General features: G+C 39.6%; 101 protein-coding genes, 1 rRNA gene, 1 pseudogene, 1 riboswitch and 1 other annotated feature (1 of these 105 running past the window's edge). Of the genes and pseudogenes, 75 read left to right on the plus strand and 28 right to left on the minus strand.

The window, feature by feature from the left end; genetic code table 11:
• Positions 1 to 127: ribosomal RNA gene (locus F9B85_RS09620) — 23S ribosomal RNA — on the plus strand; the annotation flags it as partial.
• A gap of 163 nt (positions 128 to 290) precedes the next feature.
• Here F9B85_RS09620 and F9B85_RS09625 read toward each other — a convergent pair.
• The 5 genes from F9B85_RS09625 to F9B85_RS09645 form a co-directional block, all read right to left on the minus strand.
• Complete coding sequence (locus F9B85_RS09625; RefSeq protein WP_151620339.1) at positions 291 to 1,742, minus strand: HAMP domain-containing sensor histidine kinase; 1,452 nt, start codon at positions 1,740 to 1,742, stop codon at positions 291 to 293.
• Positions 1,742 to 2,455, minus strand: a complete 714-nt coding sequence (locus F9B85_RS09630; RefSeq protein WP_243138144.1) for a response regulator transcription factor — start codon at positions 2,453 to 2,455, stop codon at positions 1,742 to 1,744. The genes F9B85_RS09625 and F9B85_RS09630 overlap by 1 nt, the downstream gene beginning before the upstream one ends.
• 226 nt (positions 2,456 to 2,681) lie before the next feature.
• Entirely contained in the window at positions 2,682 to 4,043 is a 1,362-nt protein-coding gene (locus F9B85_RS09635; RefSeq protein WP_151620341.1) for a 4Fe-4S binding protein, read from the minus strand.
• Between the two features lies 1 nt (position 4,044).
• Positions 4,045 to 4,794 (minus strand): hypothetical protein, encoded by a 750-nt coding sequence (locus tag F9B85_RS09640; protein ID WP_151620343.1) that lies wholly within the window; start codon positions 4,792 to 4,794, stop codon positions 4,045 to 4,047.
• A 189-nt stretch (positions 4,795 to 4,983) separates the two neighbouring features.
• Positions 4,984 to 7,608, minus strand: coding sequence for an S-layer homology domain-containing protein (locus F9B85_RS09645; protein ID WP_170270393.1), 2,625 nt, complete (start codon positions 7,606 to 7,608; stop codon positions 4,984 to 4,986).
• 153 nt (positions 7,609 to 7,761) lie between these two features.
• Between F9B85_RS09645 and F9B85_RS09650 the strand changes: the two genes are divergently transcribed.
• Together F9B85_RS09650 and F9B85_RS09655 are read left to right on the plus strand one after the other, a co-directional pair.
• The gene (locus F9B85_RS09650; RefSeq protein ID WP_170270395.1) at positions 7,762 to 9,006 is read left to right on the plus strand and encodes an MFS transporter; all 1,245 of its coding nucleotides are present in this window, start codon (positions 7,762 to 7,764) and stop codon (positions 9,004 to 9,006) included.
• A 148-nt stretch (positions 9,007 to 9,154) separates the two neighbouring features.
• A complete protein-coding gene (locus F9B85_RS09655) occupies positions 9,155 to 10,504 on the plus strand; it encodes a two-component system sensor histidine kinase NtrB (RefSeq protein WP_170270397.1) in 1,350 nt (449 codons plus the stop codon).
• 39 nt (positions 10,505 to 10,543) lie between these two features.
• On the opposite strand, the gene F9B85_RS09660 is transcribed toward F9B85_RS09655, so the two are convergent.
• Positions 10,544 to 11,563 (minus strand): arsenic resistance protein, encoded by a 1,020-nt coding sequence (locus F9B85_RS09660; RefSeq protein ID WP_151620351.1) that lies wholly within the window; start codon positions 11,561 to 11,563, stop codon positions 10,544 to 10,546.
• A gap of 289 nt (positions 11,564 to 11,852) precedes the next feature.
• Positions 11,853 to 12,053: a hypothetical protein gene (locus tag F9B85_RS09665; protein ID WP_151620353.1), complete on the minus strand. Its 201-nt coding sequence runs from the start codon at positions 12,051 to 12,053 to the stop codon at positions 11,853 to 11,855.
• Between the two features lie 159 nt (positions 12,054 to 12,212).
• Positions 12,213 to 12,519: a binding site (T-box leader), on the plus strand.
• Between the two features lie 64 nt (positions 12,520 to 12,583).
• Between F9B85_RS09665 and F9B85_RS14980 the strand changes: the two genes are divergently transcribed.
• Positions 12,584 to 12,691: a symporter small accessory protein gene (locus F9B85_RS14980; RefSeq protein ID WP_341474391.1), complete on the plus strand. Its 108-nt coding sequence runs from the start codon at positions 12,584 to 12,586 to the stop codon at positions 12,689 to 12,691.
• Positions 12,692 to 12,719: 28 nt separating this feature from the next.
• Complete coding sequence (locus F9B85_RS09670) at positions 12,720 to 14,315, plus strand: sodium:solute symporter family protein (protein ID WP_151620355.1); 1,596 nt, start codon at positions 12,720 to 12,722, stop codon at positions 14,313 to 14,315.
• Positions 14,316 to 14,457: 142 nt separating this feature from the next.
• Here F9B85_RS09670 and F9B85_RS09675 read toward each other — a convergent pair whose 3' ends face one another.
• Entirely contained in the window at positions 14,458 to 15,063 is a 606-nt protein-coding gene (locus tag F9B85_RS09675; protein ID WP_151620357.1) for an O-methyltransferase, read from the minus strand.
• 228 nt (positions 15,064 to 15,291) lie between these two features.
• Between F9B85_RS09675 and F9B85_RS09680 the strand changes: the two genes are divergently transcribed.
• From F9B85_RS09680 to uvrA, 3 genes are all read left to right on the plus strand, one after another.
• Positions 15,292 to 16,542: a copper amine oxidase N-terminal domain-containing protein gene (locus F9B85_RS09680; RefSeq protein ID WP_151620359.1), complete on the plus strand. Its 1,251-nt coding sequence runs from the start codon at positions 15,292 to 15,294 to the stop codon at positions 16,540 to 16,542.
• Positions 16,543 to 16,763: 221 nt separating this feature from the next.
• A complete protein-coding gene (gene uvrB / locus F9B85_RS09685; protein WP_151620361.1) occupies positions 16,764 to 18,872 on the plus strand; it encodes an excinuclease ABC subunit UvrB in 2,109 nt (702 codons plus the stop codon).
• Between the two features lie 22 nt (positions 18,873 to 18,894).
• The gene (gene uvrA / locus F9B85_RS09690) at positions 18,895 to 21,738 is read left to right on the plus strand and encodes an excinuclease ABC subunit UvrA (protein WP_151620557.1); all 2,844 of its coding nucleotides are present in this window, start codon (positions 18,895 to 18,897) and stop codon (positions 21,736 to 21,738) included.
• A gap of 63 nt (positions 21,739 to 21,801) precedes the next feature.
• Here the strand turns inward: uvrA and F9B85_RS09695 are convergent, their stop codons facing one another.
• The 4 genes from F9B85_RS09695 to F9B85_RS09710 all read right to left on the minus strand — a co-directional run bounded on the left by F9B85_RS09695 (position 21,802) and on the right by F9B85_RS09710 (position 25,227).
• Positions 21,802 to 22,653: a DUF368 domain-containing protein gene (locus tag F9B85_RS09695; RefSeq protein WP_207707095.1), complete on the minus strand. Its 852-nt coding sequence runs from the start codon at positions 22,651 to 22,653 to the stop codon at positions 21,802 to 21,804.
• Positions 22,654 to 22,874: 221 nt separating this feature from the next.
• On the minus strand, positions 22,875 to 23,207 hold the full coding sequence (locus F9B85_RS09700; protein WP_151620363.1) for a hypothetical protein: 333 nt from the start codon (positions 23,205 to 23,207) through the stop codon (positions 22,875 to 22,877).
• A 151-nt stretch (positions 23,208 to 23,358) separates the two neighbouring features.
• Entirely contained in the window at positions 23,359 to 23,772 is a 414-nt protein-coding gene (locus F9B85_RS09705; protein WP_170270399.1) for a divergent PAP2 family protein, read from the minus strand.
• A gap of 114 nt (positions 23,773 to 23,886) precedes the next feature.
• Positions 23,887 to 25,227 carry a glucose-6-phosphate isomerase gene (locus tag F9B85_RS09710; RefSeq protein WP_151620367.1) on the minus strand — a complete coding sequence of 447 codons (1,341 nt, stop codon included), beginning with the start codon at positions 25,225 to 25,227 and terminating at the stop codon, positions 23,887 to 23,889.
• A 223-nt stretch (positions 25,228 to 25,450) separates the two neighbouring features.
• Here F9B85_RS09710 and uvrC point away from each other — a divergent pair, with 223 nt between their 5' ends.
• From uvrC to F9B85_RS09895, 37 genes are all read left to right on the plus strand, one after another.
• A complete protein-coding gene (gene uvrC, locus F9B85_RS09715) occupies positions 25,451 to 27,337 on the plus strand; it encodes an excinuclease ABC subunit UvrC (RefSeq protein WP_151620561.1) in 1,887 nt (628 codons plus the stop codon).
• Positions 27,334 to 27,675 carry a phage holin family protein gene (locus F9B85_RS09720; protein ID WP_151620369.1) on the plus strand — a complete coding sequence of 114 codons (342 nt, stop codon included), beginning with the start codon at positions 27,334 to 27,336 and terminating at the stop codon, positions 27,673 to 27,675. The genes uvrC and F9B85_RS09720 overlap by 4 nt, the downstream gene beginning before the upstream one ends.
• 59 nt (positions 27,676 to 27,734) lie before the next feature.
• Positions 27,735 to 28,577 (plus strand): Cof-type HAD-IIB family hydrolase, encoded by an 843-nt coding sequence (locus F9B85_RS09725; protein ID WP_170270400.1) that lies wholly within the window; start codon positions 27,735 to 27,737, stop codon positions 28,575 to 28,577.
• A 3-nt stretch (positions 28,578 to 28,580) separates the two neighbouring features.
• On the plus strand, positions 28,581 to 29,591 hold the full coding sequence (locus F9B85_RS09730; RefSeq protein ID WP_151620373.1) for an alpha-hydroxy-acid oxidizing protein: 1,011 nt from the start codon (positions 28,581 to 28,583) through the stop codon (positions 29,589 to 29,591).
• A 224-nt stretch (positions 29,592 to 29,815) separates the two neighbouring features.
• Positions 29,816 to 31,318 carry an alpha-amylase family glycosyl hydrolase gene (locus tag F9B85_RS09735; RefSeq protein WP_151620375.1) on the plus strand — a complete coding sequence of 501 codons (1,503 nt, stop codon included), beginning with the start codon at positions 29,816 to 29,818 and terminating at the stop codon, positions 31,316 to 31,318.
• Positions 31,318 to 32,874, plus strand: a complete 1,557-nt coding sequence (malQ, locus tag F9B85_RS09740) for a 4-alpha-glucanotransferase (protein ID WP_151620377.1) — start codon at positions 31,318 to 31,320, stop codon at positions 32,872 to 32,874. Before F9B85_RS09735 ends, malQ begins: the two co-directional genes overlap by 1 nt.
• Positions 32,831 to 33,820 (plus strand): ROK family protein, encoded by a 990-nt coding sequence (locus tag F9B85_RS09745; RefSeq protein WP_170270402.1) that lies wholly within the window; start codon positions 32,831 to 32,833, stop codon positions 33,818 to 33,820. Before malQ ends, F9B85_RS09745 begins: the two co-directional genes overlap by 44 nt.
• Positions 33,817 to 34,728: an alkaline phosphatase family protein gene (locus F9B85_RS09750; protein ID WP_151620381.1), complete on the plus strand. Its 912-nt coding sequence runs from the start codon at positions 33,817 to 33,819 to the stop codon at positions 34,726 to 34,728. The genes F9B85_RS09745 and F9B85_RS09750 overlap by 4 nt, the downstream gene beginning before the upstream one ends.
• A gap of 119 nt (positions 34,729 to 34,847) precedes the next feature.
• Complete coding sequence (rapZ, locus tag F9B85_RS09755) at positions 34,848 to 35,750, plus strand: RNase adapter RapZ (RefSeq protein WP_151620383.1); 903 nt, start codon at positions 34,848 to 34,850, stop codon at positions 35,748 to 35,750.
• Positions 35,747 to 37,117: a gluconeogenesis factor YvcK family protein gene (locus F9B85_RS09760; protein ID WP_243138146.1), complete on the plus strand. Its 1,371-nt coding sequence runs from the start codon at positions 35,747 to 35,749 to the stop codon at positions 37,115 to 37,117. Before rapZ ends, F9B85_RS09760 begins: the two co-directional genes overlap by 4 nt.
• A 62-nt stretch (positions 37,118 to 37,179) precedes the next feature.
• On the plus strand, positions 37,180 to 37,953 hold the full coding sequence (gene whiA, locus F9B85_RS09765; protein ID WP_151620385.1) for a DNA-binding protein WhiA: 774 nt from the start codon (positions 37,180 to 37,182) through the stop codon (positions 37,951 to 37,953).
• Positions 37,954 to 38,235: 282 nt separating this feature from the next.
• On the plus strand, positions 38,236 to 39,243 hold the full coding sequence (gene gap, locus F9B85_RS09770) for a type I glyceraldehyde-3-phosphate dehydrogenase (protein WP_151620387.1): 1,008 nt from the start codon (positions 38,236 to 38,238) through the stop codon (positions 39,241 to 39,243).
• Positions 39,244 to 39,348: 105 nt separating this feature from the next.
• On the plus strand, positions 39,349 to 40,536 hold the full coding sequence (locus tag F9B85_RS09775) for a phosphoglycerate kinase (protein ID WP_151620389.1): 1,188 nt from the start codon (positions 39,349 to 39,351) through the stop codon (positions 40,534 to 40,536).
• A gap of 43 nt (positions 40,537 to 40,579) precedes the next feature.
• Complete coding sequence (tpiA, locus tag F9B85_RS09780; RefSeq protein ID WP_151620391.1) at positions 40,580 to 41,335, plus strand: triose-phosphate isomerase; 756 nt, start codon at positions 40,580 to 40,582, stop codon at positions 41,333 to 41,335.
• A 15-nt stretch (positions 41,336 to 41,350) separates the two neighbouring features.
• The gene (gene gpmI, locus F9B85_RS09785; protein ID WP_151620393.1) at positions 41,351 to 42,934 is read left to right on the plus strand and encodes a 2,3-bisphosphoglycerate-independent phosphoglycerate mutase; all 1,584 of its coding nucleotides are present in this window, start codon (positions 41,351 to 41,353) and stop codon (positions 42,932 to 42,934) included.
• 17 nt (positions 42,935 to 42,951) lie between these two features.
• Positions 42,952 to 44,238 carry a phosphopyruvate hydratase gene (eno, locus tag F9B85_RS09790; RefSeq protein WP_151620395.1) on the plus strand — a complete coding sequence of 429 codons (1,287 nt, stop codon included), beginning with the start codon at positions 42,952 to 42,954 and terminating at the stop codon, positions 44,236 to 44,238.
• Positions 44,239 to 44,393: 155 nt separating this feature from the next.
• Positions 44,394 to 44,615 carry a preprotein translocase subunit SecG gene (gene secG, locus F9B85_RS09795; RefSeq protein WP_151620397.1) on the plus strand — a complete coding sequence of 74 codons (222 nt, stop codon included), beginning with the start codon at positions 44,394 to 44,396 and terminating at the stop codon, positions 44,613 to 44,615.
• A 129-nt stretch (positions 44,616 to 44,744) separates the two neighbouring features.
• Entirely contained in the window at positions 44,745 to 45,146 is a 402-nt protein-coding gene (tatB, locus tag F9B85_RS14920; protein WP_279237757.1) for a Sec-independent protein translocase protein TatB, read from the plus strand.
• 75 nt (positions 45,147 to 45,221) lie between these two features.
• Complete coding sequence (gene smpB, locus F9B85_RS09805; protein WP_151620399.1) at positions 45,222 to 45,689, plus strand: SsrA-binding protein SmpB; 468 nt, start codon at positions 45,222 to 45,224, stop codon at positions 45,687 to 45,689.
• Between the two features lie 209 nt (positions 45,690 to 45,898).
• A complete protein-coding gene (locus F9B85_RS09810) occupies positions 45,899 to 46,105 on the plus strand; it encodes a DUF1657 domain-containing protein (protein WP_151620401.1) in 207 nt (68 codons plus the stop codon).
• 105 nt (positions 46,106 to 46,210) lie between these two features.
• Positions 46,211 to 46,417, plus strand: coding sequence for a DUF1657 domain-containing protein (locus F9B85_RS09815; RefSeq protein ID WP_151620403.1), 207 nt, complete (start codon positions 46,211 to 46,213; stop codon positions 46,415 to 46,417).
• 33 nt (positions 46,418 to 46,450) lie between these two features.
• Positions 46,451 to 47,311 carry a DUF421 domain-containing protein gene (locus tag F9B85_RS09820; RefSeq protein WP_151620405.1) on the plus strand — a complete coding sequence of 287 codons (861 nt, stop codon included), beginning with the start codon at positions 46,451 to 46,453 and terminating at the stop codon, positions 47,309 to 47,311.
• A 9-nt stretch (positions 47,312 to 47,320) separates the two neighbouring features.
• A complete protein-coding gene (spoVAC, locus tag F9B85_RS09825; protein ID WP_151620407.1) occupies positions 47,321 to 47,800 on the plus strand; it encodes a stage V sporulation protein AC in 480 nt (159 codons plus the stop codon).
• A gap of 2 nt (positions 47,801 to 47,802) precedes the next feature.
• Positions 47,803 to 48,816: a stage V sporulation protein AD gene (spoVAD, locus tag F9B85_RS09830; protein ID WP_151620409.1), complete on the plus strand. Its 1,014-nt coding sequence runs from the start codon at positions 47,803 to 47,805 to the stop codon at positions 48,814 to 48,816.
• Between the two features lie 15 nt (positions 48,817 to 48,831).
• Complete coding sequence (spoVAE, locus tag F9B85_RS09835) at positions 48,832 to 49,185, plus strand: stage V sporulation protein AE (RefSeq protein WP_151620411.1); 354 nt, start codon at positions 48,832 to 48,834, stop codon at positions 49,183 to 49,185.
• A 105-nt stretch (positions 49,186 to 49,290) separates the two neighbouring features.
• The gene (locus tag F9B85_RS09840; protein WP_151620413.1) at positions 49,291 to 49,734 is read left to right on the plus strand and encodes a YhcN/YlaJ family sporulation lipoprotein; all 444 of its coding nucleotides are present in this window, start codon (positions 49,291 to 49,293) and stop codon (positions 49,732 to 49,734) included.
• A gap of 233 nt (positions 49,735 to 49,967) precedes the next feature.
• Positions 49,968 to 50,930: a substrate-binding domain-containing protein gene (locus F9B85_RS09845; protein ID WP_151620415.1), complete on the plus strand. Its 963-nt coding sequence runs from the start codon at positions 49,968 to 49,970 to the stop codon at positions 50,928 to 50,930.
• A 173-nt stretch (positions 50,931 to 51,103) separates the two neighbouring features.
• The gene (locus F9B85_RS09850) at positions 51,104 to 52,636 is read left to right on the plus strand and encodes a sugar ABC transporter ATP-binding protein (protein WP_151620417.1); all 1,533 of its coding nucleotides are present in this window, start codon (positions 51,104 to 51,106) and stop codon (positions 52,634 to 52,636) included.
• Positions 52,596 to 53,573, plus strand: coding sequence for an ABC transporter permease (locus tag F9B85_RS09855; RefSeq protein WP_423245055.1), 978 nt, complete (start codon positions 52,596 to 52,598; stop codon positions 53,571 to 53,573). The genes F9B85_RS09850 and F9B85_RS09855 overlap by 41 nt, the downstream gene beginning before the upstream one ends.
• 36 nt (positions 53,574 to 53,609) lie before the next feature.
• A complete protein-coding gene (locus F9B85_RS09860; protein WP_151620425.1) occupies positions 53,610 to 54,551 on the plus strand; it encodes a sugar kinase in 942 nt (313 codons plus the stop codon).
• A gap of 20 nt (positions 54,552 to 54,571) precedes the next feature.
• Positions 54,572 to 55,423, plus strand: coding sequence for a tagatose-bisphosphate aldolase subunit GatY (locus F9B85_RS09865; protein WP_151620427.1), 852 nt, complete (start codon positions 54,572 to 54,574; stop codon positions 55,421 to 55,423).
• Positions 55,424 to 55,435: 12 nt separating this feature from the next.
• Positions 55,436 to 56,371 (plus strand): 1-phosphofructokinase, encoded by a 936-nt coding sequence (pfkB, locus tag F9B85_RS09870; RefSeq protein WP_151620429.1) that lies wholly within the window; start codon positions 55,436 to 55,438, stop codon positions 56,369 to 56,371.
• A 33-nt stretch (positions 56,372 to 56,404) separates the two neighbouring features.
• Positions 56,405 to 57,127: a GntR family transcriptional regulator gene (locus tag F9B85_RS14925; RefSeq protein WP_151620430.1), complete on the plus strand. Its 723-nt coding sequence runs from the start codon at positions 56,405 to 56,407 to the stop codon at positions 57,125 to 57,127.
• Between the two features lie 160 nt (positions 57,128 to 57,287).
• Positions 57,288 to 60,710 (plus strand): chemotaxis protein CheB, encoded by a 3,423-nt coding sequence (locus F9B85_RS09880; RefSeq protein WP_151620432.1) that lies wholly within the window; start codon positions 57,288 to 57,290, stop codon positions 60,708 to 60,710.
• A 165-nt stretch (positions 60,711 to 60,875) separates the two neighbouring features.
• Complete coding sequence (locus F9B85_RS09885) at positions 60,876 to 62,003, plus strand: FIST signal transduction protein (protein ID WP_151620434.1); 1,128 nt, start codon at positions 60,876 to 60,878, stop codon at positions 62,001 to 62,003.
• Complete coding sequence (locus F9B85_RS09890; protein WP_151620436.1) at positions 61,990 to 63,321, plus strand: sensor histidine kinase; 1,332 nt, start codon at positions 61,990 to 61,992, stop codon at positions 63,319 to 63,321. Before F9B85_RS09885 ends, F9B85_RS09890 begins: the two co-directional genes overlap by 14 nt.
• A 31-nt stretch (positions 63,322 to 63,352) precedes the next feature.
• Positions 63,353 to 65,074, plus strand: a complete 1,722-nt coding sequence (locus tag F9B85_RS09895) for a two-component system response regulator (protein WP_151620438.1) — start codon at positions 63,353 to 63,355, stop codon at positions 65,072 to 65,074.
• Here F9B85_RS09895 and F9B85_RS09900 read toward each other — a convergent pair.
• The 10 genes from F9B85_RS09900 to bioB form a co-directional block, all read right to left on the minus strand.
• On the minus strand, positions 65,033 to 65,788 hold the full coding sequence (locus F9B85_RS09900) for an energy-coupling factor ABC transporter ATP-binding protein (RefSeq protein WP_151620440.1): 756 nt from the start codon (positions 65,786 to 65,788) through the stop codon (positions 65,033 to 65,035). The two genes, F9B85_RS09895 and F9B85_RS09900, sit on opposite strands and share 42 nt — an antisense overlap.
• A 51-nt stretch (positions 65,789 to 65,839) precedes the next feature.
• Entirely contained in the window at positions 65,840 to 66,586 is a 747-nt protein-coding gene (gene cbiQ, locus F9B85_RS09905; protein WP_151620442.1) for a cobalt ECF transporter T component CbiQ, read from the minus strand.
• Positions 66,587 to 66,653: 67 nt separating this feature from the next.
• Entirely contained in the window at positions 66,654 to 67,334 is a 681-nt protein-coding gene (gene cbiM, locus F9B85_RS09910) for a cobalt transporter CbiM (protein ID WP_151620444.1), read from the minus strand.
• On the minus strand, positions 67,321 to 67,779 hold the full coding sequence (locus F9B85_RS09915) for a carboxypeptidase regulatory-like domain-containing protein (RefSeq protein ID WP_151620446.1): 459 nt from the start codon (positions 67,777 to 67,779) through the stop codon (positions 67,321 to 67,323). The genes cbiM and F9B85_RS09915 overlap by 14 nt, the downstream gene beginning before the upstream one ends.
• 193 nt (positions 67,780 to 67,972) lie before the next feature.
• Positions 67,973 to 68,173, minus strand: a riboswitch (cobalamin riboswitch).
• Between the two features lie 166 nt (positions 68,174 to 68,339).
• Positions 68,340 to 69,695: an adenosylmethionine--8-amino-7-oxononanoate transaminase gene (gene bioA / locus F9B85_RS09920; RefSeq protein WP_151620448.1), complete on the minus strand. Its 1,356-nt coding sequence runs from the start codon at positions 69,693 to 69,695 to the stop codon at positions 68,340 to 68,342.
• A gap of 59 nt (positions 69,696 to 69,754) precedes the next feature.
• Complete coding sequence (gene bioC, locus F9B85_RS09925; RefSeq protein ID WP_151620450.1) at positions 69,755 to 70,597, minus strand: malonyl-ACP O-methyltransferase BioC; 843 nt, start codon at positions 70,595 to 70,597, stop codon at positions 69,755 to 69,757.
• Entirely contained in the window at positions 70,594 to 71,382 is a 789-nt protein-coding gene (locus tag F9B85_RS09930; RefSeq protein WP_151620452.1) for an alpha/beta fold hydrolase, read from the minus strand. The genes bioC and F9B85_RS09930 overlap by 4 nt, the downstream gene beginning before the upstream one ends.
• Positions 71,379 to 72,566 (minus strand): 8-amino-7-oxononanoate synthase, encoded by a 1,188-nt coding sequence (bioF, locus tag F9B85_RS09935; protein ID WP_341474392.1) that lies wholly within the window; start codon positions 72,564 to 72,566, stop codon positions 71,379 to 71,381. Before bioF ends, F9B85_RS09930 begins: the two co-directional genes overlap by 4 nt.
• Positions 72,559 to 73,287: a dethiobiotin synthase gene (gene bioD, locus F9B85_RS09940; RefSeq protein WP_151620454.1), complete on the minus strand. Its 729-nt coding sequence runs from the start codon at positions 73,285 to 73,287 to the stop codon at positions 72,559 to 72,561. Before bioD ends, bioF begins: the two co-directional genes overlap by 8 nt.
• A gap of 3 nt (positions 73,288 to 73,290) precedes the next feature.
• The gene (bioB, locus tag F9B85_RS09945; RefSeq protein WP_151620456.1) at positions 73,291 to 74,256 is read right to left on the minus strand and encodes a biotin synthase BioB; all 966 of its coding nucleotides are present in this window, start codon (positions 74,254 to 74,256) and stop codon (positions 73,291 to 73,293) included.
• Positions 74,257 to 74,859: 603 nt separating this feature from the next.
• Between bioB and F9B85_RS09950 the strand changes: the two genes are divergently transcribed.
• Positions 74,860 to 75,999 carry a zinc-dependent alcohol dehydrogenase gene (locus F9B85_RS09950; protein WP_151620458.1) on the plus strand — a complete coding sequence of 380 codons (1,140 nt, stop codon included), beginning with the start codon at positions 74,860 to 74,862 and terminating at the stop codon, positions 75,997 to 75,999.
• Between the two features lie 85 nt (positions 76,000 to 76,084).
• Here the strand turns inward: F9B85_RS09950 and F9B85_RS09955 are convergent, their stop codons facing one another.
• A complete protein-coding gene (locus F9B85_RS09955; protein WP_151620460.1) occupies positions 76,085 to 76,540 on the minus strand; it encodes a hypothetical protein in 456 nt (151 codons plus the stop codon).
• 314 nt (positions 76,541 to 76,854) lie between these two features.
• Positions 76,855 to 77,346 (minus strand): annotated as a pseudogene (locus tag F9B85_RS09960) (manganese catalase family protein); the annotation flags it as partial.
• Between the two features lie 123 nt (positions 77,347 to 77,469).
• On the opposite strand from F9B85_RS09960, the gene F9B85_RS09965 reads away from it, so the two are divergent.
• From F9B85_RS09965 to F9B85_RS09995, 8 genes are all read left to right on the plus strand, one after another.
• Positions 77,470 to 78,528 (plus strand): ParM/StbA family protein, encoded by a 1,059-nt coding sequence (locus F9B85_RS09965; RefSeq protein WP_151620464.1) that lies wholly within the window; start codon positions 77,470 to 77,472, stop codon positions 78,526 to 78,528.
• Between the two features lie 16 nt (positions 78,529 to 78,544).
• Positions 78,545 to 78,907 (plus strand): hypothetical protein, encoded by a 363-nt coding sequence (locus tag F9B85_RS09970; protein WP_151620466.1) that lies wholly within the window; start codon positions 78,545 to 78,547, stop codon positions 78,905 to 78,907.
• 211 nt (positions 78,908 to 79,118) lie between these two features.
• Positions 79,119 to 79,700 carry a hypothetical protein gene (locus tag F9B85_RS09975; protein WP_151620468.1) on the plus strand — a complete coding sequence of 194 codons (582 nt, stop codon included), beginning with the start codon at positions 79,119 to 79,121 and terminating at the stop codon, positions 79,698 to 79,700.
• A gap of 781 nt (positions 79,701 to 80,481) precedes the next feature.
• Entirely contained in the window at positions 80,482 to 81,678 is a 1,197-nt protein-coding gene (locus F9B85_RS09980) for a replication-relaxation family protein (RefSeq protein ID WP_151620470.1), read from the plus strand.
• 279 nt (positions 81,679 to 81,957) lie between these two features.
• Positions 81,958 to 83,007: an ATP-binding protein gene (locus tag F9B85_RS09985; protein WP_151620472.1), complete on the plus strand. Its 1,050-nt coding sequence runs from the start codon at positions 81,958 to 81,960 to the stop codon at positions 83,005 to 83,007.
• A 268-nt stretch (positions 83,008 to 83,275) separates the two neighbouring features.
• Positions 83,276 to 83,425, plus strand: coding sequence for a hypothetical protein (locus F9B85_RS14400; protein WP_170270403.1), 150 nt, complete (start codon positions 83,276 to 83,278; stop codon positions 83,423 to 83,425).
• 209 nt (positions 83,426 to 83,634) lie between these two features.
• A complete protein-coding gene (locus F9B85_RS09990) occupies positions 83,635 to 83,952 on the plus strand; it encodes a hypothetical protein (protein WP_151620474.1) in 318 nt (105 codons plus the stop codon).
• A 1-nt stretch (position 83,953) separates the two neighbouring features.
• Positions 83,954 to 84,343, plus strand: a complete 390-nt coding sequence (locus tag F9B85_RS09995; protein WP_151620476.1) for a hypothetical protein — start codon at positions 83,954 to 83,956, stop codon at positions 84,341 to 84,343.
• A 13-nt stretch (positions 84,344 to 84,356) separates the two neighbouring features.
• On the opposite strand, the gene F9B85_RS10000 is transcribed toward F9B85_RS09995, so the two are convergent.
• Positions 84,357 to 84,572: a hypothetical protein gene (locus tag F9B85_RS10000; protein WP_151620478.1), complete on the minus strand. Its 216-nt coding sequence runs from the start codon at positions 84,570 to 84,572 to the stop codon at positions 84,357 to 84,359.
• 117 nt (positions 84,573 to 84,689) lie between these two features.
• On the opposite strand from F9B85_RS10000, the gene F9B85_RS10005 reads away from it, so the two are divergent.
• Positions 84,690 to 85,220, plus strand: a complete 531-nt coding sequence (locus F9B85_RS10005) for a metal-dependent hydrolase (protein ID WP_151620480.1) — start codon at positions 84,690 to 84,692, stop codon at positions 85,218 to 85,220.
• Between the two features lie 23 nt (positions 85,221 to 85,243).
• On the opposite strand, the gene F9B85_RS10010 is transcribed toward F9B85_RS10005, so the two are convergent.
• Both F9B85_RS10010 and F9B85_RS10015 read right to left on the minus strand, forming a co-directional pair.
• Positions 85,244 to 85,462: a type II toxin-antitoxin system HicA family toxin gene (locus F9B85_RS10010; RefSeq protein WP_151620482.1), complete on the minus strand. Its 219-nt coding sequence runs from the start codon at positions 85,460 to 85,462 to the stop codon at positions 85,244 to 85,246.
• Positions 85,455 to 85,868 (minus strand): hypothetical protein, encoded by a 414-nt coding sequence (locus tag F9B85_RS10015; RefSeq protein WP_151620484.1) that lies wholly within the window; start codon positions 85,866 to 85,868, stop codon positions 85,455 to 85,457. Before F9B85_RS10015 ends, F9B85_RS10010 begins: the two co-directional genes overlap by 8 nt.
• Positions 85,869 to 86,078: 210 nt before the next feature.
• Between F9B85_RS10015 and F9B85_RS10020 the strand changes: the two genes are divergently transcribed.
• From F9B85_RS10020 to F9B85_RS10075, 12 genes are all read left to right on the plus strand, one after another.
• On the plus strand, positions 86,079 to 86,318 hold the full coding sequence (locus F9B85_RS10020) for a hypothetical protein (protein WP_151620486.1): 240 nt from the start codon (positions 86,079 to 86,081) through the stop codon (positions 86,316 to 86,318).
• Positions 86,305 to 88,806, plus strand: coding sequence for a type IV secretory system conjugative DNA transfer family protein (locus F9B85_RS10025; RefSeq protein WP_151620488.1), 2,502 nt, complete (start codon positions 86,305 to 86,307; stop codon positions 88,804 to 88,806). Before F9B85_RS10020 ends, F9B85_RS10025 begins: the two co-directional genes overlap by 14 nt.
• Positions 88,807 to 88,829: 23 nt before the next feature.
• Positions 88,830 to 89,699, plus strand: coding sequence for a hypothetical protein (locus F9B85_RS10030; RefSeq protein ID WP_151620490.1), 870 nt, complete (start codon positions 88,830 to 88,832; stop codon positions 89,697 to 89,699).
• A 67-nt stretch (positions 89,700 to 89,766) separates the two neighbouring features.
• Positions 89,767 to 90,819, plus strand: a complete 1,053-nt coding sequence (locus tag F9B85_RS10035) for a Fic family protein (protein ID WP_151620492.1) — start codon at positions 89,767 to 89,769, stop codon at positions 90,817 to 90,819.
• Positions 90,816 to 91,436, plus strand: a complete 621-nt coding sequence (locus F9B85_RS10040; protein ID WP_151620494.1) for a hypothetical protein — start codon at positions 90,816 to 90,818, stop codon at positions 91,434 to 91,436. The genes F9B85_RS10035 and F9B85_RS10040 overlap by 4 nt, the downstream gene beginning before the upstream one ends.
• Before the next feature lie 271 nt (positions 91,437 to 91,707).
• Positions 91,708 to 96,528, plus strand: a complete 4,821-nt coding sequence (locus F9B85_RS10045) for a hypothetical protein (protein ID WP_151620497.1) — start codon at positions 91,708 to 91,710, stop codon at positions 96,526 to 96,528.
• A 505-nt stretch (positions 96,529 to 97,033) separates the two neighbouring features.
• Complete coding sequence (locus tag F9B85_RS10050; RefSeq protein ID WP_151620499.1) at positions 97,034 to 97,930, plus strand: hypothetical protein; 897 nt, start codon at positions 97,034 to 97,036, stop codon at positions 97,928 to 97,930.
• A 146-nt stretch (positions 97,931 to 98,076) separates the two neighbouring features.
• A complete protein-coding gene (locus F9B85_RS10055) occupies positions 98,077 to 98,361 on the plus strand; it encodes a hypothetical protein (protein ID WP_151620501.1) in 285 nt (94 codons plus the stop codon).
• Between the two features lie 12 nt (positions 98,362 to 98,373).
• A complete protein-coding gene (locus F9B85_RS10060; RefSeq protein ID WP_151620503.1) occupies positions 98,374 to 99,537 on the plus strand; it encodes a DUF3854 domain-containing protein in 1,164 nt (387 codons plus the stop codon).
• An 87-nt stretch (positions 99,538 to 99,624) separates the two neighbouring features.
• Complete coding sequence (locus F9B85_RS10065) at positions 99,625 to 101,043, plus strand: RecB family exonuclease (protein ID WP_151620505.1); 1,419 nt, start codon at positions 99,625 to 99,627, stop codon at positions 101,041 to 101,043.
• Positions 101,044 to 101,149: 106 nt separating this feature from the next.
• Positions 101,150 to 101,884, plus strand: a complete 735-nt coding sequence (gene radC, locus F9B85_RS10070) for a RadC family protein (protein WP_151620507.1) — start codon at positions 101,150 to 101,152, stop codon at positions 101,882 to 101,884.
• Positions 101,885 to 102,307: 423 nt separating this feature from the next.
• Positions 102,308 to 103,915 carry an HNH endonuclease signature motif containing protein gene (locus tag F9B85_RS10075; RefSeq protein ID WP_151620509.1) on the plus strand — a complete coding sequence of 536 codons (1,608 nt, stop codon included), beginning with the start codon at positions 102,308 to 102,310 and terminating at the stop codon, positions 103,913 to 103,915.
• A 419-nt stretch (positions 103,916 to 104,334) separates the two neighbouring features.
• Here the strand turns inward: F9B85_RS10075 and F9B85_RS10080 are convergent, their stop codons facing one another.
• Positions 104,335 to 104,541, minus strand: a complete 207-nt coding sequence (locus F9B85_RS10080; protein ID WP_151620511.1) for a LexA family protein — start codon at positions 104,539 to 104,541, stop codon at positions 104,335 to 104,337.
• Between the two features lie 529 nt (positions 104,542 to 105,070).
• Between F9B85_RS10080 and F9B85_RS10085 the strand changes: the two genes are divergently transcribed.
• The 8 genes from F9B85_RS10085 to F9B85_RS10120 form a co-directional block, all read left to right on the plus strand.
• Positions 105,071 to 105,559 carry a single-stranded DNA-binding protein gene (locus F9B85_RS10085; RefSeq protein ID WP_151620513.1) on the plus strand — a complete coding sequence of 163 codons (489 nt, stop codon included), beginning with the start codon at positions 105,071 to 105,073 and terminating at the stop codon, positions 105,557 to 105,559.
• Between the two features lie 192 nt (positions 105,560 to 105,751).
• Positions 105,752 to 106,693, plus strand: coding sequence for a DUF6744 family protein (locus F9B85_RS10090; protein ID WP_151620515.1), 942 nt, complete (start codon positions 105,752 to 105,754; stop codon positions 106,691 to 106,693).
• A 56-nt stretch (positions 106,694 to 106,749) separates the two neighbouring features.
• Entirely contained in the window at positions 106,750 to 108,006 is a 1,257-nt protein-coding gene (locus F9B85_RS10095) for an AAA family ATPase (protein WP_151620517.1), read from the plus strand.
• Between the two features lie 66 nt (positions 108,007 to 108,072).
• Positions 108,073 to 109,659 carry a vWA domain-containing protein gene (locus F9B85_RS10100; RefSeq protein ID WP_151620519.1) on the plus strand — a complete coding sequence of 529 codons (1,587 nt, stop codon included), beginning with the start codon at positions 108,073 to 108,075 and terminating at the stop codon, positions 109,657 to 109,659.
• A gap of 88 nt (positions 109,660 to 109,747) precedes the next feature.
• Entirely contained in the window at positions 109,748 to 109,972 is a 225-nt protein-coding gene (locus F9B85_RS10105; RefSeq protein ID WP_151620521.1) for a hypothetical protein, read from the plus strand.
• Between the two features lie 2 nt (positions 109,973 to 109,974).
• On the plus strand, positions 109,975 to 110,526 hold the full coding sequence (locus F9B85_RS10110) for a 5' nucleotidase, NT5C type (protein ID WP_151620523.1): 552 nt from the start codon (positions 109,975 to 109,977) through the stop codon (positions 110,524 to 110,526).
• A gap of 233 nt (positions 110,527 to 110,759) precedes the next feature.
• Complete coding sequence (locus F9B85_RS10115; protein ID WP_151620525.1) at positions 110,760 to 113,636, plus strand: SNF2-related protein; 2,877 nt, start codon at positions 110,760 to 110,762, stop codon at positions 113,634 to 113,636.
• Between the two features lie 19 nt (positions 113,637 to 113,655).
• On the plus strand, positions 113,656 to 115,343 hold the 5' portion of the coding sequence (locus F9B85_RS10120) for a site-specific DNA-methyltransferase (RefSeq protein ID WP_151620527.1). Its footprint extends 25 nt past the window's final position; 1,688 of the gene's 1,713 nt are visible here — the first part of the coding sequence; it begins with the start codon at positions 113,656 to 113,658; its stop codon lies beyond the right edge, outside the window.

The following is a 115,343-nucleotide window of genomic DNA, read 5'->3' on the forward strand; positions in this document are numbered from 1 at the left end:
AAAGATGAGACTTCCCACTACATTAAGTAGGTAAGACCCCAGGAAGATGACCTGGTTGATCGGCTCGAGATGGAAGCGCTGTGAGGCGTGTAGTTGACGAGTACGAATCGGTCGAGGACTTAACCTACTCTATTACATCGCAATATTGTGCAGGAATTGTGTGGGGGTCAGACCCCAAGACAATTTCCAAACAATTGACAGGAAACTGTCTGACAATTCTCTGTGTAGCTTTCAAGGAATAAGCAAAAGCTTACTGCGTAACGAAATGCAGTAAGCTTTTTTTGTGTTTATTACTTTTTCACGGGCAGAATTACTTTCATCGTCGTTCCTTCAGAAGTGGATTTTTCTACTTCTACAGAACCGTTATGCCCCTGAGCAACAGCTTTTACTATGGCTAGACCAATTCCAGAACCACCAGTTAAGCGTCTTCTAGATTTATCACCACGGTAAAAGCGTTCAAACACGTAGGGTATATCAGTAGCGGCAATGCCTGGGCCTGTATCGCATATGCGTAAAACAAAGCTCTCTGGCTGGTTTTTTGAAGTACTTTGTTCAACAGCAAAGGGGGCTCTTTCTCGTTGCAGTGCTAAACTTACAGTTCCACCTACATCACTGTATTTTATAGCATTGTCGAGCAAATTAGTAATTAACTGCATTAAGCGATACCTATCTCCTAGCATAGTAAAGCTAGTTAAATCTTGAGCGTCCTTACTATTCTCTTCTTCGTCCAGCCTTTCTATATCCAAAAGGAGGGTAATATTTTTATCTTTAGCTGTTGCTTGATATAGTTCAATAGCTTCTTCAGCAAGCAGAGAAAGATCAACCAGTTCTTTTTGATAAGCTAGTTTAACTTCTGAGGAAGCAAGCAGTTCTAAATCCTGAGCTAGCTTTTTTAACCTCTCACACTCTTGGAAGCAGACCTTCAACTTCTTCTCATCAGGCTCCCAGAGACCGTCGAGAAAGGCTTCTATATAACTTTGTAATGTTGTTAGAGGTGTACGCAGTTCATGCGCTACATCGGCAGTTAAGGTTTTGCGTAAGCTTTCTTGCTCTTCTAGTGAGTTGGCTAGATGATTGATCGATTGAGCTAACTGATTAATTTCATCTAGCTCTCTGGATGAAGCTATTTCTTTTTTTACTTCAGGAAGATTTACCCTTTGGGTAAGGTCTCCTTGTTGTAATTTTTGCGTTACTTCTGTCATCTTAATCAAAGGTTTAGCTAGATAGCGTCCTAATAATAAACTGACTATTAGGGAGAGTAGAATCGTAACGAATCCGGCAATCAGTAAGTTTTGATTTAAATGTTTGACAAAAGCAATATCAGGATCGGCCCAGAAAAATTTGGCCGCTCTATAATGGATGTAGAGATGGGCTGTATATTGGTCGTCATGATGCATAGGAAAAGATACTTCTTGCCACTGTTCTCGTGGCGCATCATGGTCGTGTCTGGGAATGGGACTTTGCCACAAGATGTTTTTTTGCCTATCCGTAATAATAATATGATAACCATCCATAACCGCCATGTGAGATAACCAGGCCAGCGAAGGTGTTGATAAAGTGCCTTGTTCTTGGTACTCCCGTATTATCGATGCTTTGATTAATTCAATGTCTTGATCTTGACGATTACTTAGATATTCCTGAAAACTACTTTGCACTGTCAAATTACTAAGCAAAAGAGTTAATAAAATTGCCATAGTAGCTACCGATAAGAAGAAAGATATAAAGCGTTTAGTTAGCTTCATTATAATTCTTCACTGGAAAACTTATATCCCGCTCCAAAAACGGTGAGAATGTAGGATGGTTTTCTGGAGTCCTCTTCGATTTTTTGACGTAAATTTTTTATATGACCATCGATAGTTCTTTCATATACGTCAGCTGTGTCACCGAGAACTCGATCGAGAAGCTCTGACCGACTATATGTTCGCCCTGGATAGCGAGCCAAGGTGAGAAGCAACTTATATTCTGCAGGGGTAAGGTTAAGTATTTTGCCCTTTTTACTAACTTCATGCTTTGATACATCAATTACAAGCTCGCCGTCACGAAAGATAAGTTTGTCTGCTAAAGGCATATCTTTACTTTTGGATCGGCGTAGCAATGCTTTTACGCGGGCTATTACTTCTTTAGGGCTAAAGGGCTTAATTACATAATCATCAGCGCCTAAGTTGAGACCTTCGATAACGTCCTCTTGTTGTGACTTTGCTGTGATCATTAAAATAGGTACATCACTTTCTTTACGCATCATCTGACAGAGCTCTTCACCGCTTCGATCAGGAAGCATTAAATCAAGTAGAACTAAAGCAGGCTTAACTTTTTGAAACGTCTCCCAACCTGTAGAACCTGTAAGTGCTGTCGCTACAGTAAAGCCTTCTTTTTCAAGATAAGCTTCTAGTACGTCTAGAATAGGTTTTTCGTCATCGATAACAAGAATAGTTGTGTCTTTGACAGAAACTTTCACTATCGTTGCTCCCTTCTGTGGCCAAAGTGCGTAAGTATAAAGCTGTGTCTAATTGAGAAAAAAATATATTGTTTTTATCTTTTCCGAAAAGTAGTAAAATCCTTTAGTTTCAGTTGAAAAAAGCCCTCTATACTTCACAAAAACTTTTTGAAGAAGTTATAGAGGGCGAGAGGGTGGCAATGAAAAGTATATAGCTTTATGGGAAATAACGTTGAGGTCTTTTAATTTAGACGCGGTGCGCCATGGGCAGGTTAAAGATATAGATATTGATAATCAAGAAAAGAGCTAGGAAGATAAGATGTGGAATCAAGGCCTTCCACTGTGTAGACTTGCCTGTATAGTGGTAGCCTGCAATGCGGTAAGCGCTGTAGGCAGAGCCAATAAAGCCGAGGGCAAGTAGACCCATTTGCATCCAGTAGATCGCAGCAGCATTGTGAACGATAGCTAAGGAGCCTTCTGGCATAGTTCCTGTAAAGAGTGAGATGAGAGAATACCAGACTGCATTGATTTCTGTAAGCAAGTGGAAGAGGTTATGAGACATATGAGCGGCTAAGTCTAGTGGGATGATTGCATAACCAAAAATGGTCATGTTATAGACAATGCTTTCTGAGCCTTGACGAGAGATGACACTAGTTAGCCAGAGAGCGGCGAAAGGTATAGCCATGAAGGTAGCAAAGATAGCTGTAAAAGCTATATTAAAGCTATCAGTGTGAAGTAGAGCCTTCGTAAAATCAAGCATAGCTGGCCAGATATCTAGCATGGTTACGTTTTGTACTAGTACGATACCCATGATGATAATAGCGAGAGCTGCTTCAGCAAAACGGGGTTGGCGAATATACCAGAGTTCTTTGGTAGGAACACGAGGAGTCAAACGGAGAGAATCGTTAGGGCAGTTTTTGATGCAGTGCCCGCATAAGTTACATTTTGTGTTGTCTTCCATAGTGCGTGGGAACTCAAAGACAGGACAGCCTGGAGCTTTATCTCCACCTTTATAACAAGCTTGGGTTGTACAAACTTTACATTTTTCAGGAGTAGCTCGTAATTCCAGAACACCGGAACGGGAGTAGTTACCAGAAAGACCACCAATAAAGCAAATATAACGACAGAAGGTACGACGCTGCCAGAAAGCGGCGGCGAAAACTACCATGGCGACAATAATCAGGAGTAGATAACCGGAGCCACGAGGAGATTCTACAATTCCAAAGATATGGTCGGCCCAGGTAATAATAATAAAGAAAGCATCAATAATCCAGATACCATATTTGCGCAAAAACTTAGGTACAGGCTTTTGAGCACCAAAGTACTTTTGGACTATATCGTTTAGCCAAGCAAAAGGACAGATGGCACACCAGAAGCGACCAAGTAAGAAGAAAAAGAGGGGGATAAGAGGCCACCAGAGAACCCAAGTTGCGGCGATACCAAAGTTTTTGTGTGCTAAGGTAGAGTCAAACAAGGCAGCGTAGATAATAATGGCAAAGACAACGAATCCAGCCCATTGGAAAATCCTTGGATATAATTGGCTATTAAAAATCCCACGAATCCACTTATTTTGAAGTAAATTTATCGGTTTTGAGTCTTTTTGTTCCATCTTAAATGGCGCCTCCTTTCTGCTGTTCTTTGCGGCGCATAATGGTGGAAGATGTCAAGGTAAGAACAACAAAGATCAGAAAGCCCGTTAAGAAAGCCTTACTTGGTGGAGATGCTTCTACTTCAATCGGTACAATGATCACATCTTCGCCTAGAGGACCTGAAACAGTAATGACAAAAGCGGCTTCACCTTCTTTATAAGGCTTAGTTAGTACTTCGTAGTAACCATCGCTTTTTTCTGTAGCTGTCCACAAAGCCAAAGGTGTTGGTTTGGCGCCGTGGCCAGCATGTTCTAATGAGTGAAATTTTACTGTAACATCACTAGCTGTAACGTCATGGCCTGTTGCAGTTACAAGGCGAAAAAGAAAAGGTGCTTCAGAATTAACGATTAGAGTAGGTAATTCGACATCTTTTACCAGATAGAGATCTTGGCTATCCGGTAATGGTTCGTGCTCATGAGCATGTCCGTCACCACCGTGCTCGCCACTTCCATGTCCTTTTTCTGCAGGGCCATCATCACTGTGTTTTTCATTGCTGTGCTCACCAATGTCATCACCGTGCTCATCCTTGTGGTGATCATCTTTGTAGCTGTCATCACTATGCCCATGGTTATCAGAAGAGCTATGGTTATCACTGCTACTAGCAGTATTACTACCATGAACTTCATGGGGCGTAGCAGTGGCCCATTGAGGCGTTAGGGGAGCAAAGATCATAGCAAGGGAAAGAGTAATAGATAGATAAAGTCTTTTCATGCATAACAAACCTCCTTAGGGTCATGACTAACGTTTATGAATAAGTGCTTTGCTTACTTCGGTTATAAAAATAACGGATAAATGTGTTGAACTTATGAAAACAAAAAAAGACCTTGTCTCCTATTAGAGAAACAAGGTCTTTTTTGCATGTAACTTTTATGACATTTTATCTTCTCTGGAATTTAATTTTTACGGCAAGGTAACTTCTACTGCTTTATAGCCACTTAGATAATAAATTGTTACATTTTGGTTATGAGTGATATCTTCAAAAGTACGACGTAGGCCATTCTGGAGAATATAGGTGTCTCCTTCGATAAGATAGCCAACGGTGCTTCCAGATAGGTATATTTCTTGCAGAGTTCGTTGAATGCCATCGACTTTACCACTTACTTTACGAGCTACGTATACACGATAGATGCGCTCGTTTTCATTTAGGACTAAACGAACTCGATCGCCTGTGCTAATGTTAAGCAAGTTAGAAGAGGTAGTACCGCTTTTTTCTACTTTTAGATTACTGTCTATAGAGTAAGTTTTGCTCGTACCATCATAATTACGTACAGTAAGACGGCCCCGATCTACTTCTACATTCGTCACTTCTCCTCTTGTAAAAGGCTGGATGAAAATGCTTTCGGCCTTATCTCCTAAATAGCTTACTATTGCCCACTGGTGTTTTTCTACGTCAGAAATCGTTGGTTTGGTGATGCCATCTATGTTCAGTTTTAGATTGTTGGAAATAGTGTAACTACGTTCGACGTTATTAGTGTCTTTCACATAGATGCGATTATTCGAAATCCTCACATCGGTAACTTCACCAGCTAATTTGGAGTAGACGTAGATGCGATCAACCTTATCATTGGTAACGCGAAAACGAATCGTATCATCGACATTAACATCACTAAGGTCTGGTCTACTGCGGCGGAAAAGCTCTACTTCTACATGAGTATCTACAGCATAAGTCGTTACGTTGCCACTACTATCGCGCACAGCTAAGATGTTGCGATCGCTATCTACTCTGGTTACGATACCATCTTGAGTGTCTTTGATGGTAATGTAACTAACTTTACCGTCATCAAGCTCAAACTCAATAATGCTGTCTACTTTTAGATGTGAAAGTCGGGGGTTGCTTTCACTGATATCAAGAATCACAGAATCTTTAATTTCATAAGACTTTAACTCATTTTGACGGTCTCTAACAATCAGCAAACGTCTGTCAATATCGACAGAGACAATTTTGCCCCAGATGGCTTTAGTTTCAGCTGTTTTGTGTAAAACTATTTTTTCTACAGTACCACCTTGTAAATGAACTGTCACTTTATCATGACTATAGATATCTTCCAACAATGCAGTAGTGCCATTAGAAAACTCAATATCTGTATTGCGGGGGATTTCATAAGCATAAAGCTGTCCATCTTCGCTTTTCACATTGAGAACACGGCTATCTCGTGCAATTAAAGTAACCGTTCCTTGTATATTTCCTTGGTTTTGCGCTTGTAGCAAAGTAATCTTACTCACGATTTGCTGACCATCTGCTTCGACAGAGACGCGATCTCCTTTGCGTAAATCTTCAAGAGATGCAAAGCGACGCCCGCCGTATTCTACTTCCGTTTGGTTATCAATTACGTAAGTAGGGAAGTTCCCAGTATCATCGGAAAGGATTAGGATTTGGTTTTTTAGACTCAGTTCTACGATAGTCCCTTCTGAACCTTGTTTTCCCGACTCTTCTACAAGAATCTCGGCAATTCTCTCTTCACTGTTTAGACGAATTTGTATTTTACTGCCTGCTGTTAACTGGCCTGTAGTCAAGGTTCTACCTTGTAAATTAATCACCTTGACATTGCTAGCAAGGGCATAAGTAGTGAATCCATCATCAACGCGGATGGTCATTAGTCCTTTTTCACTATTATGAAGGAGGAGCTCTCCGCGCAATTGAGGGGATACAGAAGTTCCTTCTTCAATTACTTCTAGATAGACAATCTTATCGTTTGCTGACTTTATATAGCGGATTTTATCTTGTGCTTTAAGATCTCCCACTTTACCCTGGCGCTCTTGAATAAATACACGAGCTTGATTATCTAGAGAGAGCGATGTAAGCAATCTTTTTTCGTTTAATACAGAAAGTGCGCCCTCTTGGACTTGTATGATTGTAGCTTCTTCAATGCCAGGAGGTAGGCGATCCATTCTTTTCTCGGCTCGATCTAAGAAAATAGCCATTTCTGCACGAGTAACAGTTCTGTTAGGAGCAAAAGTACCATCGCCATTGCCTCGAATAAGTCCTAAGTTGGTAGCTAAGGCTATGTAACCGCGATCAGTTGGGGCAATTTGATGGGCATCGGTAAAAGGTAAAGCGCTATTGTTGAGAGCTAGAGCTTCATGTTCTTTACCAAGCATTCTGATCAACAGTTTGGCTACCCAAGCTCGAGAAGCACCTTCATCCCAGCGAAAACGTTCCTGAGGACCTAGAAAAGCATAATCGGAAGCTGTGACAAGATAACCTTTACCCCATTCAGGAACTTGTCCACCAAAAGCCGCTTCTACAGTCGCTGTTAAGCGAAAGTGAGAGGCATTCGCCGTTGATTCAAGACCAAAAAAGCGCATGACCATGACGAGAGCTTCTAAATGTTTTACAGAATCATGAGATCCAAAAGTGCCATCGCCGCGACCTTTAATAACACCTAAGGAAGACAATTTGGAGATATGGCGGTACTCAATGGCATTGACATTGACATCCTTAAAGTTAATAGGTGTAGCGAGAGCCGTAAAAGGACCGGTAACGAGGGCAATTGCTAATAGACTGCTGATGATGCTTTTACGCACAACAGAGCCTCCTTCTCTTGGTTTTTTTACTAATTTCATGCTATTCAACAGAGCAATACAAAAATCCTGTATCTTCTCTGACGAAGAGGGCAAAAAAGAAGAAAGGACATCGAATTTTGCAAGATAGTTAAGAGGCAAAGGAATGGGCAAAAATTGTCAAAAAACAAGGCATCTGCTCAGAATCTAGCGAAAGATATAGCAGAAGAAGCACCTCTTTGGACAAAAAGTTTTATTTATATTTGTCTTGTTAACTTATTTATCTTTGGAGCATTACAAGTGATTCTGCCTACCTTACCAGTTTATGTACAAGAGTTAGGTGGAAAAGAGGCTGATGTAGGTCTAATCATTGGTCTATTTACCTTTACGGCTATGCTTTCTCGGCCTATCTCTGGTTTGATCTTAGATAGATGGGGCAGAAAGAGCCTCTTACTTTTGGCCTTGTTTGTATATGCTTTGTTCTCTTATAGCTACATCTTAGCTTCTTCAGTGCTTGTTTTGATTTTGATTAGACTTATTCACGGCGCTGCTTGGGGCGTAGCAACTACAGCGGCAGGTACGGTAGTTACGGATCTTTTACCACCACGTCGACTGGGAGAAGGAATGGGCTACTTTAGCCTTACGTCAGCTGTTTCTATGGCTACCTTTCCTGCCTTAGGGCTCTTTATGATAGAGAAATATGACTTTTTGATTCTTTTTCTTTTTTCTATGGGAATAGCTTTTCTGGGTCTTTTTTTTGCTTTGCTGATTCGCTATCCTTCACCTACAGAGCAAAGAGTAGAGGCCGTAAAAGCACAAGCAGGGGGCAACAAGGTAGCTTTATTTTTGAGAAAATTTTTTGAACCGCAAGCCTACGGTCCTGCGGTGGTTATGTTTTTTATTACTTCTACATTCGGAGCAATTATTTCTTTCATAGCTCTTTATGCAGATCAGCTGAAGATTGGGCAAGTCGGTTTATTTTTTACTTTTTATGCTGTCACGCTAATTCTAGGTCGCCCCTATGCGGGACGACAAGTTGATCAGGGTCATATTGACAAGATTGTAGCCTCTGGGCTACTACTGATCATAGTTAGCTTATTGCTTTTATCACAGACTTATCATGTAGCTACCTTAATGATTTCAGGTGCTATCTATGGACTTGGAATAGGTTTTACTATGCCGGCCTTGCAGACACTATCTGTAATAGGTGTACCTTATCACAGAAGAGGTACTGCTAATGGTACTTTTTTTTCCTTCTTCGATTTGGGAATTGGCTTAGGTGCTATTGGCTGGGGTTATGTTGCTATGATAGTTGGCTATCGAACTATGTATGGACTTACAGCTATTCCAGTGGTTATAGCAGGACTACTTTACTTTTTTAATAAGAAAAAAATACTGAAAGAACAGAATAAGGAAAACTAAGCTCTGTCACAATCGGTTGCAGAGCTTTCTATTTTCGTAATTTTCAGACATCCAAATTCGACAGGATTCGCAAGCAAAAGGAATTACAATAAATCATATAAATCGACATGGCTTTACGGTAGTCTACAATAACTGGAGGATGAATGATATGAAAGGGAAAAGCAACAATATTGCTCTTTCCTTGGTTTTGATCTTTTTATTATCTTTTATCTCTGTTGATAGCTTTTATAGTTACATGTGGTTAAAAAACAACGAAATTAACAGAGATGGTATTACCTTATTCGACTATATGGGTGCAAAAAGTTTAATCTCTATCTTAATAGCCTTGTTACTGAGTAGTGCAATCTATTACTTCTATTTTTCTAGAAACAGTAGCATCGGTAAAGAGCAGAACAGAGAAGCTTACGAATCCTATTCTGATCTTATTAAGCATACAGAGCATATTTTTGCTAGCCTTCTGAAGTCTTTTCCCTGTAATGTAATTGTTCTAGATAAAGAAGGTAAGATTCTTTACAGCAATCAAAGTTCAATATTCGAACATAGCTATGATAAAGGAATGTGCTACACCGATTTAGCTAAAAAGCTTGGCTTAGAGCCTGAAGACAGTGTGATCTGGAAAAGTTACTTAACTAAAAAACCAATATATGAATCATCACAAGTTTATTCGAACATATGGGAAGAAGATACACGTACCCTTTATGTCATGACCGAACCTGTATATGATGAAAAAGGAGAGCTCGATGCACTTGTTGCTGTTTTGCTGGATATTACAGAGCAGACACCTCTAGCAGAGCGATTAAAAGCATTAAATCATCCCGATTTTATCGCCAATGTAGCGGCTACGATTGGCCATGAAGTGGGCAATCCTTTAACCACAGTGCGAGGTTATGCTCAACTATTGGAAAGAGACCAAAACTTTACAAACGAACAGAAAGTGGCGCTAAAATGGATTATGAAAGAAAGCGATCGGGCTATTTCTGTTGTTGAAGATCTAGTGCAAGTAGCTCGATGTAATCGTCTTATAACTTGGCAACCGCTGAGCATCAGAGGGCTTCTGCATTCCATTGCCATACTATTAGAAGCACAAGTTGAAAAATGTAACGGTAAAATTAATTTGGATTTACAGTGTCATGCTAACATCTATGGTGATCCTAAACGATTACGCCAGGTAATCTTAAATATTGTGCTCAATTCTATAGAGGCACTTCCGGAAAAAGATGGACAAGTCTGGATTAAAGCACGAGAAGATAAGGGAATTGTACATATTGAAATTGAAGATAATGGACGGGGTATGTCAGCTCAAGATCTAGAAAAGCTTAAGAGACCTTTTTTCACTACTAAAAGCAAGGCTACAGGACTAGGTATCACTATGGCTTTTCAAATAATTGAGGAACACCAAGGTTGTCTGGAAGTTTTCTCTAATGAAGGTGTAGGAACAATGGTGCGTATAAGCTTGCCTATTGTTGAATGTGATGCATCTGTTTCCACAAGTGCATGACTTGATGACTTCCATGACTCTAATTAGAGGATTATTAGCCTATAAATTAGAGTTATTTTTGACTTTGTCACTAACCTTTGTAGCATCTTGAGTAGAAGTAGGGTTGGGGCCTAATAGACTATATCTGTCAGCAATTCTCCCATACCAAGCGGCCGCTTGAACTTGAAGAATAAATGCTAAAGTCACAACTAGAGCCGCCTGTGGACCGAAAGCTGTGATGGCTAAGCCGAGGGCTATTGAAAGATTGCGCATCACTGTACCATAGACGAGGGCAATGCCGTTAGGTCGGTCTAAAGTAAACCGAGCAATCAAAGTACTTGCTGTAAAATTGATGATGTAGAAAAGCAGTAGTGTCACTAGAATTTTCAATAGAATTTGAGGATTAGACAAGAGAGCTTGCGCTTTCATTGAGATAGATGAAAAAACTACAACTAACATAGCCCAGAAGCTAAAAGCAGGTAAGGTAGGCTTTATGATCTTCTGAAAATGCTCAGGGCCCTTTTTTTGTATAAGGTATTGAAAAGTAAAGTGACCTAGAAGTAAGGGCAGAAAGACAATCAAGGCAATAGTTGTAAAAGTCTTTGCCAAGTCAATAGGGACGTATTGTCCTACCATAAAAAGCAAATAAAATGGTGCAACAATTGAGCCGATAACTAGGCTTAAGGCTGTCATCTTTACAGCCGCTGGAACATTACCTTTGTGAAGCATAGTCCAAGAGATGGTCATGCCGCTTGTGGGCAAGAGACCAGCGATAGCCAGACCAGCAATCATAGTGGGGTCTTCGGCTAAGAATGCAACACCAAGTCCCCAGGCTAGAAAGGGAATCATAAAAAAGTTGATCAGTAGAGAAAGGCCGACTACTTTGCCATGAGTGAGATTGACAGCTTCTTTTAGCTTTACGCCAATCATGGTGGGATAGATCATCAAAAAAGTAAAAACTAATATTAGAGAACTTAAAAAAGCAGTGTCGACTCGAAGTCCAACGCCAAAGCCTAGTAGAAGAGCTAGGGGGATGCTAAGTGAAGCATTTTTGGAAGGCCAGTAGAATAGCTTTTGCATTACAGGTTGAGCCTCCTGTCTCATAAAGAATCCGAAGCTAGATCCATAGTTAGTTAAGTATTAGGTAGTTAAAGTTTATAAGTTTATTATAGAAAGCCTTTTTGGATTTTGCATTACATATAGAAGAAAAATTTCCAACTATATTTTTACGAACAAAAGTATAATAAGTTAGCAGTAAAAAATACAAAGAGAAAAGCCCCTTTTAAATGGAGGCTTTTCTTACTAGTAGGACTCTTGCACTTTATGGCATAATATCAAACAGCAACTAGAAGAGTCCTGTTAAGAGCTATTAAATTTGATAATCCTTTTTTTCGTCTACGCGGTCGAGTTCAACTTGAAGAGCAAAATCACTCCAAGATTCCAGATCACCGCCACCACGAACATCAGTTGCTTCATCTTCCTTTAGTTCGCTATGCTTCTTTATGCCATCTTCATCAGGACTTGCAAAGCGTTGGGGATGGTCTCCAGAAGGAAAGAAATCTTCAGCCATGGTTATTCTCTTTCACCTTTCCAAGTAAGATTAGGGGATACTACTTCTTCTGTAGTATGAGCTAATAAAGATGGAAAGTATCATGAAAAAGCAAGAAAAAGCTATTGTCAGGACAGGCTTTTCAATGCTAAAATAGCAAGCAATTGAATAGTTTCTACTCTAATAACGATGAAGAGGTAAAGTACCCTTATTGATCCAGCCCAGAGATCCGGGAGATAGGTGTGAGCCCGGTCTGAAGAAGTAAGGCGAAGTTCACCTTGGAGTTGCCAGCTGAAGGTTGCTATGCTTTTTAATAAGCTAGGCAATTGGTAGGTGAGGCCGGAACTTCTACCGTTAACAGAAGGGGGTATCGGTAAGTTTTCTTGCCCGTACTCTGCTGAGGTGGGTACTTCAGCGTCTTTCGAGAGAAAGTACGCCGAAGCCAACAAGGGTGGTACCGCGGGTAATAAAGTCTCCCGTCCCTTGCCTTCAAGGCAAAGGACGGGTTTTTTGTTTTCTAAATTAATAAAAGCGTAAAGGAGATGAAGAGAATGCTGGGACTACATGATCCATGGATCGCAGCGGCTTACGTACTTAGTCTTGCCTCAGCGGTACTTTGCGTTGTCTATGCCGCTTGGGGTTGGAATCGAGAAGACTAGATAGTATGGTAGGAGGTTAAAAAAAAAGATGGACCATTCTTTGCTTTATGTAATGGCAGTACTGTACTTAGGAGCAACTGTGTACTTAGGTTATCTCGGCTATCGTCATACTCGTTCGGCCAAAGATTATATGATCGCCGGGGGTAACGTGCATCCCTTTTTGATGGCTATGGCTTATGGTTCTACCTTTATCTCTACTTCAGCAATCGTAGGTTTTGGTGGTGCCGCTGGTGTTTATGGCATGAGTTTGCTCTGGTTGACTTTATGTAATATTCTTGTCGGTGTTTTTATCGCTTTTATGGTTTTTGGAGTTCGAACAAGAAAGATGGCTCACAGCTTAGGTGTACATTCTTTTCCAGAATTTCTAGGTGCTCGCTTTGAATCGCCCTTTATTCGTCGTTTTTCTGCAGTCGTTATTTCACTAGCTATGCCCCTTTATGCCGCCGCCGTTATGATTGGTGGTGCTCGCTACATGGAACAAGCCTTAACGATGAATTATCATACAGCCTTGCTCATCTTTGCTATTATTGTTGTGACTTATGTCTTTTTTGGTGGCTTACGTGGTGTTATTTATAATGATGCCTTACAAAGTACGATTATGTTTTTCGGGATGGCAACACTGCTAATTCTCACCTACACACAACTAGGTGGCTTATCAGTAGCTCACGAAAAACTTCATAATATGGCTGATCTTGTCCCAGCGGCCTTAGTAGAACAAGGCCACCGAGGTTGGGCATCCATGCCTGAGTTTGGTTCTGAGATCTGGTGGTTTGTTATATCTACACTTGTCTTGGGTGTCGGTATTGGTGTTCTAGCACAACCACAACTAGCTGTTCGCTATATGACCGTTTCTAGCTCTAAGGAAATCTATCGCGCCATGGGTGTAGGTGGTGTTTTCATTCTCTTTATGACAGGCACAGCCTTCACAGTAGGTGCATTGTCCAACGTTTATTTTTATGAAACATCATCACAACTTGCTTTAGCCGCTACAGCGGCTGGTGGTGGAACGCCTAACGTGGACCGCATTATCCCACTTCTGATCACAGAATCCATGCCGCCCTGGGTTATGGTACTTTTTTTACTTTCTTTGTTGGCGGCGGCCATGTCTACACTAAGCGGTCAATTTCACCTGATTGCTACTTCTTTAGCTTATGACCTCATGTCTTCAACAAAACGTCGCGATGGGAAGACTTTGTTATGGGCTCGCATAGGAACAATTATGGCTTTTGTAATCACTTTATTGCTAGCCTTACAGCTTCCAACGAGCATTATTGCAATTGCTACAGCTCTTTTCTTTGGTCTCTGTGCTTCCGCCTTTTTGCCTATGTACACAGCAGCGCTCTACTGGCCCAAAGTGACGCGGGTTGGTGCCGCTTCTAGCATGGTTGTAGCCACCCTAACCTATCTCTTCATCGTTCTCTTTATTCATGAAAAAGAGGCCGCTATTTTTGGAGTTAGTCAAAAGCTCTTCGGTGTAACTTCCATAGCTTCTGCACCTTGGACTTATATAGATCCACTCGTAACTACCTTGCCTATCAGTGCTATTGTGCTTGTCGTAGTTAGCTTGCTGACTCAAGAAACTGATAGCTCTATCAAAGCAGAGTCGACTAAGGCACAAGCTTAAGATCAGAGACGTAAAAAAAGTCCTAACTGTATCAAAACAGTTAGGGCTTTTTTCTTCCTTTTTTTCGCTTTCTTCTTATTTTTTGCTTTCTTCTTATATAGGGCAAAAGCCTGAGCTCATCCATCTTTTTATGACGTACGAATTATGACTTACGAAGACTCAAGGCAAAGCCGTCGCCGACAGAGAGTAATTGGCTTTCCCAATGAGGGCTTTCTGTAATGATTTGACGGTATTCTTTTAAGCGGCGAGCCATAGTTGTATAGCGAATTGGCTTACGATCCCCAACAGCTAAGCCGCTAAGATAAAGATTGTCTGCAACTAAGAGAGCTCCAGGTTGGGTTATTTTTTCAATCTGTTCAAGGTAACGAGGGTACTGCCCTTTAGGACCATCCAAAAAAACAAAGTCAAAAGGGCCTTCTAGCTGATTCAGCAAATCTCCGGCATCGCCTGGTAGTAATGTAACTCGATCAAGAAGATTTGCTTGTCCTAAATAATAGCGAGCTCTTGCTAAACGCTTTTCATCTTTTTCAATTGTTACAATTGATCCATCAGCAGGTAAGCCTTGACCAAGCCAGTAAGTAGAATAACCGATGGCAGTACCTATTTCTAAAAGACGACGTGGTTTCTTCAACAAGGTAAGCCAACGCAGAAATTGACCGCCTTCTCGTGACAATATAGGGACATAATTTTGTTTTGCTTCTGTTTCCATTTCCTCAAGTAAGGATTCATTTATTGGAGAAGTATTCAATTTGATTTCAACCGCCTTTTAAGCTGTAGTGCAGGAGAGTTTTCAAGTGAGGGTTTGCTGTTAGTTAAGTGATTATCTTGAGCCACAAGAAAAGACTTGAGAAATAAGTAACAACAATAGTATGATGGTATATATACCAATCCTTGCATAATCTTATTTTAGTGTAGCACAAGTCGTTGGAACAGTCAGAAGAATAAGTACAGTTAAGGTAAGAAGGGGAGGAATCTGATGAAGAAAAAATTACTTTCTTCAACACTGGCGCTAGGTCTCATGTTCGGTCCTGCAATGGCCATGGCCGAAGAAGAAGCTATCTCTATTGTTGTAAATGATCAACCGATGGTTCTAGAAACAGCTCCTGTCTGGGAACAAGACCGTATTCTGCTTCCATTCCGAGAACTAGGTGAGAAGTTTGGTGCTAAAGTTAATTACATAGAAGAAGAGCAAGCTATTGTGGCAACCAAAGGAGAAAAGACGATCACTTTAGTTATTGGAGACAACAGAATTTGCATTAATGGAGAAACAGAAGAGCTTGAGGTAGCGCCGAAGATTGCGAATGACCGAGCAATGGTACCCCTGCGAGCTTTTGCTCAAGCTTTTGGTGCAGATGTACAGTGGGACGCTGGTGTAGTTCGTATTGCTATGGCAGAGAACAGAGCTATGGAATTGTTACTCAAGTCTACTTATGCATCACTGCAGTTAGAGAGCTATACCTTTGAAGGCCAGATCAACATGCAAACAACGGTGACAGGACTGCCGGAAGAAGTAGACCCTGCTATGAACGCTAGCCTTAACAACATGGATATGAACATAGCTACTTTAGGGTATTTTGAAAAACCTGACAAGTATTACGTCGTAAACACCGTATTCATGCCTGAGCTAGAAGAGATGCCACCTGATATGCCTGAAAGTATTTCAACAGAAGTTTACTCTGATGGCAACTATCTTTACATGAATATGAGCTTCCTAGGAGAAGCCATGGGCTTAGAGGAAAGCGATCAGTGGTTCCGTTCCGAAGCTTACAGTGAAGCTTACAAAGAATTGGCCAAAAACTCGCAAGATCCTGTTACAGCTGTTGAACAAATGGTGCAAATGGGTATAGAGCCTATCGCCTTAGAAGAAAAAGTCATAAATGGTCAAAAATATTATGTCATTCAATTTACTTTTACTGAAAAAGAATACTCTTTTATTGCCGAAAACAACTATCCTTTTACTAACGTAACACCACAAGGTCAAGAAGAGATGCAAAGATTTTTAGAAAACTTGCAGTTAACAATCACCTATAACTACTATATCAACGCTGACACCTATGTTTCTGATCTCTTCGATTTTTCAGGAATACAAAAGATAGAAGCAGAACCTGGTGTAATCGTTGAGCAGACATTTAAAGGCTCTGCTGTCATGAAGAATCTCAATGAACCTGTTACTTTTCCAGATGTTTCTGGTGCTATTGAAATGCCAGCAGAACTAGCTCAGTTTTAAGTAGGGCTAATTGCACAGTGCACAGTGACTTTAAAGCCAGTACCCTTCCTTCAAGGGTGCTGGCTTTTGTCGTCCCTAGGATAGTGATGTGCAAAAGTTCTGCAAAAACTGCACTTTGTGTTATAATAGAAAATAGTAATGATTCTCTCTAAAGCTCTCTACAATTACAGATAAAATGATCGGGTTGGGCCCGGCTTTATTTTTTGTCAGGAGGTGAAGCCATGGATGAAAAAAATCAGCAAATTCCTTTTCAATTAAAAACAGAATTCACCCCCAAGGGCGATCAGCCACAAGCGATTGAAAAGCTGACCCAGAACATTCTTAAGGGAACGAAGCATCAGACTTTGCTCGGAGCAACAGGGACAGGCAAAACTTTTACCATGGCCGCCATCATTGAAAAACTACAACGGCCTACGCTCGTTTTAGCTCATAACAAAACTTTAGCGGCTCAGCTTTGTGCTGAGTTCAAAGAGTTTTTTCCTGATAATGCAGTTGAGTATTTTGTCAGTTATTATGATTACTATCAACCAGAAGCTTACGTACCTCAATCGGATACCTATATTGAAAAAGATGCCTCCATTAACGATGAAATTGATAAACTGCGCCATTCAGCTACAGCGGCGCTGATTGAGCGGCGAGATGTGATTATTGTTGCTTCCGTTTCTTGTATCTACGGTTTAGGCTCTCCTGCTGAATACCTTGATCAGATGATCTCTTTATGGAAAGGAAGATCTTACGATCAAGATGCACTATTGCGTCGACTCGTAGAGATTCAATATAGCCGTAATAATATTAACTTCACCCGAGGAACTTTTCGTGTACGCGGTGACGTTATTGAAATCTACCCAGCTTCGTATACAGAAAAAGCAGTACGCTTAGAATTTTTTGGCGATGAACTAGAGCGTATTCGCGAGATTGACACTTTAACGGGAGAAATCCTAGCAGATCGTTACCATATCTCTATTTTTCCCAAATCTCACTATGTAACAGCCCGAGATAAATTAGAAATAGCTATTGCTAACATTGAAGCGGAACTAGAAGAGCGCTTAGCAGAGCTAAAAGGCCAAGAAAAACTAGTAGAAGCACAACGACTAGCGCAACGCACTCGTTATGATATCGAAATGCTTCGTGAGATGGGTTTTTGCACAGGCATTGAAAACTACTCCCGTCATCTTACCTTCCGTCAACCTGGCGAAGCGCCCTATACTTTATTGCACTTTTTCCCAAAAGATTTTCTAATGCTTATCGACGAATCTCACGTTACAGTGCCTCAAGTCGGCGCCATGTACGCTGGCGACCGCTCTAGAAAAGGTACTTTAATCGAACATGGTTTTCGTTTGCCTTCAGCCGCTGATAACCGACCTTTGCAGTTTAATGAGTTTGAAGACATGGTTAACCAAGTAGTCTACGTATCGGCTACGCCAGGCCCTTATGAAATGGAAAAGAGTCAGCAAGTGGTTGAACAAATCATTCGTCCTACCGGTCTTGTTGATCCTATTATTGATATCAGACCTGTACAAGGTCAGATTGACGATCTGCTCGAAGAGATTCGTCAAAAAATAAAAAAAGGTCAACGTATCTTAGTGACAACATTGACAAAAAAAATGGCTGAAGATTTAACAGCTTACATCCGTCAAGTAGGAGTCCCTGTGCGCTGGATGCATTCTGACGTTGATGCAATTGAACGGATGGAAATAATTCGTGATTTGCGCTTAGGAGAATTTGACGTTCTCGTAGGCATTAACTTACTGCGAGAAGGTCTTGATTTGCCTGAAGTAGGTCTTGTAGCCATCTTAGATGCTGATAAAGAAGGCTTTTTGCGTTCTGAACGCTCTCTGATCCAAACTATTGGACGTGCTGCTCGGAACGTAGAAGGGCGAGTAATTATGTATGCAGATAAGATAACCCAATCGATGCAAAAAGCAATCGACGAAACAAATCGTCGTCGTGAGATTCAAGTTGCTTACAATGAAAAGCATGGTATCATTCCCCGAACAGTAAAAAAAGCAGTTCGTAACATCTTAGAAGCAACGAAAGCGGCCGAAAGTCAAGCTGACTACAGTACAGGACCTTCCGGTACAGCATTAGCTAGAGCCGCCACCCTCCTGCGTCGCAAAGAAGGCCAAGGCAAAGAAGATCCTGCTGTAGTCATTAAAGATTTAGAAAAAGAAATGATCGAAGCGTCTAAAGCTCTAGAGTTTGAGAGAGCGGCCTTGTTGCGTGACCTTATTATTGAACTCAAAGGCGGTACGCCTGCGCAAGGAAAAGGCAAGCAGACAAAAGCCAAGCAGGGAAAAGATAGTTCAAGAAAAAGTAGCTCAAGAAAATAGTGAGAAATTAAAGGAGCCAGCCATGTCAGATGCTATTCGAGTCCGCGGTGCTCGGGCTCATAACTTAAAAAATATTGACGTGGACATTCCAAGGGACAAGCTCGTCGTCTTGACGGGCTTGTCTGGATCAGGGAAGTCCTCTCTAGCTTTTGATACTATTTATGCCGAAGGTCAACGCCGTTACGTAGAATCACTTTCTGCTTATGCCCGTCAGTTTCTCGGACAGATGGATAAGCCAGATGTTGATTATATTGAAGGTCTATCGCCAGCTATTTCTATTGATCAAAAGACGACATCGAAGAATCCACGTTCTACTGTGGGTACTGTAACAGAGATTTATGATTATCTACGTTTACTTTTTGCAAGAGTCGGTAGAGCCCACTGTCCAAAATGTGGTCAGCCAATTCAACAGCAAACAGTAGAGCAAATGGTGGACCAGATTATCGCTTATCCAGAAGGAACGAAGTTACAAATTCTCGCCCCCCTCATTCGTGGCAAAAAAGGCGAACATGTAAAAGTAATTGAAGATATTCGTAAAAAAGGTTATGTTCGTGTGCGCATCGATGGTGAAGTGATGGAAGCCATGGACGAGATCAGTCTGGAAAAAAACAAAAAGCATACTATCGAAGTAGTCATTGATCGCATAGTCTTAAGGCCTGATATTGAACGCCGCCTAGCAGACTCCTTAGAAGTAGCTTTATCCTTAGCAGAAGGTTTAGTCATTGTAGACTTAATAGGGCAAGCAGAACTACTCTTTTCCCAGAACTTTGCCTGCACTGATTGTGGTATCTCCATTGGTGAAATTGAGCCTAGAATGTTTTCTTTTAACGCCCCTTACGGTGCTTGCCCTGACTGTACTGGCTTAGGTGTCCATCTGGTCGTCGAGCCCGAGCTAGTCATTCCTGACAAAAAGAAAAGCCTTGAAGGTGGTGCTTTAGCACCTTGGGCGCGTATGAACTCTGCTTTTATTCCCGAAATGCTTAGAGCACTTGCCCAAAAATATGACTTTTCAACTACTGAGCCAGTTCACAACCTTTCTGATGAAGCGCTAAAGATTATTCTCTATGGTACAGGCAAGGAGAAAATCAAAGTTGAGTTTCTTAACTTCGACGGAGAAAAGCGTCTTTTTGAATCTCCTTTTGAAGGGGTCATTACCAATTTACAGCGCCGTCATCGTGAAACGCAGTCCGATTGGTCACGTGAAGATATTGAAGAGTACATGGTGCAAAAACCTTGTCCGCAATGTGGTGGAGCACGACTTAAGCCAGAAAGCTTGGCCGTTTTAATAGGTGAGAAGAATATTCATCAGATTACAGAGATGTCTGTAGAAGAAAGCTACCGCTTCTTTGAGCAAGTTGAATTAACAGAACGAGAAGCTATTATCGCTAGACAAATTCTTAAAGAAATACGAGAGCGACTTGGCTTTCTTAATAACGTTGGCTTGAATTACCTAACCTTAGCTCGAGGTGCTGGTACTTTAAGTGGTGGAGAAGCTCAGCGTATTCGTTTGGCTACGCAGATTGGCTCTGGACTTATGGGCGTTCTCTATGTACTAGATGAGCCTTCTATTGGCTTACATCAGCGAGATAACGAACGGTTGCTCCAAACTCTTGAACGACTTCGCAATCTTGGTAACACATTATTGGTTGTAGAACATGATGAAGACACCATGCTTGCCGCTGATCACATCATCGATATTGGTCCTGGTGCTGGTGCTCATGGGGGAACAGTAGTTGCCCAGGGTACTCTAGAAGCCATCATGCAGGAAAGCGAATCCGTAACAGGTCAATACCTCTCTGGTCGCAAATTCATCCCTCTTCCTGATGCCAGAAAAGAACGGAATGGGAAATGGATTGAAGTGGTCGGTGCTGAAGAGAACAACTTGAAAAAAATCGATGTAGCCTTTCCGCTCAACCTTTTTGTTTGTGTTACCGGTGTTTCTGGCTCAGGTAAATCAACACTCATCAACGAGATTTTGCACAAAGCTCTCGCCATGGAACTGCATAATGCAAAAACTCAACCAGGTGCTCACCAAGAGATTCGAGGCATCGAGAATCTAGAAAAAGTGATCGACATTGATCAATCACCTATCGGACGTACACCTCGCTCGAATCCAGCTACGTATACTGGTGTCTTTGACGGCATAAGAGAACTCTTTTCACAAGTGCCCGATGCTAAGATGCGAGGCTATCGTCCTGGCCGTTTTTCCTTTAATGTTCGTGGCGGACGTTGTGAAGCTTGCAAAGGCGACGGTATCATTAAGATTGAAATGCACTTTCTTCCCGACGTCTACGTACCTTGTGAAGTTTGTAAAGGCAAAAGATACAATAGGGAAACCTTAGAAGTAACTTATAAAGGCAAAACAATAGCCGATGTCTTAGCCATGACAGTTGATGAAGCTTTAGAGTTTTTCCAACCTATTCCCAAGATTGCTCGTAAACTTCAGACTTTACAAGATGTAGGCTTAGGCTATATTCGTTTAGGTCAACCAGCTACTACTTTATCTGGCGGAGAAGCCCAAAGGGTAAAGTTAGCTACAGAGCTATCGAGGCGCTCGAATGGCAAAACATTATACATCCTCGATGAACCAACAACGGGACTGCATATTGCTGATATACACAAACTACTAGGTGTTTTACAGCGCCTAGTAGAAGCAGGCGACACCGTATTAGTTATTGAGCACAATCTTGATGTAATCAAAACAGCCGACTATATAATCGATTTGGGGCCTGAAGGAGGCAACAAAGGCGGTACTATTGTAGCCAAAGGAACGCCAGAAGAGATCTGCCAAGTAGAAGCTTCTTATACAGGTCAATTCCTACAAAAGGTTTTGCAACGAAAAGCAGGAGCTTCCGTTCTGACTTAGCGAAAGTGCTTAAAAAGCAAAGGAAGACCCCGCAACTTTTTACGGGGTCTTCCTTTATGTTTTCTATAAAGTTTCTTTTTGAGCTATTTTTCGATTCTCTATAGTAGCTAGGAGATAAGCACTTACCAAGCCGCCAAGAAAGGCACTAAAACTCAAAAATATAATAAATATATCAGAGCTTAGGCCGGGGAATACAACAAAAATAGAGCCTACAACAAATCCGATCATGACGGCGTATGTAGCGATCTTATAATGAATGAAGAGATAATGAATGATTTTACTTGTAAGAATGAGCCCAATACCAATCCCCATGATCACAGTTATGATAATAGGAATATGCAGAACAGAAAGGGCATGGATAACTGTAGGATAGACACCTAATAGTAGAAAAATAAATGAGCCACTTACACCAGGCAAGATCATAGCTGAGCTAGCTAACCAACCTGAGAAAAAGAGAAGGATGTAATCAAAAAAACTCAAGTCAGTAATAATCGCGCCTAGGTTATCTTCTCTAATCAAAGTTGTTCCAGCAACAGCTAAAGCGGCTAGCCCTAATAGTAGATAGTGATGAGAACGAAAAGTTTCTTTGTAGCGAACCTCTTTTAACAAAGTAGGAATGATTCCAATAATTAAGCCTAAGAAAAAGTAAAAAGTTGGTTTAGGGTAAGCCGTCATAAGCCATTTCATAAGGTGACTTACGGTGAGCAATGCTAGACCAATGCCTAAGCCAAGGGGGATGAGAAAAAGGAGATGTTTTTTCCATTCTTTTGTAAAAATACCGTTAATAGCATTGATGAGCGACTGGTAGATACCTAAGACTAAAGCTATAGTACCACCACTTACACCAGGTATAAGGTCAGAAATCCCCATGACGAATCCTCTGGGGATATTGCGCCATTCCAGCAAATCCGTCAAATCCCTTCCTAGTTGGAATGTAGATAAGTATCTTTGTCTACTTTGCGACAGCCTTGATTGTATCATACTTTATTACAAGAAAAAAAGAAGGAGTAAGAGCTTTCTTAATTTTTACCAACCTTGTAAAGGTATCTATATTTTCAAGCACTTTAAAACAAAAAAAATAAAAAGCCGCCTCCTATAGTTGCTGTAAGCTGTTACAGCAAGCGTTAGAGGGGCTATTAGAAATTCTTTTTGTCTTCCTGAGACTGATTAGAAGAAGTAAAATCTTGCTCTTGCCAAAGATTACTTGGTTCTTGTTGCTCTCTTTTAAATAAATCTAAAACATTATCTCCTTTTTCCTTCTCGTTCATCTGTGATTTGGAAGCTTCGGTCTTTCTATACCATTGGCTACCAAAAAAACCGACTAGAATACCTAGGCTGAAATGAAAGAGAATAGCTAGAATGAGAAAATGAGTAAAGGTCCAATCAATCCAAAGAAAGCTAAATTTATCACTGATAGACTCGTTGAAGGCCGAATTCATAGACTTAAAAAAGAGGGCCAGATCTGTCATAGAGGACACCTCCTTGCTAAAAAAGGGCCAGAAGTAAGCAAGCTTTTTGTGAATATTCTTACTTCTATTATACGGTAAGAATGGAAAGATTGCTAGAGATAGAACAAGAGCCAATCTTATATTGTATAAGATTGGCTCTTGTAAGAGCTTTTCAAGTATTTAGCAACCAGGCGATAATAAAGCCTAATAAAGCACCAGCCATTACTTCAGCTGGCGAATGACCTAATCGTTCCTTCAAAGGTCCATCGTCAGGATGACGACGAAAGCCCATAATGTTAAGCAGTTGGTTAATCGTTTTGGCATGCTCGCCAGCAGAACGACGGACACCCATAGCATCAAAAACAACGACACCGGCAAAAACAACAGCAAGGGCAAAAAGATCAGACTGAATACCGTGACGGTAAGCAATAGCTGTGACCAGAGAAATGACTAAAGCCGTATGAGAACTAGGCATACCACCGGGTTCAAAGAAGCGGAACCATAAGATTTCACCTTGTTCAATCGATTCTAGAATAAACTTTATTGCTTGAGCTAGAACAACAGCAATTAAGGGTGTAAAGATCAAGGTTAACAGGTTATTCCGCCGCTCCTTTCTGGGAACTGCAGTAAGATCAGAGTAAGCTAAAAATCAAGAAAAGCATCCATAATGTTCCAATAAAGACCGATTGACCGTAAACCCTTAAGATAGCCTTTTTTCTAAAGCTTCTTTTTGTGCTTCATAACCTTGCTTGCCTAAGAGGGCAAACATATTTTTCTTATAAGACTCAACACCAGGCTGATCGAAGGGGTTCACCTTTAAGAGATAGCCGCTAATAGCGCAAGCTTTTTCGAAGAAGTAAAAGAGCTGTCCTAATTGATAAGGGCTTTGTTCAGGAGCTTTAAGCACCAGATTAGGTACTTGGCCGTCAACATGAGCAAGCAAAGTACCAGCAAAAGCTTTTTTGTTAACATAGTCTATTGTTTTGCCGGTTAAGAAATTGAGACCGTCTCCGTCATCTTCTTCTACTTCTAGTGGTAAATCAATAAGCGGCTTCTCGAACTGAATTACTGTCTCCATTAGGATACGCAATCCCTCTTGAATGTATTGTCCCATAGAATGTAAATCAGTAGAGAAATTTACAGAAGCAGGGAAAATACCTTTGCCTTCTTTGCCTTCACTTTCTCCATAGAGTTGCTTCCACCATTCGGAAAAATACTGCATAGAAGGCTCATAGTTTACTAGAAGCTCAATTTGTTTACCCTGACGGTATAGAAGCTGACGAGCAACTGCGTACTGATAGCAGGTATTGTCTATAAGTGACTCTTTAGCATAGCTTTCCATAGCTTGTCGAGCACCTGCTAGCAATTGCTTGATATCAATGCCTGCCGCAGCAATAGGAAGTAGGCCAACTGCCGTAAGGACTGAATAGCGTCCACCAACGTCGTCAGGTACTACAAAGCATTCGTAGCCTTTAGCATCGGCAAATTGCTTAAGAGCTCCTTTGGATTTATCTGTTGTCGCATAGATACGCTTGCGCGCTTCTTCAGGACCATACTTTTTTTCCATCCATCGACGCAAAAAACGAAAAGCTATAGCTGGCTCAGTTGTAGTTCCCGATTTCGAGATGACGTTGAGGGAAACATCTTTGTCTTCTAAGTAGGTGAGCAACTGAGCAAGATAGGTGGAGCTAAGATGATGACCGGCAAAATAAATCTCCGTTCCAGGTCTTTGAGATCTAGAAAGCTGGTTGTGAAAAGGATTTGTTAGCATCTCAATGGCAGCTTTGGCGCCCAAATAAGAACCACCAATACCTATTACTATTAGAGCATCAGAAGATGCTTGTATTCTTTTGGCTGCCCCTTCTATACGACTAAATTCTTCACGATCATACTGCTCTGGCAGTTTAAGCCAACCTGTGAACTCATGCCCAGCGCCAGTACCCTGGTGAAGAGCTTGATGAGCTTGTAAAACTTCCTTTTCCAAGGTGTCAACTTGATCTTTTACCGTCGAATAGGTTAAATCGAGTTGCAATGAGGCCAAGGATTGAGCCCTCCTTAATATGCAATAATCAATAACTACTTCTATGGCTATAGAATTTATCTATAAGACCATAGAGTTTCCTTATAAAGTTTTTCTATGGAAGGATGTGGGATTCCTTCTTTTTTCCTGAGAAAGTTCAAACAAGGTGCGAGTAAAACAAGGCAGTGTAGGCTATCCCCTTAAGTGTGCTATCATAAGAAAAGAGGTGAAAAGGTTGCATTGGATGTTACAGGAAAAGCTGAATAAGCTCCCTAATAAACCAGGTGTTTATTTAATGAAAGATGAACAGGGTCAAGTTATTTACGTAGGAAAAGCGATTAACTTAAAAAATCGTGTGCGCTCTTATTTTCAAGGCTCAAAAAACCTTACTGCTAAGACACAAGCGCTAGTAAGCCGCATCAAAGATCTAGAAACTATTGTGACGGATTCGGAATTAGAAGCCTTGATTTTAGAATGTACCTTAATTAAAGAACATAAGCCTCGTTATAACATCATGTTGCGAGATGACAAAAGCTATCCCTACCTGAAAGTAACTTTACAGGAATCATTTCCACGGCTGATCGTGACGAGAAGATTAGAAAAAGATGGTGCTAAATATTTTGGCCCTTATAGTTCTGCTGGTTCAGTACGAGAAACAGTCAATCTGATTCGCAGTCTTTTTCCTTTACGATCTTGTGCAGGTGCTGATTGTAAACATCGTAAAAGGTCTTGTCTGAATCACCACATCGGTCGCTGTCTAGCGCCTTGTAGTGGTAAAGTAAAAACTGAAGAATATACCAAAGTGATCAAAGATGTAATCGCTTTTTTAGAAGGTAAAGAAGATCAAATTCTACGACGGCTACAATCAGATATGATGGCGGCCGCCGAAGCGTTGGAGTTTGAAAAGGCCGCTGAAATTCGTAATCAGCTACAAGCTTTAGAGCGAGTCATGGAGAAACAAAAAGTTGTCTCCACAACTTTAGAAGATCAAGATGTTATTGCTATGGCTAGAGGTATTAATCAAGTATGTGTGCAAATCTTTTTCATCCGTGCTGGTAAGCTCATTGGTAGAGAACATTTTTTCTTAGAAGGAACAGACGAAATGGATCGATCTCAAGTAATTACTGCTTTTGTAAAGCAATATTACAGCCGATCAGAATTTATCCCGCCGCAAGTTCTTTTGCAAGAGCCTTTAGATTCTCCTGAAGAGGCTGAGCTTATTAGAAGTTTTCTAAAAGAAAAAAGAGGCGGCTCTGTAGATATAGTAGTTCCTAAGCGTGGCAAGAAGTATCAACTAGTAGAAATGGTTTCCAAGAATGCTCTTTTGACTTTAGAACAACAGGAGCGGGAACAACAGCATAAGAAATCAAGGACAGAAGATGCCGTCTTAGAGTTGCAAAAGCACCTAGATCTAGAAGAGATACCCTGGAGAATAGAATGCTTTGATATCTCCAATACGATGGGACAGGAATCGGTAGCTTCTATGGTTGTTTTTGAAGGCGGTGCACCTAAGCGCTCCGACTATAGACGCTTTCGTGTGCGCACGGTTGAAGGACCTAATGACTTTGCTTCTATGGAAGAAGTATTGGGTCGCCGTTTTGCTCGAGCTAGAGAAGAGGCGAAGGCGATTGCAGAAGGGCACTTAGATGCGATGAGTGCTAAATTTGCCATCTTGCCCGATCTGGTCATAGTGGATGGTGGTAAGGGACAATTAAGCTCAGCTCGTAAAGCAATGGTCCAGCATGGTTACGCTATAATCCCTACCTTTGGATTAGCCAAAGAAAATGAATGGCTTTTCCATGAAGGATCGTCAGAGCCGATTGTTCTACCTCGCCATTCTAAAGCTCTTTATCTGGTACAACGTCTCCGTGATGAGGCGCATCGTTTTGCTATCACTTATCATCGTCAATTGCGTTCGAAAGCAGGACTTACTTCTGCTCTCGACAAAATAGCAGGCATTGGTCCAAAAAGGAAGACAGCTTTACTGCAACACTTTGGTTCAGTGAAAGCAATTAAGTCTGCAACGGTGGAAGAAATTGCCGTTGTGGAGGGCATGAATATTACCTTAGCGGAAACGGTGCGAGCAAGCTTGTTAGCTTTAGAAGATGAAGAAAAAGGGGTGAAAAAATGAACGCCATTATTATGCGTTGGCTCTTTAACACACTGGCTTTAGTCATAGCGGCTTTTATTATTCCGGGGATTGAAGTCCTAGGCATAGCCGAGGCTATGATTGCCGCTTTCTTATTAGGTGTCGTCAACGCTTTTATCAGACCGCTAGTGTTGATTTTTACTTTACCTATAACGGTATTAACGCTCGGTTTATTTGCTCTCGTGATTAATGGGCTGATGCTCTGGATGGTCTCGGCAATTGTACCGGGCTTAGAAATAGCAGGTTTCTGGTCTGCTTTCTTCGGCGCTATTATACTTTCTCTGGTAAGCACCCTGCTAAGCTGGTTTGTCAAAGATTGATAAGCAAGCAAAAGGATAACTTATCAGAATGATCCATAGAAGAGGAGTGGAAAAATAAAGTGACTCAAGTAGAAGAAGAAAAAAAGCCCCTTTCACTAGTTGCTATTGATGTTGATGATACCTTACTGACTGATGAATTAAAAATTTTAAGGCAGGTAAAAGAAGCGATTCAAAAAGCTCAACAAAAAGGTGTGACTGTAACCTTAGCTACAGGTCGCATGTATCGCTCGACCCTTCCTTATGCCAATGAATTGGGCTTGGCTTTACCACTCATTGTTTATCAAGGAGCTTTAATTAAAGATTCCAAGACTGGTGAAGTGCTCTGGCATCGTTCTGTCGATAAAGCAGTAGCTAGGGAAGTGCTGTCTTTTTTAAGGGATCAAAAGCTACATGTCAATTTATATGTAAATGATCAGTTGTATATGGAGAAGTTGGATGAAGAAGGTCTAGGTTATATCAAGTTAGCCAAAGTACCAGCTACGTTGATCCAAGACCATGCCTCACTCCTAGAAGAACACAATCCTACCAAAATTTTAGCTATTGGAGATCCTGAAGTTCTTAAAAAGCTAGAAAAAGAGGGGCGGGAGCGTTGGGGTGATCGGCTCTTTGTAACCCGCTCCAAGCCTTTTTACTTAGAATTTATGGATCGTCGAGCAGGTAAAGGAGAGGCCCTGCATTTTCTAGCAGAGAGGCTAAATATTTCTCGAGAAGCTGTTATGGCCATCGGCGACTCTTATAACGATCTAGATATGCTTGACTACGCCGGAATTTCAGTAGCCATGGGCAATGGTGCTCAAGAAGTTCGAGAGCGAGCTAGTTGGATTGCACCTACGAATCAAGAAGGTGGAGTTGCCGTGGCTCTCGAGCGTTTTGTACTTAGTGGTTTGAAAGGAGCTCAATAAGTAATGGACTTAAAAGAAATCAAAGCTTCAGCTCGGGAGAAGATGAAAGGTTTTTGTCGAATTTGCCCTACCTGTGATGGTCGCGTCTGCGCAGGAGAAGTACCTGGTATGGGAGGTGCTGGCACTGGCTCGTCCTTTATAGAAAACCTTCGTGCTCTTAGTGCTGTTAAGTTGAATATGCGTACTCTTCATGATGCTAAAGAGCCTGATATGTCTGTAGAAATTTTTGGACAATCTTTACAAGGGCCAATTATGGGAGCGCCTATTACTGGTGCTTCTTATAATGGTGGTGGTGCTATTTCTGAATTGGAGATGGTTACTGCTATTGTGAAAGGTTCAGCAGAAGCTGGTCTGATCGGTTGGGGTGGTGACGGTGCTGATCCTACTATGTATCACTCTGGCTTAGAAGCGATTAAAGGGACAGGAAAAGGTATTACTTGTATCAAACCGCGATCTCAAGATGAGATTATAGAGCGTATTAAGGCCGCTGAAAAAACAGCTGTTACGGCTATTGGTATAGATATCGATGGTGCTGGACTGGTTACGATGGCTTTAAAAGGTCAACCAGTTGGACCGAAGACGAAAGCAGAATTGACTGAGCTTGTACAAGCTACGAAATTGCCATTAATTATTAAAGGCATTATGACTGTTGACGAAGCTGTTGCCGCCGCTGAAGCAGGTGCTCAAGCAATAGTTGTATCTAACCATGGTGGTCGCATTCTAGATCATACTCCTGGTGCCGCTACGGTACTCCCCGAAATCGCAGAAGAATTAAAAGGCAAAATCACTATCTTAGTTGACGGTGGCGTACGTTCAGGCACTGACGTCTTAAAATACTTAGCCTTAGGTGCGGACACAGTCTTAATCGGCCGCCCTGTCATGCAAGCCGCTTTCGGCGGTGGCGTTGAAGCAGTCAAAGTACTTATGGATAAGTACAAAGCTGAGCTTTATCAGGCGATGATTGTTACTGGTTGTAAGTCAGTTCAAGACATTGGGCCAGAGATTCTTTATTAACAGCCCTTGCTATGGAAATGTCTTCTCTCTGCAAAAGAGCAGTCTCTCAAGTGAAGAGACTGCTCTTTTCTATATCCTAATAAAGGAAATACTTTGCAGTGCATAGAATAATATAACCAAGCAAATATAGGTAAACAATGGCTATGTCAAGTTATCCTTTGTATAGATAGAGTAGACAGTGGCGAAGATGGTAGTAAAAAAAAGGTGAAAAGTGAGGCGATGGAATGACTTCTGTGCCAGAGTGGTTTCGTTCGGCTATTATATATCAAATCTATCCTCGTGTTCACGGCTTTCAAGAGGGGCGCTTCGGTACGCTTGTAGATATTGAAAAGGATCTTGAACGCATTCAAAAGCTAGGAGCTAATACTATTTGGTTGATGCCTATTCAGCCCCTCGGGGAAGTGAACCGTAAAGGGATATCTGGTTCTCCTTATGCAATTCGTGATTATAAAAGCATCAGTGCTGATGTAATTGCTTGTGACCGAAAAGAAGAGTTGTCGCCTGATGACTTAGAAGCTTTGGGGAAAGAGCAATTTCGCTCTCTTGTTAAGTCAGCCCATCAACGAGGTATGCGCGTCCTGATGGATTTTGTAGGTAATCATTGTGCGCCTGATAATGTCCTGCTCGATCCTGCTAACCCACCTCAGCGAGGTGGTTATCATCCTGAGTGGTTTATTTGGGATCAAGAAGATAAATTACCTTTAGCACCTGAGCCAGACTGGTGGGATACCGTTGATATCAATTATGGTATTGCTGTTCCAGGTAAGCCTAACTATCATCGTCTCTATCATCAAGATGAACAAGTACAGAAAGAACTTTGGGCTTACATGACATCAGTTTTAACTTATTGGGTTAAGGAATTTGATATTGACGGTTATCGTTGCGATTTTGCCCACTGGGTACCTTTAGAGTTCTGGCGAGAAGCGATTGCAGAAGTTAAAGGGATCAAAAAAGAAACTATATTTTTTGCTGAAGCTTATGATCGCTTGAAAGAACTTCTAGAAAGCGGCTTTGATGCTACCTATGCATTTGAAATCTATAATCAGCTAAAAAGTCTTCATCATGACGTTAAGTACGACGATCCATATTTTGAAGTACCTTATATTAAAGATAAAATTAACTGGGAGCGGAATCGTTTCGGCCCTCGTTATTGTATGGTTCGCTATACAGAAAATCACGATGAGATTCGCAGTATCGTTATGTACGGTAGTGAAGAAAGAAGTAAACCACCCTTTTTATTAGCCCTTACCTTGCCCGGTGTACCTTTGCTTTACGCAGGACAGGAAGCAGGTGCTGTAATTAGGCCTCCTCTTTTTGAAGGGAACTTCGGGGAAGAGAAGTTTCAAAATATAGACTTTCATGGCCGTAAAGATTTAACAAAGTGGTATGAAAAAGTATTGACCTTACGCCAAGAGAAGTCTTATCTAAAAGGGCCAGAGCTCACTTTTGTTATTCCTAGTAATCGCAAAATGGTGATTTATCTTCGTCGATGGGGTAATGAAATGGCTTTAATGATCATAAACTTTGCTTTTGATAGTATCTCTGAAGATGTGGAGTTTGATCTTCCTGCAGAAATACTTCAATCTTGCTGGGATAGTGGTGGTCAGCTTGTTGATCTGCTTGAAGGACAGCAGGTAATCAAGATTGGCTCACGTACTGTTGCCCAAAGAGTGAAGCTAACCTTAAGCTCTCTACAGTCGCTCCTATTAGAAATGAGGAATAATTAATGAAAAAACTCTGGAACGAGCGCAGAAGCGGAATTTTGCTTCACCCTACATCTCTGCCAGGGAAGAACTATATTGGTGACTTAGGGCCAGAAGCTTATCGATTTGTCGATTTTTTACGTGCCTGCGGTCAAACACTTTGGCAAGTTTTACCTTGTGGACCTACAGGTTATGGTGATTCACCTTACTCGGCACTCTCTGCCTTTGCAGGTAATCCCCTGATGATCAGTCCTGAGATTTTGCATCGTCAGGGTCTTCTTCGGGAAGATGAACTACCGCCGGAAAAAGCGGCCCTCATAGGCAAGGTTGATTATGCAAGAGCTCGCACCTATAACGAGCAAATGCTACAACAAGCCTACGAGCGTTTTAAAATGAAAAAAGAGCTACATTATGCCTTTGGGGAATTTTGCCATCGGCAGGCGCACTGGCTAGAAAAGTTCGTTTTGTATAAAGCCTTAAAAGAAGTACATGGAGAAGCAGAATGGACGCAATGGCAACCTGCCTATGCTTTAGCACAAGAAGAAGCTTTGCAAAAAGCGACTCATGACTTATCAGATAAAATGTCTTTTCATCGCTTTGTTCAGTATCTTTTCTTTGATCAATGGCAAGCTCTTAAAGCCTATGGTAATCAAAGAGGAATCAGCTTTATTGGTGATATGCCTATCTATGTAGCTTGGGATAGTGCTGATACTTGGGGTAATCGAGAGCTTTTTGCTTTGAATGAAGAAGGCTATCCTCAAGAAGTAGGCGGTGTGCCACCAGATTATTTTAGTGAGACAGGGCAACTTTGGGGTAATCCAGTCTATGACTGGGATTATCAAAAGTCTACAGGATTTCAATGGTGGATTCGTCGTTTTCAGCACACTTTTTTGCTTTTTGACTGGGTACGTGTTGACCATTTTCGGGGCTTTGAAGCTTACTGGGCTGTTCCTTATGGTGAAAAAACAGCCATCAAGGGCCTATGGAAGAAAGCACCTGGTGATGAACTCTTTTCAGCACTCTCTTCAGCCCTTGGACCTGAACCATTACCAATTATTGCAGAAGATCTGGGGGTAATTACACCAGAAGTTGTGGCACTTCGTGAAAAGTTCAACTTTCCTGGTTTGAAGATCTTACAATTTGCCTTTGATTCTAAGGAAGAAAATGATTTTATTCCTTTTCGCTATGAACGCAACTACGTTGTCTATACAGGTACTCATGATAACGACACGACTCTCGGTTGGTTTGAGCAAGCGGCACCGCAAGATCAGGAGTACGCCTTACGTTATATGAACAGTGATAGAAACAAGGTTGTTCAAGATTTTATTAGACTGGCTCTCTCTACGGTATCGCATAGCACAATTTTCCCTATGCAAGATCTGCTAGGCCTAGACAGCACCGCACGGATGAACTTTCCAGGCACCGCCGAAGGGAATTGGAACTGGCGCTTCCAATGGGATCAATTGAGGGAAGAAGTTATTTTGGAGTTAGCTGATCTGACCAGACTTTATGGCCGTTGGTTCGGAGAGCAAGGAGGTGCTTTTACTGCCCATACAGAAGAAAATAGCCATCGCCATTGATTTAGGTGGTACAGCAATCAAAGGTGCTCTTATCAATGAAGAAGGTACTATTTTGAGCCAAAAAAGCTGCCCTACAGAAGCCGAAGCTGGTTACGAAAAAGTAAAGCAGAATATTTTGGAGATGATTGAGTCTTTTCGTGAAGAAAGTCAGAGCAAAAAATATGGAGAAGTGAAAGGAATAGGTCTAGGTGTACCAGGCACAATCGATTCTGCTACACCTCAGATTGTTACTTTTGCACCGAATCTTCATTGGAAGAATGTGCCCATTGGGTCGGATCTGGAAAAGCTAACACAATTGCCTCTTTTCATGGAAAACGATGCTAATTTGGCCGCTTGTGGTGAGCATTGGAAAGGTGCCGGTCAGGGTTCTACTTCCCTTGCAGTCCTAACTCTAGGTACTGGTGTCGGTTGTGGTCTTATTTTAGAAAACCAGCTTTATCGAGGTGTTAAGGGCGGGGCTGGTGAAGTGGGTCATCTTGTTCTTATACCAGATGGCCCACGTTGTAACTGTGGGCTACGTGGTTGCCTAGAAGCTCTGGTAGGAGCGCCAGCTATCGTCGCCATGGCAGAAAAACATCTAGCTATTGACAAGAGCGACTTGTTAGGCCAAGTAGAAGGCTCTTTAGAGGCGCGCCATATTTTTGATGCCGCTCGAGAAAAAGATCCGATGGCTCAGGCTATAGTTCAACAAGTGGCCGGTTATCTTGGTTGGGGAATCGCTCTACTACTAAACACCTTGAATTTAGAACGAATTCTCCTTGGTGGCGGTATTGCTAAGGCTGGTGAAGTACTTTTTAACCCATTGCGGGAAGCAATTAAACAAAGAGCCTTGCCTGTTGCTATAGAAAGCGCAATTATCGAAGAGGCTACACTAGGCAACAAGGCTGGCATAATGGGAGCAGCTTCTCAAGTTTTTTATAGAACAAAGAAAGTGGGCGATCAATGATGGAAAGCCATCACTTTCGTAAAGTAGATAAAGTAGTCCTGCTCGTAATTGACGGCATGGACTGTGTTAACTTAACGATGGCTCATACACCTGTCATGGACGGGCTACATGGAAAAACAGCCGTTGGTGTGGCTCATACGGAAGTGTTAGGTGCTGGGGCGGCCATCACACCGATTGCTCACGGTATGATGGGAACGGGCTACAATGTTATAGCCCACCGCCCTGGCTATCAAGCAACAGGTCGTCCCTATGACTACCACGGCTCACCTGTTGAAACTATCGGTGAAGTAGCAAGGGAAGCAGGGATGACAACAGCAGCTGTGGGCAAGAATGAGGCAGCTATTGTTCTTGGTGGCTCTGATCAAGTCGATTTGCGGCGTCTTGAGATGGATGGTATTGACGGCGGAGACCACCGGATTTTAGCGCAAGAAGTATTGCAAGTCTTAAAAAAGATGGATTGTGGTATTTTAGTAGCCAATTATTCTGCTGTTGATATGATGGCCCATAGAAGAGATGTCAGTCTTCTGATAGAATCGGTAGAAAGGGCTGACGCTATTGTAGCCAAACTTTTAGCGTCTGTTGATCTAGAGAAAACGTTATTTGTTATTACTGCTGATCATGGCACTAACCCTTTCACAGGCAATCACAACACAGCACCAACACCGATTTGCTTGATCACGGGGCAGATAACAGGAAGACAAAACCTAGGTGTCGTTCATAACCTAGAAATAGCGCCTACTATTACAGCGGCACTAGGGTTACGTCGACCTGCGCAAGCTCTAGGTCGCGACCTTTTACCTCTTGCTCTTGGTAAAGAAAGAGAGTACTCCTATCACATAAAGCTAGAAGAACAGCTAGAAGAACTATATCGTCTTGATCAACCGCGCCATGTGCAACAACATATCTAACTGCACTCTTTAGCTGACCATGCTTCTGAAAGCACTAAAATATAAGGCAAATAGATAGTCAGAAGGAAACTGCTATAGTAGACTGCAGAAGATAGCTAAGAAAGGAGGTGCCGGTTTTTATGGAAAAGATAAAAGACCATACCATCGAAGTTGTCATCATCACCGGCCTCTCCGGTGCAGGAAAAAGCCAGGCCATTCGAGTTTTTGAAGATCTAGGTTTTTTTTGTGTTGATAATTTACCACCTAATCTTTTGCCCAAGTTTGGCGAGCTCATTGTACAGTCGACAGGCAAAATTAAAAAGATCGCTCTCGTTATAGATATCCGTGGACGGGAATTTTTCAGTTCTTTAAATGAAGGTCTCGATGAACTGCAAAGACAAGGATTAGGCAGTGAAATTTTCTTTTTAGAAGCTTCTGATGAAACACTTATTCGCCGCTTTAAAGAGTCGCGAAGACGTCATCCCCTTTCAGAAAGCGGGCGCATTTTAGACGGAATTCAGCGTGAGCGCACCATTTTATCGGATTTACGAGGTAGGGCTAACTGGATTATTGATACGACCGATCTTTCAGTACAAAATCTTAGAAGACAGATTGTTGATATGTTTGCTCAAGAAGAAGAAAAAGGCAATATGAAAATAACTTTAATGTCCTTTGGTTTCAAATACGGTGTGCCTCGTGATGTTGATTTACTAATGGATGTGCGCTTTTTGCCGAATCCTCACTATATCCCCGAATTAAAACCATTAACAGGTAACGATGAAGCTGTGCAAAACTACGTTATGAAGTCACAAGCAACCCGTCTTTTTTTACGTAAGTTTTACTCTCTTTTACGATTTTTGATCCCCCACTATGTGAAAGAAGGGAAGAGTCACCTAGTCATCGCTATTGGTTGTACGGGAGGCAAACATCGTTCCGTCACGTTAGCCAATCGCCTAGCTCAAAGCTTGTCCAAGCAGAATTACTCGCTTACAGCAAAGCACCGAGACATTGAAAAGGATCGGGGAGGCGAGGAGAGAACGTGAAATGGGCAATGTGGCTCTATCCAGGTTTGAAAATAAAGCGATGGATGGCACTTTCCTTTCTCGGGATCTTTCTAGCTGGAGCGAGTGCCTCTTTGTTACTAGAAGGTCAGTTTTTTGGCTATCTAGAAAGTTTGATTCTTCAATTAACTAAACAATTAGAACCGGCGGCGCTCACTCTGGTGGGAATAATTCTTTTTGCTTGTGGTCTCTTGCTACACATCTTAGGCTTTATTCGTATGGTGCGTTCGATTTACCAAGTCGTTGCACCAGAGAAAGAACGAAAACTTGTAGAAGTACTCTATCGAAGGCGCTCTTTAGAACGAGGTGCCAAGATTGTTGTCATCGGTGGAGGCACAGGCTTATCAGTATTACTGCGAGGTCTGAAAGAATATACCTCTAACATAACAGCTATCGTTACTGTATCTGACGATGGAGGCAGTTCGGGCAGGCTTCGGGATGATCTTGGTATCGTAGCACCAGGAGATATTCGGAACTGCTTAGTAGCCCTCGCCGATACGGAATCAGAAATGGATCAAGTATTAAACTATCGCTTTGCTCAAGGCGAACTATCAGGTCATAACTTAGGCAATTTACTACTAGCGGGCGCGGCGCAATCAGCTGGAAGTTTCGAAAAAGCAGTGGCCCTAATAAGCAAGGTCTTAGCAGTGCGTGGACAAGTCTTGCCATCTACTTTGTCGAACGTAACGCTCTGCGCTCTCTTGCGAAATGGTCAATATATACGGGGAGAGACAGCAATTACAGCGGTCGATGGAGCTATTCGATCTGTTTTTCTTGACCCAGAAGATTGTCAGCCTTTGCCACAGACAGTGACAGCAATACAAGAAGCTGATGCAATCATTATCGGCCCAGGTAGTTTATACACAAGCTTATTGCCCAATTTACTCGTTCAAGGAATTGCTGAAAGCCTTGCCGTTACGAAAGCACCCAAAATCTATGTTTGTAATGTTATGACCCAACCAGGTGAAACAGATGGCTATAAAGCATCTCAACACCTACAAGCTATCAACAGTCACTGTCGACGCAATATTATAGATTACATGATAGTAAATACAGAAAAAATCCCCCAACAACTTTTGCGCAAGTATGAAAAGCAAGGGCAAAAACCGGTTGCCGTTGATTATAAAAACCTAGAAAAGCAGGGATGCCAAGTCATTCGAGCCAAACTAATTAACCAAGAAGATCTCGTTCGTCATAATCCCTTGCGTCTCTCAGAAACGATTATAGATCTAGTCATGGAAGAAAAAGAACAGCAAAAAGGTGTGAACTTAATTGATCTTTTGCTCTTCAAACGGAAAAGATCTCGCTCCTTAGCGGATCAAAATCTTTTTAATCGTTTCAAAGGTTAAAGCGAAGGAGTGAAAAGACTTGTCTTTTTCCGTACAGACAAAAGAAGAATTAGCACGTATTGATGTTCGCCGCCGAAGTTTTTTCCTTACAAACGCAAATTATGGTACGGCGTAAAAGAAGATTGAAAAAGAGTAACGTTTACGTTATTTCCATGCCTGCTCGTATCGATGATCAAGATCTATTGCAAGCCCTAGGGCTAGTTGATCAACAGGGTAACTTTACATTTGAGCTCCGAGATGAATTATTGAAAAAGCAATGTTGTCGTCGAGCTTACCTCCGCGGTGCTTTCTTAGGTGGAGGTTCCGTAAACAGCCCTGAAGGTACTTACCATTTAGAGATTATTACTAATGACGAAAGTCATGCAGAAAAAATCCAAGATTTACTACAACGATTTAACTTATCGGCCAAAGTGAGTCAACGCAAAGGTTGGTATATCGTCTATCTCAAAGAAAGCGATCAAATAGTAGAAATGCTAAGTATCATTGGCGCTCATACTGCTTTGTTGAACTTTGAAAACGTGCGCATTGTAAAAGGCATGCGCAATCAAGTTAATCGTCTGGTTAACTGTGAAACGGCAAATCTTAATAAAACGGTAAACGCCGCATTGCGCCAGGTGGAGGCTATTGAATATCTAGGACGTCACCTTGGCTTGGACAACTTACAAAAGCCTTTGAAGGAAATAGCAGAACTGCGCTTACAATATCCTGACGTGAGCTTGAAAGAACTTGGCGAAATGCTATCGCCTCCTGTCGGCAAGTCGGGAGTTAATCATCGTCTACGCAAACTAGAAAGTATGGCCGAAGATTTGATGGGCAAAGAGAAACAGATAGAATAGAAAAAGTAATGAGATTCTCACAGGTGGGTATATTATTTACGATAAGGTTATGGAATTAGAATAAGTTGAATATATATCACAGTGGTCATAAACAAAGGAAAAAAATTCTGTTATAATGAAGTAAAAGTATACAAAGATTGTCCATAAAGTCCATAAATCCCCCTTCAATGGAAGGATTTATATGAACCATGTGGAATAGACTTATCAAGTAAAGAAGAAAGTTAAGTTTATTAAGGAATGCAAGGATTATTTTGTTAGCAAGAAAGAGGAGGATTTTACAATATGACAGTCCGTGTGGGGATTAATGGATTCGGTCGTATAGGTCGTCTTGTGGCAAGAATCGCTTTAGAACGGGATGATATCGAGGTAGTTGCCATTAATGACTTAACGGATGCGAAAACCAATGCCCATCTATTAAAATATGACTCTGTTCATGGTACAGTAGATGGCAACGTGGTGATTACACCAGAGGGTTTTGAAATCAACGGTAAGTCTATCAAAGTTTTCGCTGAGAAAGATCCAGCCGCAATCCCTTGGGGCGATGTGGGTGTTGACATTGTCATTGAATGTACAGGCGTATTTACTGACGGTAATAAAGCAAAAGCCCATCTCGAAGGTGGCGCCAAAAAAGTTATTATCTCTGCACCTGCCAAAAATGAAGATAAGACTATCGTCATGGGTGTAAACGAAGGAGAATACGATCCTGCTCAGGACCATATTGTCTCCAATGCTTCCTGCACAACGAACTGTCTAGCTCCTGTTGTAAAAGTGATTGACGATCAATTTGGTATTGTCAAAGGCTTAATGACAACCGTACATGCGTATACAAATGACCAGAAGATTCTAGATCAGACTCATAAAGATCTACGCAGAGCACGTGCTGCAGGGATGTCTATCATTCCTACTACAACTGGAGCAGCCAAAGCGATTGGCAAAGTCATCCCCAAACTAGATGGTAAGCTCAATGGTTTTGCCATGCGCGTGCCAACGCCTAACGTATCGGTTATCGATCTAGTCATCCAAGTAAACAAAAAGACAACTTTAGAAGAAGTCAATGGAGCTCTCAAAGGGGCGGCTGATGGACCTCTAAAAGGGATCTTAGCTTATACGGAATTGCCTCTCGTGTCTCGTGACTTTAACGGCATGGTCGAGTCTTCTGCTATTGATGGACTTTCTACTATGGTTATGGATGGAGATATGATCAAAGTTTTGGCTTGGTACGACAATGAATACGGTTATTCTTGCCGTTTAGTTGACTTAGCCGCTTATATGGTTCAAAAAGGTTTTTAATTGCAAAATTTTTAATTGCAAAATTAAGCATAAGAGACTCCCTCTCAGCACGAGCGGGAGTCTTCTTGGGTGTAATAAAATACAAAACAGGAGGTACCGGGGGGCATGAATAAAAAGAGTGTTCGCGATGTGGACGTAAAAGGTAAGAGCGTTCTTGTGCGTGTAGACTTTAACGTACCTGTGGATGAGAGAGGCGTCATTACTGATGATACCCGTATTCGTGCTGCCCTACCTACCATCCAATATTTAACACAAGAAGGGGCCAAGGTCATCTTGGCCTCTCATTTTGGTAGACCTAAAGGTAAAGTAAATGAAAAAGAAAGACTGACCCCTGTAGCAGGCCATCTTGAGAAACTGCTCTGTCAACCTGTACAAAAGATGGACGATTCTGTTGGTCCAGAAGTTGAAAAAGCTGTCCAAGCCATGGCACCAGGTCAAGTTATTCTGCTAGAGAATGTTCGTTTCCACGCAGAAGAAGAGAAAAATGATCCTCAATTTGCTAAAGAGCTAGCCAGCTTAGCTGACATTTTTGTTAACGATGCTTTTGGGACAGCGCATCGAGCACACGCTTCAACAGCTGGAGTAGCAGACTATATACCTGCAACAGCTGGTTTCTTAATGGATCGAGAAATCAGCTATTTAGGTCGACTCTTATCAGCGCCGGAGCGTCCATTTGTAGCAATTATGGGTGGAGCTAAAGTAGCTGACAAAATTGGTGTAATTGAAAACTTAATGGACAAAGTGGACTGTCTGATTATCGGTGGAGGCATGGCCAATACCTTCATCTATGCTCAGGGACATGAAGTTGGTAAATCTTTATGTGAAAAAGACAAGGCAGAGTTGGCTTTAACAATTCTAAAAAAAGCAGAAACAGCGGGAGTGCGTATCCTATTGCCTGTTGATGTTGTTGTTGCAGAAAAACTAGAAAGCAATATAGAAACAAAAGTATGCGACGTTACAGCTATTCCCAAGGATCAAGTGGCTCTTGATATAGGCCCTGAAAGTATAAAAGTTTTTGCTCAAGCCTTAGCAGAAGCCAAAACTGTCGTCTGGAACGGACCAATGGGTGCTTTCGAAGTAGCTCCTTTTGATCAAGGAACTATCGGCGTTGCTCGTGCAGTAGCTGAAGTAAAAGGTCAAAAGATTATAGGCGGAGGGGACTCCGTAGCGGCCGTTGAAAAGGCTGGTATAAGTAACAAGATGACTCATATATCAACTGGTGGTGGTGCTTCCCTTAAGTTTTTAGAAGGTAAAGACCTCCCAGGTGTAGTTGCCCTTAATGATAAAGAGTAACTTAGGTAGCTAGATAAAAGCAATCAAATAGGTGGTGTAGCCCATGCGAGTACCAGTACTTGCCGGTAACTGGAAGATGTATATGACGCCTACAGAAAGTCAGTCTATGATTGACCAGCTAATACCTTTGATTGAAGACCTGCAGAACCGCAAAGTAGTCCTCTGTCCACCATACACATCCCTTTCTGTTCTAAGCAAAGCCATCGAAGGTAGTCCTATTCAATTAGGAGCGCAGAACATGTATCCTGTAGATGAAGGGGCTTTTACGGGCGAAGTTTCTCCTAAAATGCTACAAGCCTTGCAGTGTAGCTATGTCATCATTGGTCACTCTGAAAGAAGGCAGTATTTTGGAGAGACAGATAGCTCAGTTGCTGAAAAAACGCTCAAAGCACTTCAATATAACCTAACGCCTATCGTCTGCGTTGGTGAAACCTTAGAACAAAGAGAAGAAAAATTAACTGAACCAACCATAGAGATTCAAATCCGTAAAGGCCTAGCGCCTTTAGTAGCGGGACAATTTGAAAAAGTGATAATTGCTTATGAACCTGTTTGGGCTATCGGAACAGGAAGAACAGCTTCCCCTGAAGATGCTCAAGATGTCTGTGCTTTTATTCGAACCATAGTAGCTTCTATAGCTGGTGATGAAGCACAGAAAGTACCCATTCTCTACGGTGGTAGTGTAAAGCCAGAAAATATTAAAGAGCTTATGAGTCAGCCAGACATTGATGGTGCTCTTGTTGGAGGAGCTAGTCTGAAGGCAGAGTCATTTGCTCGCATTGTTCGCTTTGAGGAACAGTAAGGAAGTGAAGCTTCATTGACAGCAAGGCAGAAACCTGTAATGCTCCTCGTTTTAGACGGATGGGGATTACGTGATGAAGAAGAAGGCAATACTCTCAAAATTGCTTCTATAGAGACATTCAAGCAACTGTGGGAGGCTTATCCCCATACAGCCATTGAAGCTTCGGGAGAAAATGTAGGCCTTCCTGCTGGCCAGATCGGCAACTCAGAAGTAGGTCACCTCAATATTGGTGCTGGTCGAGTCGTATATCAGGAACTAACGCGCATTTTAAAATCAATTGCAACAGGCGAAATACAGCAAAATGCTGTTCTTTTGCAAGCTATAGACCGAGTAAAAAACAATAAGAACGACAGAGAGCGTAGCCTTCACTTTATTGGCTTGCTCTCTGATGGTGGTGTTCACAGTCACATCGACCATCTTTTTGCCATGCTCGATTTAGCCGTCCATCGAGGGATAAAAAACATTGTAGTCCATGCCTTTTTAGATGGTAGGGACGTGCCACCTGCTAATGCCGCTCAATATATAAAAGCCCTTGAGCACAAACTTCAAGAATTAGGCTGTGGAGTTATTGGTTCTATCAGCGGCCGCTATTATGCGATGGATCGGGACAACCGCTGGGAGAGAACGGAAAAAGCCTGGAAAGCTCTCGTTCACGGCCAGGGTGAGCAAGCTTTTTCTGCTTTAGAAGCGTTACAAAAAGCTTACGATGCTGGTAATACAGATGAATTTGTTTTACCGACCGCTCTGATGAATCAGCAAGGAGAGCCTCAAGGAAATATTGGTAGAGATGATTCTGTTATCTTTTTTAACTTCCGAGCTGATCGTGCTCGACAACTAACTCGTGTTTTTATAGAAGAAAGCTTTGCCGACTTTGACCGAGCTGTAGAAGAATTTAAGCCCCATTTTGTTTGCTTGACACAGTATGACATTAACTTTGACGCGCCTGTCGCTTATATGCCACAAAACCTTCATAATACTTTTGGTGAAGTAATTTCTTCTGCTGGCTTGAAGCAATTGCGTATTGCTGAGACAGAAAAATATGCTCATGTCACTTTTTTCTTCAATGGAGGCGTAGAAGAGCCCAATGAAGAAGAAGATCGACTACTCATTGCATCCCCTAAAGTGCCAACTTACGATTTAGAACCTGCTATGAGTGCAGGGCAGGTCACGGAAGAAGTAGTCTCCAAAATCAAAGCTGGTACTTATGATGTAATTGTCATGAACTTGGCCAACCCAGACATGGTTGGTCATACAGGGGTATTGAAGGCGGCTATAGAAGCAGTAGAAGAAGTGGACAAGAGTCTAAAGAAAATTGTATCAGCAATTTTGGAGCAAGAAGGTATTCTGATCATTACGTCAGATCATGGAAACGTAGAAATGATGATTGACCCTAATGATGGAGGACCTCACACTGCTCATACAACTAATCCTGTGCCTGTAATCTTAGTAAGTCGGCAATATAAAGACAGCAAACTGCGCGCTTCAGGAGCTTTAGAAGATATTGCTCCTACCATGCTCGACTTGCTTGGGTTGCCCATTCCCCCTGAAATGACAGGACGATCTCTGCTTTCGCTTGAACTAGAAGAGTGTGAAATATAGAAAGTGAGGAACATTTCATGTCAATTATTACAGAAGTATATGCTCGTGAAATTCTCGACTCTCGAGGCAATCCTACAGTTGAAGTAGATGTATATCTCGAAGATGGCACTATGGGTCGCGCGGCCGTACCTTCTGGTGCATCTACAGGTGCATACGAAGCTGTTGAATTACGAGATGGCGATCAAGAACGCTACTTAGGCAAAGGTGTAAAAAACGCTGTTGATAACGTAAACACGGTAATTGCCCCCGAATTGATTGGCTTTGATGTAACAACACAAATGGAAATTGACAATATGCTCCTAGAGTTAGATGGCAGTCCAAACAAAAGCCGCCTAGGTGCTAATGCTCTGCTAGGCGTATCTATGGCTTGTGCCAAAGCAGCGGCTCAATATGTAGGCTTACCCCTTTATCAGTACATGGGTGGTGTTTTTGCACGAGAACTGCCTGTACCGATGATGAACATTCTAAATGGTGGTCAACATGCTGATAACAACGTAGACATTCAAGAGTTTATGGTTATGCCTGTTGGTGCTTCTAGCTTTTCAGAAGGACTACGTATGGGTACAGAAGTATTTCATGCACTGAAAAAAGTCTTGAAGAGCAAAGGCTTAAATACAGCTGTTGGTGATGAAGGTGGATTTGCTCCTAACTTAGGCTCTAACGAAGAAGCCTTGCAGGTAATTATGGAAGCCATCAAAATAGCTGGCTACGAACCAGGCTCAGACATATTGCTAGCTCTTGATGCGGCGGCTTCTGAGTTCTATAAAGAAGGTCAATACCATCTAGAAGGAGAAGGTAAAGTAAAAAGTTCTGCTGAGATGGTTGATTTCTACGAAGATCTAGTTAATCGTTACCCGATTATCTCCATTGAAGATGGTTTAAATGAAGATGACTGGGAAGGCTGGCGGCTTTTGACAGAACGCATTGGCAAGCGTGTACAACTAGTCGGTGACGATCTTTTTGTTACCAACACAGTAAAACTCAAAGAAGGTATAGAAAAAGGCGTTGGTAATTCGATTTTGATCAAAGTGAACCAAATTGGAACAATTACAGAAACTTTAGCGGCTATTGAAATGGCCCGCCGCGCAGGTTACAGTGCTGTCATCTCCCATCGTTCTGGTGAAACAGAAGACGCAACTATAGCTGATCTGGCTGTAGCTGTTAATGCAGGTCAGATAAAAACGGGTGCACCTTCGAGAACAGACCGTGTAGCTAAGTACAACCAATTGCTTCGCATTGAAGAAGAGTTAGACGAAGTAGCTCTTTACCGCGGTAAGGAAACTTTCTTTAACCTTGCTCGATAGAAAAAAGTAAAAGCGAAAGACTCTTCTCCTCAGGAGTCTTTCGCTTTTTTTCCTTCTCATTTCTAATTAAGTTGTCATAGTCATATCAATATGCTAAAATTCTATTGTTATGCTCTAGTATTGAATGGTTAACTTCGCCAAGGAGGTGTAAAAATATGGCAACCATCGTTATTGCTTTGCATGTGATTTCTAGCATTGGTTTGGTTGGTTCCATTGTTGCTCAGTCCGGTAAAAGCGCAGGCTTATCTGGAGCTATCGCAGGTGGTGCTGAGACATTTGTAGGTAAGAAGAAAGGCTTAGACGATCTGCTAGGCAAACTGACAGTAGTTTTTGCAGTTCTCTTCTTAGTGAGCGCTCTCGGACTCTCGTTGATCTAAGATTAGCAAATCTCCTTCATATGGTTAGAAGAAAACACCGGCCCATAGAGAGACCGGTGTTTTTTCTATGGATCAAGAGAACTGTGGTATAATGGGACAAAGGTAGAGGCAAGAAAGGAGTTAGTGGCTGTGCTGACATTAGGTTTTCTCAATATTGGCTTTCCTGAACTAATGCTCATTCTCGTCCTTGCTTTAATAGTCTTTGGACCTAGCAAGCTACCGGAGATTGGACGCAGTATTGGAAAAGGATTGACAGAATTTCGTAAAGTTACAGAAGGTGTAAAATCGCAAATGGATGAAGCTATGAAACCTGTTAAGGATATAAAGTCTGATGTTGATGAAGTGACCAAACCAATAGAAGAGATCAAAAAAGCTACAAGCAATCCCGTGAGCTATGCTACAGAGAAACTTCTAGGAGACAAGGAAAGCGCTGTAGAAGAAGACAATAAGAAAACAGAAAAAAACAATAGTTCTCAGGAAAAAGACAATAAATCTCAAGAAAAAAAGTCTGAAGAAGAGCATAAGTCATAACCCATCTTAAGGTCTTTAAACTGTTGCAAAAGACATAGAAAATATTTTCTATGGAGAAAGGAACGGAAGCATAAAATGGGTGAAGGACGTAAAGTAATCTGTGAAAATCGACGTGCCCGACACGACTATCACATTGAAGAAACTTATGAAGCTGGTATGGTTTTAAAAGGCACAGAGATTAAATCACTCCGGAGTGGCAAAGGTAACTTGAAAGATTCTTTTGCACGTGTCGTAGAAGGCGAAGTTATTCTCTACAACATGCACATAAGTCCTTTCGAGCAAGGAAATCGTTATAATCATGAGCCAACACGCAATCGAAAGCTCCTCCTCCACAAAAGCGAGATTCGTAAGCTCCAAGCGGCAGTTCAACAAAAAGGACTAACCTTAGTACCACTGCGAATCTACTTAAAACGAGGCATGGCCAAACTGGAACTAGCCATTGGTAGAGGCAAAAAACAATATGACAAGCGGCAAGATATTGCCAAAAAAGATGCTCAACGAGAAATGGCTCGCGCTGTGCGAGAAAGGGAAAAAGGGCAGTAAGAAAAGCACCTGTAAAATTGCAGGTGCTTTTCTTTTTTTTGCAAATTAATTTAATAATTAGCTAAACAAACCATAGTGTACTCCTAATGGTATCCATTATAAAGTTATGAACTCATTACCATGCATCACAGCTCTCTTTAAAAGAAAATCTATCGTTGAGGTAATTTAGTTACTTCACAATTTAAAAACGTCATAAGGAGTGGTAATTAATGACTGTAGGAAGTCAAATAAAAACAACTGTAGCAGGTCTTAAAAGTGCTGTTGGTAGCTTAGAACAGTTTGCTTTGCAGACGCAAAACAAAAAAGCAAAAGATCTTTTTACATCTTCTGCGCAACAAACACAAACTATTGTTGATCAACTCGAAAGCAGAGTAAAAGAGATTGAACAAGAAGAACCTCAATATAAAGGTTTTTAAGTGAAGGAATTTTAAGTGAACGAAAGTTCTCAAGTAGAAGCAGTGGACCGGGTTAATGATGCCCGGTTTTCCTTACATAAAAAAAAGGAAGAGAGGTGAAAGAGATTGACTGTCAGCAGTCAAGTAAAACAAACCTTAGCCAGCCTTAAAGGCTCTCGAGCAACCTTGGAAACTTTTGCTACTGTAGAAGAAAATGAAGAAGCTAAAGAAACTCTAATCCGTAATCGAAAAAGGCTTGATCAAGTGATTGATAAGTTTGAGCAAAGGCTATCGGAATTGGAATTCGAAGAACCGGAATACAAAGGGTTTTAATAAAATCCTTTTTTTCGATAAGGAGCATTGCCTATGCCAGAATGGTTGATTTTCTTAGCACGAGCAACTGCAGTTTTCCTACTAACGCTTTTTTTGGTGCGCATCATGGGGAAAAGGCAGACGTCGCAAATGACCTTTTTCGATCTGATTACTGCCATTGTAATTGGTGTACTGGCCGCTTCTTTTACCCTTAATCTAGCTGGCAATATGACTGGAACATTTATCGCTCTACTCGTCTGGACAGCTTTACCATTAGCTATCTACTTTCTATCTATCAAGTTCAAATCTGTTCGTGATGTCGTGCAAGGTAAGGAAACCATATTAATCAACCACGGAAGAGTTTTGGAAGATAAGCTAATGGAAGCTAGGATGACACCAGAAGATCTTTTAAGCCAACTTAGAAGAAAAAATATTTATAAAGTGGCTGATGTGGAATTTGCTGTTCTAGAACCGAGTGGCGAAGTCAGCACTATGTTAACCAAAGCCCAACAACCTTTGACGCCTAAAGCTATGGGTTTGCAGGTAGGGCAAGAAAGCGTTCCCCAAACAGTTATTCTAGATGGCGTAATAATGGATGAGGCGCTTACAGCTATGGGCTTAAATCGTCACTGGATGCACGAAGAGCTTGAAAAAATCGGTGTAGCTCCAGAAAACGTTTTTATTGCTCAAGTAGATTCAGTGGGACAAGTCTATGTCGATCTTTTTGACGATGTAGTCAACGTGCCTAAACCGAAAACGAAAGAATTACTGCACGCTATACTAAGAAAATGTCAGGCTGATTGTGAGCTTTATGCTTTAGCAACAAAAAACGAAAAAGCTAAGCAAATGTACACAGAAACTTCGAAAACAATGACCCAAGTTGTAGCTGAACTAGAACCTCTGTTAAAACGATGAGGTGGTAAGATGTCCAATAAGAAAAAGAAAAAATTAACACCGACTCAACAGGAATACCATGATTTTGCGAAGATGCGAGAACCAAAGCGACCAATTCTTAAGAATTGTCTTTGGGCTTTTTTTGTAGGAGGATTCATTTGCCTCCTTGGACAAATAATCCAAAACTTTTTTCTTTGGAATTTTGAATTTAACGAAAGAACGGCAGGCGATCCGACTGTTGCCATCTTGATTTTAATATCTGTAATTCTCACATCTATTGGTGTTTATGACCATATTGCGCAACGAGCAGGTGCAGGAACTGCAGTACCAGTAACAGGCTTTGCTAACTCCATAGCTTCCGCCGCTATTGAACATCGCTCAGAAGGTTATGTTCTCGGCTCAGGTAGCAAAATGTACAAGTTGGCCGGCTCTGTAATAACCTTCGGTGTTGTCGCCGCTTTCGTAATTGCTTTGATTAAAACGACCATAACCCTTTTGGGAGGGTCTTAACAATGTTAAAAGGACATCAAACCTGGCTCTTTGACAACAAGCCTGTTATTTTGTCTACAGGCGTAGTGGGAGGGCCTTTTGAAGCAGAAGGACCACTAGCTGAAGATTTTTCACTGCTCCATGGCGATATTTACGTAGGTCAAAAAAGCTTTGAAAAAGCAGAACAGAAAATGCTAGAAGAAGCTTGTGAGATAGCAATAAGAGATGCAGGACTAGAAAAAACAGATATTCAGTTTTTTTTCAGTGGCGACTTGATGAACCAAGATATTTCTAGTAGCTTCACAGCTCGAACCTTAGCAGTACCTTATCTAGGTATCTTCGGGGCTTGTTCCGCATCTATGGAAGGACTGGCTATGAGCGCACTATTAGTTAATAGCCGCGCCGCTAGGTATGTTCTATGCGGTACTTCTAGTCATAATGCGGCAGTAGAAAAACAATATCGCTATCCGACTGAATATGGCTCACAGAAACCACCAACGGCACAGTGGACTGTAACAGGAGCCGCCGCGGCTTTGTTAGGCCCAGAAGGAAGAGGTCCTAAAGTAACTTCAGCCACCCTCGGTCGCGTCGTTGATATGGGCTTAAGCGATCCTTTTAATATGGGCGCCGCTATGGCACCGGCAGCAGCTGATACCATAACAGCCCACTTTCGAGACCGTAACATTAGACCAGAAGAGTATGACTTGATCGCAACTGGAGATCTAGGCATTGTAGGCCATGATATCTTGCGCGATCTTTTAATCAAACACCGCATGGGTATATCAGAAAAAATCTTAACAGACTGTGGATTGCTTATCTATGATCGTGAGAAAACACCCCTTGTTATGGCCGGAGCTAGCGGCTGTGCTTGCTCTGCTACGGTGACTTATGGACACATATTAAATAGAATGAAAAAGGGAGAGTTAAGAAAAGTCCTTATCGTTGCTACTGGAGCGCTACTTTCTCCCATCTCTTATCAACAGAATGAATCTATTCCCTGTATCGCCCATGCCGTTTCTATAGAATACGAGGCCTAAGGAGGTTAGGGGAAAGTGGAGATCTATTTCTGGGCTTTTCTCGTTGGAGGCTTAATTTGTGTAATTGGACAACTTATGTTCGATCTAGCCAAATTAACACCAGCTCATACTATGTCCATATTAGTTGTTGTAGGTGCTATCTTAGGGGGACTAGGCTTATATGAACCTCTCATCGACTTTGCTGGAGCTGGTGCAACAGTACCGATTACAAGCTTCGGTAATGCCCTTGTCAAAGGAGCATTACAAGAAGCAGAAAATACAGGCCTTGTCGGTATTCTAACTGGTATCTTCGAAGTTACTAGTGCTGGTATTTCGGCGGCCATTATTTTTGGTTTTATTGCGGCTTTGCTCGCTAAACCGAAAGGGTAGGAAATGAGGTGAAAGCGAGTGTCTAGAATTAAGAGCTCAAGCACTCTCAAGAGAAACAGTATTAATATAAACAGCCTAAGCACCAAGAGAAAAAAGATTCTTTTAATGCTAATCGTAACACTTACTCTGCAACCCTTGTTGACAGCTTGTGGCATTCCTGCGCAGAGAAAAGCAGTAGAATTTCATAGCAATATTAGCGGACAGCCTGTTATATATCGACCTGATCGAGTGGAAGAAATAAAAGAAATTGCCATGACCGTAGAAGGTGTTGAAGATAGTACGGCTGTTGTAATCGATAGAGATATTTCTACGGCAATAAAAGTAAAAGGCTTTGACCGCTTGCGCTTGCGTAGCATACGCAATCAGATCGCCGAAAAGGTTTTAGAGCAAGATGAGTATCAAGGTTATCGTATTCACGTAACGACAGACCGTAAAATATTTCAACAAATTCGACAAATAGAAACTCAACAAGGTGAAGAGGAAGCAATCATTACACCAGAGATAGAGGCAAAAATACGTAAGATTAATCAGCAAATCGATAAGCTTTAAAATACCTACTACTTTAAAAATACCTACTATATGATAAATCTCGTTAAAAAGCTTGAAAGGACTGAGAATAGTTAGGCATAAGCCGACTAACTTCTCAGTCCTTTTTGTGCCGCCAGCAAGCCGTTATAATAAAAAGTTATAACAAACACAAGAGAAAAGGTATGGACGTCCGTACCAGTTGTCTATATAATCTAGCTATAGCGGCAACTTTCACAAAGCAAGGAGGATTTTTCATGAAGAAGAAGCTAAGCTTACTACTGATTATTGTCATGGTAGTAACAATTCTAGCGGGCTGTGGAACAACTTCAACAAGTGACGACGGTGAAAAGCAAATTCGAATTGGTGCCTCCATCTTAACACAATCTCACCCCTTTTACGTATCCATTAAAACAGCTTTAGAACAAGAAGCAGTAAACCAAAATGTAGCTCTAGACATTTCTGTTGCAGATCAAGATTTAAACAGACAAATTTCAGCTATTGAAGACTTTATCAACAAAGGCGTTGACGCTATCATCATCACACCTGTAGACTCCGATGGCGTAAAAGGTGCTATCTTAAAAGCTCAAGCGGCTAACATTCCCGTTGTTACTGTTGACATTCGCGCAAATGATGTAGAAGTAGGATCGCACATCGCTACAGATAACTATAGTGGTGGTATGATTGCCGCTGAAGCCATGGCTCAATACTTAGATGGTGTTGGCGATATTGGCTTGATTACATATCCAGAAGTACAATCGGTACGCGATCGAATTGATGGTTTCAAGGAGATTTCTGCTACTCATGAAGGCTTGAAAATTGTTGCAGAATTGCCAGGTCGTACTCGTCAAGAAGCCAAGTCTGCTTCTGAAGACATGTTAACAAGCAACCCTAACTTAAAAGGTATTTTTGGTTTTGGTGATGATATGGCTATTGCCGCTAACGCCGCCATTACGGAAAGAAACTCTTCCGCTATTGTCGTTGGTTTTGACGGATTAGAAGAAGCTAGAAACTCTGTAGACGTAGACAATGCTTTCAAAGCTGTAGTTGTACAATACCCTGAAAAAATGGGCTCTTTAGGTGTTATCAATGCTGTGAAACTAGCTAAGGGAGAAGCAGTAGACAAAGAAGTTCCTGTTACTCCTGGTCTCTATATTTACGGCAAAGGCTTTGTTGATGTGGCAGTAGAAAATGGCAAAGTAATCGTTGATGTTAAATAAAAAGTAAAAAGGATAACTGAATAGACCAAAAACTGAAGAAATATCGCTAACGATATTTCTTCAGTTTTTTACAAAGCTTTATTCTTTTTACTTAAGAGCTTTTTATGAGGCACTCGTTCGGACCAGCTTTTGAACGCCTAGCCAACTTTTGAACCGAAGGGAGTGTTTGTAAAATGACAGATACAATTCTGAAAATGAAAGGCATAAAAAAAGTTTTTCCTGGTGTTGTTGCTTTAAGTGGCGTCGATTTAGAGCTTGAAAAAGGCCAAGTCTTAGCTTTGCTAGGGGAAAATGGTGCCGGTAAGTCTACATTGATGAAAATCTTATCAGGATCTTATAAACCTGATGGCGGAGAAATTTTCATTAAAGGTAAGAAAGTTGAAATCAAAAACGTAAACGATGCTAAAGAACTAGGTATCAGCATTATCTATCAAGAGTTGAGCTTATGCCCTAATTTAACAGTTGCCGAGAACATCTATGCCTTTCAAGAACCAACTCGATTTGGTCTCATAGATGACAGGAAAATGATTTCCATGACTCAAGCGCTCTTCGATGAATTGGAAATTGATATTGATCCCAAGGCGGTCGTAAAAGATTTGTCCATCTCCAATCAACAAATGGTTGAAATTGCCAAAGCTTTATCAACTAAGCCTGATATCATCATTATGGATGAGCCTACATCGGCACTCAGCAGTAAGGAAACAGAAAAACTCTTCAAAATCATTAGTAAATATAAAAGCGAAGGCACTGCCATGGTTTACATATCCCATCGCATGGAAGAAATTTTTGCCATAACTGATATCATTATGGTTTTGCGCGATGGACAATACATTGGAACAGTAGAAACAGCCCTAACCACATCTGAAGAATTAATCAAAATGATGGTAGGACGAGAGATGGATCAAGTCTATCCTCATAAAGACTTTTCCTATACAAAAGATGAAAAGTTATTCGAAATAAAAAATTACACCAAAAATAAGTTCTTCTATGATATCAATCTTTATGTACGACCTGGAGAAATATTAGGCTTATACGGCCTGATGGGTTCAGGTAGAACAGAAATAGCCAAAGGTATTTTTGGGATTCTCAAAAAAGATAGTGGCGAAATGTGCTTACATGGTAAGCCAGTAAAAGTTAATGATCCTTATTCAGCCATTGAAAATAATATCGCTTTTGTCACAGAAGACAGAAAGCATGAGGGGCTTGTCTTAACAGCAGGTGTCTATGAAAACATCACTATGGCTAATCTGAGTAGTTTGCTTACTAAGTTTCGGCTCTTAGATACCCAAAAAGAAATCAATATTACAGAGAAGCAAATTGATGATTTGCGAATCAAGACGCCTAGCTTCAAACAGACCGTTAATAAACTAAGTGGTGGTAACCAGCAAAAGATTGTATTAGCTAAATGGTTTGAAACAGAACCAGAAGTCTTAATTTTAGATGAACCGACCCGTGGTATTGATGTCGGTGCTAAATATGAAATTTACAAACTGATGATTGATTTAGCTAGAAAAGGTGTAGGAATTATTATAATCTCCTCAGACTTGCCGGAAATTTTGAATGTATCAGATCGCCTATTAGTAATCAATAAGAAACGCATCATTGCAGAACTAGATCCAAAAAGTACTACGCAAGAAGAAATAATGACCCACATTATTGGAAGAGGTGATCAATTTGGACAAGCTAAGCAATCTGATAAAGAATAGAAAAATAGCAAAAAGCTATAATGGTGTCTTTCTGGCCTTGATCGGATTGATAATTCTATTCTCCTTTTTAAGCCCGCACTTTCTACAAACTAACAACCTCTTAACGATATTAGCACAAGTATCGATTATAGCTATCCTTGCTTACGGTATGACTTTTGTCTTAATGATTGGAGAGATTGATCTTTCTGTTGGCTCAATTGTAGCTCTTTGTGGAATTGTACTAGGTGTTATGTTATCAAGTGGGCAAAGCGCTTTTGTGTCAATTGTTATCGTATTAGTTGTGGGTGCTCTAGCAGGACTACTTAACGGTATGATTAGTGCCAAATTCAGAATCCCCACTTTTATAGTTACTGTTGCTACCATGGGGATTTTTCGTGGAATTGGTTACGCCATCACCGATGCTAGGCCAATCCAAATAGATAACCCCTTTATCTTGTATCTAGGTAATGGTAAGATTTTTGACTTGATACCTGTACCTGTTGTAATTGTGCTACTCTTGCTGATTATTGCCCATGTCGTACTTTCCAAAACGAAGTTTGGTAGACAAGCGAAGATTGTAGGCGGCAACCGCGTCGCTGCCGAATATGTAGGCATTAATATCAAAAGACTGCAAATGAAGATCTTCATGATCACAGGTTTGGCCGCCGCAGTAAGCAGTATCTTACTTAGTGCACGGCTGTACTCGGCTCAACCGAACGTAGCTGTAGGTTATGAACTTGATGCTATTGCCGCAACAGTTCTAGGAGGAACGAGCTTATCAGGTGGTTATGGAACGGTAATCGGTACTTTTATCGGTGCTTTGATCATGGGTGTGATCAACAATGGTATGAACTTAATCGGGATGCCCTACTTTTATCAACAAATCGTCAAAGGATTGATTATTATCATCGCCGTCTATATTGATGTAAGAAATAAAGAGCGGTTGTTAGCAAAATAACATAACTTAAATCAACATAGGGAAGGGCGTAAGCAAATGGCACAAATCATTACAATCGGAGAAATATTGGTTGAAGTAATGACCAAAAAAGTGGGACAAAAATTTGACCAAGCTGGTGAATTTGTTGGTCCTTTTCCCAGTGGAGCACCAGCTATCTTTATAGATCAAGCGGCTCAATGTGGCAGTTCTGCCATGATTATATCAGCTGTGGGAAAAGATGATTTTGGTAAATTGAATCTTACTCGGCTGGAGCAAAATGGTGTAGATATATCCAGGATTAAAGTACTTGATGATGAAACGACAGGCGTTGCTTTTGTAACTTATTATGAAAATGGTGATCGTGACTTTATTTTTCATATTGCTAAGGCCGCTTGTGGTGCTGTTGATGAAAATGACATTACGGAAGAGCTATTCCTAGAATGCAATTATTTTCACATCATGGGTTCGGCAATTTTTAACGAGCCTATCTATAAAGCAATTATAAAAGGTATGGAATTGGCGGCTCACAATGGCTCTTTGATTACTTTTGACCCTAATGTAAGAAAAGAAGTGATCAAAGATGAAGAAAAACGCAGAAAGCTTGTCCATATCCTCAATGAATCACAAATAATTTTAGCTGGTGAAGATGAGCTCTACTACCTTACTGGTGAAGCAGAGGAAGAAAAAAGTGTTAAAGAACTATTAGCTCAAAAAGCAGAAATAGTGATTATAAAAAGAGGACGTCTTGGCGCTTCCATGTATACCAAAGAAGGAGTTACCCATGTAGAAGCCTATCCTGTAAAAGAAGTCGACCCCACTGGAGCGGGCGATTGTTTTGCAGGCACTTTTGTCTCTGCTATTAACCAAGATATAGTGCCGATTAAGGCACTTCGCTTAGCTACTATTGCTGGCGCTAAAGCTGTTACCCAAAAAGGGCCTATGGAAGGAAACAGCACATTAACTGAATTGAGCGAAATCTACAAAGCTTTATATAAGTAAAAAAGAAAAGTGGTGATAGAATGTTGATTTCAACGAAAGAAATGTTACTTACAGCACAGAAAAAAGGCTACGCTGTACCAGCTTTCAACATACATAACCTCGAAACAGCATTAGCTGTTGCTCAAGCGGCAGAAGAAATGAAAAGCCCTCTGATCTTAGCGGCTACACCAGGTACATTACGATTTAATGGTAGTCCCTATATATCTGCCATTATCAAAGAAATGAGCCAGCACTTTATGATTCCGCTAACCTTCCACTTAGATCATCACGAGTCTTTTGAAGATATAAAAGACTCCGTCGATCTGGGCTGTCGTTCTGTTATGATCGATGCTTCCCACTTATCTTTTGAAGAAAACATAGCAAAAGTACAGCAAGTTGTTCAATATGTCCACGCCCTTGGAGGGACTGTAGAAGCAGAATTAGGCAGGATCGGTGGCGTAGAAGAGGACCTTGTTGTAAGTGAAAATCAAGAATGTTATACTGATCCAGAGAAGGCCAAGGAATTTGTAGAAAGAACAGGTATAGATTCCCTAGCTATCGCCATCGGGACAGCCCATGGCTTATACAAAGCAGAACCGAAGCTTGACTTTGCAAGACTAGTTGCTATAAGAAAAATGATAGATGTACCACTGGTGCTACACGGTGCTTCCGGTGTCCCGGATCAGAGTCTGCTCAAAACGGTGGAGTTAGGCATCTGTAAAATAAACATTGCCACAGAATTAAAAATCCCCTTTAGCCAAGCTATCCGTGAATTTTTTATTACTAATCCCGAAGAAAACGATCCTCGAAAGTACTTTTTGCCAGCCAAAGAAGCGATCAAAAAAGTAGTGAAAGAGAAGATTCTTCTCTGTGGAAGTCAACAGAAGGCATAGAGAGGGTAGGCCATGATTGTAACAATTACGCTTAATCCGGCCGTCGACACTTGTTATTATGTGAGCTCTTTTCTACTTGGAGAAACAAATCGAAGTGATCAATACGTAAAAACAGCTGGTGGTAAAGGGCTAAATGTATCGAAAGTACTTAAACAACTTGGTGCAGATGTAATTGCTACAGGTTTTTTAGGCGGCACAACAGGGCAATTTATTGCAGAAGAAGTACAAAAAAAGTCCATCATCTCTCGCTTCACGCAATGTAAAGAAGATACAAGAAACTGTATTGCCATCATAGATCAAGCAGGCCAACATACAGAAATGCTAGAAAGAGGCCCTAAGATTACAGAAGAGGAAGCGAAAAAGTTTTTTCAAGATTTAACGGAATTGTACAAGTTACGGGAGATTCAAGCAATTGTGGCTTCCGGTAGTATTCCAGCAGGTCTAGGTAAAGATTATTATTGTCACCTAATCAGAGAAGCTAAGTTCAGAAAGATCCCTTTTATCTTAGATACAAGCGGAGATGCTCTAAAAGAAGCAATCCAAGCAGAGCCCTACCTTATTAAGCCCAACATATCAGAAGTAGCAAGTCTCTTAGAGAGAGAAATTAGAACAGAAAGAGAAGTTTTATTAGCTCTACAAGATGAAAAACTAAGAATTATACCAAACATAGTTATATCCCTAGGTGCAGGTGGCGCTATGGCAAGATGTGACAAGGAAATCTATAAGGTAATAATTCCTACCATAGAAGTCAAAAGCCCTGTAGGTTCAGGTGATGCTATGGTGGCAGGTATGGCTTATGAGATAACAAAGAAAAGTACTAACGAACAAGTCTTACGTGTCGGTACTACTTGTGGCATACTCAACGCTATGCATGTGGAGACAGGTTATATCGATATAGAAAAATTCAACATGCTCTACAAGGAAGTACAAATTATTAGATTGAATTAAAAGGCTATGTTGAAGCATCCGGGGGTGATACCTATGATTGATAAGAACTCAAAATTTCCGATCTACTATCAAATTGAGGAATGGCTAAAAGGTCAAATTGAAAGCAATCTTTTTCAGATTGACAAACTTATTCCATCGGAAAGAGAGCTTATCGAGCAGTGGGGCGTAAGCAGACATACGATACGACAAGCAATAGGCAACCTTGTAAATCAAGGTTACTTGTATCGTATCCCCGGGAAAGGCACATTTGTAAAAGATAAAAACTTAATCAATAAAGAGAACCGATATACAAGCTTTTCTGAAGATATGGCTTATCTAGGTAAAGAACTAGTTAATAAAGTACTCTTTCTTGAATATGATGAAGCATCGAAAAGCATGGCCAACCGTTTAAATATTCGAGAAAAAGCTCCAATTATAAAAGTAAAAAGAGTCAGAATCGTTGATAATGTTCCTATCTCCTATGAGATGATCTTTATTGCCAAAGAACTTATCTCGCAAATAGATGAAAGAATAGCCGCAGGCTCATTTATGCAATATTACGAGAAGGAAATGAATCTCAAAATTGCTTATGCTAAAGAAACGGTGGAGTCCGTAATAGTTACAGAAAAAACAGCTCAGCTCTTAAAGATACCTAATAATTCTCCTCTCTTGCTAGTAAGAACAAAATTATTTGCCGACGATGGCCAGCAAATACAATATAGTAAAAACTATTTTCGTGGTAATAAATATAAGTTTTCAATTAAACTATATCGCTAGCTGTAACTGCTAGATGCTTTTGTGGAAGAGCTCTTAAAAGGGGCTTTCTTTTTTTGTCTTTTTTATTTTTGTGCAGGAAAAAAGTAAAGAATGAAGAATGTTCAAACAATGAACAAGTTTGCGTGTGTAAAATTTTACCACCTGCTAAGGGGGGTTATAGATGACCGAGGAAAAAATAGAAGCCCTGAAAGACGATCTCTGGGTACTTGTTATTGGTGCGTCGGCCGGTGGCTTACGTGCTATCCAAGAAGTATTGAGCACATTACCACCTAATGATAAATTAGTCGCTTTCGTTGTTCAGCATTTATCGCCACGATATCCCTCTCACTTAACGTCTATCCTGCAACGGACGACAACAATGAAAGTGAAAGAAGCAACAAATAACGAAATCATCAAAGGCGGCACTATCTATGTAGCCATGCCGAACCATCATTTAATCATACAGGAAAATCAAATTATTCTTGATGCCGAATCAGAAAAAGTGAAATTTTCCCGTCCTTCTATTGATGTTTTGTTCGAATCAGCGTCCCATGCCTTTGGTAACCAAACGATAGGACTTATTCTATCAGGCACAGGATCAGATGGAAGCAATGGAATTGTGACTATCAAAGAAAATGGTGGCTTTACCATTGCTCAAGAATCGAGCAACAGTTGTTACAATGCAATGCCTCAAAACGCCATCAATACAGGTGCTATTGATTTCGTACTTCCTCTGCACGAAATCTCCAAAGTTATTTCACAGATCATTGAAGATCCAGAAGCTGTTCGCAAAGAGCTAACCGTAGACGAGCATATAGAAATTATAGAATTGCTAAGAAAAAACTTAAAAATCGACTTGTTTAACTACCGTCGCTCTACTTTCAAGAGGCGCATTCGCAAGCGAATGGGGCATTTGCACATCACAAGTATCAAAGACTACATTGGATACTTGAGGAAAAACCCCAAGGAAATGGAGCAACTTCACAATGAGTTACTGATCAATGTTACGCACTTTATGCGAGATGAAGAAGCTTTCGCATCATTGCGTAGCAATTGTCTAGAACCACTTATTGAACAAAAAGAAGAAGAAGAAACCTTGAGAGTATGGTCAGTGGGGTGTTCTACGGGGGAAGAAGTCTATTCTGTTGCTTTTTTAATTGCTGATATAATAGAGGAAAAGGGCAAAAAGTTAGAAGTCAAAATTTACGCTACCGATGTTGATGAATCAGCTGTCTTAGAAGCACGGCGAGGCCAATACGATCACACTAAAACAGAAACGATTCCGAAAAAATATCAAGAAAAGTACATGTTGAATTATGGTAGCTATAGTAAAGTAAAAAAAGAAATACGCTCTTGGGTCGTCTTTGGTGTACAAGATGTGACTAATTCCGCTCCAATTGCTAAAGTGGACCTTATTATATGTCGTAATCTACTTATATACTTTGAAAAAGAGCTACAGAAGAAAGTCCTAAAAAAACTTCACTATGCTCTCAATCCAGATGGCTATATGTTCTTGGGTAAGTCAGAAACAACATCTATTCTACCTAATTATTTTAGAGTTATTGACCGACGCTGGAGACTTTATCAGACTTGCTTCTCCATGCATCGTCAAGCCAAAAATAACTGTCATATTAATAATTCAGATAACTTGGCTACCAACATAATTACCAACATAAGGCGTAATGTAGAAGGTAATGGAGCTAACCAGAATAACTTTTTGGCAACCAGTCCTAGTGAACTGATCATCACCAATATAAATGAAAGAAAAGCGTCTCTAAAAAATATTTTTGATAAATCAGATGATGATGTAGGAGAAGCTTTACAACGTGAGGAATTACAGGCCGCTAATGAAGAATTAGAAACGGCTATAGAAGAGCTACAAGCGGCTAACGAAGAGCTAGAGACTACTAATGAAGAACTAGAGTCATCTAATGAAGAACTAGAAACACTGAATGAAGAATTAGAAGCCGCTAATGAAGAACTAGAAACAATGAACGAAGAAATGGAAGTTAGAGCGCTAGAGCTTCAGACTGTATCTAGCTTGAAGAACAGTGTGCTTTCTAGCTTAAACGTAGCTATTATTGCAGTTGACTTAGAAGGCATTGTGATGGAATGGAATCCAGCGGCGGCTCATCTTTTTGACATTCCTTCTTATCGAGCATTGCAACGCAACTTTTTTGCTTTAAATATACCAACTATTTTTGATGATTTGAAAAAGTATTTAGAGCTTTGTACTTGTGGTGAAGAAGTTCCTGTCTCTAGAACTGTCGTGACCTGGCAACGCAAAAAACTTAATATTGATTATGTACCTCTCCTGAAGGAATATAGCTCCGTACTAGGCTTGTTAATTGTGGCCTACGACATTACAGAGCAATATGATCTACAGGAAAAAATACAAATTGCATTGTCGAAAGAACATGAACTGGTAGAAGAACTGGCTGAGGCCAAAGCAAATGCAGAAAAAGCAAATCACTTGAAGACACAATTTATTGCTGAGCTTTCTCACGATCTGAGAGGCTCATTAAATGTTATCTTAGGCATGAGTCAATTAGGTATAGAAACTTCCCCTGATAGTTCCATGTCAGAGACAGATTATATAGCTGAGCAGAGATCATTATTTGATACAACTTATAAAGCGGCAGAAAACCTCAATGATCTATTGAATCAAGTGCTAGAGCTATCATCTATTGAATTAGGTAAGAAAGTCATTGAAAACAAGGTCTTCTCCGTACCACAGCTTTTAGAGCAGGTTAACGTGATCATTGCCTATAAGGCTAAGCGCAACAAAATAGAATATCTAGAAAATAATGAAGTACCAGAAGAGTACTTGATAGAATGCGATTTCTCCAAGCTTTGCCAAGTACTCCTGAACCTCCTAGATAATGCGGTAAAATATTCAAAAGCTCAGGGAAAAGTCTTTTTTACAATTAAAAAGCAAGACGATCAATTAGTTTTTGTAGTAAAAGATCAAGGAATAGGAATGTCAGCTGATACAATCCAGCAGATATTTAAACCTTTTTATAGGAACAGAGATGTAAAAGCTCTCTATGGTTCAGGATTAGGAATGACGATAACACAAAAACTAATTCAAGCTATGCAAGGTGCTATAAAGATTGACTCTAAGATCGATGATGGAACGACTGTTACAGTTACTATACCTGTACGTTACTTGCAAAAGATGTCAGAAAAAAGTCAGCGGTCAGACCCTATTTCTATGGATAAATTAAAAGATAAAATCCATGGTATGAAAGTGCTTGTAGCTGATGAAGATGCTGTTTCCGTCATGCTCTTACGCCGTCTCTTTACTTCCCTAGGAGCTCAGGTTAATGTTGTTGCTAATCTAGTCGCCGCTAAGGCACAGATCGAAGCTGTTCGGCCAGATCTGATCATGATGGAGTTACAATTTTCTGATGGAGATGGCAAAGAGCTAATTAATAGTCTTTCCCTAGAAAAAGAAAGACTGCCCAAAATGATAGCCATGACCAGAGAGCTGATCACAGCTCCTTTATGTGATGAATGGACGGTTTGGACTGATGACCTCATCGGAAAACCACTATCTCTTGAATCAATCTATAGTTCTTTAGAGAAAGTTTTAGCAGAATAAAAGACTATACGCAATTAGGCTTGCTTGCGAAAAAATATAAAATATTAATAGAAAAGCATAAAGAAAAAAGTGTGAATATCTGTTAAAATGAAGTAAAGTACCTCTGCGATAGGTTACTTTACTTCATATTGTTTTTTTGGTGTCTTTGAAAGTGAGGCTCTCGTAATGATTATAGAAAAAGCTACAAATGAAAAAATTCTAACAACTGTGGAAGAGTTAACTATACCGCAAGGAAAGACTTTGTTCTTATTACTAGGTGAAAAAGGTAACTATGACTTAAAAGAGTTACAAATAGCTCTAAAAGAACGTGGTATTTCCTTCTTCGGTGCTCTTTTTACAAGTGTTATTTATGGTCATAAAAAATACGATGACGGAGCTTTACTTTCACTCTTAGATTTAGAAGAGAAGCCCTATGTAATTGAAGGACTAGATAGTGATGAACCTAAGTTACCAGCTGTTTTTGAGGAAGAAGCGTTCGTAGAAAAAATGATGGATCGCACAGCCTTAGTAATTGTAGACGGACTCTCTTCCCATATTGCTACATTTTTGTCAAACCTATATGATCACTTTGGACCAGGTGTAAATTATATTGGTGGAGGTGCAGGCTCTTTAACTTTTGTCAAAAAGCCCTGCCTATTCACTGAAGATGGAATTTATCAGGACGGAGCAATTGTTGCATTTCTACGTCAACAAATCAATCTCGGTGTACGCCATGGCTGGAAAAAAGTAAAAGGTTTCTTGGTAGCCACGAAAAGTCAGAAAAATATAATTAGCCAATTGAACTGGCAAGATGCTTTTGCTGTTTATCGTAAAGTCGTGGAAGAAGATGCAGGCGTAGAACTAAGAGTTGATAACTTTTTTGAAGTAGCCAAAGGTTATCCTTTTGGCTTAGTCAAAGAAAACTTAGAATGCATTGTACGCGATCCTATTGCTATTAATGAAGAAGGCCATTTAGTATGTGTAGGAGAAGTTCCTGAAGATGCTAGTCTTGACATCTTAAGAGGAAAAACAGAGGAACTTATCGAAGCGGCTGGATTGGCGGCTGAAGACTGCTTTCTAGAAAAAGCTACTAATTATAGTGGATGTTTAATTTTTGACTGTATCTCAAGAGTGCTTTTTATGGAAAAAGATTTTGAACGTGAATTGACGGTTATTTGTAAAAGGGTAGAACAAGAAATGCCTCATACACCCATAGGGGCTCTTACGTTAGGAGAAGTATCTTCCTATGGCGATGGTTATTTGGAGTTTTTCAACAAAACCATTGTTGTAGGTGTTCTTTATGAGCGCCGCTGATAATATTTTCAAAAACCTTACAGTTCTATATGAAATGGCTCTTTCTATAGGCCAATCCCTTGAACTGGAAAAAAATTGTGATAATTTTCTAAAAATCTTATTAGCTCGCAAAAACTTAAGTTATGCCGCTGTTTGGTTGCGAGAAGACAAATTGTTACCACAAGGACATCCTAACCAATTACAGCTTTCTTACGGTAAACCACGTTACTTCATAAAAGAGCGCTCCATTAAAGAATGTGAGCGCTTACGAGAAGTATTTCAAAATAAAGATTACCTATCTATTACAGAGGGAAGCCCTTATTTTCAAGACTTTGTTCATGAAAATAATATCAAAAGCGGCACTTATGTAATCTTTCCACTGAGCAATCTAGGTTACCTAAAACTCTACTCTGTTCAGGCGAAAAGTTGCTTTTTTGATGAAAAAGAAATAAAACAACTAGATAAGGTTTTCAAAAAGTTTGCTATTTCTTTAGAAGGATGTATTTCCCATCAAAAGATGATTAAAGAGGTAGAGGAACGTAAGAAAGCTGAAGAAGAGCTTTCTCAGTTGAATGAAACCTTAGCAGATAGAATTGACAAAGAAGTAATTCGAAGCCGCCAAAAAGATGTAATTCTTCAACGTAATGCACGACAGGCGGCAATGGGTGAAATCATAAACTCTATTGCTCATCAATGGAGACAGCCCCTTAATAGTATTAGTTTAGCCGCTTCGAATATTCTGATTGATCTAGAGTTAGGGGAAGATGAAGAACAGATCAGAAAGTCCTGTGATTTTATTCTGCAAAGAGCAGAAGATATGTCGGGAACAATAACAGATTTCATGGACTTCTTTCGTCATGATCAAGTAATTTCAGATATAGATATAGAAGCATTATTAATAGATATAGGAGGAATGTTGCAAGCACAGCTTTTTAGCAGTAATATTAAGCTAGAGTGGCATATTCAAGAAGGTTTTAAGCTAAAAACTTACAAAAAAGAAATACAACAAGTTTTGCTTAACTTAATAACAAATGCAATTCAAGCTTTTGATGGTCTATCAAAAGAAGACAAAAAAATTAGTCTGACCATACGACAAGAGGGCTCTTACATAATAGAACTATACGACAATGCTGGTGGCATAGCAGAAGATATTATAAATAAAATATTCGATCCATATTTTACGACAAAAGAAAAAGGCCATGGCACAGGCTTGGGCCTTTCGATTTGCAAGAACATAATAGAAGCCAAATTACATGGTGAAATACAAGTACAGAACATAGATGGAGGAGCTCTCTTTCAGATCATACTGCCGGAAAGCCTAGAAAACCTCAATGACTAAATAGATTGACGAGAAGAGGAGTCAGAAGGCGATGTTTAAGGAATTACAAGAAAAAGGCAGAAAGCTCACCATATTGCTTGTCGAAGATGACGAGAATATAAGAATACAGATGGAAAGGATTTTGAAAAGATTTTTCCATCAAGTTTTCCTAGCCCAAGATGGCGAAGAGGGGCTAGAAATATTTCGTAGCAAATCCAAAGAAATCGATATTGTTATAACTGATATTGCCATGCCTAATATGAATGGCTTAGATATGGTGCAAGCGATGGAAGAGTACCGACTTAACCAGCCAGTTATTGTTATTTCAGCTCACAACGACAGTGATAATCTATTAAAAGCAATCAGTGTAGGTGTCGATCACTTTATTATTAAGCCTGTTAATGTGGATAAGTTGACCAAAGTTCTACATAAAGTGATCTTACAAAGAGAAAAAGAGATAAAGATTAAAAAATTAGAAAGATTATCAGTCGATAATTTAACAGGTCTGCCTAATCGCTTTGCCTTACTTCAAGATATAGAGGAAAAATCTCTGCTTGCCTTACTTCTCTTAAACACAGATTCTTTCAAAGAAATAAATAATGTTTATGGTTTTTGCAACGGCGATAAGCTTATAAAAGAAATAGCAAACCGTATAGAGGAACTAATAAAAGAAACACCTTTTAAGTGTTATCACTTACAAGGTGATGAATTTGCCTTACTTATAGAAAAAGGGAGTAATCTAGAAACAGATCTAGAGCTTTACGATTACTGTTTAGCACAAGCAAAAAGTATAATTAAAGAACTAGAAACAGTCCCTTTTGAGATCGAGGACTATGAGATTTTCCGCAATTTTTCTATCGGATTTGCCTGGAACGATAAAGTAAATAATGACGAATCTAATAATAAAGATTTATTACGTCAAGCTGATGTTGCTTTGTACCAAGCTAGAACAGATAATAAAAAATACGCTATTTATGATCAAAGTCATGGTCTAGCAAATGAGTTTAAAAACAACATTGAGTGGATGAAAAAGATAAAATACGCCATTAAAGAACAAGGAATTACAATTTTTTATCAACCTATAATCGATAACAAAACTGGGCAGATTGCTAAGTACGAATGTCTTGTTCGATTGAGAGATCAAGAAGGTATTATTCATTTACCTAATACTTTCTTACCAATTGCCAAGAAAACAAAAACATACTTACCATTGATGAAAGAAGTTATTCGAAAAGCCTTTCAATGCTTTGAGAATTGTCAATATGATTTTTCTATAAACTTGTCTATTGAAGATATATTAAACCAGGATATGCGTGATTTTATAATCAAACATTTGGATGACAATATTGATACAGCAGGCCGTCTAATTTTTGAGATTCTTGAATCAGAAGGTATTGATAACTACGAGCAAGTTATTGATTTTATTACAGAAGTAAAAAAACGAGGCTGTAGAATAAGCGTCGATGACTTTGGTTCAGGCTACTCCAACTTCTATCATGTATTACAATTAGATGTAGACTACTTAAAGCTCGATGGAAAGTTGATTAAGAATATACATCAAGATAGAAATGCTAAAGTGGTAGTAGAAGCTATCGTTAATTTTGCTAAAAAGTTGGACATAAAAACGGTGGCCGAATTTGTACATTGCACAGAAGTACAAGATTGGGTCTGTCAATTAGATGTAAATTATTCACAAGGCTTTCATGTTGGTAAGCCCGAGAGTGATGTTCACTCAACCTCGTCTGATATAAAACTTCCTAAGGCTTCGTCGTAATGAATGAGGAACTTCGAGTCCATACTGATGCATTAAATCGGTATGGGCCATTATTTTTTTGGGCAGACCATCAGCTTGAATAGTACCTTCTGCTAAAAGAATAACGCGATCACATAACTCAAGAAGAACTTCTAAATCATGAGAAGCTATCAGCATGGAACAATCTTGTCGCTTTTGCAATAAATTAATTAAGCGACGACGATAACGCATATCCAAATTAGCAGAAGGCTCATCTAGAAGCAAAAGACGAGAACCCATGGCCAAGATGCCAGCCATAGCAACCATGCGCTTCTCACCGCCGGAAAGCTGATGTGGTGGCCGTTCTAATAATTTTTCAACTCCTGTCTCAATAGAAGCAGAACGTACCCTTCTCTCTACTTCTTGGGGAGATAAGCCCATATTAGTAGGGCCAAAAGCGAGATCTTCACGAACAGAAGGGCAAAATAACTGATCATTTACATTCTGAAAAACCATGCCTAGCTCAGGGCGAAAAATGCCAGGAACAACAGGCTGATTGCAAAGTCTGATCTGACCAGAAACTGCTTTTAGAATGCCTCCTGCAAGCAAAAAAAGAGTAGTCTTGCCAGCTCCATTAGGACCGATAAGACCAACTCGTTCCCCTTCTCTAATTGTGAGATGGAGATCTTGCAATATTGGTCTTCCTTCTTCATAACAAAAAGAAAGATCCTTAACTTCCAAAACTGCACTTGTCAACTACTTCATCTCCTGTAAAAACTAGCTACTATAGTAATAACAGCCTTAGTCTTAGCCTAAGAGAGCAAAGACTAAGGCTACAAGAGTTACCAACAAGAATATCCATCGATCTTTGGACTCTGCAGAAAAAGGATAAGCATAAAAAGCATGTTGCCCATAGCCACGTAAGCGCATGGCCTTGTATATTCTTTCTGACTGCTCATAGCTTCTCACTAACAAAGTACCAAGCAAAAAAGAAGTCGTTTGTAAGGAAGAGGTAGAGTTTTGATAACCCCGTAGACGAGCCGCTGTTGATTGTCCTTCGTAATCATCTTGTAGTTGGAACAAGTAGCGATATGTAAATAGAAGCATATCTGCCATTAGCTCTGGTAAACCAAGAGAACGCATAGCTTTAATAACCAATAACATAGGAGTTGTAGCAAAAAGAATAAATACAATAGTTATTATCGAAAGGACCTTACCAGCTACTAGTAAAAAAGCTAAAAGTCCTTCTAACCGAAGGGCTAAAGGCCCTAACTGCCAGAGCACTGTTTCCCCAGCAAAAAAAGGTAGTACAATGGCCAGAGCTAATAAAAAAAAGGCAGGTACAAGCAATCTAGATAACCAGACCCGCCAAGGTAAGGAAGATTGAAGGAATAATAGAGCTGTAACTAGAGCCATGGCAGGAATTAGATGTACTTCTTGTACTAGAGTAAAAGCAAAAATTAAGAACATCAAGCCGATAAATTTATAACGCGGATCCCACTGGTGGAGCCATGAGTTTCTATGAACAAAGGGATCTAGCTTTAGGCCCACCATAGGTCACCTCCCCTAAAGTTCTTGCCATTGTTAAGATTGTATTTTGTATAATACTGTTGTCATCAGCCTACATATCTATGTGACTATCACTTTTGACGTGGTTAGTTTCACTTTTTAGTAATTCTGGCTTAACTCGAAGCAGAAAAGTTACTACCATAGCTGTTATTATACCTTCAATCAACGCCAATGGAAGATGAGAAAAAGCCATTACATAAATACCTGTCCGTGCCACATCATGATCAAGATGTGCTGGAAGCATTGATAATAACAAAAAAGTAGCCATAATAGTAGTTAACAAAACGCCTAGGCTTCCCCCTAGAAAGCTTAAAGTTGTCACAACTACTGGTTTATTAGACCAGTCACGTTGATGGCGTAAGTTAAAAAGAAAGTGGCTTAATAAGGCGGGAATTCCAACTAGACAAGCATTAATACCTAAGGTCGTCAAACCTCCATGTTGAAACATAGCCGCTTGAAAAAAAAGGCCTATTACAATAGCTGGCATAGCATAAAAGCCTAAAACAACACCCATTAAGCCACCGAGAATCAAGTGCACACTTGTTGGTGGAATGGGAATATGAATCAAGGATGCAACAAAGAAAGCGGCTGTAAAGAGGGCCGCTTTCGGTACATCTGAGCGCGGATCTTCTTTTTGGCGAATCTTATGTAGGGCATAGCCAGTTCCTAAGGCGGCAAGACCATAGCCGGCTAGGCCAACAGAAAGTGGTAAGATCCCATCAGGTATGTGCATCTTTATGGCCTCCTTGTGGTAGTGGACCACTTTTTCTTCTTGAAAAATAAAGAGCCGTACCTAAAAAGCCCCAGAGAACAGAGCCGATCATAATAGCTTTTTGCAATTTCGTTACACTGCTACTTGACCCGGATAAGGGCATATCATCGCCAACAGGGATATTAATCACAGCACCATGTCCGTCATGATTAATATGTACCTCCCAGAGACCAGGGCGCATCATATCAGGTGTAAAGCTAAAAAAACCTTCTTCGTCACAGTAAGTCTGCATCCAAGGTTCAGAGAGTTCACCGGGCGCAAAGACAGATACCTGACCACCGCTCATAGGCTCATTATTATCATAACGAGCTTGCAAGTTTATCGTAACTTCAGCCTGATATTCTAACCGCGTTCCATGAGCCCAAGCTTCCTTGCTTAGATCTAGATGAGTAAATGGTGTTAGCAAAAAAGCGTAAAAGATTATTAAAGAAAAGAGCTTTAAGCGTACTTTTCTTGAAAAAAAAGTTGCCAGAATTTCTCACTCCCCACATTAGATAGAAAACAAGAAAATCCTCACTTCTCCTTCGAGGGGAAATGAGGACGACTAAACAGATGCCCTATGTGCTTCTGCCGTCACCTCCCTATACTCCGTAGGTTCTAACGGTGATCAGAATCAGGCAGGTCTCCTGGCTTGGGTTCATCGTACTCTCTAACCTTCCCAGCAGAAGTACTGCCAGTGGTTAATTAAGAGAGAACATCCCCCGTCACAGTGGCGGGACCGCGTCGGCTTTGTTACCGAACTTCCCTTTTAACATCTTATCGGTATTCTAAAAACATGAGCTATATCATAACAGCAATGCTAGATAACTGTGAACCGATAGATGACCTGTTCTGCTTATTATGGAATTGATTGATTTTTATTCTTTCTACATTGTAGCTTTGATTCCTGCTAGGAGTTAGCAGGGAATGAGAAATAGTTAAAGAATGATGCAATCCTATATAAGTGTGCTTAAAACAATCAATATTTTAAGATAAACCAAAATATTCATTTAGAGCTCTAAAAGCTTTTGTAACCATAAATTCTATGTCTTGATCAGTAACAACATAAGGTGGCATGAAGTATAAGACATTGCCTAAAGGTCGCAAGAGTAAACCTTCTTGTAAAGCTTTTCTATAGATCTGATAGCCTACTCTTTGCTCCCAAGGGAAAGCCTCTTTAGTTTCTCTATCTGCCACTAGTTCTAAAGCGCCAATCATGCCAAGTTGTCGAAACTCACCAATGTAGGGATGGCCCTGGCAGTGGCTTTCTACAACTTCTTTGATTTTAGCAGACTTTAGCTTGTTTTGCTCTAAGACAGATTCGTCTTGGAAAATATTTAGTGTCTCCACAGCGGCGGCACAAGCTAGCGGGTTTCCTGTATAGCTGTGGCTGTGCATAAAAGCTTTCAGTTCTTTGTAATCATGATAAAAAGCTTGGTAGATTTCATCGGTAACTACAGCTAGTGATAGAGGCAAGTAGCCGCCTGTAAGTCCTTTGGAAAGACAGATAATGTCAGGAGAAATAGCGGCATGGTTACAAGCAAACATCTGACCTGTTCGACCAAAGCCTACAGCAATTTCATCGGCAATAAGATGAATATGATAGTCTGAACAGAGAGCTCTTAACTTTGTCAGGTATTGAGGAGGATAAATTTTCATTCCTGCCGCGGCCTGCACTAGAGGTTCAATGATAACAGAGCAGATTTCTGAGTGCTTATCTACAATAGTTTTTTCCATTTCCTCGAAACAGTCTGCTTGACAAGTATGACGTTCTTGGTCATAGGGACAGCGAAAACAATCAGGACCACTTACTTTGATGGTATCAAGGAGCATAGGTTTATAGATTCTATTGTATAAGTCAATGTCACCAACTGATAGAGCACCTAGAGTTTCTCCATGATAAGCATCGGTGAGAGCGACGAAGCGAGTCTTTTCTCCTCGACCTGTCTGTTGATGGTACTGAAAGCTTAGTTTCATAGCTACTTCTACAGCAGAAGAACCATTGTCGGCAAAAAAGACCTTATTGAGTCCAGCAGGTGTTATATTTACAATTTTTTCGGCCAACTCAATAGCTGGTTGATGTGAAAAGTTAGCAAAGATAACATGCTCTAGCTTATCAAGCTGTTTCTTAACAGCCTCATTAATTCTAGGGTTGCTGTGACCAAAAAGATTAACCCACCAAGATGAGACAGCGTCTAAATAGGAACGCCCAGTAAGATCGTAAAGGTAAGGGCCTTCGCCTCTGTCAATTACAATGGGTGGAAATTCTTCGTAATCTTTCATCTGTGAACAAGGATGCCAGATATATTGTAAATCTTTTTTTTGCAATTCTTCAATTTTCATAGTTTTAATATGTGCACGAAAAACCTGTCATTAGGTATTTTCGCGCTTTCCTTTCCTCTTTACTTATAAAGCTTAGGAAGGCCTGGGCTTTCTTTGGTTATAGTTAAGTAAAGACAATGATAAGTTGCTCGAGTTTTGTTATCTATGGTAAAAGTGGCTTCGTATGTTTTCATCATTTCTTTGATCAGGCTGGGATTAATAAGCCGTTCACAGTTGCTATTACTAGCTCCGACTTTTTTTACAGACTTTAGAAAGTCTCGCACTGTGTCAAAGTATTCATATTCTTGCTGTTCTATAGCAGAAATGGTATAGCGGGAAGAGTCATTGTTCTTAAAGTTTTCCTGACAGAGAGCCTTAAGCTCAGCAGTGCTGATAAACTTCTGTCCTGGTAATATGGCACTAGAGATCTGAAGCTTTTCTTTGGCTATTGCATAAGCATGGTGAAGTTCTTGGAAAGTATGGCTTCCAAAAGTTGAGAAGGTTAAGATAGCATTATCTTTTAATAGGGAGTCTAGTTTGCGAAGCGTTGCTTCTAATTGGTTAAACCACTGAAAAGTAGCGTTAGAAATAATCAAATCAAATTTTTTATTTAGGGCTACTTCTTCTATATCAGCACAGAGAAATTCAATATTTTCGTTGGGGAGCTTTTGCTGAGCATATTCAATCATGCCTGGAGCAATATCGAGAGCTGTAATCTGAGCTTGCGGATAAAGCTCTAGTAATTGCTCCGTTAAGTATCCTGTACCACAGCCTATGTCTAAGATATTAAGTTTTTCTAAACTACGGAAAGAACTTAGGCTCTTAAGTAACTCATGAGCCATGGCTTTTTGCACTTTAGCGTAGCGATCATAGTTGATAGCATTTTTGCTGAAGTTATGACGAAGCACCTTTTTATCAATCATGCTTTTCCTTCTTTTCTACTAATCACAGAGCTGTAGAACAGTTCCATAAAGCTTTCAGGTTGGGTAATAAAAGGGGCATGACCAGCGCCCTTTAAGATCTGCAAGTTTACAGGTCCTTGCCATTGACTAGCTAAGTACTCTGATGCTCCTAGTGGTACAATGCTGTCTGCTTCACCCTGAATTAGCAAAAGAGGTGTCTTAAGAGCGGTCAGTTCTTTTCTACAGTCGCTTTGTATTAGATAATCGAGGCCTGTGATGAGTGTTTTTGTTTCATAGGAGCTACCATGATTTGCTAGTGAGTAGTAAAAATTTTGATTAGATTTTTCCTGTTCTGAAAAGATGGAAGTATAGAAGTTGTGAAGTGTCTTTTCCTTATCTTCAAGTAGAGCTCTTTTCATTTTTTCGATAGCTAAGGGAGACCAACCGTGAAGATAATTGCTTTTCCGATCTCTTGTGAATCTACTTGTACCGCTGACCAGAATGAGCTGGTTAAGTTGAAGGGCCTGTGGTCCTTGACGTTCCTTGCACTCTTGTAAATCATAGGCCACTTGAATAGCTAAGAGGCTTCCTAAAGACCAGCCAAGCAGTGAAAAGGATTCCTGATGACTCACATTTTTTTCGATAAAAGTAGTAACTGCTCTAAAGTAATCGTCAATATTATATAAGCCTTGCCAATGAAAGGGGCAGAGGTCAAATTTTTCTGATAAAAAAGGAGCAATGGTGTTCCAGACGGAAGAATCCATGGCCCAGCCAGGTAAGAGAATTAACTTTTCTTTTTTGCTCATTTTATCAAATTCAGCTCTTTCCCAATGGTATAAATCTTTTCAAGGGCTAAGGATAAATCTTCGTAGCTATGTGTTGCCATAATCGAAAAGCGTAACCTGCTTGTGCCCTGAGGGACTGTAGGTGGTCTGATGGCAGGCACATAAAGGCCAGCTTCAAAAAGAAGCTTGCTATATTGCAAAGCTAAGTCTGCTTCGCCAATTAAGAGAGGTATGATAGGAGTATCGTTCATCGGTACTTGAAAGCCCATGGTAGTAAGCTCACGACGAAACCATTGAGACTTTTCGCTTAGACTTTTACGTCTTTCTCCATCTTCTTGAATAATCTCTAAAGCTTTTAGCGAAATAGCAATAGTGTGAGGCGCTGGTGCTGTGGAGTAGATAAAGCTTTTTGCTTTATGCCTTATGTAAGTTATCAAACTTTCATGGCCAGCTATATAGCCACCTTCGCTAGCAAAAGCTTTGCTTAAAGTACCCATTTGAATATCTACTTGATTTTGTAGATTATAATGAGCAACAGTGCCACTTCCTGTTGCTCCTAAGACTCCTGTGCCGTGAGCATCGTCAACCATAGTTAGGAGATTGTATTTTTTGGCTAGATCAACAATGGCAGGAAGGGGCGCTAGATCGCCATCCATACTAAAGACTCCATCTGTAACGATTAAGCCTTTTCCGTTAGTTCGGTGGTAGCGTTTAATCTTTTTTTCAAGATCTTCTACGTCACAATGTTTATATACTACTAGCTTAGCACCACTTAACCGACATCCGTCAATGATGCTACCATGGTTTAAGCGATCGCAGAAGATAACCCAGTCAGGATCAGCTAGTGCCGATAGAGTACCTACGTTAGTAGCGTAGCCAGTGCTGAAGACGAGTGCAGATTCGGTGCCTTTAAATGTAGCTAACTTTGCCTCTAGTTCTTTATGAAGCTTATAACTGCCTGTAGTAAGCCTAGAACCTCCAGAGCCAACACCAAATTCTTTAATGGTAGAAATAGCCGCTAATTTTAGTCTTTCATCATTACATAAGCCTAAATAGTTGTTCGAAGATAGAAGGAGTACGTTTTTGCCTTCTACTTCTGTATAAGGACCTTGAGCGCTATCAAGGTAAAGCATGTTCCGGTACAGGTTTTTTGACTTTAGCTTTTCTAAAGCCGCTGTGAAGTCGTATATCTCCGAACTATTCATGGGTTAGCCCCTGACCTTTAGTTAGGAAAGCTTCAAGATTTTCAGCTTTGCTAAAAATTTCTTTCAAGTTACCCGATTCAAGCTTTTCAACGTTCAATGCTTCCACAGCAGGTAGGACAGCAAGGACTGGAACAGAAGTCATTTTCCTGATAGTTTCAATATTGTTGTCTTCTAGCATGCTTCCCTTGTAACCATTAAAAAGGATACCTTCAATAGGGATACCCATCTGTTCGGCAACCTTTAAGGTTAATGTAGTATGGTTTATCGTTCCTAAAGTAGTTCGAGTTACTAAAAGACAGCTTATGTTGAGATCTTTAATAAATTCATACTGCATATATTCTGTCGTTAAAGGTACAGCTAGACCGCCACAACCTTCGACGATTAGATAATCGTATTTGCTTTTTAAGAGTTCGTATTTTTTAAGAATTGCAGGAATGTGGATAGGTTTATTTTCTAGTGGAGAAGCCAAGTGAGGAGAAACAGGTGTTTTGAATCGATATGGGTTGATGAGGTTATCATCTTCTTGAAGGCCTGAGACTTTTTTTACAAAGGAGAGATCGTAAGAAAAGATCTCTCCATCTTCCTCAATAGCACCACTAGAGATAGGTTTGAAGTAGCAAGCTTGATGACCTTTGTTCAGAAGCTGGTACATCAGGCCAGCAGATACTACTGTTTTGCCTACATCGGTATCTGTTCCGAGGATAAAGATAGCTTTGGTCAAGATCTAAACCTCCAGACCTGCGTCTTTGATCATTTTTATATCTTCGTCAATAGATTTGCCTAAGGTTGTCAAGAAGTTACCTACTAAAGCCGCATTAACACCAGCTTGGAAGCCTTTTTTCTGTTCCTCACCTAAGGCACTTCTTCCACCAGCATAGCGAATTGTGCTGTAAGGAATGACTAAGCGGAATAGGGCGATAGTTTTTAGTATTTCCTCTGGGGAGAGGATAGGCATGTTTTCTAAGGGTGTACCCTTTATTGGGTTAAGGATGTTAATAGGAATTGATTGCACAGCTAGTTCTCTTAACTCAAAAGCCATCTTTAAGCGATCTTCCATTGTTTCGCCCATACCAATGATGCCGCCACAGCATACATCAAGTCCTGCTTTTAAGGCATTTTGAATCGTATCGATGCGATCATCATAGCTATGGCTGTCGCAGATGTTTTTATAAAAATCGCGACAAGTCTCTATGTTGTGATGATAGGAAGTAATACCAGCAGTTTTTAACTGAAGCGCTTGCTCATAAGAGATGCTACCTAAAGAGGCACAAAGAAGTAAATTAGTTTCGGATCGCAAAGCTTTGATCATTTCTAGTACTTTTTCGAAGTCTTGCTTTGATAAACTGCCGCCGCTAGTAACGATAGAAAATCTATGTACGCCTGCTTTTTCATTCTCTTTGGCTTCAGCGATTACTTTTTCCATGCTAATTAAGGGATATTCTTGAACATTGGTGTTGTAGTGCACAGACTGAGCACAGTATTTACAGTTCTCAGCACATTTGCCTGACTTGGCATTAATAATCGTACAAAGGTCTACATGATCGCCTTTGTTTTGTTGACGCACTTTATTAGCTAGGGCAAAGAGTTCTTCGTTGTTAATTTCTGCTTGGGAAAGTGCAAGAGCTTCTTCGAAAGTAATAAGCTCACCTTGTTCAAGTTTTTCCTTTATATGTTGAAACAGTTGGCTCAAGACGGTCCACCTCTTTTTCTTCTATTCAGGTACTATCTTTTTCATCATAGCCTAGAGCAAAAGGCATTGTCAATTAGTTGGCTTAAGGAAGGTTGACAATTGGAACGGAATTTTTTATTTTCCCCTTTTTTGCTATGGCTATCTTTTTTACTGGCTATGAAGAAGTTTCGGAAAAATCTTGATTAGGGTGGAAAGTAGGAAAAGCCACTCCATAAAGGAGTAGCCTTTCTTTATTGCTGATTCTTCACCATAGGAACTTCGTTAATTGTATTGTTCTTATCAGTCTTTGTATCGGTACCAAGAACATCAGGGTTCACTTGATTCTTCTTTTTCTTTTTCGCCATTAATAACAACTCCTACCTAATAAGTTAATGAGGTTGATGGGGTGATGGGGGGCGTAATGTAATCACCTGAAAGTAGTATGAACAATTTACGCTAAGAGTTAACTAGAAAGAAAAGTAAAGATTGTGGAGACTGTCTTAGTTAGGAAAAAGATGACAAGCTTTACAAGCCTTTCTCTGAACTAACTAGCACAGACAGAGCTCTTAACGGGGTAAGATAAGTGAAAGGAGAGCCAATAAGCAAAAAAGTGGGTGTAGTTCGATGAAGGCTGTAACTTATCAGGGTTATAAAGACGTAGTTGTAAAAGAAGTACATGACCCTAAAATCGAAAAGCCTGATGATATCATTGTTCGTATTACGAGTACAGCTATCTGCGGTAGTGATTTACATCTTGTCCACGGCATGGTGCCCAACTTGCCTCACAATTTTATTATAGGGCATGAGCCTATGGGTATTGTGGAAGAAGTTGGACCAGCTGTCGAAAAAACGAAAAAAGGCGATCGTGTCGTTATTCCTTTTAATGTTTCCTGTGGTAAGTGCTATTTTTGTGAACATCACCTGGAAAGCCAGTGTGATAACTCCAATCCTCACGGTGAGGCTGGCGCTTTTTTGGGCTATTCAGAGACTTTTGGTGGTTATGCTGGTGGACAAGCAGAATATTTACGTGTTCCTTTTGCTAATTTTACCCCTTTTGTAGTACCAGAAGACTGTGAGATGGAAGATGAGAAGTTGCTCTTCTTATCTGATGTGATTCCCACGGCTTACTGGGGTGTAGAACAAGGCGGCGTTTTGCCTGATCATACAGTTGTCGTTTTAGGCTGTGGGCCTGTCGGTTTGATGACCCAGAAATTCTGCTGGCTAAAAGGTGCTAAAAGAGTGATTGCTGTCGACTACATTCCTTATCGCTTGGAACATGCCAAGCAAACGAATGGTGTAGAAGTGATCAACATGGAAAAACACGAAAACGTGGGACGCTATATTAAAGAAATAACTTCCGGCGGTGCTGATGTGGTCATAGATTGTGTAGGCATGGATGGAAAAATGACTACGCTAGAGCTGATAGAAACAGCGTTGAAATTGCAAGGTGGTGCATTAGGTCCTATCAATATTGCGGCCCAGGCAGTACGCAAAGGAGGTACTGTCATGTTGGTAGGTGTTTATGGTACGCGCTACAATGCTTTTCCATTAGGTGACTTTTTTGCACGCAATATCACTTTAAAAATGGGCCAAGCGCCTGTTATTCATTACATGCCGGAGCTTTATGAGCGCATCAAAAACAATGAATTTGATCCCTCAGATATCATTACGCATAAGCTACCTCTAGCAAAAGCTTCCTACGGTTATTCCGTATTCGATGAGAAAGCCAATAATTGTATTAAGGTCGTATTGAAGCCTCATTAAAAGATAGGTACAATAAAAATAGGACAAGCCGTCATCCACGATTAGGGTGCGGCTTGTCCTAGTCATGCCAAAGCGCTACATGAAATTACTTCGCTCGGCGCAGATCGCTTATCTCAGTCTCATGCTTACTTGATTTGTACGTAAGATCACGTAAAACAGCATAATGTTCAGCTTGAGTAGCAATGATCCGATCTAATTTTTCTTCAATGAGCTTATCGCCTTCTAAGAATCGACGGGCTGTTACCTGATATACTTCGTTAATCTGCTTCTCAACTTCGTCAAAGCGACGATTCATCTCTTTTTCTAGGTGTAATTGTCCTGCTTCAAGAATAGTTTGCCGCTCTTCGAGCTTTCGCTGGCCTTCTTCGAGCTTTCGCTGGCCTTCTTCGAGCTTTCGCTGGCCTTCTTCAAGCTTTTGTTGGCTTTCTTCAAGCTTTTGTTGACCTGCTTCAAGCTTTTGTTGGCCTGCTTCGAGCTTATTTTGGCCTTTTTCTAATCGATGGAGCGAATCTAGAATATGTTTTAAGATTTCTTCGTTCAAGTCTACCACTCCTTTCTTGGTAAATTTCACAAACTACAACCCGGTGCTGTACAATGTTTTATACTTGAATCACTTTATTACTAAACATCATTTTTCGCTGTAAACTCTAGAAATCATACATTAATTTTATCATTAATGAAGGCAGAAGTGGAAGCAATAAAAAGAATGAGAACTGTATTTCAAATGTTTTTATGAAAACACCGGAAGATCATCTTCATGACATAATAGAATCTATGAAAAAGGTACCTGCTTAAAAAAACAGGTACCTTTTTTCTTAACAATACTCTATCAAGAAAAATAACCAAAAAAATCCCCTAAAACACATGTCGATGACTCAACCGAAACTGCACATCATTCAAAGCTTCTCCAAAACGCTGGAAGTGCACAACTTCCCGCTCCCTAAGGAAGCGTAGAGCGTCAATTACACCAGGATCATCAGTGAGGTCAATCAAATGCTCATAAGTGGTACGTGCTTTTTGCTCTGCCGCCATGTCTTCATGTAAATCGGTGATAGGATCACCTGTTGACTGAATATAAGCGGCCGTCCAAGGCACACCGCTCGCATCGGTATAGAAAAGGGCATTGTCATGATGGGCATAATGCTCACCGAGGCCTGCTTCGCGCATCTTATCAGCAGGCACATCTTTGGTCAGCTTATAGATGAGCGTAGCAATTACTTCAAGGTGAGCCATTTCCTCCGTTCCTATGTCAGTTAGTAGGCCTTTAGCCTTTTTCGTAGGCATGGTATAACGCTGTGTCAGATAACGAAGCGCCGCCGCTAGCTCGGAATCAGGTCCGCCATACTGGTGTGTACCTAAAAAAAATTACATAAAAAATCCTGTTCTAATTTTATAAAAAGGCAGACTTCTCAAGCTGGAAGTCTGCCTTTTTTATTGAGGACAAGTATTTTCGCAGAAAGGGGTTTCATCATGTTTAAGATTGGTATTGACCTTGGCTATGGCTATACCAAAGGAATCAATCAAGAAGGAAGAACAATTGTTTTTCCTTCAATCATAGGCGCGGCCCATGATCGTATGACAGAGCTGTTTGGTCAAGATACAGGAACACTTGAAGCACTACATGTGCAAGTTAAAGACAAAAATAGTGACAGTGAGCATTTTGTAGGGGACCTAGCACGTAAAGAATCATTATCTTCGAGCTTCACGTTGGAAAGGAATAAAATAAGCAATGATAATACCAAGGTGCTTCTGTCAACATCTTTAGCTATGCTAGTTCCTTCTCAGAACGTTAGTTTACATGTTGTAACAGGTTTACCCTTTGAGCACTATCTAGACCAGCGTAAGGCTTTTGAAGAAGCCTATAAAGGGTATCAAAGTGAAGTGTATTTCCATGGTGGTCCACTCAAAGATTCACGCAGACAGATCCGAATTGATAGGCTAACCATATTCCCACAAGCAGCAGGCGCTGCCTATTCACTTTTGCAAACTGCTGAAGGTAAGATGCGATATCCGGAATTGTTTGTTCGTGGATCTATCATCGCTGTAGTAGATGTTGGTTTTAAGACGACTGATTATGTAGTTTTTGAAATGACACCTTCCCTTTCCCTTCGTAGAGATTTATCAGGAACTATTAATATAGGAATCTCTAGCCTCTATCGCCCACTACAAATTCTCTTTAACAAAAGAACAGGTGGGCAGATTGATATGAACGAAGTTGAAACCCTTCTGCAAACAGGAACAATCTTTTTTGCTGGTCAAGAAAGAGACTTCAGAGAAGATATTAAGCGAATCAAAGAGGCCGTAGCAAAAGAGATTCGAAATAAAGTATTGGCTTCATGGGGAAGCAAAGCAGATCTAATTCGCATGGTATTTCTAGTCGGCGGTGGCAGTAGAGAACTCGGAGAAGATCTAAAAACAATCCATCCATTAGCTAAGATTTTCGATGATCCGCAAATGGCAAATGCCAGAGGTTTTTTATCAGTGGCCAAGATGACGGAGTTGGCCGAAAAGAAAACAGGATCTGCTTGATGGTGGTGCTTGATTTATGCGTAATCGCCAGAAAGTCCAGTTTTGGGTGGCAGAAGATTCTGCTTTGTCTAAGGCTCTAGTAAAGCTTGATAAAGGTGAAAAAGGTCCTTTTGTTCGCTTACTCGCTGAAGAAGCACTTGTGAATCATCGTAATGCCTCTAATGAAGATACAATAGCAGTTCAGGTACAAAACGATGAAGTGTTAGAAGAATTACGAAGTATCCGGCACCTACTAGAAAGGCTGGTTACGAGGGTAGAAGAAGGAAGCCTTCAGGTTATTCAAGAGAACAATACTACTTCACCGGAAGAAAACAAGAGTGACGAAGATGAAATAGCTACTTTTTTAATGGATTCTATCAATGAAATATTAGGGAGTTAGAATAAAAGGCGATATCCCACCCATTTTGCTTGGGATATCGCTGTACTCCAATGTGTACTTCAGACAGTACTCCATAAAAAACATTACTGTAGCAATACGTAAAGGAATTTCATTAGCTTGCTTTATCCCGACTAATTAAATGGGGATACAATTGTACTCCAATTTATACTCCATTTTGTACTCCACTGGATACAGGGGGATATGTCAAAAAATGAAAGAAATCGAGCAATTAGAGCAGTGTTTAGAGCGGTTAAAGAAGGCTACAAGCATTTATCAGCTAGAGCTAGGCCGTATTTCTAACGAACTTGCCCGTATGCAAGCTCAGAACAGAGCGATTCCTGTGTTGTATGAAGACGGTAAGCTAGAGGTTCTACGTGAAGATGTCTTAAAAATCACTGTTCCTGAGTATCCAGGGCGATATGCTGATCTCTATGACAATAAGGGAAACCTCAACCTAGAAGCTATCAAGCAATCTAAGGACAGTTGGTTCGGGTACATTGGAAGTGCTGTGAAGATTGCGCGTTATACCGCCGAAGCATCAATGGGAATCCCATGGGATAGTGCATTTGTTTTTGTTTCTTATTACATGCCTGAAAACAGGGTCTGGGACGTTGATAACAGAGCAACATCTATAATCATTAACGCATTGACCAGAAACGGCATTGTCAAAAAAGACTCATGGGACTGCCTTAGTTTTGCAGTACAAGGATTCAAAGACAAGGTGAATCCAAGGACAGAAATTCTCATTATAAGAGATAAAGAGTATCTGCTAAAAGCCTTGTCATTTTCCTAATTCTATACGTCATGTTCAACCTTGATTTCGGTGTGACTTTACATGGTGTTATGAGATACTCTTTTTTGTGTTCATCAAAAGATAGTTGAATCTAAAAAACATTTATGAGCTTGATAAACCTTGTTGCATAAGGGTTTAAGCCACATTCAACCTTCTAATTTCAACCTTGAATTTAAGATAGGTGTTGGATTTAGATCAGTCCTATTGGGTGGCAATTTCAACTTAGAGGTATAGTAAGGTATCGAAAAAGAAAGGCAATCAAAGATGTATAGGGGTGAGGGTTTGTAAAAAGCATTGCTTTTACAGACCCTCTTTTTCATGCTACTTCAGGCTTGGCACGCGACAGCGGGACAAGCTTCACGCCCAGCCAAAAGCCATCGCAAAACTACATGCCCACCCACAAAGCGTTGTTCAGGAAATTGCAAATCAGAGATGGGCAAGCTCGGCACTCGACAGAGGGACGAGCGTCACGACTTAATAAGAAGCAGCGGTTTCATTTATCAAGCGGTAGTTTCTTCGTATCTATGCGGTGACCTGTCCAGCATTTTTCATGAACTAAGCCAAGCTCGATACGCGACAGCGGAGCGAGCAACACAATCAGAAAGCCGAAAAGAACAAAAGCACCACGCCAGTTTTCCTACACAAACAAGAAATAATCCACAACCAAATAAAAGTTGTGGATTATGTGGATAAGTTGTTGCTTTCATGCTCGACACGCGACAGCGAGGCGAGCATACGGAATTACTCTATGTGAAACCAACAGAAAAGGAGTGCAGCACCTTTGGCCGACAACCTAAGCAACCTAACGAAACGTGATAAAGATATACTGGTTACGCTGTACCATAACAGAACATTGACAATCAACCAAATCTATCGCATGTTCTTTCCACGTTCCCTAGAATATTGCTACAGTCGATTAAAAAAACTCGAGAAAGTTTTCGGTGTGATAAACGGAAAGGTCCTAAAAGCACCACTAGGCAGCCGAGACAACCCTGCTGGAACAGGCATCGAAGCGAAGTGCTATGTCCTAACGGAAAAAGGAATACGCCTAGCAGAAAAAGCTCAAGAACTGCCACAAACAAGGCAAGCCTGCTACAACGCCCCAAGTGACCAATCCAAACTTCGCTTACAAACGAAAATCAATGACGTATTGGTTGCCATAATCGAACATGGGCTATCTCAAGAGCTTGAGTGGATAGATTCTAGAACCTTAAAAGAACAGTACAGCTTATCGCGAAACTTGTACCTAGCTGGTGCTGTCGCTAAGCAAGGAAAGGACCCCACCTTACTCTGGTACCTACCAGAACACTCTACTGAAAGAGCGATAACAAATATCTTTAACCAGGTTAGTACCGTAGCAGACGAAGGAAGGCATCAAAACATAGCCGTTTTATGCGAAACGACAGTTGTCTGGAAAAACGCTATAAAGCATTACAAGAGCCTTCCATCCCACAGCCAACCCATCCTAAACAGGCTGAGTATCATTCATGCAAAAGATGTTCCTTACTTGCTCTGGCATGAAAGCGACCGTATGAAGCAGGTCTTAGAAGAAGAACTAGAGCAGATGCTCACACCAGCAGAATATGGAGAACGAAGATTTCGTTACACGACGAAAGAAGGTAAAAAGATTGCAGAGCTATTCATTTCCGATGTTCGTCATATCAGACAGATTAACCATTACACAGTGCAGCCAGGTTATGAAGATGATTTAATTGTATTTTATTGTAATCCTGATTACTTAGAGGTGCTAGACAAAGCCGTTCTAGATAAGGTTGAGCTACGGTTTGTCGGCTTCAGACCACAACCTTTGTTAGAGCCTGTCGTGTATGAGAGGGAATGGAAAAGAAATAGGCGAGTGAGCTTTACTGTCCCGGAAGAAGTGTATTCGAAGTTACAGAAAGAAGTGGAAAACAGAGGTTTGGATACGGTAGAAGAGTTTATAAGAGAAATGATTGAAGGGAAGACAGTCACGAACTAAAGGACTTTTTTTGTTGTGTAGAAGATAAGCTTATACCCCATTTATCCCCAAGATTGTGTGGGAGGTATCAGAATTTAGATTTTGAACAAAGTTCGACAAAATAGATAAAAGCGATATTGAAAACAAAGAAAAAAATTCATTGAATTACAAATTTCGACAGGGTTTTTCTTTTGGCAATGTTATACTCTTTAAAACATCAGCGATTGTTCAGCAAGAAAGTAATAAACGATTGGAGTTGTTTGGGTGTTGAGTCACTGGCTAGAAGATCAAAACTCTAGCTTGGAAGTAGCTAATAGGAGTACATTTTTAACGAAAGAAAAGTTATTCGAATCAAAACACTTTGCTGAACTATCTTTAGACATATTACTAGTTCACGATTATAATTGGCAAATTATCACGATAAACTCTGCTAGTGAAGAAATACTTGGATTTAAACCTGAAGAAGTGATTGGTAAGAGATGTATAGACTTAGTTCATCCAGAAGAACGAGAAAATGTTCAGAATATCATAGCGGAAAATACAAAAAAGAAAGTCAAATACAAAAATCGTATTTTATGTAAAGATGGTACTTATAAGTGGTTTCAGTTAAATGCGATTCCTATAGAAAAAGAAAACCGAATTTTCGTTGTTGGCAGAGATGTAACTGAAAAAGAGCGAATGATGGAGCAGTTAAAGAAATCTGAACGACTGAACTTAATTAGTCAACTCGCTGCTGGGTTAGGACATGAAATTCGGAATCCCTTGCAATCTGTTAGAGGTTTCTTACAACTTTTCGTAAAAAAGTATCAAAACGAAAAAGAACACTTAGAACTGATGATTTCAGAATTAGACAGAGCAAACCACATAATCACGGAATTTTTGTCGCTCTCGAAAAATAGATCGAAGAATCCCGTACCACTTAACTTAAACAGTGTGGTAGCTAATCTTTTTCCATTGATCCAAGTGAAGGCTTTTACGGAAGGGAAGGATGTCAGATTAGACTTAAACATTTCTGCAAATATAATTGGTGACGAAGAAGAGCTGAAACAACTAATAATAAATTTTGCTCAAAATGGCATTGAAGCAATGGAACCCCAAAAAACTCTTACAATACGAACTGCTTCAGACCAATCTTACGTTCTACTTACTGTCATCGATGAGGGAAAAGGTATTCCTTCAGATGTTTACAGCAAGATTGGTACTCCCTTTGTTACAAGAAAGGCCGACGGAACAGGTCTGGGATTGGCTGTTTGTTATAGCATTGCGGAACGGCACAAAGCAAAAATAGAAGTAGAAACAAGTTCTAATGGGACAAGCTTTTCAGTAAAGTTTCCAAAGAAGTTGAAATAGTCTAGCCTTATTGCCTGGCTCTGCCGTAAGTTACCGAACAGGATCTTGGGAAGAACTATATTTAGGTTTTGTTTTTTCCAGAATATGAAAAGAACCTATCTCAAGACTTCTTTGAGATAGGTTCTTTCTGCGTCTCAATATCCAATTACGTTTACGTGGGCGAGATAGCAATGGATGCACGGAAATATGCTTTTCCTTAGTTGATAATATCTTTTTCCGGTGAAAAGAAAATGAAATAAAATAAATGTCTAATCGGAGGTCAACCTTATTGCTAAAACAACTGCTAGACATAGAAAACTCACTTGGCGATCCAATGCTGGTCTATCGATTTGGCAACAATCTTGGTTTAACCGCACACCTTATTGGCAATGGTGCAGAAATTTTCTTTGGCAAAATTGAAAATGTCGAGTGCGAATAGACCCGGCTAGCCAAATTGTATTTGATAGCTGGGAAAAAACGTTAAGCTTTATTGGACAGTTTTCGGAGTTAAACGAAAACTGTCCTTTTTGATTGTACGAACAAGAGAAACCAAAAGATATCTTCGGAGATTTACCAAAGTTTGTTAATAAAATAGGGCTATGATAATGTTAAAACATACGTACACACAAAACGAAAGGGGATTTTACAGTGGATCAAGCCGAAACTTTATTATCGCTTCTTAATACAAGCAAAGCACTTACTGACAAGGTAGAGCGTCTCAATGTCGTTGTTGAAGGTAGCTATTGCTACGATGAGTTGAATGAGTTGGATAACTTGATTTTAGATCTGGCCGGGATACCACAGCATGACTTTGATGTAAAGCAGGGTGAGGGTTTTTCACGAGATTACTTTATGGAACTAGTCTTGCGTTTTCGATATAACGAAATCGAGAGTGAAGAAGTTGCATTTAAGCTGCTGAACTGGAAGCAACTTGCTCATGGTGATTGCTTCAGAAAGGATGCATGAGATGTATTGGAAAAACGAAGAGCATAAACGTCGCTACATGATGTTTTCAGTGCTTACAGGTAAGATAAAGTTAGATTGCGAATATGGTTCTGCTTTATATCTGTTGGCAGCGATTACTTCTAAGAATGCAATTCTTGTTAGCCAGTTTATAGATGACGAAGGTATAGACTTTGTTGAGCTTCAGGAGTCTTCTAAGGAGTGGAGCCGTAGCGAAAAGGCTATGATTCAATTAGCCGCCAATCTATTCACAGCAGGATATATTGAGGCCGATGTTTACAGTAGCTTCTATACTTTAGATCCAGAAAACACTAAAGTTGCACTTCAGGCATTGTCAATAAGGTTTACCGCAAAAAGTAGAAACCTCGAAATCCAGATGGAAATCGAGGTATGATAAGGATTACTCTTTATCGCTTGCGGTGTTTGTCTAGTTCGAAATAACCTTCTTGGTTATTTTTACGCATTTCTGCTTCTTTCTCTTCTTTAAGCTGATTTAGCAAATCTTCCAATTGATTAATTTCAAACGGTTTTTCTGACGAGCAAGGTTTTTCTTCTTCGGAAGTACTAAACCCCCCTATTTCTCTTTCACTGAGTTCCCCATTTAACTTTATATATTTAAACAAAGCACTCACCTCATCAATAGAAATATGCTGTCTAAGCAAGTAAAAGAAGTAAAACTCTAGTCAATTACTAGTCGAAGATTTTTATTTACTTTAGACGAAAAAAGAAAGAAGGTACATATGCTGTGGAAAACACACGCCTTGGCTGGAGCAAGCCTAGGCGTTTTTCTTTCTAATCACCTTGATACAGCTAGTCCTATGCCTTCACTGGTCGGAATTACTGTTGAGCCATACGTTATTCTTACAATAGGAGCGATGGCAGGTGCTTTAGGTTCATTGCTGCCAGATATAGATCAACCAAACAGCAAAGTCGGGAGCAAATTTTTTATGCTCCCGACATTACTTAAAGTAACAATAGGACACCGAGGACCAACTCACTCAATCGTGGGGGCGGTCACGGTGTCCTTTCTTGTATGGCTTTTGCTGTCGATGATCTATCCATTAACAAACATGGCTCTCTATGTACTATTGCTGGCCGGTTATATTTCTCATCTAGTACTTGATAGCCTTAATCCGCAAGGTGTAGCTTGGTTGTGGCCTGTTACAAGTAAGAAATTCAGAATACCTATGTTTGATACAGGTGGAGTAGGAGAGAGCTTAATAGTCATCCCATCATTAGTAGTACTTCTTATCTTAGTTATGGTTTTGTAGAGCAAAACATCAATAAAATCAGTTCAACAATGTTTATTAAAATATTCTTGGCTTACTAACAACTGTTTCTTTAGAATCTCACGCCATAGTGAAGGTTTGATTTCACCCGTTCCCATAGAAACTTTTGTTCTCTTAACAGCACCATCAGGCATTACTTTTCGAAAAAAATAGTGGTCAGTCTTTTTATAAAGTTCCCAGCCATCACGTTCACAAAAGCGTTTTAGCTCTTTCCAACTAGGCATCGATGAGACCTTTAACATGCTCTAGATCTGATTGTGTCAAAACGTGAAGGATATAAGGCAAATGATTTTTGCGGTTAGGGGAACGAGAGTACAGCTCAAAGTTTTCCATGTACTCATCGGCATACTCAATCAGATCTTCAGCTAGTGTTTCTTTTAATGACTCTAAGTTTTCAGCGTTTGCAACTAAGTCTATTTCTTTTAACGAGCCACTGTATGTGCCATCTGCTTCTTTTGTAAAAACAATAGAAAAACGATGTTGCGCCAAGATAAGGTGCAAGTGCTCTAATGAGATAGCTGCAAAGGTATCACGAGTTCGTTTTACAATGGCAGGCTTGCTATGAACTACATCATCAATAAATTTGCTCCAATTTTTTCGGACTGCTGTAGAATCCAATATTTCTTGCACGAGTATCTCCCCCTGGACTAACCTATTTTTTTGAATAATCTTTCACCCCCATTATACAGCTTTAACAAAGCGTACACAACGTACATTTTATTGTACGACGATAAAACCTGTTATATTCCTACAAAAAAGTGCAAAGAGATTATGATGAAACAGATTTTTTGAAGATTGCTCATCAGATAGTGTTTTCACTGAAATCGGTTAATAGGAGGCATGAATTATTTGCTATGGCACGATCTTGGGATTACTACTGGAATAAAGATAAGAGGACGCTTGAGAACATCTAACGGAAAGTATTTTTCTTTTCATGGCAATATCCAGGAGCTTTACCCGAAGTTTGCTTTGATAAGAGAAGAAGGAAGAGCTTATTTTGATACGATACACATTAACGATTTTGTTCAAGGCACATTTTTGATCGCAACTACAAGGAGGGAAGGTGATGGTTCTGCTTGATAAAATAGTGCTTAGTCTATCGCTTTTGTTATTCTTTTTATCTGCTATCTGGTCTCTAAAGGTAGGAGGTTTGTGGTTGCCGTTTAGCTTTATCCTTGTAGCTCTTATTGGTTATGTGGTGGCAAGCAAAGATAGCAGAGACACACAGAAGCGTAATCGTTATGGTTGGAGTGCAATCGTGAGCTTTTCTTGGTTTATCACAGTCCTGCTCAGTATGGTTTTACGCCCATTTTTGGTACACCTGTCAAGGACAGAAGGAGCGACTTTATTTCATGGAATGATAAGTTTTACTGTATCTATGATACCTTTTTTGCTACTTCTGATAGGTGGTCTATTCTTTTATCAGTTTCATGCCAAAAATGATCCAAGAGTAAAGAAAGCAGAAGTAAATAGCAACGGTCTATGGCAAAAAATCACTTCGTTCTTCTCCAAAACAGAGAAAAAGACAGGTTCAGAAGCCATAGACGTAGAGATATGCAAAGACAGAGAATCGGGCGATCCAGTCGTAATTAGCGGCAAGGATCGCTTTTTGCATATGCTCGTTGTTGGTCCGACTGGTAGCGGTAAAACAAGCAGCATCATCAAGCCCATGTTATATCAGGATATGAAGCGTATTGCTTCCGGTGAAAAGATAGGTGTTACCGTCATCGAACCATCAGGAGACCTTGCTGATTGGGTGGCTGAAATGGCGAATAAGATGGGCATCCCCTGTATCCATGTTGACCCGACCAAGTTAAACACGCATAAGTTTAACCCCATGCAAGGAGAGGCTAACGCAGTGGCAGAAGCGACAAGGACGGTGCTTCGCTCTCTTTTTGGCGATCAGGAAGCTTTCTTTGCTCAGGTACAAGAATCAATGGCTCGTAATACCATATTGCTCTTAAAGCGGCTTCACGGAGACAAACTAGATTTCCTTTCAGTCATGCGGATATTACAAGATACAAAAGATTTAGAGCAAGCTGTTAAAGACTATGAAAGCAAGTATGGCTATGACGATTTAGTACGTTATTTCTACTCTGAAGCATTCGGTGCCATGCGAGATAAGCTCTTTCAGTTTGCAACGGGCATTCGGCAGCAGTTAGCTGATATTGGTGGCAATGAGCTACTACAACGGGTGCTTATCGGCAACAGCGACATTAACTTAGACGATCATCTAAAAGGCGGTGGAGTGTTAGCTGTCAATACGGCCATGGGACCTTTAGGTAAGTTAGGCAACACCTTTGGCCAGTTCATGATCATGCACTTTCAATCCGCTGTATTTCGTCGTCCAGGCGATGAATGGACAAGAGATCCTCATGTTTTGTGTATCGACGAGTTTCCTTTGTATATCAATCCAGACTTTATTCGCTTCTTAACCAATGCTAGAAAATATCGATGTGCTGGTATTTTAGCAGTACAAGACCACGGACAATTGCTTGACGCTGGAACCAGGTCTTTTAAGAATACGCTCTTGAACAACTGTCGCAACAAAGTCTGGTTTGGAGGTCTTTCGGCTGAAGATGCAAAAGAAGTGGAAACACAATGTGGTTCTGTAGAGATTCACTTAGAGCAAAAGACTTATGACGGGGCTATATTTAAGCCCTTTTTGCCCAAAAGCATTAGAGAAACCGATACCTTAAAGCCACGCTTTGACTACACCTACATTATGGAATTGCCAGAGCGCCATGTGATCTACAAGATTGTGAAACAAAATAGCCAGCAACCTCCAAGGGAAGGCATCTGCGATTACGTAAAAGAGGAAAAGCCTGCTCTCGATGAGTTTTGGGAGCGAATCGAAAAAGTTATTCCTCAAACGGCCATGATTAAGCAATGGCTTGCTCTAAAGAAAAAAGCAGAATCAGCCTTAAAAGATCCTGATGATGTCGAGCAAGCCGGTAGAGTGATTCGACAGATTCAAGAATTAGAGCAGAGCCTTTCGAAGTACAACAAAGATACGCTAGAAAAAAAGCTTTTTGGCAAGCTTCAAGACGAATTACGAAAAAACCTAAAGCACCTGAAAGAAAGGCTTGCCGTTGAGTGCATGGGTTTAACGCCAACTACGGAAGTAGTCAAAGAAAAAGGCCAAAAGATTCCTGAACCAGTAGTAGCAAAAGGAGGTGAAGAAAAAAGTTTTGAGATTATCTTTGTAGCTGATGAAAAAGAGCTTTCGGAGAATGCCAAAAAAGAGACAAAAAGAAAGGAGCAAAAGAAAGAGGATAGTGATCTAGTCGACCAGCAACCAAAAATCGTAACAAGTAAAGTGTCTGAAAGCTTCACTAAGAAAGAGGCAGTTGAGAAGGTGAATGTAGTAGAAGCGAAGCCACTTTCATCTTCACCGGAACAAAACACGAAAGTAACAGAACAGAAAGCAGAGCAATCTAAGCCTAAGGAGGATAAGAAAAGAATTTGCCCTAGTTGCAGTCGTTTATTGGAGCAGAGAAAAGGTCGAAATGGATATTTTTATGGTTGTACAGGCTTCCCAAAATGCAAACATACAGAAAATATTTAATCAGCTAGTGGAGGGTTGCCATAATGAGTAACATAGTTTCATCACTTCGTCCTGAAGGTTACGAACAAGATCGAAAACAACAAGAATCAATCTGGCCAGAAATTTATCGAGCGCAACAAAACGGCCTGGTTATGCAAGGGTTAGCAACAGGATTGGAACACTTAGAAGCTCCCGTCAGAGATGAAAAAGGCAAGGTTGTAGGCATTGAAGAACAACCTTGTCTTATTGTTTTTCTCGATGCAGATGTACGAGTGATTATACCGTTATCAGCAAGTGGCGTAAGCAACGAGGAAAGGTTACGTTTTTTGCTTGGAAAACAAGTCGCATTCAAGGTAAAAGCAGTCGATAGAGACATAAACCTTGTTGTTGCCTCAAGACAGGAAGCCCTTCAACAAATTGCGAACCTCACATGGAAAGAGTTAGAAGTAGGAAAAACACGTGATGCCGTTTTTCGAAGAGTGGGACGTAAATATGGGATGGTTGATTTAGGTGGAGTTTACACGATTCTAAAAGCTGAAAACGCTAGCCACGGTTATATTGAAGATTTACGAGAAAAATATCAAGCTGGTGATACAGTCACTGTGGCAATTACTGGGCTAGACAAAGAAAAGAAAGAAGTTACTGTTAGCTTAAAGCCGTTACTCGCTGATCCCTGGAAGACAGTATCCTCTAAGTATAAGCTCGGTGGCATGTACATAGGTGTAGTTACGGGAAACTCCGAATCAGGCTTTTTCGTGACCTTGGAAACAGGCGTATATTCAAGAGTGAATCATCCTAAGTTTATTCGTATCGATGTAGGCGATAAAGTGATCCTTCAAATACAAGGTATCAATGCTGAAAGCAAAAAGATTAGAGCCATAATAACAGCAAATATCACAGGAAAACGTTTTTAGTTAATAAAACCTTGTTGATATATATCATTTGTGTGGTTATGATATATATCATGAGGTGGTTTTTGATATGATGTCTTTTCGTGATAACTATTTAGATAATGCGGCTTGGCCAAATGTCATGATCTGTTTGATTGGAGAAATACGTGAATTCAAAGGCAAAGAAGCACTTTTTGAAAAGCAAGCTCCAGAAGTATTACGGCAACTGAAAGAGGTTGCCGTAATACAAAGCGTGGAGTCTTCAAACCGTTTAGAAGGCATTGAAGTAGCAAAAAAAAGGCTTGCTTTGTTAACAAAAGACAAAACAAGCCCTATGAACCGTTCTGAAGCAGAAGTGGCAGGCTATCGTGATGTACTTAATACCATTCATGTTTCGGCATCTTACATGGCTTTATCTCCGAGTCTAATGCTACAAATGCATCGTGACTTAATGTCCTATGCAACGGGAAGTGGTGGACGGTGGAAAGCAAGTGACAATGTCATTAAAGAGTCTTTGCCTAGTGGTCAAGAAAGAATACGATTTGTTCCAGTTCCAGCTTGGAGGACACCGGAAGCAATTGGCGAGTTACTGTTGAGATTTCAGGAAGCCAAAAATATGGGCAATGTCGATGACTTATTGCTTATTGGAGCTTTTGTATTAGATTTTCTTAGCATTCATCCTTTTGCAGATGGAAACGGCCGAATGGCACGTCTATTGACGCTTTTGCTAATGTATCAGAGTGGCTATCAACTTGGTAAATATATAAGCCTTGAAAAAATAATCGAAGAAACAAAAGAATCATACTATGAGACCTTGGAAAAGTCTTCTCAAGGATGGCACGAAGGAAAACATGACATTATTCCTTGGCTCACTTATTTTCTCAATACGATTCTAAAAGCATATCAACGCTTTGAAGAGCGTGTCGGTACGGTTCGACAGGAGAGAGGTTGGAAGGAAAAGCACGTTAGAGAAGTAATCAGTACGATGGAAAGTAAGTTTAGAATCGCGGACCTTTTAGAACGTTGCCCTGATATCAGCAGACCAACAATTCAAAGAGTATTAAATAAGATGAGTCATGCTGGTGAAATTGAATGTTTAGGAAAAGGGAAGAATGCCTTGTGGCAAAAAAGGAGTAGCAAATGATACAGAGAGTTGAATCTATAAGCTGGGGGAGAGTCAATATTGACCCTCCCCCTTTTGATCTTACCGATAGAGATAAAAAGCTAATTAAAACCCTAGAAACTACGCATTATCTAACAGCTTGGCAGATTGCTCAGTTATTTTGGCAAGGAAACATAGATAACGCTAAGAGTCGTTTGAAGAAGTTGACAAAAAAGAGTCAGATAAAGAAAAACTGGCTTAGGACAGGTGATCCTTTGCCAGTTGCTTTTTATAGTGCCAACAGTACGCCTGCGGTGCCTGAGCTGCAAGTATTAAAGATCATGACAGGCAACATGATTTATGTGAGATTGCCTGAAGAGGTTAGAGAGAGCTGTAGTTGGATAACGAGAAATGCTAAACCGTTTACTGCATCGTTTACGATGGATAACGAAGAGCATTATGTTGTTGTGGCTCGGAATTATCCTATGGAGATATATAATATAGCTTTTGAGTTGCGGTGGGTCGGGGATAAGAAGATTCTATTTATTGTTCCAGATGTAGATATGCTTTCACAAGCGAAAGAGACACTAAAGCCATTGGAACTTAATATTCAATTTTTTCTTGAATATAAATTATTAGAATTCTTAAAAAACATATAAGTTTATAACCAAGTTTGAAAAGTTATTGGTAACAAGTTATAAAAAACCATATATGCTAAAGTTCGCTATACCAATCATACATTTCCAATTTCACGACAAATAAACAAGGAAAAAAGAATGATATGTCGAATAACGGAGTAAAAGGCTACGGTACTTTTAAGAAAGAGAGGTCTCAAATATGTGTACAGATGATAATATTGTCCACACTAAAGTTTGTCAAAGTTTTCCCGTATTACAAGAGCCTCAAATACCTAGGGAGACTTACTTTAATATGATCGATAAATTTTTTGACAGTGGTTTTGAGGCTGTGATTGTTCAAGGAGATGAAGATTACGGTAAAACAACGTTATTAGCTCAATATGCCAATGAAAAAAATAAAAGTTCAATTTCATTGTTTATAAAGCCATCTAGTCGCTTTACTTATGATCCAGAATTTTTAAAACTAGATCTTTATCGACAAATTGAAGCCATTTTGGAAAATGATATATCAGAAATACCAGATAATATTTCTGATAGTCTAATAAGGCAAAAATTATTTAAACTACAAGGATTAATACGTAATAGAAAGAAAAAACTACACTTTATAATTGATGGACTTGATGAAATACCTCAAGAAGATATACAAGTAAAAGAGCAAATTATTAATATACTACCTTTAGGTATGCCTGATATTTACTTTGTTTTTTCAGCTAAAAGTTATAACGTAGATTCTTTTTTTCTTGAAGAAAAACGAATAAACTATAAAGACTTGCCTCTTGTCGAATTTACACTTGGTGAAGCAATAAGCTTCTTAAGAGATTTAATGCAAGAAAAATTAATCAAAGATATTACAAAAATATACAAAAGGGTTCCTGGTAGATTAGCAAGTATTAGAAGAATAATAATAGCAGGGGAAAGTCCTAAAAATTTGTTGGTTGAAGTACCAGAAAAATTATTTCAAGTAGAATGGAAAACGGTAGAGCGAACTGATGAATTACAGAATAAAATATTATCTATTATTGTTCATGATAAGAGAAAGCATTACATTAAAGATTTAGCAAAAATACTAAACACAAAAACGGATTTAGTACTTCAGAAGCTTGAGGGATTGAGCTTTGTAGAAATTGACAAACAAAATGAGGAAGTTTCATTTGTTTCCGAATCATATAGATTATTTGCCGCTCAACAATTAGCTCATTTAAAAGATTATACCAATAGCATTATAATTGATTATCTTTTAAAAGAACCTGCAGAACTAGATTCACTTTTGTTACTACCGAACTATTTTGCTAGCTCTGAAAGACATAATGATTTACTTAACTATTTATCAAGTGAAATACTAAATGCTATTGTTTCAAAAACACAGTCTATAAGTTTAATTAAACAAATAAGTAACTTGGGAATAGAGGCGGCAGCATCATTAGAAAAAGATGATTCACTTATTAAATTTAGTGTTTATAATGTTACACTGAATGAATTAAGTGAAGCTAAGGTTTGGAAATCAGAAGTTAATGCAAAAATGGCTCTCAACGATTATGAAGGAGCGTTATCTTTAGCTCAAAGACCAGTTTTATTAGAAGAAAGGATTCATCTTTTAGCTTTAATTGCAAAAGGAAAAAAAGAAGATGGCCTCTCTCCAGAGCCGGCTCTTATTGAACAAATTCGTAATATTTACAAGCAAATTGATTTCTCTCTATTGGGGGATAAAGCTATTGATATTGCTTCTGACTTAGTTTATTCTTGTCCAGATTTAGCAATAGAGTTAGTCGAAACAGTTACACAAAAAGGGCAAAATTATAACAACAAGAAAGCTTTTAGCACTTTAACATTAGCTGCTATACAGCAATCAGAATTAACAAAAAATACAGAGTTACATATTAAAAACCCTAAGGTACATCGCTTTATTTCTGAAGTAACATTAATAATTAATAATTATTCTGCATCTGAAGTAATTAGTAACGTGGAAAAGTTTGACAACGTAAGCGATCGCTTATATTTACTTAGACAGTGGGCGATTAATAATAAATATAGAAGTGATGCAATAGAAGTCATAGAATATTCATTAAAATTGTCTATTACAACAACATTATTTGCACCTAATGCAAGAATATATAGAGAAATATCAGAACCATTACCTTTTGTTTCTGATAAAACTAGATTAAAAACAATTATTGGCATGTTAGATAGTCAAAAAGGACTAATAGCGGGACCAACAGAAGATTTTGTCGAGTTACAATTATTGTTAGCCCAAGCTGAGCACACTTTTGATAAAAACGCTTCAAAAGATAGATTAGAGGATACTTATTTATTAATAATTGACCTGGAAGATTTATCGATTAAATGCCAATGCTTAGCACAATTACTTGTAAGTCTTTTTATTATTGATGATAAAAGTCTTTTTAATAGAAAAGAAGATGATTTATACTATATTGTCGAAAATGATTTTAATGAAAATATCAACATACTGTTAATGTTTGTTGGAGAACAATTTTATGAAACAAGAGGTGTTGTACGAGCTTTAGCAAAAAAAATTCCTGACATGGCAATTGATATTTGTAAGAGACTAAATACGGAGATTAGAAGAAATGCCATGTTTAATGAGTTAATAAACTCATTATTAGCTCAACCTATAAAGAATGTGAACTTTCTCCAAGTTGTTAATATTGTTAAAGCAATAACATGCTTTGAAACAAAAGATGTAGTACTGGATAATATAATGGAAAAAGTATATAAAGAAAAAAGAGATTTTAATTTGCAACAATTAACTTATTTATATCAGCTATACGAAGAAATTAACAACATGTATGATATAGAATTAAAATGCAAAGCGTATTGTTTTTTTTATGGAGTTATTAGTAAACTAGATCAACAAAATCAAGGGATTAAAAACGACATATTGTCTAATCTAGAAAAGAATTGGACTAAAATGGATGTAGAGTGGGATAAGGTGAATGTTGGATTTAACATAGCTGGAATTTTAACAGAATATACTTATGAAAATGCTAAAAAGTATATTGAATCTACTCAAGAAATTAGAGAAAATATAGAATTAAGTACAGCTGTTAGTGGGAACGCTTATATTATTTTTATTAGATTAGCTATTATGGCTTATAGTGGGTTACAAATAAAGAGCAATGATACGGTAGAAGATTTAGAGTATATAAAAAAATTAATAAAGCTCGTTCCATCTAATAGTGAACAAGCCAGTTTATGGTCAGATCTGGCTTTAAGATTGTACTTAAATAATAAACGAATTGAATGCGAAAAAATTATGTCTATGAATGTAAGACCTTTATTATATGATATAAAGTTTAAAGATTTGATTGCTTATCATTCGTTGATAGTAGATACTGCTCCTGCATTATATAAAACCCATAGTCAAACAACAATAGAAATAATTGAAGATTTACCAAGGGATAAAAAAGATAGTGCGTATGAAAAAATAATTCAGTTTTTAATTTCTAAACTACCATTATTTGAACCTTTTGATTTTACAAATTACACAAGTGCATATTTAACATATGAAGATATCACTGATATTTGTTTTATACTTCAAAAAATACAAACAGATTATCTGATTGTTCGTTTTATTAGTATAATAACTGATATAGTTAAAAATTTAACAAAAAAAAATCAAATTACAAAAAATCAACTCAATGAAATTATATGTAAAATTGAAAATATAATAACAGAGAAACTACCCGATAAAAACAATATAATGCATTATGGTTATGTAATCTTAGCACAAGTTTATATGACAAAAATTAAAAAAACTAATTCGGAAAATTGGCGTTTATTAATTGATGAAACTGAAAAAATAACAAATGTTTCTGATAAGTCTTTTTTATTTTCCTCTTTAGCTTCTGAAATGCCGATAAAAGAACAAAAAAAACGTGAAGACTTAATAAAAAAAGCCAAAGATTTAGCTGATACAATTCCAACTACATGGGATAAATTGGACAGATATGAAACGATAGCATACGAAGCTTGGAATGTTAACAAAACCTTTAGCAAGAAAATTTTTGAAGAAGCAATGAAGATTACATTAAGCTACAATAATAACAAAAACTATCCATTCAAAAAATATCAGCATAAATTGATTGACATTACATATAAACTTGATCCGGAATTTGCTTCATTTTTAGCATCTCAAATTGATGATGATCCGGCCAGGATTAAAATAAAAAGAGAATTGTTGGAGCATATGGAGGTATTGAACTACAAGAAACAAATTACCTCTAAACGTTCAAATACTGAACAATTTGATAAAAAAAAGATAAGTCACTTACCTCATATTGCTTGGAATCTTCTAAGTTCTTTAAATGCAGGAAGGATTACACCACTTCATATTGAACAAACGAGGGAATTTGTACGCATTGCATCATCTTTATCATTAGCGGAATCCTATCCAATTTTTTTATGGATTCTTAAAAATTTAATTGTTAGAAATGCTAATACAGATCAAGCTAATATATTTATAAGACCAGTTTTAGTAGCAATGCTTTTTGGTGCAGAATTAACTCTAAAGCTAGCGGGGCGTACAATTCAACAACTTACAAGTCAAAAATCTCACAGACCAAGTAATATCGTTTATATTAATTGTGGGGAAAGAAACAAGGCTATGGAAGCGATTGAAGAGTGGATAAAGTCAAACCCTATAGAATATATCTACATTTGTGACTCATATTTTGGTCCTTCAGAATTAGAAATATTACTTCTAATCTCTTCATACAATCCTAATTGTAGAGTAAAAATACTTACAAGTAAGAAACATCAGAATAACGAAAATGTTATTGGAGATCCTGCTGATTACTATCAAAATTACTGGCGCACAAAAGTATCAGACCAAGATCCTCCTGATACTGAAATAGTTGTGGTATCTGTCAAATCTAGCGGAGATTCTCCTGTACATGATAGATGGCTGTTAACAAAGGGCAGTGGATTGAGACTGGGGTCATCGTTAAACTCATTAGGACTAACAAAAGATTCAGAAATATCTTTTTTATCATCTGAAGAAGCAAGTAAAATAGAAGAGGAAGTCTTAAAATATATTAATCGTACAGAAGTACTTTTTAATAATGAAAAAATAAGATATATGTCTTTTAACCTATAAAATATTTGTTTGAAGATATTTATTCTACTAAGGTTCCGAGCATTACGTTTTTTATAAAATCCTTGAGTTCAAATAATAACCATGCTACAATGATAGTGTGTTTTTAATTAAGTTTGAACCAAAGTTCAAGCGAACTGCAAAGGGACGTTTACTTTAGAGTGATTCCAGATGCAGATGTCCCGGACTGAAATGGTTTGTACTCTACAAACTTCCGGGATACCTAACGTGAGGGTGCCATCGCGTATTGATGTCTATGTAAGGTTTATAACCTTGCATAAAAAGGTAGTGGTTTTACCACATACCAGATTTAGTAAACAAAAAGCCGTTGTCGAAGTGTGCCCAAAAAGCACTTCACAACGGCTTTTTTTGTTTAAAATGCTCTCTAATTTTTCGGGGAGCGACGAAAACCATAGATTGAAACAAAACCGCTTTGTGCGAATTGATTTCTACTATCAATCATAACAAGCGGTTTTTGTTTTTAGTCAAAAAAGAAAGGATGATGGAAGTGCAAGCAAACCAGCAAAAAGGCCAAGGGCAGCAGACACAAGGTTGGCTTATCGAGAAAGCCAGGGCAATTAAGGTCAAAGAAAGCGAAGAGTTTGCTTCGGCAAAGGCGGCAATTCCAGAGTGGTTACACGGCGGTATCGTTGCCATCGAGCGTAATCAAAAAATGTACAATCAGCAAGTTGTCATTGATCAAGTCGCGCAAAGTTTAGGCTTATGGTCAAGTGACAAAGGCACTTATCTAAGCGTTAGCAAGCCCTACTTAACCGTAGAGGCGCGTGTAGCTTGGGCGAGACACGAACATAAGGAAAAAGGCTGCAAACTTACGATTCAACCAGTTCAGTTTGATAGCCAATCAAAACTTGCAAGAGTAACAATTGACTCAGAAATTCACGGAAGCGTTACGGCCACAGCAAAGCTTGGTGTCGGTGGTGGCGGTGTGGATTCAACAAATCCTTTTGAAAATGCTGAAACAAGCGTTATCGGTCGTGCATTGGGCTTCTTAGGCTATGTTCTACTTGGTAGTGGAATTGCCAGTGCGGAAGAAGTGCATGTGGCCATTGAAGAAGCAGAAAAGAAAGAAAAGCCACGGTTGGACGTTGTTGAAGGTGGTCAATCGCAACAACAAACAACGCAGGAGCCGCGGCCTATCTCTCAAATGAAAGCACAACAAAGCCAACCCACTTTTGTAGGTACAGTTACTCAAAATGGGCAAGGACCCGTTGAAAACAATGGACGCAAAGTAGCTCGTTCTATCGTGACTATGAATGGTCAAAACATAAACGTCTATGGGATCGATGGAACAGCGCCCATTGTAGCTGCTTGGAAACAAGGACAAGAAGTCGAGTTTCAAGCTCGCCAAGAAAACAATGGTTCTCTTGTCGTTGTTACTGCTTAAAAAGAAAAAAGACTAGGAAAAACCTAGTCAAAAAGCGATTTATAAAAAGTCACCAATTCCTTTTGCGCAAAGAGAAATAGCTATCTTTTAATATAGCATTTTTTTATCCAAAGAGCAATTGGTGAACCAATAGGAGGAAGAGAAACATGGTTTCTTCATTCCCGCTTGTCTTGTTTCCTCTGGGGCAGGTTTACGCTACCCCTGGTGTCATGGACACTATCGAGGTTCAAGATATACAATTCGCCCTCTTGCGTCATCATAGCGGTGACTGGGGTGACATTTGCTCTGAAGATTGGGAGCTAAACAATGAATCCTTGTTGCATGCAGGAAGGTTAGTTTCTTCCTATCGAGACAGCAAAGGAAAAAAATTCTGGATTATCACCGAAGCGGATCGTTCTGCTACAACGGTGTTACTACCAGAAGAATACTAGGAGGTGCTATAGGTGTTAGTAAAAACCTATCGTAACTCTATGGATGAGAAGGCCAGCATACGTGCTGGTCTTCGTATTTTATCAGTTTGTGCTCACTTGGGAATCCCAGTGAAAAAAGTAGGTAGTCAGTGGTTTATGAAGTGCCCAGTACACGGGTCCGATGGAAAAATGCAATCATGTCACTTCATGGAACACGCCCCAGCTGCCCGTGATGGTGCCGATCTGTGGCAATGTGAAAAGTGTGGAGCCAGTGGTGACGTGTTCACGTTACTGATGATGGCTCTGCAATTAAACTTTCCTCAAGCCGTAGAAAAAGCAAAAGAAATCTTAGGCATGAAGTCTGAAAGAACCATACTTTCGGTTGTAAAAACGCCGGAGGTTCGTCAAGCTCCAAAACTTGCTACAGTAGCGATGAGAGATAAAGTCTACAAAGCTTTACTCTCACTGTTTAGCTTAGGAGATCAACAAAAAGAAAACCTGCTACGTCGAGGTTTTACAGAAGAAGAGATAGCTTCTTTTGGTTACTCACAAATGTGTTATCAAGATGGAATTGCATTGACGAAGCAGATTGCCAAGGTAACGGGCATTTCGTCTTTCACCGGAATACCTGGTTTCTATCAGACAAAAAATGGTCAATGGGCTTGCAAAACCCACAATGCCTTGTTAATTCCGGTTCGCAATGTGAACGGAAAGATTTATGGCTTACGCTTACGGATTTCCGCAGTTAATGGTGAGCGAGTTTATGCTTGGTATACATCCTTGCGTGATAAAAATGGAAGTGCTCTTTCAGGTGGTTCTTCACCGGGTGCTTTACTTCACACTGTTAGATTTCTTCATTCAGATACACTCTGGATTACAGAAGGTGAAATAAAAGCAGATCGATCCAGTTTGGCATTAAAGCAAAACTTTGTGTCTGTTCCCGGTGTCGGCAATTGGCGTCTGATTCCTGACTTAGCAGAGCACATAAAAGCAAAGCATGTTGTGATTGCCTATGATCAAGACAGTGGAAAGACAGCGCAAGTTGTAGCAAAACACTGCAAAAATCTTGCTAATGCTTTATATCAAAAAGGCTTATCTGTCCATACTGCAATCTGGCGTAAGGAAAACGGCAAAGGGATTGATGATGTACTGAATGCGTATGGTTCAAGTGCCATCTCTCTTAAGCCAATAGAGTAAAACAAAATCCTCCCACACTTGGGAGGATTTGAAATACCTTGTAGGAGGTGTAAAAGGACGACTTTTTGAGGAAGTCGTTCGAATAATATGAATGTTCGGGTAACTAGCTTGCTTACTTTCGAAGACTGCCCACGACGTTTCTTTGCGGAGAACATCCTTGGGTTGAAAGTACCAAGCGCAGCCGCTGATATTGGAACAGCAATCCATACTGTGGCTGAGCGTTGGTACAAAGAAGGGAAAAACTTCCCAGGTTTTAAAAAAGCTGCTGAAGATGAAATAAAAAAATTTCCTGATACTTTGAACATAGAAAACGTGATTGAGATAGCAGGTTTAGCTAAAAAGTTTATCAGCGTGTATGGCGAAGGTGGTTTTGACTACCAAGTCATTCCTGAAATACGTCTACAGATTCCTGTTGGTAGGCATACAGTATCGGGGCAGATGGATGCGCTGTTTATGCCACTTTTTCCTGGAATGCCAGCAAAAATCGTAGACCTAAAAACAGGTCGCAATCGTGCAGTAACGAAGCAATTGGCTATCTACGCTTTCTTAGTAGTCAAAAGCTTTGGAGGCATTCATGATGTTTTGACTCGCTATGAGTGGGTGCGTTTAAACGAGAAAGACGAATACCACTATAGCGAAAAACATCTCATTGAGATAGAACTTTGGATAAACCAACAGGTGAAACAAATCGATAAAGCCTTACGAAAAGGTGAAGAAGGTTTTACCTGCAATCCTGGTCATGTTTGTGCTTACTGTGGGTATGCTCAACAATGTCCAGCTACAAGTGGAGATTATAATCCCCCTGTAGAGGACAGCATAGAAGATTTGGCAGAATTACCGACAAGTCCTGAATTATTAACTTCAGAGATGGCCGAAAAATATGCTTCTCGTCTTTTAGCCTTGCAAGGCAAGGTTAAACAGATCGAAAATGTGTTGAAAATCTGGACAGAGAAGCATGGTCCTTTGGTTATTGGAGATCAGGCAATGGGTAAGTTTGAAAAAGCTTCGCAACGGCAATTCGATGTTAAAAAAGTTATTGAGCGTTGCCAAGAGCGAGGGCTAAATCCTCTAGAGTATATTACCTTGTCCTCTACAGCGGCTAAAAAGTTAGAAAGAAAAATTGACCTTGAAGGATGCTATACCGAAAAGCCTTCCCCACCAACATGGTCTATAAAGAAAGTCGAAACAGTTGGGCTAGAATCTACCGTGAATACGGTGAAAGAGACAGTAGAGATTCTAGCTGAGGATGAAAAAGCTGTACCAGAACAGCCTACAGTTTCTTCGCTTGTGAAAGACTTCGGTGTTTTCTTAAAGGGTGTCGAGGCACCACAAGAAGCACTTGAGAATGTCAGAGTAGCCTATAGGTGCTCTGAATCAGGCAAATATGATGAAACTTTCTGGGATGCTCTCATGTCGGCCGTCGCTTGGCAGGGTCTTCAAAATGAAAAAGCCCAAGAGATAGCCTACATGATACAGCAGATTGAAAATGTAGCCCAAGCTGGCTAAGGTTGCACTAAAATTTTAAAGTGAAAGGGGGTGTCCCCTCCATTGTTAAAGTAGGAGGGGGCATACAAAGCCCCCTCCCCTGCTTTTTTATGGTAGGGGAACCTATATGAAAGATAAGCAACTGACAACTCTACAAGAAGAACTGCAAGTTTTGCCTTCTTATTCAGATCCAGTAAAAAAGCTTAACCAAGAAGGCATTAAAAACCTTTCGAATCGGGAGTTAATCGCAGTGCTTCTAGATAAAAGAAACGGTGACAGAGTTAGCAGAGCTGATCAACTATTAAACAATGCTGACGGTTTAAGAAGCTTGACGCAAGCTGTGTTCTTAGAAGATCGTGGTAGATATGACGCAAGACAGGCAGAAACATATTTACCACTGCCAAAGCTAACGCCTCTTGAACTGGCTAGACTTGAAGCTACCATTGAGCTTGCATGTAGAGTAAACTCTGCGACAAGTCAAAAACGAACGCTCATTCAGAGTCCAGAAGATGTAGCCAAACTTGTGATGAATGAAATGAAGTTTCTCGACAAAGAAGTTTTCAGAGCCATTGCCTTGAATACGAAAAATCATGTTTTAGATATAACAGACATTTCGGTGGGTTCCTTAAATGCTACAATCGTTCATCCAAGAGAGCTGTTTAAGGTGCTTATACGGAAAAGTGCTGCGGCAGTCGTTGTAGTTCATAATCATCCTAGCGGCGATCCTTCACCGTCTAAAGAAGATAGAGAAATGACGAGGCGCCTTGTTGATAGTGGAAAACTACTTGGAATCGAAGTGCTTGATCACATTGTCATTGGAGACAATAAGTATTCCAGTCTGAAAGAGCTTGGTTATATTTAAACGGCAGAAGAGTGACTCTTCCTTTTGAAGGGCGAATACAGCATTGATAAGACTTGTGTAGTGTTAATTTAGTCAAAAAAGTAGAGTCCAACCCAGTTAAGTTAAGGGGGTTGGACTCTACTTTTTTATTATATAGTTGACTTCCTAGAATTGCACGAAACATATGGCTGTGTTATCATAATTAGTTTTCGTTTAATATTATGGGAATATGAACATGAAAAATTGGGAGAATATTCAATTCGAAAATTGCAATAGTTATTTTTTTGTTTTTATGTGGAGGAAAATGGGTTAGAACATAGAAAATAGATTTATATATATTGACAATACTTGTTGATAGATGGTTGATAAAATGAAACGTTCCAGACTTAATACACACAGATCTACAAGAAAAAAGTAAAATAAAAACAAAAGGGGTGTTAAAAAATGGAATTATATTTATTCAATAGACTTAAAAAAATATATCCAGATATGAAGATTACTAACTTAATTAAAGAACATCCATATTTATATCAGTATATTAATAGGTTAGCCAAAGAAAAAGAACTTACGATTACCCAAACCCTCAGTGACATGGGATTTGAATATATAACCAAAAAAAGAGGGGTTACGTCGAACTTTGACTCTATAACTGCAGTTAAGTTACTAGATGAATATGATGTTTCGCAAACAGATTTATCGGAATGGCTTGGTGTAACTAGGCAAGCCATTAACAGCAAAATTAAACGTAATGTGCAAGGTTTAAGTTGGGTATGCAATGAACTAGAATCCAGTGAAATTTATATTATAAACCAGATGGTTGAAGAACGCATTTATACGTTTAAGGAAGATAGTCTGTTAATTGCAATAAGAAACAACGGAAAAAAAGCTTGCCTAATTATAATTTTAGGTGACTCAATTAAGGTAGTTTTTGAAATACCGGAAAATACAAACGATTTATTACTAAATAATAATTATCATATATTTTCTCCATTAGATTATGATATAAAAAATAATCTTCAATCAATTTTTTTTTTAGGAAAAAAATTAGCTAAGGCCGAAAATCAGAGAATCAGAACAAAAATATCCCAACGATGTGAAAAGCTTGGTATCTCTGCAGATGATTATTGCCAATTACACGGCTTTGAAGGGATTGCAGATGGGAGAATGATAACAGATGAAGAAATAATTGATGTTATTGACAGAAAGTATGTGCTAAAAGATAATATAGTATTTTTTCCACATACAGAGGATGATTATTTTAACTTCGTTAACAGGGCATCAAGAGCTGGTATGACAATAGATGAATTTTTCGAATTTTACGGTTACATAAAAGTTGATAGTCGGTTGGAAAGTAGCTATAAAAACAAAATCGAAGAATATAAATTTGAAATTAAGAAAAACGTAATTAACGATCAAAATCATGTTTTTATAAAAACAGATTCAAATTTATACAGAAAATTATATCCTTTCGCGAAAAGGCGGAATATATCTTTAGATGACTTTTTGTTAGAACTTGGCTATGTAAGAGTATATGATAAAAATGAAATAACAACTTTCGATGATTATAATAGTCGTCGTGAGATAAAGAAAACATTTGAAGAACCAAATAAAATTGAAAGAATCTTATTTGAACTACAGCATATCCAAGGTAACATGAACAGAGTCTTTAATAACATAGAACATATTCAAAGAAATAAAGAGCTAGTAAGAAAGTTAAAAGAACTTTACGATTATAGATGTCAATTATGTGATTCGGAATTAGGAATTCCTTTAATAGAGAAACTTGATGGTACATATTATGTTGAAGTACATCATATTACTGCAATATCATCCATAAAAAATGCAATTGAAAATGAAGAATTATTAGACGAAATTAAAAATTTAGACACATATAAAAACGCAGTGGTTGTTTGTCCGTTTCATCATAAAACACTTCATTATCATCAGGGTGGCTTTAATCGCTTAACATTAATCGAAAATGAACTTTTTTTTGTATCGAAAAAAGAGACATTACTTAAAATTAAGACAAATTATCATTTAGAACCTTTCTAGAGAGTTTGTAGTTTAAAAGTTACATTAAAAGTGATAGTTGACCATTATGCCTAAGCTAAACCACGATAACAACAAAGAACCTCTAGGAAAAATAGTTGGAATTCTGCAAATGGTGATTAAAAAATCAATCACTTTATCAACTTGTTTTAATCTAGTCCATAATATTTAGAGTATGATAGTTTAAGATTGATTTCACTGCAAAAAACCTCTTTGCAACCAGTTGAGAACGATATATAGTGTTAGCAACTCGTTCAAAATCCTATCATTAGTGGGTTAAAAGGCGAAAATGGACTTTTTGCAGCAGAATTAAGATTAGAAACAAAAAACACTTTGTATTTTTACAATGATAGACTTAACATAAACAAAATAGCTAGAACTTCACAAGGAAGTCCTAGCTATTTTGTTCTACATTTTAATTCCTATTTGTCGGGGATGAGCTGGAAGGTGATCTTGCTTATATAACCCTTCTTCTCAAGACGCTCCAGATAATAATGAACCGTGGAACTACTTGGCCAGCCCATTTTCTCTCCAATCTCTCTAATACGTGGTGAATAACCTTTTACCTGTATGTACTCTTTAAGCATCACGTGCAAGTCTTGTTCTCTTCGAGTTAAATGCATGGTCATGCTGAACACCTCGCTTTCGAACTATTTTTCTTGCTTCAACAATACATTCAGAAACAAGTGTTTCCGGAAAACTTATTCTAATAAAGTAACAGTGCTAAATAGAAGTTTATATTTGACCTCAGATTAGTAATAAAAAGGGATTGTGCTTAGATTGCTTCTTTGAATAAGTTAGAAGGCATGTTACAATAAACTTGTATCTTATTTTTTTAAGTTCTTACCTTTAGTAAGAGCGAACTGCAAAGGGACTGCTTTAAGTAAGTTGATTCCAGATGCAGATGCTCCAGGTAGAAATGGTTTGCATGTATTTATGCAGATTTCTGGAGTACCCAACGTGAGGGTGCCATCGCGTATTGATTAGCTCATGTGCTTACGCATGAGAAAAAGGTAGTGGATCTATTTCCACATGCCCAATTTTTGAAACAAAAAGCCATTGGATTGGTGTGCCCAAAAACACACCGACAATGGCTTTTTTTGTTTTAAAACGAATCTTCATTTTTGAAGATTCACGAAAAGAAAGGGGTATTATCAAATGCTGAATCGTGTAATCCTCATTGGCCGGCTTGGGCAAGATCCTGAGCTTAAGCAGGCACAAAGTGGCACGCAAGTATGTAGCTTTAGCGTTGCCGTCGACCGCCCTCAAGGGCAAGCTCAAAAACAAGCAGGTACTGAAAAAGTAACCGACTGGATTAGCATTGTCGCTTTTGGCAGTCAGGCTCAAGTTTGTAAACAGTACCTAGCAAAAGGTCGCTTGGTCGCCATTGAAGGTCGTCTACAAATCGACACATGGCAAGATCAACAGTCTGGGCAAAAACGTTCTGCTCCTAGAGTCGTCGCTGAAAATGTTCGTTTCTTAGAGCGTTCTGAAGCTGGTCAAGGGCATCAAAGTCAGCCTTCGTATCAGCAAGCGCCACAAGGACAGAGCTATCAGCAAGGACGACCAGCGCAACAACGTCAGCAAAGCTATGCTTATGGTCAAGAAATCAGCTATCCAGGTGATGATAAAGATCTGCCTTTTTAGCGAAAAGAAGAATCGTTAAAACATACCCTTTATAGGGAAAAAGCCAGTCATCTGTTATTCGGCAAAACCGATCAGAAGACTGGCTTTTTTGCTTAAAAACAACCCTTGTCGTCGGGGCTAAGAAAGGCGATCACTGAAGTGTACGATAGATCACTGCGGTGATCGTCGAGCTTTCAGTGCTAGGAGGTTATCATGTCAAAAATAGAAAACCTAGCTGCTGTTGGGAAGGGTGAAGCTACGAATCGCCTTGGTGACTTAATCGCCTTTGCCGTGTCAGAACAAGCAGCCTTAAAGCGGTTAGAACTGAGGAAATTGCTCATTACATCTGGCGTTTCAGAAGACTTTATGCCGCGTCAAAGGAGTGCAGCCGATGCCTTTCGTTGTGCTACCACAGAGCTTGAAAGAATCGGACAATCTTTAACGGCTGAACAAAACAAAAAAGATAACGATGAACATCTTAACATTCTTGTTCGTGATGTAGTAGCGGACAAAGATCAAATCATCCGTTCACTTGTGGTGGAGAAAGTTGATAAAAAGCAAGGTGAGTTACGGTACAAACCTGGGGAAGCCGTCTTGAAGTTTTCGAGAGAAGATGAGGATTTTGTAGCTCATTCTACTTCATCAGAAGCGGCTGTCGTTCAGGTGATAGGAGAAGCAAGAAAACGCTTTGAGTATTACCTAACTTACGTTACTGCCCGTAATTTGCGTGAACTTGTAAATCAAGTCCTAAAAAGTGTTAATGCTGTTCAAATCAGGCCAGGACTATACTTTGTACCTGAAGCGCATGAACAAACGACACAGGGATTGAAAAAATTAATCAGCGCATTGGATGAATCGAAAGCACAAATCATTCCTGTCGTTGATATGGAAGATTCTCGTGACATGATCCGAGATGGGTTGCGAGAACGTTTAGAGCAAGCATTACGGGAAATGGCGAAAGGATTGAAAAATCCTGATATTTCAAAAGGTGAGCTTAATAAGCTCTTAAAGTCTGCCAAAGAGAACATAAAGAGCTTTAAGGAGTACGAAATCCTTCTTTCCGGTGAAATGGAAGGTTTGCAAACATACTTGTCTAGCTTAAAAGTTCAGACACAGCAGTTAGCTGAAAAAGCGGCCATAGAGGGTGCAGCTTAAGTCATCAAACAAAAGGGGAGGTGAAGCCTCGCATTTTGTTTGATGCGAGGCTCTCTATGTTTCAAAATAACTTTCTTGATTTTAACGGCAATCTCGATGAGCTTTTTGAAAGTAAACCATCAGAGATACAAACTTCTGTAAAGCAGCGTCCACTTGTTGCACCGCAGTCAGGTACTGTTAGCACAGAAGTAGCCCTAAAAAAGATAGGCCATATTCAAGCTTGCATAAGCAATCGTTTCGTCGAGCGACAAGAAGTGATTCATGGTGCTTTCATTGCCATGGTTGCAAGAAAAAACATGCTTATGGTGGGACCGCCGGGTACTGCAAAAAGTGATTTAATATCATCTCTTGCTCAGAATATTTCAGGTGGAAGCTACTTTCAGTGGCTTTTAACAAAGTTTACGACACCTGAAGAAGTATTTGGTCCCGTTTCTTTACGGGCATTAGAGCAGGACACATACAAGCGTGTAACGACTGGGAAGCTACCTGAAGCGCACTTTGCTTTCTTAGACGAATGCTTCAAAGGCAGTAGCGCCATATTAAATGCTTTGCTTACGTTGATGAGCGAAAGACTGTTTTACAACAATGGCTCTCCAACAAAAACACCACTGGTAAGTGTGTTTGGAGCCAGTAATGAGTACGCGGAAGACGGCGAAAATCTTGCAGCTCTATTCGATAGATTTCATCTTCGATACGAACTTTCGTACATCTCCGAAGATGATTCTTTTACAGCAATGTTAGCGCAATCAGGAAAAGGTCTAAATAAACCAATACCACTTTCCTTAGAAGAGCTTATGCTTTTGCAACAGGCAGCGGATCAAGTAGAGGTCCCACAACATATACTTGATACCTTACTTAAAATTCGCAAGTCATTGCGTGAAAAAGAGATTGTGCCTAGTGATCGTCGCTTTGTCAATGCTCTTTCTATTCTAAAAGCCAATGCCGTTTTAGAAGGTAGAAGTTCTGTTGATGAAGATGATTTGCCAATTCTATCTCACGTCTTATGGGATGTGATAGAACAAAAGCTAGCTGTAGAAGAAGTTCTGAGACAGTACGGCGATCCGATTACAGGCAAGCTTGACGAGCGTTTGGCAGAAGCAAAGGAAATCGCCCAAAATGCGTTAGCCAAAGAAGACGACCCTGTAGAGGGTAGTAAAGCAATTAAAGCTCTAAAGAGCCTTAAAAAAGAAGTAGACGATCTGAGAGGACAAACAACACATCCAGGAAAACTGGAGAAAATCGTTGATGCTTCAGCCGTAATTCAAGAAATGATTAAACAGATCAACAAAAAGTGCCTTGGCATTGATCTGTAAAAGAAAAAGAGCAAGTGGGCAAAATCTGTCCACTTGCTTCTTACCATAAAAGGGGGCTTTACTATAATGCTCAATAAAAAGAGTTATCTTGCAGAGATAGACGGAACAATTGAAACCACTCGCTATGAGCGACGACAGTGGAAAGAAATAAGGGAAGCTTCCCAAAAGATTCAGGACGTAGAGAAAAGGCTTGATGCGGACTACAATTCCTTTTCACCGATGCTTCAAGACTTATGGGCTTCTTTATATCAAGATACATCGCAGTTTAGAGAAGATGAAGATATACCACTATCACAACGTCTGAATAAGTCCATTATGGAAAAAGTACTTGCTATGTCTGAGTGGGAAGAAGTCCATGCTTGGACAAAACAAGATGTAGCAGCGGCAGCATTGGGCGGTCTTTCTCTTTCGGAAAAGGTTTGCGAACTACTTCCACAAGACTTAAAAGAGCAAATGAATCAGGTACAGCAAACAGAAGAAAAAGCACAACAAGCTCAAGAACGAATGGAAGACTTCTTGAATGCGGCTTACATGCTAGAACAAGCAGCAGAGCAAAAGAAAGATGCTGGCGACGAATCAGGGGCTGAAGAAGCAACAAAAAAAGCTACTGCCATAAAAAGAAAGGCTAAACAAGAGGAAAAGAAGAAAGAAGAAGCGCAGTTAAAGCTCAATCAGTTAGGGCATGAAGTATCAGAGGCAGTAAATCAAGGAGTTCAAGCCATAGCAGGGCAGATGCGACAAGAACTTCAACAAGAAGCGCAGGAGCAAAGTGATACGGCTCAAGCTATGCAACAGTTTGGACTAGGGGCAGGGCAAGCTCAATATATGGACCCTGCCAAAAGAATTAAGTTTGCTTCGGCGCTACGCAAAAACAAGAAGCTAAGCAAGATTGCCCAGATAGCAGGAAGAATGAAGTCAATCGCTTCGCACAAGCGAAAAAATAAGACGCACCAGCCTCCAACAGAGGTTGTGGATGTTGAACTTGGCAACAATTTGAGCAACGTCCTTCCATCAGAACTAGCACTTTTTTGCAATCCCGCCACGAAAATGGATTTTCTTCGTCGGTATTCAGAAGGAAATCTCATGCAAAGAAAGCTAGAAGGAAAAGAGAAAGAAGGCCGTGGTCCTATCGTTGTCTGCCTTGATTCCTCAAGTTCGATGAAGCAGGAAACAGGAAACGGTGCAACTAGAGAGGAATGGTCAAAAGCAATTACCCTTGCCTTGTTCGATATTGCAAGGCGACAAGGAAGGGCTTTTGCAGCCGTTCACTTTGCTAATGAGCACAAGATAAAGAGCTATCTCTTTCCAAAACCTAAAAAAGCTAAACCTGAAGAATTGTTAGATATGATAACGCTTTTTCTGCGTGGTGGGACTAATTTTGAGAGACCACTGCAAGAAGCGGTACATATCATAGAAAAGTCGTCTTACAACAAAGCGGATATTGTTTTTATTACAGATGGAGAAAGTTATGTATCCTCTGACTTTCTTCAGTCGTTTAATGAACTGAAAGAAAAGAAACAGTTTTCTGTGATTACGGTTTTATTAGATGCTTGGAATACGGAAACCGTAGAGCAATTTAGCGACAAAATCACAAAAGTTGTTAGCGGTCAGGATACAGAAACAATAGATCTGATTTTTAACGATATTCAATAATAACCCCTGTTGTCGGGACTAAAATAGGCAACCGCCGAAGCTATTCAACTGCTTCGGCGGTTGCGAGTTTCGGTGCACAGGAGGTATTATGAACAGTATCAAGAACGAAGTGAAAAGCATTCTCGATTTGACTCCTGAAGAATGGAAGAAGATATTGCCTGCGATTCGCAATATTCGTGGGACAAAAGAAATTGTAATCGAGTGGATAGAAGATGAGAATGGCTCGATAATACTTGGCCCACGGATAAAAGATGATTCCGGTGAAAAGGGAATCGTCGTACCATTTAAGAAAAGAAGCAATGGGAGGTCGTAGGCATGCTTATCGGCGTAGATATTTGTAATACTATCGCCAAAATCAATGAAGCGCTGGCGTTGCGTTTTTTAGGAACTTCAGAGATTCCCCAAGAGTTACGCAAACAGCGTCGGTGGGACCTTCCGGGCTTAAGTCCAGATTTTTTCCGTACACCCGAAGGTCTACGCCTTTTTTCTGAGGCCGGTCCTTATGAGGGAGCGGCAGAAACGTTGAAAAAGCTAGTTGGTGCAGGACATAGAGTTGTATATATTACTGCAAGACCGAAAGAATCAGAACTAGTGACTCGGCGATGGTTGAAAGAGCATGGTTTTCCTAATGGTGAAGTAGTGTTTAGCGAAGAAAAAGGGGAAACATGTTTGGATATGGATGTTCAGTTGATGATTGAAGATGATCCCGTTTTTGCTAAGCAGGTGAAAGAAGTTGGGATTCCTGTTTTTATGGTCAGGCAAGGATATAATGCAGACTTTCCAGCTTTGAAGATGGATTGGAAGATGGCTGGTTTATTGTTTGGTATGGTTGTTAGTCACAACCAAAAGAATATTCTGAACAAATAGATTAAGTCCCTAGTGTTTTGACACTAGGGACTTAATCTATTTGTTGTTGTACAATAATAAAAATAACATGTTTCCTTTTGTACCAGACTGGTCAAAGTTTTAGATGATAGGCAATTTTTTCGACATTTTTTGACACAAAGAAGTGTTAAAATATAATTAGCTGTAAATATAATCTTGAGCAAGGATTTAGAAAACTATCTATTGCGTAACAAGCTTAAGATGAGGAGGATATCATGAGCACAAAGTATCATGCTAAATATTATGCAACTGAATTAAGCCTACAAAGAGCATCAGATAGCATAGAGAACCTTACGTCTTCCCTGTCAAATGCGAAAGTTGACCTGAATCCTCATCAAATAGACGCAGCATTATTTGCTTTGAAATCTCCTATTGCAAACGGTGTTTTGTTAGCTGATGAAGTTGGACTGGGTAAAACCATTGAAGCGGGTATCGTAATATCGCAAAAATGGGCAGAAAGAAAAAGGAGGATATTACTAATACTCCCCAGTTCACTGAGGAAACAATGGCACCAAGAATTATTAGAAAAATTCTTTATCAATTCTATCGTTTTAGAAAGCAAGTCTTATAACGAAATGAAACGAAAAGGATTCTTGAATCCCTTTGACATAAAAAATAATGCAGTTATTTGTTCTTACCATTTTGCTAGCAAAAAGAAAGATGAGATCAAGAAAGTAAAATGGGACATGGTAGTTATTGATGAAGCACACAGATTGAGGAATGTTTATAAACCAAGCAATAAGATTGCAAACAACATTAAAGAGGCTATTCAACCGTATCCGAAATTGCTTTTAACAGCAACTCCACTACAAAATAGCTTAATGGAACTTTATGGTTTAGTAAGTATCATCGATAAATATGCCTTTGGCGATAAAAAAACATTTAGTGAACAGTACATAAGGAATGGGTCTGAAGAGATTCGAAATCACCTACTTAAGAAAAGATTAGCACCTTTTTGCAAAAGAACTTTAAGAAAACAAGTTACAGAATATGTACCATACACCAATAGGATTTCTTTGGTACAAGAGTATTACCCTACGAACCAGGAATGGCAGCTATATGAAAATGTATCAAGTTATTTAAGGAAAGACCGGCTTTTTGCTCTACCTGTTAGGCAAAGACACTTGATGACCTTAATACTACGAAAATTACTATCCTCATCGTCCTTCGCTATTACATCTACCTTAGAAAGTTTGCTTCAAAGGTTAGATGATTTACTAGAAGCAAAAGAAACAAAGAATGATATTGACAATACACTATATGAAGAATATGACACTTTAGAAGAGTTGCAGGATGAATGGGATGAAGATGAGCAAACTTCTGAAGAGTATGTGATTAGTGATCCAGAAGTCAGGAAATTAATTGAAGATGAAAAAAAGGAATTACTATCATATATTGAATTAGCTAAGAGTATTGAAAAAAACACAAAAGGAAACCACTTGCTGACAGCTTTGAAAGAAGGCTTTAAATATGGTCAACAACAAGGAGCTTTAGAAAAAGCCGTTATTTTTACGGAATCTAGACGAACCCAAGAGTATTTGTATGAGCTACTCGTAAATAACGGGTATGAAAATGAAGTTGTACTTATTAACGGAAGTAACTCAGATAAACAATCAAAAGAGATATACAATACATGGACAGATAACAATAAAAACTCTGAATCAATCACGGGGTCAAGAACTGCAGACATGAAGGCTGCAATTGTTGAAGAATTTAGAAATAGTGCTAAGATTCTTATTGCCACAGAAGCTGCTGCAGAAGGGATCAACCTTCAGTTCTGTTCTTTGGTGGTCAACTATGACCTGCCCTGGAACCCACAAAGAATAGAACAGCGTATTGGAAGATGTCATCGATATGGTCAAAAAAACGATGTTGTTGTAATAAACTTTGTTAACAAGCGAAATGAAGCTGATCAAAAAGTATATGAACTCCTTTCAGCGAAGTTTAAGCTTTTTGACGGTATTTTTGGGGCATCTGATGAAGTTCTAGGTTCTTTAGAGTCGGGAGTAGACTTTGAAAAAAGAATTGCGGCAATATACCAGAACTGTAGGACTACAGAAGAAATCCAACAAGCATTTAGTCAGATGCAAGCAGAACTAGAAGAAGAAATTGACAAAACCCTAAAACAAGCTAAAGTCAATCTTTTAGAGAATTTTGATGAAGAAGTGCATGAGAAACTAAAAATACAGAAGGAAAGAACAGATGAAAACCTATCTCGCTATCAAGAATGGATGCTTAAGCTTGCCCAAGCAGAACTAGGTAACGAAATCAAAATCACAAATGATCGAACACGTTTCTTCTACAACGGTAATTTATTTCAAAAAGGGTATTATGATTTTAATTGGAAACGTGCTGAGCAATCTAAATCTATTTTCTTTCGTAGTGATGGTCAACTTATAAATTCTTTGATTGAAAAGGCTTTGAATAGGGATCTTCCTATAGGAGTTTTGGAACTAGACTACTCAAACTATAAACCACAAAAAGGAAAAATAACCTTTTTGGAAAACTTATCATCTAAGTCGGGTTGGCTTTCAGTTGATAAGCTTACAGTTGAATCATTTGAAAAAGAAGAGAGATTGTTATTTTACGCTGTTACAGATGCTGGAGAGGTAATTGACGAAGAGTTATCTAATAAGTTATTAGATTTTGATGGCTATGAGCAAGAGAGCGAAATGATAAATCATCTTTACCCTGAAAAAATGATAGAGAATAGAAAAAAAGAACTCGTTCAAAAGCACAAGACCGAAATAGATGCAAAAAATGCGAAATACTTTGATGAAGAAATAGAGAAATTAGAAGCTTGGGCGGATGATTTAAAGGATGGGTTAGAAAAGGAAATAAAAGAGTTAGATGCACAGATTAAATTATTAAAAAAAGATGCGAGAAACTGTACAAGCTTTGAAGAAAAGTTGCAAATGCAAAAACAGATAAAAGAACTTGAGAAAAAACGTAACAATAAAAGACGTAGCTTATACGAGGAACAAGATCAGATCGATGAGCAAAAAGAAGAACTTATATTTAGTATGGAAGAAAAGATAAAGAAAAAAGAGACGATAAGCAATGTACTATGTATTCGTTGGAGATTGAATTAAAACAAGGGAGAGATTTAATTTGCCAGAAAAACAAAAGCTAGAACTAACTTGGATTGGTAAGTATGATGAAATTAAGTTGGAGCCAAGAATACTGATAGAAGATCCAGAAAAATCTTATGGAGATACTAATAGTGAAAATATGTTAATCCACGGGGATAACTTACTTGCACTTAAAGCATTAGAGCAAGATTTTGCTGGAAAGATAAAGTGTATATACATCGACCCTCCATATAATACTGGAAGTGCTTTTGAATATTATGATGATAACTTAGAACATAGTACTTGGTTAAATTTAATGTATCCACGATTAAGAATTCTAAATAATTTACTTGCTGATGATGGAATCATGTGGATATCCATTGATGATAACGAGGTGCATTATCTTAAAGTAATGCTTGACGAAATCTTTGGTAGAAATAACTTCCTCGCAAATATTGCGTATGAACGTTCAGGTACAGCTGGGATTGGCCAAGGAGGTACTTTTTTAGTAAATACTCATGAATTTATTTTAGTATATGCTAAAAATAAGTCGATGTTAGATAAGTTAGAAGCCAAAACGTATAAACCCCTTGATAAAGAAATAATGAAGAGATACTCAAAAATACTAAAAAAAACAGGAACGAAAATTAAGATAGATGAATTTTATTCAGCTGCTAACAATGAGAAAGTAGAAATATACCAACATAAAGATTTTGAAATTGAAACTATTTCTCTTAGAAATTTTAATTCAAGAGAAGCTGAAATTCGTAAGCTGTATTATGAGAATTTTAATCTAATTTTCAGAACAACAAATCCACAAAAAGAGAATTCATTTCAACAAAAAATTCTTGAAAAAATAGATAAGGATTTATATTCCGTGGAGTATGTGCCTTCACGGGGAAAATATAAAGGCGTTCCTACCACTCTTTATTATTATAATAATGAGCTTTTCGCATGGTTAAAGGATTCTGCGGAAATATCTAATAAACAGGTGGTTAAAACTAATAAAATGTCAGGTTTTTGGAGGAATGAAGAAATACCAAAGGCAAACCTAGCCAATGAAGGTGGGGTAGACTTTAAACGTGGGAAAAAGCCGGAAGCCTTACTTAAGACTATTATAGATATTTCAACAAATGAAGAGGATTGGGTGTTAGATTCGTTTCTTGGAAGTGGCACAACTGCAGCTGTCGCTCAAAAAATGAATAGAAAGTGGGTTGGTATAGAACTAGGCGATCACGCTTATAGTCACTGCTTGCCTAGACTTAAAGAAATAATAAATGGTACTGATGTAGTTGGTGTTTCTAAGGCTGTTAACTGGAAAGGTGGTGGTGGATTCAGATTCTACGAGTTAGCTCCAAGTCTATTGAAGAAAGACAAATATGGAAACTGGATAATTGATGATCATTATAACTCTATTATGTTAGCAGCAGCCATGTGTAAGCAAGAAGGATTTACTTATTCGCCAGACAAAGAAGTATTTTGGAAGCAAGGGAAGTCCACTGAAAAAGATTATATTTTCACTACAACAACTTTCTTATCTAGAGAATACATAGAAAAAATTCATGATGAAATGCAGCCAGATGAAAGTTTGCTAATTTGCTGTAAAGCATATCAGCAAGGTTGTGAGAGCCTATATTCAAATATAACAATTAAGAAAATACCTCAAGCAATTTTAGGTAACTGTGAGTTCGGCAAAGAAGATTACAAGTTAAATATTCCTGTAGCCGA

It is taken from the genome of Heliorestis acidaminivorans (assembly GCF_008933955.1).
Taxonomy (GTDB): Bacteria; Bacillota; Desulfitobacteriia; order Heliobacteriales; family Heliobacteriaceae; genus Heliorestis; species Heliorestis acidaminivorans.

Coding starts and splice junctions, on each gene's coding strand:
- bioC (WP_151620450.1), bottom strand. CDS start 70,597: ATGATTGATAAAAAGGTGCTTCGTCATAACTTCAGCAAAAATGCTATC.
- F9B85_RS10005 (WP_151620480.1), top strand. CDS start 84,690: ATGCTGTGGAAAACACACGCCTTGGCTGGAGCAAGCCTAGGCGTTTTT.
- F9B85_RS09840 (WP_151620413.1), top strand. CDS start 49,291: ATGCTAATCGTAACACTTACTCTGCAACCCTTGTTGACAGCTTGTGGC.
- cbiQ (WP_151620442.1), bottom strand. CDS start 66,586: ATGGTGGGCCTAAAGCTAGATCCCTTTGTTCATAGAAACTCATGGCTC.
- F9B85_RS09995 (WP_151620476.1), top strand. CDS start 83,954: ATGTATTGGAAAAACGAAGAGCATAAACGTCGCTACATGATGTTTTCA.
- F9B85_RS09860 (WP_151620425.1), top strand. CDS start 53,610: ATGGCACAAATCATTACAATCGGAGAAATATTGGTTGAAGTAATGACC.
- uvrC (WP_151620561.1), top strand. CDS start 25,451: ATGTTACAGGAAAAGCTGAATAAGCTCCCTAATAAACCAGGTGTTTAT.
- secG (WP_151620397.1), top strand. CDS start 44,394: ATGGCAACCATCGTTATTGCTTTGCATGTGATTTCTAGCATTGGTTTG.
- F9B85_RS10030 (WP_151620490.1), top strand. CDS start 88,830: ATGAGTAACATAGTTTCATCACTTCGTCCTGAAGGTTACGAACAAGAT.
- F9B85_RS09880 (WP_151620432.1), top strand. CDS start 57,288: ATGACCGAGGAAAAAATAGAAGCCCTGAAAGACGATCTCTGGGTACTT.
- F9B85_RS10110 (WP_151620523.1), top strand. CDS start 109,975: ATGCTTATCGGCGTAGATATTTGTAATACTATCGCCAAAATCAATGAA.
- uvrB (WP_151620361.1), top strand. CDS start 16,764: ATGGATGAAAAAAATCAGCAAATTCCTTTTCAATTAAAAACAGAATTC.
- F9B85_RS09965 (WP_151620464.1), top strand. CDS start 77,470: ATGTTTAAGATTGGTATTGACCTTGGCTATGGCTATACCAAAGGAATC.
- F9B85_RS09670 (WP_151620355.1), top strand. CDS start 12,720: ATGGACCATTCTTTGCTTTATGTAATGGCAGTACTGTACTTAGGAGCA.
- F9B85_RS10095 (WP_151620517.1), top strand. CDS start 106,750: ATGTTTCAAAATAACTTTCTTGATTTTAACGGCAATCTCGATGAGCTT.
- cbiM (WP_151620444.1), bottom strand. CDS start 67,334: ATGCACATACCTGATGGGATCTTACCACTTTCTGTTGGCCTAGCCGGC.
- F9B85_RS09820 (WP_151620405.1), top strand. CDS start 46,451: ATGCCAGAATGGTTGATTTTCTTAGCACGAGCAACTGCAGTTTTCCTA.
- F9B85_RS14925 (WP_151620430.1), top strand. CDS start 56,405: ATGATTGATAAGAACTCAAAATTTCCGATCTACTATCAAATTGAGGAA.
- F9B85_RS09850 (WP_151620417.1), top strand. CDS start 51,104: ATGACAGATACAATTCTGAAAATGAAAGGCATAAAAAAAGTTTTTCCT.
- F9B85_RS10075 (WP_151620509.1), top strand. CDS start 102,308: ATGGAATTATATTTATTCAATAGACTTAAAAAAATATATCCAGATATG.
- F9B85_RS10090 (WP_151620515.1), top strand. CDS start 105,752: ATGTCAAAAATAGAAAACCTAGCTGCTGTTGGGAAGGGTGAAGCTACG.
- bioF (WP_341474392.1), bottom strand. CDS start 72,566: ATGAATAGTTCGGAGATATACGACTTCACAGCGGCTTTAGAAAAGCTA.
- F9B85_RS10080 (WP_151620511.1), bottom strand. CDS start 104,541: ATGACCATGCATTTAACTCGAAGAGAACAAGACTTGCACGTGATGCTT.
- F9B85_RS10040 (WP_151620494.1), top strand. CDS start 90,816: ATGATACAGAGAGTTGAATCTATAAGCTGGGGGAGAGTCAATATTGAC.
- F9B85_RS09655 (WP_170270397.1), top strand. CDS start 9,155: ATGAAAGGGAAAAGCAACAATATTGCTCTTTCCTTGGTTTTGATCTTT.
- F9B85_RS09775 (WP_151620389.1), top strand. CDS start 39,349: ATGAATAAAAAGAGTGTTCGCGATGTGGACGTAAAAGGTAAGAGCGTT.
- F9B85_RS10065 (WP_151620505.1), top strand. CDS start 99,625: ATGAATGTTCGGGTAACTAGCTTGCTTACTTTCGAAGACTGCCCACGA.
- F9B85_RS09680 (WP_151620359.1), top strand. CDS start 15,292: ATGAAGAAAAAATTACTTTCTTCAACACTGGCGCTAGGTCTCATGTTC.
- spoVAD (WP_151620409.1), top strand. CDS start 47,803: ATGTTAAAAGGACATCAAACCTGGCTCTTTGACAACAAGCCTGTTATT.
- F9B85_RS09885 (WP_151620434.1), top strand. CDS start 60,876: ATGATTATAGAAAAAGCTACAAATGAAAAAATTCTAACAACTGTGGAA.
- F9B85_RS10010 (WP_151620482.1), bottom strand. CDS start 85,462: ATGCCTAGTTGGAAAGAGCTAAAACGCTTTTGTGAACGTGATGGCTGG.
- F9B85_RS09720 (WP_151620369.1), top strand. CDS start 27,334: ATGAACGCCATTATTATGCGTTGGCTCTTTAACACACTGGCTTTAGTC.
- F9B85_RS09950 (WP_151620458.1), top strand. CDS start 74,860: ATGAAGGCTGTAACTTATCAGGGTTATAAAGACGTAGTTGTAAAAGAA.
- gap (WP_151620387.1), top strand. CDS start 38,236: ATGACAGTCCGTGTGGGGATTAATGGATTCGGTCGTATAGGTCGTCTT.
- F9B85_RS09750 (WP_151620381.1), top strand. CDS start 33,817: ATGATGGAAAGCCATCACTTTCGTAAAGTAGATAAAGTAGTCCTGCTC.
- F9B85_RS10085 (WP_151620513.1), top strand. CDS start 105,071: ATGCTGAATCGTGTAATCCTCATTGGCCGGCTTGGGCAAGATCCTGAG.
- F9B85_RS09895 (WP_151620438.1), top strand. CDS start 63,353: ATGTTTAAGGAATTACAAGAAAAAGGCAGAAAGCTCACCATATTGCTT.
- eno (WP_151620395.1), top strand. CDS start 42,952: ATGTCAATTATTACAGAAGTATATGCTCGTGAAATTCTCGACTCTCGA.
- F9B85_RS09930 (WP_151620452.1), bottom strand. CDS start 71,382: ATGAGCAAAAAAGAAAAGTTAATTCTCTTACCTGGCTGGGCCATGGAT.
- uvrA (WP_151620557.1), top strand. CDS start 18,895: ATGTCAGATGCTATTCGAGTCCGCGGTGCTCGGGCTCATAACTTAAAA.
- F9B85_RS09970 (WP_151620466.1), top strand. CDS start 78,545: ATGCGTAATCGCCAGAAAGTCCAGTTTTGGGTGGCAGAAGATTCTGCT.
- F9B85_RS09730 (WP_151620373.1), top strand. CDS start 28,581: ATGGACTTAAAAGAAATCAAAGCTTCAGCTCGGGAGAAGATGAAAGGT.
- F9B85_RS09975 (WP_151620468.1), top strand. CDS start 79,119: ATGAAAGAAATCGAGCAATTAGAGCAGTGTTTAGAGCGGTTAAAGAAG.
- F9B85_RS09625 (WP_151620339.1), bottom strand. CDS start 1,742: ATGAAGCTAACTAAACGCTTTATATCTTTCTTCTTATCGGTAGCTACT.
- F9B85_RS09890 (WP_151620436.1), top strand. CDS start 61,990: ATGAGCGCCGCTGATAATATTTTCAAAAACCTTACAGTTCTATATGAA.
- rapZ (WP_151620383.1), top strand. CDS start 34,848: ATGGAAAAGATAAAAGACCATACCATCGAAGTTGTCATCATCACCGGC.
- tpiA (WP_151620391.1), top strand. CDS start 40,580: ATGCGAGTACCAGTACTTGCCGGTAACTGGAAGATGTATATGACGCCT.
- F9B85_RS09845 (WP_151620415.1), top strand. CDS start 49,968: ATGAAGAAGAAGCTAAGCTTACTACTGATTATTGTCATGGTAGTAACA.
- F9B85_RS10035 (WP_151620492.1), top strand. CDS start 89,767: ATGATGTCTTTTCGTGATAACTATTTAGATAATGCGGCTTGGCCAAAT.
- F9B85_RS09700 (WP_151620363.1), bottom strand. CDS start 23,207: ATGACAGATCTGGCCCTCTTTTTTAAGTCTATGAATTCGGCCTTCAAC.
- F9B85_RS09665 (WP_151620353.1), bottom strand. CDS start 12,053: ATGGCTGAAGATTTCTTTCCTTCTGGAGACCATCCCCAACGCTTTGCA.
- F9B85_RS10100 (WP_151620519.1), top strand. CDS start 108,073: ATGCTCAATAAAAAGAGTTATCTTGCAGAGATAGACGGAACAATTGAA.
- F9B85_RS10045 (WP_151620497.1), top strand. CDS start 91,708: ATGATCGATAAATTTTTTGACAGTGGTTTTGAGGCTGTGATTGTTCAA.
- smpB (WP_151620399.1), top strand. CDS start 45,222: ATGGGTGAAGGACGTAAAGTAATCTGTGAAAATCGACGTGCCCGACAC.
- whiA (WP_151620385.1), top strand. CDS start 37,180: ATGTTCGCCGCCGAAGTTTTTTCCTTACAAACGCAAATTATGGTACGG.
- F9B85_RS10105 (WP_151620521.1), top strand. CDS start 109,748: ATGAACAGTATCAAGAACGAAGTGAAAAGCATTCTCGATTTGACTCCT.
- F9B85_RS14980 (WP_341474391.1), top strand. CDS start 12,584: ATGCTGGGACTACATGATCCATGGATCGCAGCGGCTTACGTACTTAGT.
- F9B85_RS09865 (WP_151620427.1), top strand. CDS start 54,572: ATGTTGATTTCAACGAAAGAAATGTTACTTACAGCACAGAAAAAAGGC.
- F9B85_RS09735 (WP_151620375.1), top strand. CDS start 29,816: ATGACTTCTGTGCCAGAGTGGTTTCGTTCGGCTATTATATATCAAATC.
- F9B85_RS10115 (WP_151620525.1), top strand. CDS start 110,760: ATGAGCACAAAGTATCATGCTAAATATTATGCAACTGAATTAAGCCTA.
- radC (WP_151620507.1), top strand. CDS start 101,150: ATGAAAGATAAGCAACTGACAACTCTACAAGAAGAACTGCAAGTTTTG.
- F9B85_RS10055 (WP_151620501.1), top strand. CDS start 98,077: ATGGTTTCTTCATTCCCGCTTGTCTTGTTTCCTCTGGGGCAGGTTTAC.
- F9B85_RS10020 (WP_151620486.1), top strand. CDS start 86,079: ATGAATTATTTGCTATGGCACGATCTTGGGATTACTACTGGAATAAAG.
- F9B85_RS10025 (WP_151620488.1), top strand. CDS start 86,305: ATGGTTCTGCTTGATAAAATAGTGCTTAGTCTATCGCTTTTGTTATTC.
- F9B85_RS09810 (WP_151620401.1), top strand. CDS start 45,899: ATGACTGTAGGAAGTCAAATAAAAACAACTGTAGCAGGTCTTAAAAGT.
- malQ (WP_151620377.1), top strand. CDS start 31,318: ATGAAAAAACTCTGGAACGAGCGCAGAAGCGGAATTTTGCTTCACCCT.
- pfkB (WP_151620429.1), top strand. CDS start 55,436: ATGATTGTAACAATTACGCTTAATCCGGCCGTCGACACTTGTTATTAT.
- bioA (WP_151620448.1), bottom strand. CDS start 69,695: ATGAAAATTGAAGAATTGCAAAAAAAAGATTTACAATATATCTGGCAT.
- F9B85_RS09640 (WP_151620343.1), bottom strand. CDS start 4,794: ATGAAAAGACTTTATCTATCTATTACTCTTTCCCTTGCTATGATCTTT.
- F9B85_RS09660 (WP_151620351.1), bottom strand. CDS start 11,563: ATGCAAAAGCTATTCTACTGGCCTTCCAAAAATGCTTCACTTAGCATC.
- spoVAC (WP_151620407.1), top strand. CDS start 47,321: ATGTCCAATAAGAAAAAGAAAAAATTAACACCGACTCAACAGGAATAC.
- F9B85_RS09635 (WP_151620341.1), bottom strand. CDS start 4,043: ATGGAACAAAAAGACTCAAAACCGATAAATTTACTTCAAAATAAGTGG.